This window comes from Pyxidicoccus xibeiensis, assembly GCF_024198175.1.
Classification (GTDB): domain Bacteria; phylum Myxococcota; class Myxococcia; order Myxococcales; family Myxococcaceae; genus Myxococcus; species Myxococcus xibeiensis.
In genome coordinates this window covers 173,015-287,923 of sequence record NZ_JAJVKV010000002.1, presented here as the reverse complement: position 1 = coordinate 287,923, position 114,909 = coordinate 173,015, and the positions used below count along the sequence as shown (strand labels likewise).

Below are 114,909 nucleotides of genomic sequence, written 5' to 3'. Positions count from 1 at the left end.
AGGGGTTGCAACCGGAAGGGGGACCACGTTATTTTGTGCCTGCACTTGTTTGACCTCGACTCTACGAGTGCTTGAGAGCGCCGACCCCCGCGAAGGGCCGGCGCTCTCGCCGTTTCAGTCTCACGCGGGACGGCGCGTCTTCCATTCCGCGCGCTGTTGCTCGCGGAGTGCATCCAGGTCCGCCACGAGCGAGCGCGGCGCGCGACGCTTGGGCGCTTCGGTCGTGGTGAGCACGAGCGCTTCCGTGGGCACGAGTGCCGCGTTGACGGACTCCGCAGTGATGACGGTGCGCCGGCCGTACTTCGGCCCCCGTACGAGCGTGCCGGCCGCGAGCAGCTCGAACACGCGGCGCCGCGAGCAGCGGAGCCGGGAGGCCGCCTGTTCCACGTCGAGCAGGTCACTCACGGCTGGCCCGCCTGCTTCGTCAGCGCGTCATGGATGAGCGCGAGCGTCCCACGGCGTAGCCCGAGCCCGCCGAGCGCACGCGCCAACGTGGGACGGCCGATGCCCAGCCGTTCCTGAGCGACATTCTCGCCGACCTCCCGCACGAGTGCCGCGAGGGTGCCACGGTGGGACGGCTCCAGCGGCGCTCCGTACCGGGCGCCTCCCCGCGAGGGGCGCTGCTCAGGCGTGTTGGTTGGCGTTGGAGTGACCATGCTCCAACAACTACAACGGGTCTCCGATTCGCGATACTCGGCCCCAGACGATTGGACAGCTCACATATGTCTGTCATCTCGGCGCCGAAAAACAACCGGTGTTACAGGCGTTTACGGGGCAGTCGGCGCGGGCTTTGGGTCGTCCTCGTTCACAAGCTGCAACGGCAGGACGACCATCGGCGGGACATGGGTGCCGAGGTAGTGCCGGCGCGTGGTCGCCGTGCTCGTGTGCCCCGCCACTTGGCTTAGCAACTCGAGCGGCACGCCCCCGCCCTTTGCGGTGACTACGCGCCCGGCCGCCCCCAGGGTAATGAATGTGTGCCGCAGCCGTTCAAAGGCGAATCCGTCCAGCTCCGGGTACTCGGCGATGACGCGAGCGACGGCGCGCGACGTGGTTACGGGGTCCGGCGCCTTTCCGCGTGCCTGCAACCGTTGGGCAGCCGCGAGCGCTTGGGCGTCCACGCTGACGACGTGCTCACCGCCGCGCTTGTGCGGGAACACGAGCGTTGCCGCAATCTCCCCTTGCCCTGTGAGCACGCGCACCGTTCCCGCTCCGCGCGCCAGTCGGTCAATCTCCGTGCCGTGCATCCCGCATTTCGCACGGAGAACGAACACGTCCCGGACTGGCTGCATGTCCACCGTCACGCGTGGCGCGCTCGCGGGCGCGTCGCTCCCGTGCCCGGGGGCGAATGTGTAGTTGCGCAGGGCCGCGTATACCGCCTCGACCTTGGATGCGGTGAATGCCCGGGCTTCCATTGGGCGCGTTGTCACCGGAGGCACTTTCAGGCCGAGCGTAGGGTCATCCTTCTGGGCAAGGCGTCCCTTGCTCCGCGCCCACGCGGTGAACGCCTTCAGCACGACAATCCGCTTGGGGCCAGCGCCGGTCCACCGGCCCAGAATCGCGTTCAGCTCGGCGAGCGACACGGCGCGCAGCTCCCGCCCGCCGAGTGCTTCCGCCCACGCTATGAGGTACGGCTGTAGCGCGTGGCGCACGTACCCCACGGAGAGCTCCCCGCGCGCTACCTTCGCCCTCGCGTCCGTGAAGAACTCGCCGAGCGCCGCCGCGTCGAGGCGCATCCCGCCCGTGTCGGCCGCGCGCTCACGACGCTGCTGCTTCCTCGTCTGGTAGCCGGCCGGGTCGCGCTCGAATAGCGCCAGTTCGGCGAGCGCCTCCCGTTCCGTCCGCACGTCGAGCGCGATTTTGTAGCGCTTGCCGCTCCCCGCGCGCCGCTCAATCACGAACACTTCGCGCCCACGCGAGAGCCGAACGAAACCGCCTGGCCAGGCGCGTTGACGTTGCTGGGATGGGTACTCCGGGGGAGCTGCTTCGGACATGGCGCCTCGCTAAGGGTGGCGCCAAGTCGGCGCCAAGTCGCACCCTACAGCGTTCTGCCCCACTCTTAAACGTCACCACCTGGGCAAGGCCGTGAAGTGGCTGTTCGTCTGGGACTGACGGGCCAGTCAGGCGGTGCGCCAGCGGACCGCCAGCAGGGACAGGGCCAGCAGCGCCCCGCCCGTGCCCACCGCGGTCAGGAGGGGACGCACGTGAGCGGCCAGCGAGCGGGCCGCGCCCCGGACGGCCGCGGCGGAGGAGCGCTCCACCAGCGACTCCACGGACGCTGTCAGCGCTTCGCGTGAGGCAGGTGGGCTGGAGGCCAGCTCGTCGCGAAGCCCCGCCATCAGGCCGCGGCCCAGCCGCTCCATGATTCGCCCGAGGGCGTCGGCGTCCTTCTCCAGGCCGGACACGGCACCTTCGATGAACCCTCCCCCGACCTTCCTGGCGACCTCCGCGCCTCGAGGCGCCAGCTTCCGTGCGTCCGCCTCGAGGGCCGGCATGGACTCGCGAAGCTCCTCCACCGCGGCCTTCACCATGCCCCGCGCGAGGGCCTGGCCGCGCTCCATCGGCGAGCGAATCTCGTCGGTGCGGGAGTGGGCGAACTCCATCACCTCGTCCAGGAGCTGGTTGATGCGCAGCACGAAGCCGTGCAGCGGCATCCCTCCGTCCTGCCATTCGCGCTCCAGCACCTCCAGCGCCCCCTGCGTGGCGGCGACGGCCAGGGCATGCGTCGCGGCCGCGGGTTCCAGGTGCTGGTGCTCAGCGGCCTCATGCACCAGGCGTCCCAGGACGGTGAGCACATCCGAGAGCAGCGTGCGCAGCTGCGCGTCCACCTCCGGGAGCTCCTGGCGGAGGCCGTCCGCGGCGCCACGCACCATGCTGCTCGCGGCCTCTCGCGCGGCGAGGCGCTCCAGGGCCAGGGCCAGGTTTCGAAGTCCCTCGACAGGGCTCACACGCCGCTCCTTCCCCTCCTTCGCGCGAAGAGGGGCCTGGGTAAGCGTGCGAACGCCTCGCGACAGGAGCAATCACCCCGGGCGGCCTGGCAGCCGGGCACTGGCTCAGCACCCATCCCCGAGCATCCGCCAGGCCCGAGCCAGCCTCGGCCGCCGTGCGGACCGGACGCGCCCCCCCTGCGCCCGGGACGGGTCAGGAGATGCCCTTGCGCAGCCGGTTCCAGTCGAAGTTGGGCGCCGGGTCGTTCTTGCGGCCCTTGGGCACCGCGACGTCGGCGTGGCCGACGACGTTCTTCATGGGCACGTTGTACTTCTGCTTCAGGTGGCCGGTCAGCTGGGTGAGGGCCTTGTACTGCGCCTCGGTGAAGGGCGTCTTGCCGCTGCCGTCATTCACCAGCTCGATGCCGATGGAGCGGCTGTTCACGTCGGTGGGCACGCCATGCAGCTCGCTCTTGCCCGCGTGCCACGCGCGCTTGTCGTCCCCGACGAGCTGGTAGATCTTCCCGTCGCGGTCCACCATGTAGTGCGCGGACACCTGGCTCTTGGGATTGCGCATCCACGCCAGGTCGCCAGCGCCGTTGTTGGACGCGGTGTGGTGAAGGACGATGGTGTCGATGTCCTTGCCGCCTCGGTCGTTGTAGTTGGGCGAGGGCGCGCTGATGACGGGCGGCTTGGGGAACTTGCCACCCGAGGTCGGCGGAGGATTCCCCACGGGCGGCTTCCCGCCGCTGGAGAGCGCCTTCTTGAGCGCCGCGTGGGTCAGGTCGCCGTAGAAGCCGGTGGTGGGCAGCTTCTTGTCGGCCTGGAACTTCTTCACGGCCGCTTCCGTCTTGGGGCCGAAGGTGCCGTAGCCGGTGTTGACCTGGGCCCGCGTCATGTAGCCCAGCTTCACGAACGCGTCCTGGAGCTGCTTCACCTTGGGCCCCGTGTCGCCCTTTCGCAGGCCCGCGGGCGGCGCGGTGAGCGCGGGCGCGGCGGCGCGCATGACCTCTGCCGGCGCGGTGCGAGACGTCGTGGACGCAGGGGGAAGGCGGACGCTCATGGGAGGGGGCTCCGAAATTGAGAAAATGAAAAATCCTCCGGAATTCTCGACCCTCCACGTTGGAAGTTGCGTCCCCGGAGCTTCGAGCGGCTGGAGCGCGCCAGCCGGCCTTCCTTCAATGCACCGTGGGAGGCGGGGGCGGGACGTCGCGGGGCGGCGGTCCGGCGGCCCCACCCCGTCCCTCCAGGAAGGCCGCCACCGCCGCCTCCACCGTCGGGTGGAGATGCTCCGGCCCCAGCCGCTCCGCCAACCCCGTGCGCCGCAGCAGCCGGCGCAGCGGCGCACGGGCCTCGGCGATGACCAGCGTCACCCCTTCCTCCTCGAACTCCCGCCGCAGCTTCTCCAGTCCCTCCGCCGCGGTGACGTCCAGGTCGAACACGGCGGACGCATCCAGCACGAACCACCGCACCGGAGCGCGCGCGCTGGCCACCAGGCCGCGGGCCTCCTCGCGCAGGTGGCGCGCGTTGGCGAAGAAGAGGGGCGCGTCGAAGCGGTAGATGATGAGGCCGGGCATCGTCTCGGAGTCCGCATACCGCTCGATGTCGTGGTAGCCGAGCATCCCCTCCCTCCTGCCGAGCACCGCGTCGTGCGGCCGGGCGGCTCGCCGGACGAGGTCTCCCAGCGCCAGCGCCACCGCGATGAGGATGCCCTGGAGGATGCCCAGCACCAGCACGCCCACCAGCGTCACCACCGCCAGCACCGCCTCCACGGGCCGCACGCGCCACAGCCCGAGGATGGAGCGCACGTCCATCAGATACACGGCCGCCACGATGACGATGGCCGCCAGCGCCACCATGGGCAGGCTGCGCAAGAGCGGCGTGAGGAACAGCGCGAAGACGAGCACCACCACCGAGGCCAGCACCCCCACCAGCTGCGTGCGGCCGCCCATGGTCGCGTTGACGGCGGTGCGGGAGTCGCTGCCCGTCACCGGGAAGCCCTGGGTGAAGGCGTTGACCAGGTTGCCGGCGGCCTGCCCGAGAAACTCCTGGTTGCTGTCCAGCCGGTAGCGGAACCTGTCGGCGAAGATGCGGCCCGTGAGCACAGAGCTGGCGTAGTTGACGAGCGTCAGGCTGAAGGCGGCCGGCAGCAGGGCCCGCACGTCCCCGAAGCCCACGGACGGCAGCCCGAGGGCCGGAGGCGCCGCGGAGATGGCGCCCACCACCTTGACGCCGCCATGCGCGAGCTGGAACAGCTCTCCCGCCACCGTGGTGAGCACCACCAGGACGAGCGGGCCTGGCGCCCGGGGCAGCACCTGCCGTAGCAGCACCAGCACCGCGATGGCGCCCAGCCCCAGCAGCACCGTCGGGACGTGGGCCCGCGAGAGGCCCGCGCCCACCTCGTACACCTGCCCCGCGAAGCTGTCGGCCTTGCGCTCCAGCCCGAACAGCCGCGCCAGCTGGCTGCCGATGATGATGAGGGCCGCGCCGTTGATGTAGCCCACCAGGATGGGCTTGGACAGCAGGTCCGCGAGCGCGCCCGCCTTGAGCAGGCCCCCGAGCAGGCTGAGCACACCCACCATCAGCGCGAGCAGCGCCGCCAGGGACGCATGGCGCGCCGGGTCTGCTCCCGCCGCCACCAGGCCCAGGGCCGAGGCGGTGATGATGGCGGCCCCCGCTTCGGGCCCGACGATGAGGTGCCGCGAGGGGCCGAACAGCGCATAGGCCAGCATCCCCGCGACGCCCGCGTACAGTCCCGCCGCCGGACGCACCCCGACAATCTGCGCATACGCGAGCCCCTGGGGGAGGAGCATCGCGCCAATGGTGAGCGCGGAGAGCAGGTCCGCCTGGAACCACTGTCTCTGGTATCCGCGAAACTGTTGCAATCCTGGAACCGCACGACGCACCGCCGCCCACACCTGCATGCGTGCCTCCACGGGTACGACGGTGCGTATCTTCCGTCACCAGCGCACGGCAAAGCTGAGCCCCGCACCTCATGGCGGCAACACGGCGCGCGGCCCGGGGGAAGAGCGGGGGGAGGTCCCGCCCCCGGGGGTGGGAACAACGGGTGGACGCCGACGCATGGCACCGCCTCCGGTCCTATGGTCGCCCTGGCATGGCCTTCCCACGTTGGTCAACCATGACACCGACCACTGTGACCCTGCTCCTGCTGCTGGGTGGGGCACCCGCTGGGAATGAGTCCTCCGCTGAAGGCAACACCGCTACGAAGGCCACGGCATGTCACGACGACGATGCCAGGCAGCTGGGCGGCCACACCTTCCAGTTCCCCATCCTCCAGCAGAGCGCCTTCGTGACCACGCACGTGGGCCTCAGGGAGGGTGTCGCGCGCTACGACGTGCCGGACCTGCCCGTGGGCCGGCTGGGCACGACGGACGTGCTGCTCACGGGAGTCCAGCAGTCGGTCGACCTGGGCCTGGCCTTCACGGACTGGCTGGGCGTGGCGGGCTTCGCGCGGGGCACCGTCATCACCGGGGCCAACGCCCGCTCGCTGCTGGTGGACGGCGCGACGGTGGAGCTGGTGGGCCAGGCGGGCGCCATCGTGCGTGTGTGGCGCAACGAGGGCAGCGGAACGCAGCTCTCGCTTCGCGGCAACTTCGGCTATCAGGACGGCAGCGAAGTCACCGTCCTCCCGCTCGTCCGCGGCATCCTGAACAACCCGCTGCTGACCGTCGAGGACGTGGTGCAGGGAGGCATTGGCGAGTTCATCCTTGTGCCAAGGACGGAGACCTCGGTGAACGGGGGCGCCTTCCTGGCCCAGGCCCTGGGACGGACCTTCTCCCTGCAGGCCTCCGCGAACGGTGAGTACGCCTGGCGCGAGCGTGAGCCCTTCGACGTGGCGACCGGCGCCCGCGTCACCCAGAAGACGCATGCGGCGCGCGTCAACCTCACGGCCGCTCTCACCGCGGACTTCGCCTCGCTGGGTGTCCCCGTGGCCCTCATCGGCGAGTACCTGTTCTCCACCGGAGAGGAGACCGAGGTGGGCCTGCCCGACAGGACCTTGCGCTCGAGCACGGTGGCGCTCGGCGTCTACTACTCCGGCAGGCCCAACCTTCAGGTGGGCCTGGGCGCCGCGACCACCCTGAACGCCGCGCCCCGCATCGGGCTCGGCGAGGAGGGCCAGCCGCTCGAGTCCGGCGATCCGACGCTCAGCTACGCCCAGCTCATCCTCCGCTACATCTGGTGAGCCCCGGCAGTTGCCCTCCGGTGCGAGGCGCGGCTGGCGGCGCCGCCCCCTGAAGCCCACCTCGCGCCAACCCAAGGCGCGGCTCCGCGCTGCCATGGCGAGGCAGTAGCAATCCGGCTGCCCGCGCGCCTCCACCGCGGGGCAGGCTCGGGCCGTCGCCGCGACCTCCTGCCCGCCCGCCTCTCCTCTTCAGCCCCCGGTCATCTCCACCATTAGGCCACTCCCCGGCACAGGGGGCCGCATCGGAGGCGACATGGCGAAGAAGCAGGCGACGAAGCAACCGAACATCCTCATCATCTGGGGAGACGACATCGGCTGGTTCAACCCGAGCTGCTACCACCAGGGGGCGATGGGTTACCGCACGCCGAACATCGACCGCATTGCCGCCGAGGGTGCGCGGTTCACAGACTGGTACGGGCAGCAGAGCTGCACGGCGGGACGTGCCGCCTTCATCACCGGCCAGTCGCCGATCCGCACGGGCCTCACCAAGGTGGGACTGCCGGGCGCGAAGCTGGGCCTCCAGGCTGAAGACCCGACCATCGCCGACCTGCTCAAGCCCCTGGGCTATGTCACCGGCCAGTTCGGCAAGAACCACCTCGGGGACCGCGACGAGTTCATCCCCACCGCGCACGGCTTCGACGAGTTCTTCGGAAACCTCTACCACCTCAATGCCGAGGAGGAGCCCGAGGACGCGGACTACCCCAAGGACCCGGCCTTCCGGAAGCGCTTCGGGCCGCGCGGGGTGCTGCACTCCTGGGCCAATCCCGACGGCACGCAGCGAATCGAGGACACCGGCCCGCTCACGAAGAAGCGGATGGAGACGGTGGACGATGAGTTCCTCTCGGCGACCACCGACTTCATGGAGCGCGCCACCGCCGCGGACAAGCCCTTCTTCATCTGGTTCAACTCCACCCGCATGCACATCTTCACGCACCTGCGGAAGGAGTCGCGGGGGAAGACGGGCCTGGGGCTTTACCCGGACGGCATGGTCGAGCACGACGGCCACGTCGGCCAGCTGCTCGCCAAGCTCGATGAGCTGGGCATCACCGACAACACCATCGTGATGTACTCGACCGACAACGGCGCCGAGGTGATGAGCTGGCCCGACGGCGGCAGCACCCCGTTCCGCGGCGAGAAGGACACCAACTACGAGGGCGGCTGGCGCGTGCCCTGCGTCATCCGCTGGCCAGGAGTCATCGAGCCGGGGACGCTCTCGAACGAGATGTTCTCGCACACCGACATGCTGCCCACGCTGCTCGCGGCCGCCGGGGAGCCCGACATCGTCGAGAAGCTCAAGAAGGGCCACAAGGCCGGGAACAAGACGTTCAAGGTCCACATCGACGGCTACAACCTCCTGCCCTTCCTCAAGGGCGAGGTGAAGGAGAACCCGCGCCGCGCCTTCTTCTACTGGAGCGATGACGGCGACCTGATGGCGCTGCGCTTCAGCGTGTGGAAGGTCCACTTCCTCGAACAGCGCGCCCATGGCCTGGGCGTCTGGCGGGAGAGCTTCGCGGAGCTGCGCGCCCCGAAGATCTTCAACCTCCGGAGCGACCCCTTCGAGCGGGGCGATGTCGACGCATCCATGTACTACGACCGGTGGATGGCCGAGCACGCGTACATGCTGGTCCCCGCGCAGGCCCTCGTCGGCATGTTCCTGAAGACCTTCGATGAGTTCCCTCCACGCCAGACGCCCGCGAGCTTCAGCATCAGCCAGGCGCTGGAGAAGGCACGCGAGAGGCAGCAGAAGCTGGCCACAGCCGCTCCGCCCGAGGAGGAGGTCGCTCCGGCCGTGAGCGAGGAGCAGCCCGCGGTCCATTGAGACGCCGCGGGCGGACAGGAGTGCGTGACTGCCTCCTGTCCGCCTGCCTCTCCTCCCCGCTCCCGGACATCCCCAGTCTTGAGATGTTCTCCAGCATGCAGGAGGTCCTCATGGCAGGCAGATGTGGCTCACGAAACCCGGGCGGGAGGTGGGGGCTCGCACTCGCCCTCCTCGCGACGGCAGCCCCGGCACTCGGCCATGCGCAGCAGGCGCGAGCACCCAGGGAGCAGGCCGCGCAGGTCGACCCGCGGGCCGACCGGCTCCTGCGCCAGATGAGCGACTTCCTCGCCGCCGAGCGCGACTTCACCGTCCGCACCGAGGGGACGCTGGATGTCGTGCTCGAGTCGGGCCAGAAGGTCCAGGTCCACCGCGCGGGGGACGTGCGCATGCAGCGGCCGGACCGGCTCCGCGTGGACCGCGAGGGGGACCTGGCCGGGCTCCAGCTCTACTACGACGGCCGGCAGCTCACCGTCTACGGCGAGCGCAGCAACGCCTATGCGACGACGCCGGCGCCGGCCACCGTGGACGCCACCCTCGACGTGGCCGCGGAGCGGCTCGGCCTGGAGGCGCCGGGCGCGGACCTGCTTCGCGGCAACCCCTACGCCGCCCTCACCGAGGACGTGTGCTCCGGGACCTATCTGGGACGCGCCGTGGTGGACGGCGTGCCCGTGCACCATCTCGCGTTCCGCAACAGCGAGGGGGTGGACTGGGAGCTCTGGGTCGAGGACGGCCCGCGGCCCCTGCCGCGCAAGTACGTCATCACCTCCAGGGACCTGCCCGGCAGCCCGCAGTACTCCGTGAACCTGTCCGACTGGAACCTGTCGCCCCGGCTCACCCAGGACACGTTCCGCTTCGTACCCCCTCCCGACGCGATGCGGGCGTCGTTCCTCGCTCCGGGCGCGTTGGATGCGCAGCCGCAGGGAGGTGCGAAATGACGACGACGGCACGCAGGGCCCGTCGACGGGTGGCGGGAGTGTGGCTGGCGCTGATTGCCGCGGCGGGAGTGCTGGAGTTGCCGGAGCAGCTGTGGCTGCCCCTGGTGCCCCTGTATCCCGGGCCGGCGGTAGCCCAGCCCTACGGCACGGAGCGCAGGGTGGCGCGGCGCACCTCGCGGCGCACGTCCAGGCGGCAGGCGGCCATCCACGACGCCGGCAGCACGAGCACGGCCGTGGTGGCGGTTCCCCCGAGCGCGCGCTACGTCACGGCGCTCCCGGCCGGCTGCGCCGCCGTGACGGTGGGCGCCGTCACCTACCAGCAGTGCGGCGCGGTCCGCTACCGCCCCTATTACCAGGGGGAGACCCTCGTCTACGTCGTCGAGTAGCCCCCGCGTCAGCGCGGGGGGCGGCCCGGGCGTGGCACCTCGCGCCCGGCGAGCCCTCCCGCGCGTCCGGCCCCCATGACCGGTGCCTGACGGCCCCCTCGCATGCGCGGGCTGGTGTCCCCGGACCCGGGCCCGGCTCAGCTTGCCTCGGCTGGACTCCACGTCCGCCCCACCCGCCCCAGGAGCCGAGGCATGAGCACCCACTTCAGAGATGAGGCCGTGAGCCGTGAGCCGGAGCCCCCGGCCGCAGACGCGCCCTTCCCGGACATGGTGTGGATTCCCGGCGGCACCTACTGGAGGGGCTCGGACCACCACTACCCCGAGGAGGCGCCCGCCCACCAGGTGACGGTCTCCGGCTTCTGGATGGACCGCTTCACCGTGACGAACATGCAGTTCGCCCGCTTCGTGGACGCCACCCGCTATGTCACCGTGGCCGAGCGCCCGCTGAACCCCGCGGACTACCCCGGCGCGCGCCCGGAGCTGCTGGTGCCCGGCTCGCTCGTCTTCCGCAAGGCCCCCGGCCCCGTGGACCTGCGGGACATCTCCCACTGGTGGGCCTACGTGCCGGGCGCGTGCTGGAGGCACCCGGAGGGGCCCGGCAGCCACCTCAAGGGCCGCGGCAGGCACCCCGTGGTGCACCTCGCCTACGAGGACGCGGAGGCCTATGCGAAGTGGGCCGGCAAGGCGCTGCCCACCGAGGCCGAGTGGGAGAAGGCCGCGCGAGGCGGGATGGACCGCAAGGAGTTCTGCTGGGGGGACGAGCTCACTCCCGGCGGCAAGCACCTGGCCAACACCTGGCAGGGCGAGTTCCCCTGGCAGAACCTGCGCGAGGACGACTTCGAGGGCACCTGCCCCGTGGGCAGCTTCCCACCCAACGGCTACGGCCTGCACGAGATGGCGGGCAACGTGTGGGAGTGGACCACGGACTGGTTCCAGGCGCGCCACACCGGCAACAAGGGCAAGGCGTGCTGCATCCCCGTCAACCCGCGCGGCCCTCCCCAGCCGGACGGCAGTCGAGACCCCGGCCTGCCGGCGGTGAACATCCCCCGCCGGGTGCTCAAGGGCGGCAGCCACCTGTGCGCACCCAACTACTGCAGGCGCTACCGCCCGGCCGCGCGCTCCCCCCAGCCCGTGGACAGCGGCGCCAGCCACATCGGCTTCCGCTGCATCGTGCGCCCCGCGGCCTCGTGACGGCCGTCAGGTGGGGACGCTGCCGGCGGGCAGCTCCGGCCGGCCCTGCCGCTTCGCCCAGGCCTTGTAGGGAATCAGCGCGAGCAGCCGGACCAGGACGATGGCGCCCACCACCGACGCCACGTCCAGCGCCTGCAGGCGCGGGTAGCTCTGGACGATGATGGTCATCGTCAGCGCCGGGGGCGCGAGGGCGGCGGCCAGGGCCACGGCCTTGCGGTCCTCGAGCCGGGGTCCGCCCGCCCAGTGCCCCAGGAAGGCCGAGGCGGACACGAGCGCCACCAGCGCCAGCACCGTGGCCACCCCGAGCTCCCGCACGCGGGGAGGCGCCCGGACGAGGACGAGCACTGCGACTGCCACCAGGAGCACGTTGAACAGGCGGTTGGCCCACACGGCCAGCACCTCCGCCGCGCGGGGAAACAGCTGGTGGATGGCCATCCCCACCAGCAGCGGCGGGACGACCTTCACCAGCAGGAGGCCCAGCACCAGGCCGGGCGTGGCCTGGAGCTGGAGCCCCAGCACGCGGTCCAGGACCGAGACCCAGAGGGGCACTGTGACCAGGGTGCACAGCACCAGCAGCAGCAGCAGGTTGAGCGCCGTGGGGACGCTCGCGTTCAGGGCCTTCGCCTGTCTCACCACCAGGGGCGCGCCGGGGCAGATGGCGGTGAGCGCGATGGCGCCCGCTGCCTCCGGAGGAAGCCTGAGCAGCCGGACCAGCGCGTACGCCACGAGCGGCACCGCCACCAGCACCACGGCCAGGGCCCGCCCGTAGAGAGCCGGGCGCCGCAGCACCTGCCGCAGCTCCCGCGGGCGTGCCGCCAGCCCGGCGGAGAACATGAACAGGACGATGATGTTGGACAGCACGAGGACGATGATGGACCTCAGCATTTGCCTTCCCCCTCTCAGGGCAGTCCTTCGTGGATCTGCTTGATGACGGCGAGGAACTCCCGGTCCAGCACCAACAGGACGGCCAGCGGCGCGAGCGCCGCCGCCAGGACGGCCACCAGCGCGCGCCGGTCGAACGGGAACAGGCGCATCTTCCGGGCGGTGGCGAAGGCGCTTCCCAGGTCGGCCAGGGAGGAGAAGTCGGGCGCGCCCAGCAGCTCGCCACCGGCCGCGTCGCGAAACCACTTCCGCTCGAAGCGCCGCGAGTGCCAGGCCGCGAGCGCGGAGAACCTCACGTCCCCCCGCCGCTTGGCCCTGACGAGCTGGGGGGTGAACAGGCCCAGGGGCGCGTAGACGACGAGGGCCGAGAGTCCCCCGAGCACCACCATGGGAGCCAGGTAGGGCAGCGGAGCGCCGACGACGCCATGGGGCACGGTCCTCCAGAGGTACGAGGCTAGCGAGAAGGCCAGCGCGAACACCACGGGCGCGAAGCCGGCCTGGCAGATGGCCAGGAAGCCCAGGCCCCCCATCATGTCCGGATGCGTGGGCACCAGCGTGAGTGGCAGCCGCGACACGCGAAACAGGAAGCGGGCCCAGAGCACGCCGCGCCACAGCCAGCGCAGCGTCAGGAACCGGAAGAGGGGCTGGCTCACCGCCAGATACCACCAGCCCGCGAGCGATGGAGACTCCCCCACCCCGTCGAAGATCCACGTCCGGGAGGGGTCGGTCGGGGAGACGAGTGAGAGCGCGAAGGCGGCAACCAGCAGGAAGACTTCGGCCAGAGTGCTGTCGCGCCACCGCATCGCCGCGCGCACGGCGTCCGCGAAGGCGGGCCGGCTGCCCACCCCCACCAGGCGGGAGGCGAGGAACTGGCGCACGGCCTCGGAGATGCGCCCGTCGATATAGGGCTCGGCCGCGATGAGCACCGCCAGCGAGATGAGCAACTGGGCGTGGACCTGCTGCTCCGAGAACAGGGCCCGCGGCGCCGCGCCGCCCTGGAGCAGCGTGAGCAGGGGGATGGGCAGCCAGGCCAGCGCAACGAGGGCGAGCGTGCACCGGAGCCTGCCGGAACACCGGGGAGTGACGAGGTGGAGCGTGCGCTCGACCCTGTAGAGCAGCCCCCCCTTCACGAGTGAAAAGTCGGGAAGTGGGGAGAGCACGTCCATGGTCCGGCATCCAGTCAGTCACGGGGGGCCAGCCCAAACGGGCTGGCTCCGGGCGGGCATCCGCGGGCGCCCTCCAGTCCACGGTGTGCTCTCGTTGAAGGAATGACAATCCAGCCATCCATCCATGGGCTCGCGTGGTCCTGCTCGAGGTGGATGACAGCCCCTGCGTCCAGGCAGAGCTTCACGGCATCAGCGGAGGGCCGACGTCACCCGGTGCCTCTGCCGGAGGCCCCATGCGTGAGACAGCCGCTCCCTCGCCCCCATCCGAGGAGGACCAGGCCGTGGCCTTCCTGCTCGACCTCGTGCGGGCGCTCCACCTCGCCTATCTGCCCGCCAACAGGGTGGAGTCCCTGGTGCGGGGCGCCGCGCGGGGCCTGGGGCTGAGCGTGGAGCTCTTCACGCTCCAGAGCTTCGCGGCGACGGAGGTCTCCTGGGGGGCGCGGCGGCGGGTGGACATCGAGCGCCTGCCCTTCAACCCCCACTGGAACCTCCACCGGACTTCGGGCCTGCTGCTGCTCACCCGCGCCGTGACGGCGGGACAGCTCACCCTCACCGAGGCGCGGGCCGAGCTGGACCGGGTCGTCCGCCAGCCCTCGGCGTACCCGCACTGGCTGGTGTTCCTCGCCTATGGCGTGTACGGCGCCGTGGTCGCCGCCCGCGTGGGGGGCGCGTGGTGGGAGATGACCGCGGCGGTCCTCATCGGCGTCGTGGCGGGCGTCATCCACTACGGCACGCTCAGGTCGATGCGCATCGACCTGCAGAAGAGCTTCCTCGCCGCCTTCCTCGGGACGCTGATGGTCTGTGGCCTGTCCCTGCTGCTGCCGTCCTTCGACCTGGCGCGGGCCCTGTTCGGTGGAGCGACGCTGCTCATCCCCGCCATGGTGGTGACCCTGGGCGCCGACGAGCTGGTCAGCGAGTCGGTGGAGGCGGGCATGACGCGCCTCACCTACGGGCTGCTGCGCTTCCTGCTGGTGGGCGTGGGCATCACCGCGGGGGCCCGGCTGTGGACGCTCTTCCTCCCGCTCCCCGCCCACCTCCAGGCCCGCCCGCTTCCAGAGCCCGTGGTGCTGGCCCTCGTCGCGCTGGGAGGCGTCGCGCTGACGGTCTGCATGGGAGGCCGGAGGCGCGAGCTGCCGTGGATTGTCGGCGCGGTGCTGCTGGCCTTCGGGAGTCAGGAGCTGACGAAGCTCCTCTTCGGGGGACGCGGCAGCCCGCTCCTGGCGTCCTTCGTGCTGGGCGTCGCCGGCCTCCTGTATGCCCGGCTCCCCGGGAAGACGGCGACGACCATCATCATGCCCGGGCTGCTCCAGCTCGCGCCGGGCTTCCTCGGCACCCAGGCCGTCCTGGCACTGCTCCAGCCGGAGACGCCCGCCTCCAAAGGCAGCTTCTTCGAAGTGCTCCTGGTGGCGGCGCAGCTCGTCATGGGGCTGGTGTTCGCCTCCACCCTCGCTCAGCCCCGGGGCCGGGCGCTCACGCAGAAGGCGCCGGCCTGAGCGGCCTCAGGGAGGCCCGGCGAAGACTGTCTTCCAGTCGTCGCGCATGCTGACGACGTGCCAGCCGCCCTCCCTCGCCGCGCGCAGGGAGGCCCCGTCCTTCTCCTGGTAGGCGAACTCCCTCGCCGCGTCGTCGTGGTTGATGAGCAGTTGGAACGAGGGCCCGCGCCGCAGCCGCGAGGCGTCCAGCATGGCGATGTCTCCGCCGCTGCGGACATTGCCCGCGACGAACACCGGGGGCCTGCCGATGTGCAGGTCATTGCCCACCGGCTTGCCCTCCTTGTCGTTGAGGTGGCGCGGGCGGGGCTCGCGCCAGAGCACGCTCTTGCCGCCGCGCTTCTCGTACTTCGTCTCCAGGCTGCTGCCGATGACCTGCTCCGGAGGAATCCCATACAGCTCCTCGGAGAAGACGCGCATGAAGTCGAGGCCCCCGCCCGAGCTGATCCACGTCTGGAAGTCATTGTCGCGCAGGTACTGGAGCAGCTCGAGCATGGGCTGGTAGGCGAGCTGCGTGTAGGGCCTGCCGAGCTTCGGGTGGCGCGCGGTCCGCAGGAACTGCCGCACCTCCGCCTGGAACTGCTCCTGCGTCATGTTCGCGTGGGTGGCCGCGAACAGCTCCATCACCGCCTTCTCGCCCCCCTCCATCAAGGCGTCCACGTCCCGCTCCAGCGCGGCCTTGTAGGGCTGCCGCTGCCGGAGCGACGGGTCCTTCTCCGCAAGTGCCCGGACCCGGTCGGCCAGGAAGGCGCCCTGGACGGCGGGCTTCTCCTGCCACAGCGTGCCGTCGTTGTCGAAGACGGCGATGCGCTGCTCCACCGGGAGGAAGTCCGGGCCGCCCTCCGCCGTCACTCGGGAGACGAAGTCGATGATGGCCTGCTTCACCGGGCCGTCGTTCCATGACGGAAGGGGGGCGGGCTTCGCGACCTGTGCCCAGGCGGCGGCCGGGAAGACCAGCCCGAGGGCGAGCATGAGCGCGAGGAAGGGGGCGTGACGGCCCGGACAGCGCGGGAATCGGGACATGGGGGTGCCTCTCCCACGACACGCTGGGCCCGCCGTGTCCCATCCGCAACGCTCGGGGAGCCAGCCGGAAGGGGCACCGGTGGGGCCGCCTACCGCTTCGGCTTCGAGCCCTGGGGAAAGAGGAACGCGAGCTGGAGGCGCAGCTGACGGGCGCCGACGTCACGTACCAGCCTCCTCGTGCTCGCCGCGATGCTCCCGCGGCTTGCGCATGCGTCTTCTGCGGTGGAAGACCCTGCGCTCCAGCAGGCCCACCAGCGAGCTCGTGATGGCGACGGAGGGAGCCACCATGGCGGCAAGCACCGGGCTGCCCAGCGCAGCCTCGCATCCCACGGCCGCGGCAATCCAGATGGAGGCGGCCGTCGTGAGTCCGAAGATGGCGCTCCCCTTCTTGAGGACGCTTGCCGCACCGACGAACCCGATGCCAGACGCGACGCCCTGGATGATGCGGAGCGTCTCGACATCCCTTCCCACCAGGTTCGCCCCGGTGGTGCAGAAGAGCGCGGCGCCAAGCGTCACCAGGTAGTGGGTCCGGATGCCGCCCGGCCGCTCGCGGTACGGCAGGCCCAGGATGATGCCAGCGCCTCCCGCCACGAGCAGCCGCACCAGCAGCTCACCACTCCCGAGTCCTTCCACCATGCCGGGCTCCTGGAACGCGTCCCCTCGGCTCAGAAGCCAATTGCCGGCAGGGGCGGAAGGGACCTGTCTCCCAGTGCCCGCTCCACGACGTCCGCGTGGTGGCGGAGGGACGCCAGCTGTGGGGAGTCCGCCAGGGCACGCTCCGCCACCGCGAGGATGCGCTGCAGCGCCGCGCGCGCCGCCTGCTGGTCCTCCACCTCCCGCGCCTGCTGGCCCACGGTCCCCGCCAGTCGCAAGAGCCGCAGCACCACCGCGGGCTCGGTGGCGCCGTAGCGGAGGATCTGGTCCGTGGCCAGCTCGAGGTAGTCGCGCAACGTGGGGCCCCGCAGGAAGACGCACGGGCGCCCCGACGCATCCGCCAGCACGCGGGGCCCCAGACGCAGCTCACCGAGCCCGCACAGCAGGAAGGTGAGCTGGTCCACCGCCTCCACGGCGGTATAGGGGTCGTTGATGGCGGGCGAGAGCGCCTTGATGGCCACGTCCACGAGCTGCCTCACGCCCAGGGCCACGTCGGTGTCCTCGCTCCTCCAGCGGCCCAGGTGGATGGCGCGCAGGAACTCCGCGCAGACCTCGGGGGACATGGCGCCGCCCCCGCGTCCCGGCTCCACCCAGCCCACCTCCGCGCCCCGGACCACCGGCTCGCCGATGGCGAGCCCCACATGGACGGCGAGCCCCCGCGCCGAGGCCACGGCCCGCAGCGCGGGCGCGTCCACGTCCACCACGAAGCCGTCCGCGGAGGCCCGGAGCGGCCACGCCCCGCCGGAGCGGCCCGGCACCGCGGCCGCCACGTCCTCCTGACGGAGCCGATCCCGGCTCCTGGCGACGCGCAGCGTCTCCTGACGCACCTGCCGGACCAGGTACTCCACGCGCATGAGCTGGAGCGTGTGGAGGACCTGGAACACCAGCGCCGCCCCACAGAGCAGCAGCAGGAGCATGGCCATGCCGAGCGCCGGGCGCGGCACCCGCGCGGCCTCGGACGCGAACCCGAACTCCTGCGAGGCCACGAGGCAGTAGACGCCGGTGGCGACGAACACCGGGATGATGATGCGGATGCCGGCGCTGTGCACGTACAGCCGCAGCAGGCGCGGCGAGTACTGCCCCGCGGCGTTCTGCACCACGAGCATGGACAGCGAGAGGACGATGCTCATCGAGGACAGCGCGATGCCCAGCACGGTGGCGAGCATGCTCCGGGCCTCCGCCGCCGTGGAGTGCCAGGCCATTCCGCTCAGCACCCGTGCGACGGGAGCGGGAGGATTCACGAGCAGCAGGCCCAGCGCGGCCCCCACCAGCGCGCCCAGCAGGGAGTGCAACCACAGCCCGGGCCGCCCCCACCCGCGGGCCGGGTGGCCCTTGCTCGCGCTTCCAGGACGGGGGGCGCCGCCAGCCCAGGCCTGCCTGCGTGTGAGTCCCGCGCTGCCCGCCATGTGCCTCACCTCCGCCGCGAGCCCTCCCGGCGTTGCCCCGCGCCCCCAGGAGCCGGGAGCGCGCGGGCGCGCCAGGACAGGGAGGCCCCCACGCCCCCCCGTCACGTCAGCGCATCAGGAGTGTGCCTGGAGGGCGCGGTGGACGAACTGCTCCACCTCGTTGGCCAGGCTCATGATCTGGTCGCCCACCGTGGGCTTGCCGTCACCCTGTCGCTCTCGCATCTTCTCCTTCACCCGCTCCTTGAGGGGGCCGATGGAGAGGCTGCCCGGGGCCTGGCTCGGCGGGTATTCCAGGAGGCTCTCGGCGAAGCGCTTCACCAGCGCCTGGGCCGGGACGAAGAGGAACATCCGCTCGCCGTACCAGCGCACGTACTGCCCGGAATGCGTCGCGTACTCGAAGGGGTCCGAGCGCAGGTTGAAGACGTAGGGCCAGACGGGGTTGAAGCGCTTGCCGCTGAACCACATGTCAGGGCCCTCGCCGTCCTGGTAGCTGAAGACGATCTTCCAGTCGTCGTACCGGATGGCGGCGAGGTTGCCGCTGTCGAGCACGTAGACGAACTCATGCCGGCGGCCCGGCTCCGTGCCCGCCAGCAGCCCGCGCTGGTCATAGCCATCCAGGTGGACCTTGAACGTCTTGCTCCCCACGGTGTGGCCCTGCTTGCACCGCTCGACGAGGTCCTCCGGGCCGCCCGCCGCGGCCACGAGCGTGGGCATCCAGTCCTCGTGGGCGAAGATGTCGTTGATGACAGTGCCCGGCGGGATGACGCCCGGCCACCGCACGACGCAGGGCACGCGCACGCCTCCTTCCCAGGTGGAGCCCTTCTCGCCCCGGAACGGCGAGTTGCCGCCGTCCGGCCAGCCCATCTTCTCCACGCCGTTGTCCGTGGAGAAGATGACGATGGTGTTGTCGGCGATGCCCAGCTCTTCGAGCTTGGCCAGCAGCGCGCCCACGTGGTCATCCAGCTCCGTCATGGCGTCCGCGTACAGGCCCTTGCCCGTCTTGTTGCGGTACTTCTCCTGCAGGAACGTCCAGACGTGGGTGCGCGTGGAGTTGTGCCAGATGAAGAAGGGCTTGTCGTCCGCCACCGAGCGCTCCATGAAGGCCAGCGAGGACTGGAGGAACTCCTCGTCCACGGTCTCCATGCGCTTGGTCGTCAAGGGGCCGGTGTCCTCGATGCGCTGCCGGCCCACGCGGCCCCAGCGCGAATCCTCGGTCGGGTCGTCGCGGTCGGTGGCCCAGGTGTGGAGCACGCCCCGGGGCCCGAACTTCGCCTTGAAGGCCGGGTCCTTCGGGTAGTCGGGGCACTCGGGCTCGTTCTCGGCGTTCAGGTGGTACAGGTTGCCGTGGAACTCGTCGAAGCCGTGGGCGGTGGGCAGGAACCGGTTCGAGTCGCCCAGGTGGTTCTTGCCGAACTGTCCGCACGTGTACCCCAGCGGCTTGAGCAGCTCCGCGAGCGTGGGGTCCGAGTCCTGGAGGCCGTAGTCCGCCCCCGGCATGCCGATGGTCGTCATGCCGGTGCGCAGCGGGTTCATGCCGGTGATGAAGGCCGCGCGGCCCGCGGTGCAGCTCTGCTGCCCGTAGCAGTCCGTCAGCAGCGCTCCCTCGCGGGCGATGCGGTCGATGTTGGGCGTGCGGTAGCCCATCATTCCCTGGTTGTAGGCGCTGACATTCCAGAGGCCGATGTCATCCCCCCAGATGACCAGGATGTTTGGCTTGCGCCCAGGCCCGCTCCTGCCATGGCCGTTGCCGCCGGGCCCATGGCCATTGCCCCCCTGTCCACCGTGTCCATTACCTGCCTGCTTCGTCTTCGCCATGGGCGTCCTCTTTCCGTTCCGCGCTCCGCCGCCCGCCGCAGGCTCCATGCGCCCCGGCCTCCGACCGCTGGAAGGCGGCGCATCGCATGAACGAAAAGGTGCTCAGCCCCGGAGGGCTGGACCACCCGTACCGGAGGGTTGCTCCCAACACGGAGGCCAGGGGCCTCGGACATCACCCTTCAAAGACAATCCATGTTCATCTGTATATGTGTTCCTTCACCTGCTGCCAGAGGCCCCTCCCGGGCGCCATCGTGGCGGTGGCCGCACGGAGCGGCCGAAGGGACGAGGCTTGGCGTCCTCGCGCCGCATCCTCAATGTCGAAAGGCCGACGGCATGCGCCTCGGTGGAAGCCAAGGAGAAGCCCATGCGGTCGCCATCCCGTGTCGCCCCCCTCGTGCTGGGCCTGCTGCTCACCGCCTGCGCGGGCATCGACGTCAGCACCAACTACGACCCCAGTTCCGTGCAGCAGCTCGAGGGCTACCGCAGCTACGCCTGGCTGCCGGAGCCGCAGGGCAAGGACCCGCGCGTCTACAACGACATCATCGACGCCAACGTCCGGCAGGCGGTGGACCAGGAGCTGAACGGACGGGGCTACCAGAAGGTGGACCCGGGCGCTTCCCCGGACTTCCTCATCGGGTGGCAGGGCGCCATCGACTCGCACCTGGACTCGGAGACGGTGGACTCCTTCTACGGTTACCCGGCGGACCCCTTCTTCGGGCCGGTGTTCGCCACCGCGCCACAGACCTACGTGCGTGAGTATGAGGAGGGCACCCTCATCCTCGACATCGTGGACGCGAAGGCGAAGCAGCTCGCCTGGCGCGGCACGGCCCAGGCGGAGGTGGGCGACAACCCGTCCGCGTCGAGCACGCGGGAGCGCATCGGCGAGGCCGTGGAGCAGATGCTGTCGCGCTTTCCTCCCAAGCCCGGGCAGTGAGCGCCCCAGCCGCGGTGCCTTCCTCACGCGCGCCGCCAGGCGCGCACCACCAGCACCCCGACGACGCCTGCCCCCAGCAGCCCCAGGCCCACGAGCGCCAGCAGCCACAGGAAGACGCGGTCCACCAGGCGCCCGGCCCGGTCGAAGGCATGATCCACCCAGCCCACGGCCAGCCCGTCGAGCTGCTCCAGCGTCCCCACGCGCTCGGCGTGCAAGGCCTCCAGCACCGCCACGCGCTCGCGTCCCACCCCCGCCAGGACGGCCTGCCGCTCCTGGCTCAGCGCCTCCAGCACCGCCACGCGCTCGCGGGCCACCAGCGCGGGCGTGTTCGCGGCCACGCTCCCCACCCGGTCGAGGATGTCCACCGTGCGCGCCAGCTCGGCCGTGGCGGTCTGGAGGGCGGGCGCGCTCAGGGCGTCCGTGGCCACGAGCTCCGCCTGCCAGCGGGCCTGGCGCGGAAGGCTGGCCGCGTAGAGGTCCACCCGCGCGGTGATGTCGCGCGTGTCCTCCAGCAACCCGGCCGCCTGCTTCAGCAGCCCTCCGCCCGAGGCCTCCGTCACGGAGGCCAGCAGGGGCGCGGTGGACTCGCGCGTGACGAGCGGCCCGGTCAGCGGGTGCTCGGCGGCCCAGGCATGGACCCGCGCCCTCGCGGGCGACACGTCGTCCCGTCCCGAGACCTCGCGCCACAGCGCCTCCACCTGTGACTCCATGTCGTCCAGCGAGCGCCGGGCCTCGGCCACCAGCTCCGGAGAGGCGCCCTCCGCCCGCTGGGACAGCACGTCCTGGAGCTGGGCCAGCAGCGCCCAGGCGTCCACCAGGGCGGCCACCGGGTCCGGCTGGAAGAGCGCGCCCTGCATGGCGGGCACCGCGTTGGCCTTGAACGTGAGCATCTGCCGCCGCACCTCGGGTGAAGCCGAGCGCTCGGCGAGGTCATCCGCCGTCGCCTCCAGCAGGCCGGAGAAGCGCCGCGCCAGGTCACGCACCCGCACGCGCAGCGCGCTCACGTCCAGGTCCGAGCGCCCCACGCGCTCGGCCAGCTCCGAGCGGGGCGCATCCAGCGTCGCGCACGCGCAGAGGAGCGCCGCGAGCACCACCGCGGGCACCCGGCGCCAGGGGTGAAGGACCGGAGACATGGGCCCGGCGCAAGCTGCGCATGCACGCCCCCTGCGCCGACCCTCACCTGGAGCCGGTGGGCCCGTTGTGCTCCGGACAGTCCACGCCCTTCACAAATCACATGCAATGCAGAAGCAACTGCCGGCGCAGCGCCCCCGGGACGATAAGTAAAGGAAAGGCCATGTCGGTGTCTCCACGTGTGAAAGGCGCGATGCTGGGACTGTCCGCGGCGGCCCTCTTCGGGGTCAGCGCGCCGGTGGCGAAGCTGCTGCTGCCCTCCAGCACGCCGCTGGTGCTGGCCTCGCTCCTCTACCTGGGAGGCGGGCTGGGGCTGACCTGCCTCGAGGCGCTGCGGCGGCTGCGCCCATCCGGTGTCCCAGGAAGCGAGGCACGCCTCGGGCGCAACGACGTCCCCCTGCTGCTCGGGGTCATCGTCTGCGGCGGAGTCCTGGGGCCGGTGCTGATGCTGGTGGGCCTGCAACGGCTCTCGGGAGTCGCGGCCTCGCTGCTGCTCAACCTGGAGGGCCCCTTCACCATCGTCCTGGCGCTGCTCGTGTTCGGAGAGCACCTGGGCCGTGCCGGCGCGCTCGCCGCTGGCTTCGTCATGGCGGGTGCTGTGGTGCTGGGCTTCCAGGAGGGTGAACTGCAAGGCGATGTGCTGGGCGTGCTGGCGCTGGCCGGTGCATGCCTGGCCTGGGCCGTGGACAACAACCTGACGCAGCGGCTGTCCCTCAAGGACCCCATCGCGCTCGTGCGCACCAAGGCGCTCGGCGCGGGCACGTGCACGCTCATCCTCGCCTGGCTCACCGGGCAGCCCTTCCCTTCCGGGACGGTGCTGGGGGCGGCCCTGGTGCTCGGCTTCGCCAGCTACGGGCTGTCCATCGTCCTGGATGCCTATGCCCTGCGCCTGCTGGGCGCGGCACGCGAGGCGGCATACTTCGCCACGGCGCCCTTCGTGGGGGCCCTGGTGGCGGTGCCCCTGCTCGGCGAGCGGCTGCGGCCTTTGGACCTGCTGGCGGGCGCATTGATGGCCGCGGGCGTCGTGCTGCTCCTGCGCGAGCGGCATGGCCACGCGCACACGCACGTGGCGCTGGAGCACGAGCACCTGCACGCCCATGACGCGCACCACCAGCACGCGCATCCCCCAGGCGTTGATGCCTCCGAGCCGCACAGCCACCCGCACCGGCACGAGCCCGTCACGCACGACCATCCGCACGTCTCGGACCTGCACCACCGTCATAGGCACTGACCGGGCTGGCCCGGCCAAGGGTTGCCGACCTCTGAGGACTCACGTCTCCTCGGGTGGGTTCACGCGACGGAAGGCGCGATACAGCAGCACGTCGTAGTGCACCTTCAGCCCTGCCCCGATGATGAGAGCACCCGCAGGAAGCGCTTCCGTCCCAGCCGGTCCGCGAGGAGCGTGGCCAGCACCGCTCCCGCCAGGCCCGAGCCGATGACCACGCCCACCTTGCCGGGGCTCAGTTCCAGCCCGGACAGGTAGACGCCGAGCAGCACGCCCACCCTCCCTCGCGCGTCCATCCTGGCTGAGGACCGGAGGCAGACACCGCTCACCGCGCCTGGAAGAGCAGCCCCGCGAGCGCGGCCCCGGCGATGACCAGCGGAATCAGGAGCTTCGCGTGCCAGCGGAACAGCGCCGCGAGCGCCAGCGCGAAGACTCCGAGGGTGACGGGCCCGGTGAGCGAGGTGCGCAGCAGCCCCACGGCGGTCGCCGCGATGAGGCCCACGACGCCCGCGGTGACACCGTCCAGGAAGAGCCGGACTCGAGGCTGGTGGAGCACGCGCTCGAAGAAGTCATGCCCCAGCAGCGTGAAGGCGAAGGCCGGAGCGAAGATGGCCGCCGTCAGCGCCAGCGCCCCCGCGAGTCCGCCGCCGAGGTAGCCCACGAAGGTGGAGAAGATGATGAGCGGCGCGGGCAGGATGCCCGACAGCGCCAGGCCATCCAGGAACTGCGCGTTCGTCATCCACCCGCCGAGCACCACCGCGTCGCGCTGGAGGAACGGGATGACGGTGTATGCCCCACCGAAGGTGAGCAGGCCACTGCGCAGCCCGCTCCACGCCAGCATGAGCAGCGAGGGGCGGCCCTGCGTGGCCACGGCGGCTTCCGTCCCGCCCACCAGCGGGGCGGCGGCCTCGGAGGACAGGCCCTGCCGGACAAGCAGGACTCCAAGGACCACCGCGCAGCTCCCCGCCAGGATGAGCGCGGGAACCCTCCCGCCTTGCCGGGCCAGCAGGTAGACCACCCCCGCGGCCACCAGGGTGAACGCGAAGTGGACGCCTGCGACCTGCGCGAGTGCGGCCCCTGCGGCCACGCCCCACAGCCACCTGTTCGCCAGCGCGTGCCCGCCAATGCGCACCACCGCCCGGACGATGAGCGCGCCCACCGCCGCCTGTACGGCCCCGAAGACCGCCACGAGGTTCGGGGAGGCCAGGCCGTAGCGCAGATAAGCCCAGGAGAGCGCCAGCATCAGGACGAAGCCGGGCAGCATGAAGCCCAGCCCCGCGAGCAGGCCCCCCAGCCGCCCTCGGGCCAGCATGCCGAAGTAGACGCACAGCTCGTGGGCCTCGGGACCGGGCAGCACCTGGTAGACGGCGAGGACGCGGTTGAACCGGGCAGGCGATACCCAGCGCTCGCGCTCCACCAGCTCCGCCTTGAGCATGGCAATCTGCGCGACGGGCCCGCCCCACGCGAGCGCGCCGAAGTGCAGGAAGCGCAGGAACAGCTTTCCGTAGGACTCGTGTGGCGGCCGGGGCTCCGGCGCTTCTGTGGAGTTTGACTCCGCCGAAGGGGTTGTGTCGTGGGAGCTCATCCTCGAAGCGCCGCCGCGGCCTTCTGGGCCCGCTCCAGGCGGGCGTTCACCACGTCCCAGCTCACGTTCTGGAAGAAGGCGTCGATGTAGCGGGCGGAGGCCGCGCCGTAGTCCATCTGGTAGGCGTGCTCGTACATGTCCATGACGAGCAGTGGGAGCCCGTTGGCCAGGGCCTGGGTGTGGTTGCCGCTCCAGTAGGTCTGCGGCTGCCCGGAGTGGAAGTTGTACGTGAGGATGACCCAGCCACTGCCACCGCCCAGGCTGGCCCCCGTGGCGCGGAAGTGCTCCTCCCAGCGGCCGAAGTCCCCGTGCGCCGCCGCGAGCAGCTTCTGGATGGCGCCGCCCGCCTTGCCGTCCCCGCCGAGGTTCCCGAAGTACGCCTCGTGGAGGATCATCGAGTTCGTGTAGGTCAGCTCCCGCTCCTTCAGCCCGCCCACGAGGAAGCCCGGCGTATCCTTCGTCACCCGCGCCAGTTCTTCCTCTACCTTGTTGAGGTTCTTCACCGCCCCGCCGTAGTTGTTCTCGTGGTGGCTGCGGAGGAGCTTCTCCGAGAGCCCCTTGAGCTTCGTCGGATTGAAGGGCAGAGGCGCCACCGCGTGCTTGCCAGGGCCTGGAGCGTCTCGAGGCGCAGGCATCGGTGGTGCGGCCTTCTCGGCCGCGACACTCTCATCAGGCGTGAGGAGGACAGCAGTTCCAGCCACTGCTGCTCCGGTCATGAAATCGCGTCGGTTCATCGTAGCTCCCTGCTTCAGAGCGTAGTGCGATGCAGCGGGCACGCAGGGCGGCATGCGTGCGCTCTGAGCAGGGATTGTTGACGCAGGGACGCACCATCGCCGGTGTTGAGTCGATGACCAGCGTTGTCCCTACATGAGGCCGTCACACCACAGGCTGGCGCCAGGCTCGGGACAGGTGCGCAGGGCCTTCCTGGGCAAAGCGCCGAACCAGCTCGTCCCGGCCGCGCTTCCCGTGCTCCATCAGGTACGCCAGCTCCACGGGCATCAGCACCTTGACGGTGACCAGCAGCACTTCTCCGGCCGGCATGGTGAAGCGGCCTGGCAGCGTGCTCGACTCCATGCCCAGCAGCACTCCCACCCTGCCCTCCTTCGTCAGCAGCGGCTCGGGCATGCCCTGGCCAGCAACCTCCATGGAAAGGAAGCCCGCTTTCACCTTCTCACGCACGCTCTCGTGTTCCGCGATCTCATTCCCCACCCGCTCCAGGAGCAGCAGGGGCCAGCTCTTCTCGACGTCACCGAGAGGTTCGTTCGTCTCCAGGGCCAGCTCCAGACCGAAGCCCACGGACGGCTCCACGCGGTCTACGAAGAAGTCCGAGAGCCCATCCGTCACCAGCAGGGTGCGCCCCTCCGGGCGGTGGATGACGCGCCAGACCTGGCGCCGGGCCGGCCAGCCGCCACCGACGACGATGGGGATGATGACGTCTTCGTCCAGCGTCCCCAGGGTGCGCCAGAAGGCTTGGCGGGCCGCGTCCGTCTCATCGCGAAGCGCCAGGAGCTTCCGGTTGCGTTCGCGCTCCTCTGGGCTGATGGCACTCGGGCCGGTGACCTCCTCGAACTTCGCACCTGACACGTGTGCGCGCTCCAGCGCCTCTTTGATGTCCTGGGACACGATGAGTGCGATGGTCCATCCCCAGGTCCGGAACACCCTGGCGCCGCCCACCTTCATCGGGTCGATTCGCATGCCCGACACACCGCGGTATTTCCCGACCTTCTCCGGGCGCCCATCCTCCGGCTTCCAGTACCGCACCTCCTCCGAGGCGTTGTCGTCGATGCACCGGATGAGCCGTGTGGCGACGAGAATGCAGTACGGCTCGGACTGCCCGTCGACTTCAACCGGAAGGAGTTGCACGTCGTCAGGAGCCAGCTCCGCGAAGATGCCTGCAACCCTCTTGTGAACGATGGGAGCGTTCCCAACACCCGCCACGGAATAATCGAGAGGGTTTCCGGGATGATCGATGGGAATCTTCAATCGCGCGTCAACCTGGACGGGGCATCCCGCCTTGAACTGCCAGGGGTCGTCCACCTCCTGGCCCTGCGAGTCCGTAGGGTCTCCCAGCAGCCAACGTCCCTGGAGACACATGTCATCGGAGAGCTTGAAGTACCGCATCGTCATGAGCCTTCCTGCATGTCATTGCCGAGTGACCAGAGCATTGAGCCGGGAACCAGCTGTGGTGATCTCCCTCGCCAGGACCTGAAGTTCTCCAACGAGCACCTCTCTGCATCGTTGGATACTCCGGCAGCCCTCCATGGAATCCTCGAGTCGCTCGTAGATCTCTTCATGGTATTTCTGCGGGTGAGGGCCCTTGTGACCAGGAACGCGAACTCTGTTCGCTGCATCATCCAGTGACATGCCCGCCCGGTCGAAGAGCTTCTGGAACCTGGGCGACCACGGCCCACCCAGGTTGAAGGAGTCCCACCACTTGTTCGTGGCGATGTGGTGCTCGTGAGCGGCGGTCGCCACCGGCTCGGACGCAACTGCGGGCGTGCCGCGCGCCGTCTCCGCGACAGCCTCCGGGTCCAGGGCGATGGTGATGACGCCTCCCGGTGCCACCGCCACGGAGGTCACCTGTCCCGCCGCCGCCAGCCGGAAGCCCCCCTGCTCCGCCCCCACGAGCGAGGCCTGCCCGGAGCCAGGGAGTGTCGGAATCCGCGAGGCCAGCGTCTGCGCCGTGCCGCCCAGCGCCGCCATCGAGAGCATGACGAACACTCGCGCGGCGTTCCTTCCCATCACCTTCCCGTACTTTGCTCCCGCGTCCTCTATCTGCTCGAAGGTGTTCGCCGTCTCCACCTCCCGCGTCAGCACCTTCCAGCCCTGCACCAGGCTCCACACCGTGTCCCATCCCAGGTACGCGATGAGCGTCACCGTGAGCGTCGCGGCGATTCCCTTCGAGAGCAGAGGCTCCGGCACCAGCCACAAGCCGAGATACACCGCCCCGGTCGTCGCCAGCATCGTCATCACCGCGTCCCGGTCAGTCATCCCCTCCAGCGCCTCGGCCGTCTCGTCCCAGACCGACTCCAGGGCCAGCCGAAAGGCCAGCGTGTGCTTGCCCTCCTCATCCAGCGTGACGCCCTCGTCCAGCAGATGCAGGCAGTCGCGTCGAAGCGACTGACGCTGGCACCATCGCCCGTACTCATGCTCCAGCGCCGTTCCCGCCCCGCGCTCTTCGGCGACGAGAAGGCGGCCCCGCTGCGGGTCCTCAACGGAAACGAGCCCCAGACTCCCGCGCATCTGCACACCCGCACGGGGAGCCCCTACGGGGAACAGCTGCAGCGCCGCTTCCCGTGGATGCGAAGAAAGGGGCGCGGTGCGAGCCAGCTCCTGGACGGCCTCCTCGAAAGAGTCCTCGTCCAGCACCACGGGTGCCTCATCCGTGCGTGGGGTGTAGACGAGGGGCCGCCCCTCGCCCGTGTCCAAACGTACCGTCCGGGAGGCCGCACAGCCCGTCCCCAACAGCCCCACCGCCAGCAAAACGGTCGCCCAGCGCAGTGCCATGCTCGTCTCCTGGAACGTCGCCCCATCCGTCCGAGAGCCTATTCCACGCAAATCGAGATAAACGAGTGTTCCATACCTCGGGGCATAGGCCAGACCTGCCCTCGCCAGAGGCCATGGGCGAATGGTTTACGCTGGTATGCCGGGCGGCCAGGGAGGCGCCAATCCATGGTCCGCAGACGGAAAGAACGGCGTCGCCATCTGGGGTTACCCCCTATCGAAGCCCTTGCGGCGGCGCGGCGGTCCCGCTATACGGGCGTCACTTTGCGGCCAGGTAGCTCACCTGGTTAGAGCGGCGGTCTCATAATCCGCAGGTAGTCGGTTCAAGTCCGACCCTGGCCACAGGTAACCCCTGGTTCTCCTTGGAGAATCAGGGGTTTTTTATTTCCGGGGCCCGGCCCGCGGCAGTGCGCTGTAATGCAGGCCCATGCACACGGGTGGCTGCTTCTGCGGAGCGATTCGGTACGAGGTGAGCGCGCCGATGACGGGGGTGACGTACTGCCACTGCTCGAAGTGCCGCCGCTGGCATGGGCACGTCGGAGCCTACACGGCGGTCGACCGCGACGGCTTCCGGCTCACCGAGGCGCGCGGCCTCAAATGGCACTCGGTCTCCCCCACGGTGAGGCGCGGCTTCTGCGTCGAATGTGGCTCGAGCGTGCTGTTCGACGAGACGCCAGACCCGAAGATTTCAATCTGCGCCGGCACGCTCGACGCCCCCACGGGCGTCCGGGAGAAGGCCCACATCTACACGGCCAGCAAGGGCGACTACTACGAGGTCTCGGGAGAGCTCCCCACGTACGAGACCTTCCCTCGAAAATGACCGACCGAGGGCCGGCGTCGCCCTTACAGGTTCCGTTGGAGCCGCTCCTGGGCCTTCACGATGGCCGCGGTGCGGGTGGTCACCTCCAGCTTCGCGAACACGTTCCGCAGGTGCCACTTCGTCGTGGAGAGCGCCACGTTGGAGCGCTCGCTGATCTCCTGGTTGCTCAGCCCCTGCGCGAGCAGCTTGAGCATCTGGAGCTCGCGCTCCGTCAGCGGCTCCAGCGGCGCGGATGGCGGCGCCGCGAACTCGCGCGGCCCCAGGCTCCCCACCGACAGCAGGTCCTGGAACCTCGCGGTGTACCGTTCCGGCAGCACGTAGCTCAGCTTGCGCTGCGTGGCCGCCGCGACGATGACCTCCTGCAGCCCCGGCGTCTCGTCGAACACGCTCCGGCTGAAGCCGAACCGCTGCACCAGCGCGAAGCCCCGGTTCAGCGCGGCGAACGCCGCCGCCGGGTCTCCATCCCGCCAGTGACACACCGAGATGGCCGCCAGCAGCGCCGTCTCCCGTGACACGTAGCCCACGTCATGCGCGCTGGCGCGCAGCGTCTCCAGCAGCGTGTGCGCCTTGCCGCACCGCCCACGCGCCATCAGCGACCACGCCTGCGCCAGCCCCAGCCGCTCCCAGGTCTCGTCGTAGAAGCGCCGCTCGGCCCACTCCCCCCGCCGCATCCGCTCGCCCAGGCCGAACTCCTGCGCCACCGCCTTCATGCGCGCCGGGGACTGCTCCACCAGGCTGAGCCGGATCTTCTCCCCGCAGACGTGCGCCAGGAACCGCGTCTGGTGCCCACACTCGAGCACGCTGTGCAGGTAGTCCAGCAGCTGCCACGCCTCCGCATACTTCCCGTGAATCGACTTGATGCGCACCAGCACCAGGTACGCAATCGCGAACGTCTCGAAGGCGGGCGCCTGGGGCAAGAGCGGCAGCATCTCCGTGCACAGCGCCTCCGCCTCGTTGAGCCGGTTCTGCTCGTAGCGGGCGTTGGCCAGCGCCGACGCCGCGTTCACCCACACCGGGTTGCGCCGCTCTCGGCTGGCGCGCTCGAAGGCCGCCTCGCACCGCTCCGAGGCGTCCTTCAGGTTGCCCTGCGCCCGGTCCGCCAGCGCCACCAGCACGTCCGTGTAGCAGTCGATGAACGGGCTGTTCAGCCCCTGCAGCTTCTCGCGCGCAATCAGCGCGAGCCGGCGCATCGCATCGAACCGGTTCATCCGCAGCGCCTGGTACGCCTTCGCCGCCAGCACCGCGCCCGCGATGAACACGTCCGGGTCCTCGTAGCCCGACGATGCATCCATCTCGATGTCCGAGCCGGACACCGAGTCCGACAGCACCGCGTGCATCATCCCCAGCTGCTCCAGCTGCTTCGACAGTCGCTCACGCTCCGGCACCGACGCCGGGTACGCGGCCTCCAGCCCCCCCTGTGCCTCCCGCAGCGCCGCCGAGGCCTGCGCATACCGCCGGGACAGGATGAGCGACGCGATGTGCGCCAGGCAGATGGCCGGAGAGCGGATGACCTCCTCGGGCGTCAGCTTCGTCGTCCAGTAGAGCACGGAGGCAATCTCGCCCTCGCGCATCCACGCCTCCACACAGCGCGCCGTGAGCGACAGACACCAGCCCCGGTCTCCAGACGCGAACGCATGCGTCAGCGCCTCGTCCGGCAGCTGGTGCTCGGCGAACCACGCGCTCGCCGCGCGATGCAGCCACGGCAGCCGGTCGCCGTAGTCACACGCGAGCTGCGTGCGCAGGAAGTCGAGGAACAGGGGGTGGAACCGGTACCACTGGTGCTGGGTGTCGAGCGACTGGATGAACAGCTGCGCCCGCTCCAGGTTCGCCAGCAGCGCCGGGCCGTGAGTAATCCCCAGCAGCGCGTTGCACAGCTCGCCGTTGAGCCGGTCCACCACCGAGCTGAGCACCAGGAACTCGTGCACCTCCTCCGTCTGCTCGCGCAGCACCACGTCCGCGAGGTAGCGCGCCACGTCGTGGTTGGAGCCGATGGCCCTGCGCAGCGCATCGCTCACGCTCGCGTGCTCCCCCGCCGACAGCAGCGCCAGCTTCACGCCGGCCACCCACCCTTCCGTGCGCGAGCGCAGGTACTCGACGTCCTCCTCCGCGAAGGCGGCGCCACACAGGCGCTGTCCCAGCTCGCGGATGGCCTCGCCGTCCAGGCTCAAGTCGCGGCTGTCGAGCGTCACCAGTTGCTCGGTGAGCTTCAGCTTCGCCAGGTCCAGCTCGGGCGGGTTGCGCGACGAGATGATCCAGTGCACGTGCGGCGGCGAGTGGTCCAGCAGGTACGAGAAGGAGCGCACCAGCGCGCGCTCGCGCAGCACGTGGAAGTCGTCGAGCACCACCACCAGCTCGCGCCCCAGGTTCCACAGGCTGCGCAGCACCACGGACGTCACGTGGTCCAGCGGGAGCGCTACCTGCGCATCCAACTGGCTCGCGATGTACGCGTCGAAGTCGGGCGCGGCCCGGCGAATGGCTCCGACGAGGTACGAGAAGAACCGCTCGGGCGCGTTGTCCTGTTCGTCCAGCGACAGCCATGCGAGCAGGTGTGGCGCGCGCGCCGCGCGGTACCACTGCGTCAGCAGCGTCGTCTTGCCCGAGCCCAGCGGCGCCGTCACCAGCACCAGCTTGCCGCTGATTCCCCGGTCGATGCGCAGCAGCGGCGCGCCCCGCGTCACCAGCACCGACGGCGTCTGCGGCGGCGCCAGCTTCGTCGGCAGCAGATGGGAGAGATGCTCGCCGAACGGCGTCGCGCGCTCCGCGACCTCCGTTGGTGCCGCCGCTGGCACGCTGCGAAGCCCCATCCCGTTTCGAAGGTATGGCATTGGGCACACCTCCCGCATGGCCGATTGCGTCAGCAAGTAGAGCACGGTCCTCCGACGAGCGCTCGCCCGTACGTAGGAAACAATTGTCATCCAACACACACCGCGTCGCGTCACGGACGCAGGCGCGTGTGGCCGCCCGACAACGCGCCGCGTCGTCGCGACTTTCGTGCGGGAGGGGGGCCCTTCCCCTCCCTTCGGTGGGGGCTTTGTCGGAAGCCCCCCTGGTATCCCCGGTGTGCAGCGCTTTCCCGTTCCGTGAGGAGGTTCGTATCGTGGGTACCCAGCCAGTGGACGCGAGCAAGAATCGATGGCGCGCCCGAGCAGCCTCGCTGTGCGCCGCCGTGTCGATGTTGGTTTCATTCAATGCCGCGGCCCAGACGCCCTCGTTCATCGAGTTCGATAGCGCGCACGTCCGGCCGATGGCGCTCTCTCCGGACGGGACGCGGCTGTTCGCCGTCAACACGCCGGACAACCGCCTGGAGGTCTTCTCCGTCACCGCCTCCGGGCTGTCGCTCATCGCCGAAGTACCGGTGGGCATGGAGCCCGTCTCCGTCGCCGTACGCAGCAACACGGAAGTCTGGGTGGCCAACCACCTGTCGGACAGCATCAGCGTGGTGAGCCTGAGCGGCACGCCCCGCGTGGTGCGCACGCTGCTCGTCGGCGATGAGCCGCGCGACATCGTGTTCGCTGGCACCAACGGATATGCCTTCATCACCACGGCGCACCGCGGCCAACAACGCACGGACCCGTCCATCGCCAACGTGCCCGGCGCGGGCGACCCGAAGCTGACCACGCCCGGCACTCCCCGCGCCGACGTCTGGGTCTTCAACCCGGCCTCCCTGGGCACGACGCTGGGCGGCACGCCCGTGCGCATCGTGAACCTCTTCGGCGACACGCCGCGCGGCCTCGCCGTCAGCCCGGACAAGAAGACCGTCTATGCGGCCATCGCCCAGTCCGGCAACCAGACGACCGCCGTCACCTTCGACGCCGTCTGTAACGGGTTCCGCGAGAACGACGCGTGCCTCGTGTTCCCGGATACGTGGCCGTGGGGCAACAACATCATGCCGGGCGGCCTGCCCGGTCCTTCCACGAACGCCGCCGGCGTCAAGGCGCCCGAGACGAGCCTCATCGTCAAGTTCAACAAGGCCACCAACCGGTGGGAGGACACGCTCGGCCGCAACTGGAACAACGGCGTGCGCTTCCGCCTGCCCGACAAGGACGTGTTCGCCATCGACGCGGACACCCTCACGGAGAAGGCCTTCTACACGGGCGTCGGCACCAACATCTTCAACCTGGCCACCAACCCGCGCACGGGCGTGCTGTACGCGTCCAACAGCGAGGCGAACAACCTGACGCGCTTCGAGGGCCCGGGCGTGTTCGGCGGCAGCACGGTGCAGGGCAACCTGGCGAAGATGCGCATCACCGTCATCAACAACGGCACCGTCTCGCCGCGCCACCTCAACAAGCACATCGACTACAGCAAGCTGGCCGGCCAGCCCGGGTTCGACCCCACCGTCAAGAACCACAGCCTCTCCACCCCCACGGAGATGGTGGTCTCCGCGGACGGCACCAGGCTGTACGTGGCCGCGTTCAGCTCCAACAAGATTGGCGTCTTCGACACGGCCTCGCTGGAGAACGACACCTTCAACCCCCGCACCGCGAGCGCCAACTACATCCCGGTGAGCGGCGGCGGCCCCAGCGGCCTGGTGCTGGACTCGGCGCGCAACCGCCTCTACGTCACCACGCGCTTCGACAACGCGGTGAAGGTCATCGACCTGGCCACGAAGCGCGAAATCGCGGCGGTCCCCTTCTACAACCCGGAGCCCGCCTCCGTCGTGCAGGGCCGCCCCTTCCTGTATGACGCGAACTTCTCGTCCGCCAACGGCGAGGCGTCCTGCGCCAGCTGCCACATCTTCGGCGACAAGGACGAGCTGGCCTGGGACCTGGGCAACCCGGACGACGAGGTGACCTCCAACACCATCGACAAGCGGCTCGCGAGCAACCTCGAGATTGGCCTGTTCCGGACGTTCACCACCCACCCGCGCTCGGACATCAACGGCAACAACGACCCGAACATCTTCCACCCGATGAAGGGCCCGATGACCACGCAGACCCTGCGCGGCATGACCCACCAGGGCGCCATGCACTGGCGCGGTGACCGGGCGAACGGCTTCTTCGGCATCGACGCCTACGACGAGGAGCTGTCGTTCAAGAACTTCATCGTGGCGTTCGAGGGGCTGCTCGGCCGCGCGTCCATGCCCACCGAGGCGGAGATGAGCAAGTTCGCGACCTTCCAGCTCCAGGTGCAGCTGCCGCCCAACCCCATCCGCAAGCTGGACAACTCGCTCACGACCTCCCAGCAGAACGCCAAGAACTTCTACTTCGGCAGCCGCCGGGTGGACGGCATCGCGATTGGCGCCGACAACGGCTTCAACTGCAACGGCTGCCACACCATCGACGGCGCGCAGGGCTTCTTCGGCACCGACGGCAAGGCGAGCTTCGAGGGCATCCCGCAGATCGTGAAGATTCCCCACGTGCGGAACATGTACACGAAGGTCGGCATGTTCGGCTTCCCGGACAGCGCCTTCTTCTCGCACCCGGAGACGGGCCAGCTGGGCGACCAGATTCGCGGCTTCGGCTTCACGAACGACGGCGCGGTGGACACGCTGTTCCGCTTCTTCAGCGCCATCGTGTTCACCAACACCAGCATCGGTGGCCCGCTGGTGGGCTTCGAGAACGACACGCAGCGCCGCGAGATGGAGGACTTCATGCTGGCGTCGGACACCGACCTGGCGCCCATCGTCGGGCAGCAGATCACCCTCACCAACACGAACGCCGCCGCCGTCGGCTCGCGCATCGACCTGCTCATCGCGCGCGCCCGGGCGCCGTTCGCGTCCAAGATCCTGGGCGGCCAGACGTACGAGGCCGACCTGGTGGCGAAGGTGGCCGTGAGCGGCCGCGTGCGTGGCTACCTGTATGACCGCACGGCCGGCACGTGGAAGCCCGACAACGGCACCGCCAACATCACCACCGCGGCCCTGCGCGCGCTGGCGGGCACGGCGGGCCAGGAAGTGACGTTCACCGCGGTTCCGCCCGGCTCCGGCCTGCGCGTCGCGCTCGACCGGAACCTGGACGGCCGGCTGGACGGCCAGTAACCCCCTTAGCTCAGAGCAGGGGCCATGAGCCCCGGAGTCACTTCTCCTGGTGGGTGACTCCGGGGCTTTCTTCTGTCCTGGCACCGGGCCTGGTGCTGGAAAACGCACCTGTAAGTCCCCGCGGCCGTCTTCGTTCGCGCCGATGAACCACCACTTCGGCACGCCGCCTCGCGGAGTGCCGGAAGACGGGGCCCTTCATCATGCGCACGCTGCTCGCCGCATTCCTTTCCGCCCTCCTCCTTCCGCTCCACGTCCAGGCGTCGGAGCCTGAAACGGGCCATTCCCACCATGGCCACGGCGCGAGTCCCAAGGCGGACACCGACGACGCCTCCCACATCCTCGCGCTGCCCATGGCGCGAGAAGCTTCCGGTACCGCCTGGCAGCCGGACGCCACCCCACACGCCGGAATGCAGCTGTCCACGGGCCCCTGGAGCCTGATGTTCCACGAGCAGCTCTTCGGAGGCTACGTGGCCCAGGGCAGCGAGCGCGGAGACCGCCGCTTCGCCGGCACCGGCTGGCTCATGCTCATGGCGCAGGGCCCGCTGGGCGACGACAGCCGCCTGGGCCTCCGGCTGATGCTCAGCCCCGAGCCGGCCACCGCCGGAGGCAGGGGCTATCCACTCCTCTTCCAGAGCGGCGAGACCTACGACGGCCAGCGGCTCCATGACCGGCAGCACCCGCACGACCTCTTCATGGAGGCAGCCGTCACGTATACGCAGGCGCTCGCGCCGGGCTGGGGGCTGCAGCTGTATGCCGCTCCCGTGGGAGAGCCCGCGCTCGGCCCCGTGGCCGCGCCGCACCGGGCCTCCGCCGCGGCGGATCCGCTGGCGGCCATCGGCCACCACTGGCTCGACTCCTCACACATCAGCTTCGGCGTGCTGACCGCCGCCCTGCTCACGCCCACCGCGAAGCTGGAGCTGTCCTGGTTCAACGGGCGGGAACCCGATGAGAATCGCTGGGACTTCGACCTGCGCGTCCCCGACTCCTACGCCCTGCGGCTCACCACCAACCCCACGCGCAACGTGAGCGCCCAGGTGTCCTATGGCTACCTGCCCAGCCACGACCCGCTGGAGCCCGACGAGCCCCTGCACCGGCTCACCGCCTCGGTGATGTACCACCGGCCCCTGGGCGCGGCCGGGCACTGGGCCACCACCGCCGCCTTCGGCCGCAACGTGGGCGAGCACTCCGGCGACACCAACGCCTTCCTGCTGGAGTCGAACCTGGACCTCGACGGCCGCAACGTCCTCTTCGGGCGCGCGGAGTACGTGCGGAAGAACGACCACGACCTCGTGCTCCCCGAGGCCTTCCATGGCTCCACCTTCGACACCGTGGGGCTGTCGCTCGGCTACCTGCGCAACCTGGGCACCTGGGGCGACTTCGTCCCCGGCATCGGCGCACGCGTGAGCGTCAACCCCGTGCCGGAGCGGCTGCGCGAGGTGTACGGCCCCGCCCTCCCCGTGGGCGGCATGGTCTACCTGCGGCTCGCCTCCGCGCCGATGAAGCACTGAGGCGGCTCGCCAGCGTCACGCGGCCCGGGCCAGGATGCCCGAGCCGCACGGGGACGCCGCGCTCAGCGCTCCGACGTGCAGACGCCGTCCAGCGCACTGCCGGATGCACCCTCACAGGTGCCGCCCTGGCAGTCCCGGTCCGTGAAGCATGCGGCACCGTCCGCGAGCTTCTTCACGCAGGTGCCGTACCTGTCCCCTGGCGTGAAGTGGTTGGAGCACGTCAGCGAGCGCTCGCACTCCGCCGCCACGGTGCACGCGCCGCCCTCGCCGCGCAGCGGGTAGTCACACACGCCAAGCGACGCCGGCCCGTCCTCCCCCTGGGCGAAGCTGCACACCAGGTCGTCCGGGCACGCCGTCTGCGCGTCGCACGGCTCACCCAGGCCCGAGGAGCACCCCGCGGCCAGCACCACCATCACCATCAGCATCCGGCGCATCACAGCGAAGCCTCCAGGGACAGCACGGCGGAGCGGCCCGGCTCATCCACGCCCGAGCCATGCGTGCGGTACGTCGCATCCAGCAGGTTCTGCACGGTGACGGCCGCCGACAGGCGCTTGCCCAGCTTCGCTCCCGCCCTCGCGTGGAAGACGATGAAGCTCGGCGTCCGGTCACAGTCCGGCACCTCCGGGCAGGTGCGGATGTCCAGCAGGTCCGCCGCGGAGAAGGCGTCCTGCTCCAGCCCCCAGCGCGACACGCCCTCCAGGAAGAAGACGTCGCCCGGCTCCCACGTGGCGCGCACCAGGCCGTTGAGCGGCGGCGTGCGCGACAGCGGCTCGCGGATGAAGGGCGACCCCTCCACCGTGAGGTCCTGCCGCCGCGACGTCGTGTGCGTGTACGTGGCGTGCGTCGCCAGCGTCAGCGACGGCAGCACCTTCACGGACACCGAGGCCTCCAGCGCGTGGATGTCCGCGCGGTCGAGGTTCTGCCGCGTGCGGTAGGGCACGTCGTCCGGGGTGAACTGCTGCCCATCCAGCAACGTCGGGACGTTGCCCACCAGCCCGTCCACCACCGTGAAGGCGTAGAAGAGCTGGGCGCCCACCAACCCGCGGTCCACCCGAGTGCCCAGCTCGGCGGTGTAGGACTGCTCGGGGTGCAGGTCGCGCCCGGGCACCAGGTAGCCCGGGCCATCCGCGCCCAGCCGCAGGTAGTCGTCGATGTTGGGGGCCCGGAAGGCCGAGCCCAGGTTGAGCAGCACCGAGACCCCGTCCGCCACCCGCTGCCGCACGCCCAGCTCTCCCGCGAGGCCCTGCGAGTTCTGCGTCGTCGCGGGCAGCACTGGCAAGGGGGTGCTCGCGTCGGGGAACGCCTCCCTGAGCCGCGAGTCCTCGGGCAGCGACACGCGGTGGAGCTGCGCCCTCAGACCCGCGTGGTACGAGAACGGCCGCTCCACGTCGCTGGAGAGCAGGCCGAAGACGCCGGCCGACACCGATGTGGGCGCCCCCGGGTAGCGCGCATCCTCCGGCAACGGAGAGAAGTCCAGCGCTGGCTCGGACAGCGGGCTGCGGCCGGCGTTGCTCGTCGCCTTGTCGTGGAAGACCTCCGCCCCGAAGATGGGCACCGGAGCACCCGGCAGCGCCGACAGCGCCGGCGCCTCGCCCTCCGCGCGCAGGCCCACCGTCCACACATTCACGCTGTCGCGATCCAGCCGGTCCCGCGCCACGCGGAAGCGGTCCACCTGCTCGCTCTGGCGGTGCACGCTGAGCTCCACCGCGCCGCGCCGCAGGAAGCCCGAGCCCGAGTGCTCCAGGCGCGCGTGCGCGAAGTCGCGCTCCTGGTCGCTGAAGCGCCGGAAGTCCCCTGGCGCCGAGCGGTCCAGCCGCGGCGCGTCCGACTGCCGCACGCCCTGGTACTGGAGGTACAGCTGGAGCCCCGGCTGGAAGCGGTGGCGCACCTTCAGCGCCGCGTCGCCCTCCTGGTAGCCCGTGTACTGCTGCACGCCCACGCGGTCTCCGCCCCGCAGGTCGTTGAAGTCACGCAGCGTCAGGCCGCCCGCCACCGCCGTGTCCTGAAGCGACACGCCCGCGCGCAGGTGCCCCTGCAGGCTCTCGTCCGCGCTGCCCGCAATCCCGCGCACCGCGCCGATGGGCGTCGTCTCCGAAGCGAAGCGCGGCCAGAAGGTGCGCACGTTGACGACGCCTCCCAGCGCGTCCGAGCCGTACAGCACCGAGCCCGGCCCGCGCACCACTTCAATCTGCTCCACGAGGAACGGGTCCACGGTGTTGAGGTACTGGTTGGGGCCGCTGCGCACCGTGCCGTTGTTCAGGCGCACGCCATCCACCAGCAGCAGCACGTGCTGCCCATACAGGCCGCGGATGATGGGCGCGCCGCCGCCGTGGTTCGTCTTCTGGAGGAAGACACCCTCCGACTCGAACAGCGCCTCGGGCGTGGTGCGCGCCGGGCGCCGGGCCAGGTCATCGCGCGACACCACCGACATGGCGCGCGGCTGGCTGGACGTCGGCCGGGGCGCGCGGGTGGCCGTCACCACCGTGCGGGGGATGACGGGCTCCACTCCCGTCTCCGGCTCGACTGCGCCCGCGGGCACGGGCATCGACGGCGCCACCGGGTTTCCAGGAGGCGGCGCGTTTGGCTCCAGCGCGGACGGCGCCTGACCTGCCGGCGGGGAGGCCTCCGCGGAGGCGGGCTCGGGAGCGGAGGGCTCGGACACGGGAGCATCCGGCGGCACGGGCTGGGAGTGCGGCGCCCCTTCCGGAGAAGGGGCCTCACTCTGCGCACGCGCAACGGCAACGGGCGCGCCGGCGAGGGCACAGCACGCCATGAAGACGAGGGAACGAAGGTGCATGGGGGTGGCGGGAGTCTGCTACGGCTCTTCCTTCCGAGGGAAGACACCCCGCCTCCGGACGGCTCCCACCGCCTGCCTGCCCACGCCCGCCGTGTCGCGTCACGCCCTGCGCGCCGCTGCACCGCCCTGTCCGCCCTCCGACGCTTTTTTTGACGGAGTGCCGGACCGCCCGCCTAATGCCGCGGACAGGTCGGTAGCGGCCTGTAGCAGCCACGCCCGGAGGAAGTCCGATGCAGGATGGAAGCGCCAGCCCCTTGAGCCCCGAGGCTCCATCGTCACCGGTGGCCTCCGAGACGCCCGCCGACGCACGCGGCCCCGAGGCCGACATCGTCTCCACCCACGTCCTCGTGCCCGAGGAGCAGGTCCAGAAGCTGCGCGAGCTGGCGCGGCGCACCCGCATCCACCAGAGCGAGTACCTGCGCGAGGCCGTGGACGACCTGCTCGGCAAGTACGGCCGTGGCGCGACCAAGGAGGAAGGGCAGTCATGAGCCTCGCCGTCCTCGCCTCCCGCTCCGCCCCGTCGCGCAGCCGTGAGCCGGCGCCCGCCTCGCTGGTGCGCGACTCGGACTCCGTCCGCGCCCCGCGCACCCGCCTGGCCTCCGAGCGGCCGACCTCCATCCGCGAGGCCATCGTCCGCTGGCTGGACCAGGAGCTGTAGCCCCGAGCCCGGAACCCGGCCCCGCCTGGAGGCCGTCCCCGCAGCCGGAGTAGGCTGGGTGCCCCTCTTTCACAGGAGTGCCCACACCCCATGCGTCTTTCCATCCTGACGGCCGCCCTGGCCTTCGCTGCTGCTGGCTGTGCGACCTCGGGCGGCTTCGACAAGCTCTACCCGGGCATGTCGTCCCAGCAGGTCGTCGAGGCCATGGGCAGCGGCCCGTCGCGCGCGCAAGAGTTCCCGGACAAGTCCACCGCCTGGTACTACGGCGAGGACCGGTGCGTCCTCATGCGCGAGGACAAGGTCGTCACCAAGGCCACCACCGAGGAGAACACCACGGTGGACGCGAAGGTCATCACGCTCCGCGACACGACCAAGGCGATGTGCGCTCCCGCGGAGTACGCCACCACGCCCAAGCGCGAGCAGCAGCTGGACACCCCGTTCGGCACCATCAAGGGTGACCTGGACCCGTCCGCCGCCGTGAAGAAGGTGAAGGGCGTGGTGACGGGCGAGCAGGAGCAGCCGGAGAAGACGGAGCAGGCCACCACGCCGGCTCCGTAGCTCAGCGACTTCCCGCGAGCACATCCCCGGGGCCGCGCGCACTGCTCGCCGCGGCCCCGTGGCGTTTCCAGCGTCAGGCGGAGGGCGCCGTCGCCTCGCCGTCCTTGTCCAGCTTGCCGGCGATGTCGCGGAAGGACATGTGGCCGAGCGACAGCAGGATGAGGCCGAGCGCCACCTGCTGCACCGTCTGGCACAGCCACATCACGTTGGCGTAGGCCAGCCCGCTGGCGTTCACCACCGTGGCCGGGAGGAACAGGCCGAGCCCCACCTTGGTGGCGGCCTGGAAGGTGCCCATCATCCCCGGCGCGGCCGGAATCATCAGCCCCACCACCAGCACGCCGAGGATGACGTACGCGTGGAAGAGCGTCAGCTCCATGGGCTGGCAGGCCGTGCCCGGCGCCGCGCCCGAGCAGTCGAAGGCGTTGGAGAGCAGGGACATGCCCACCCCGTTCACCCCCCAGTACAGCGCCGTGTAGAGGAAGAAGAGGGCGATGTGCTTGCCGTCCGGCAGCTGCCGCATGGCCCCGACGAAGGTGTCCACGACGTCCGCGACCTTGTGGGCCATGCCGGGCGCGAAGCGGCCCACCGTGGCGCGCACCATTCGCACGGTGCGCTCCTGCTGCCAGAGGCCGAAGAGCAGGAACAGCAGCCCGCCGCCGAACACGGCGAACAGCAGCCAGGAGCCCAGCTTGACGTAGCGGATCTCCGGCGTCTCGGTGGGGACGAAGAAGAGCAGCGCGCGCATCATCGCCGCGACGAAGAGGCCGTCGACGATGCGCTCCAGCACCACCGACGTCATGGCCGCGCTGCGGCGGATGCTGCTGCGCTGGGCAATGAGGAAGGGCCGGGCGAACTCGCCCAGGCGGAAGGGCAGCACCAGCAGCATCATGAAGCCGATGCCGGAGGCCTCGTTCAGCTTGCGGAAGGGCACCCGCTCCAGGCCCGACAGCAGGGCCCCCCAGCGCAGGGTGCGGAACACGTGGATGGCCAGCAGGCAGGCGAAGTACGGCACCACCCACGCGTAGTTGGCCGCCTTGAGGCTGGCGATCTGGGTCGCCCAGTCCGTGTCCCGGAAGGCGAACCACATGAATACGAAGGTGACCAGCAGGCTGGCCAGCAGCTTGACGGCGCGTCTCACGGCGGGGGGATATACCGTCAGTCCGCGTCAGACTCCAGCGGCTCGCCAGCCAGCAGGCTGGTGGGGGCCTCCCGCATGAGCCGGGCGAAGGCCTGCTCCCCTGCCCTGCTCCTCAGCTCCGCCAGGGCGCGGCCCACCCAGTCCCTCGCCCCGACGGGGGCATGCAGGTCGGTGGCGGCGACCGCGTAGAGGCCGTCGTCCAGGAAGGCGCGGGACAGCTTCTTCGCCGTGGGGCCATAGCGCCCGGTGAGCGCCCCCACATCGAGCTGCAGCAGCGCACCCGCCCGCACCGCCTCCGCCGCGCGGCCCTTGCGCTCGAACTCCAGGCAGCGCTCGGGGTGCGCCAGCAGCGGCACCACGCCCTTGGTGCGGATGCGGAAGAGGATGTCCGGCAGGGCCGGCACGGGCGCGGTGTAGGGAAGCTCGACGAGGGCGTAGCGGCCGGGGCCCAGCGTCCGCGACGACGGCGTGCCCAGGCCGCGCAGGAAGGCGTCGTCCAGCACGTTCTCCGCGTTGCGCCCCAGCGTCAGGGGGATGCGCTCGCGGGCCAGCGCGGCGGCCAGCTCCTCGCGGCGCGCGTCCACCAGCTCGACGGGGGCGTACTCGGGCCGCGCGTGGGGGCTGGGGGCGACGGTGGAGAAGCCGAGGTCCACCAGGGCGCGCGCCATCTCCAGCGCGTCGTCCAGGGTGCGGGCGCCGTCATCCACCCCGGGCAGCAGGTGGCAGTGCAGGTCGACGAAGCCGCTCACGCGTCTCCGCCCTGCCGGTCAGGGTGGCTGGAGGCGGGCAGCTCGTCCTCCTGCTCATCGGCCTGACGGTCGGGGACGCGGTACTCCTCGCCCAGCCAGCGGCCGAGGTCCACGGCGCGGCACCGCTTGGTGCAGAACGGGAATGCGGAGTTCTCCCCTCGCGGGGGAACGGGCTTCTTGCAGATGGGACACGGGAGGGTGCTCATGGGAACGGTCTCTAGATAAGCGTTGACGCTCTCGCGGGCCAGGATGTTTCGTGCCCGCCCCAGAGGGAGGTCCTGCCATGAAGGTCCAGCGCATCACCCAGCCCGGCGGTCCCGAAGTGCTTGCCCTGGAGGAGCGCCCCGAGCCCGAGCCCGGCCCCGGCGAGCTGCGCGTGCGCGTGCGGGCGTCCGCGCTCAACCGGGCGGACCTGCTGCAGATCCGGGGCTTCTACCCTCCTCCGCAGGACGTGCCTGCCGACGTGCCCGGCCTGGAGTACGCGGGCGAGGTGGAGGCCGTGGGCCCGCGCACGCGGCGGTTCAAGGTCGGCGACCGGGTGATGGGGCTGGTGGGTGGCGGCGCCTGGGCGGAGTCGCTGATTACGCACGAGCGCGAGGCCCTGCCGATGCCGGAGGGCATGTCCTTCACGGACGCGGCGGCGCTGCCGGAGGCCTACCTCACCGCGTACGACGCGCTGGTGCTCCAGGGCGAGCTGCGCCCCGGGGAGACGGTGCTGATTCATGCCGTGGCCAGCGGCGTGGGCTCGGCGGCGGCGCAGCTGTGCAGTGCGTCGGGGGCGCGCGTGGTGGGCACGGGGCGCAGCGCGGCCAAGCTGGCGCGGGCCTCCGAGTGGGGCGTGGCGCGCACGGTGCTGTGTGACTCCTCGCCGCCGGCCTTCGCGGACGCGGTGCGCGCGGAGACGGGGGGCCGGGGCGCGGACCTGTGCCTGGACCTGGTGGGCGGAGACTACGTGCCGGAGACGCTGAACGCGCTGGCGCCCCGGGGCCGCGTCATCCTGGTGGGACTGGTGGCGGGTACGAGCACCGAGCTGAACCTGGGCACGGTGCTGGTGAAGCGACTGCGCGTCACGGGCACCGTGCTGCGCAGCCGGCCGCTGGAGGAGAAGATTGCGCTGTCGCAGAGCGCGGAGCGGCACCTGCTGCCGCTGTTCCTCTCGGGCGCGCTGAAGCCCGTGGTGGACGCGGTGGTGCCCATGTCCCAGCTCCGTCAGGCGCTGGAGCGCATGGAGCGCAACGACTCCGTGGGCAAGCTGGTGGTGCGGTGGGAGTGAGCCGCGCCGCTCACTCCCCGAGGTAGTCCCTCACGTCGACCACCTCGAACTCGGGCGAGGTGCCGGCGACGAACTGGAGGATGGGCAGGTGGCCCGCGCCGATGATGAGGAGGACGCGCTCTTCTGGCGAGGCCGCCAGGCGCTGGAGGTTGCGGAAGATGCGCAGGTTGCGGTCGTACCAGGCCGCCCGCAGGTCGGCGCCGAGGTAGCCATCCTCGCCCTCCACCTTGAACAAGCCGATGGAGTAGGAGCCATGCCCCTGGCGGATGCGCTCCGGCGAGTTGAGGTAGCGCAGGTGCCCGGCCAGCGACTGGCGCGTCTTCAGCGCGTCGTCATGGGCATACAGCTGCTTGAAGCGCTCCTGCCACCGCGCATCCAGCGTCTCCAGCTGCTTCTCGTCCACCTGCTCGAACAGCGGGAAGAACAGCCGGTTCGGGTCCGCATCCACCGCGTAGACCTTGGCGTGGCCCAGCTTCTTCGCCAGCCGGAAGCCCACCTGCTGCAGCTCGTTGGCCGTCAGCTCCGCGCGGCCCGCGACATGGTCCTGGTACGCGGTGTCCAGCGCGGCCTGCTTGTGCGACTTCTGCTCCACCGCGATGCGCGTCGGCTGGAACCTCGCCAGCGCCTCCACCAGCGCTTCGACTTCGCGCTGGCGCTCGGGCGAGAGCACGTCGACCCCGTGCTGGGGCTTGTACCTGTCCAGCCCGCTGTCCTTGAAGTGGAACGTCCCCAGCATCATCAGCCGGGCCTTGGGCTCCTTCGCGCCCAGCAGGTCGGGCGCGTCCTCCCGGGCCTCCGTCGGCGTCGGAGACCCCGTCGGCGTCGGAGCAGTTGCACAGGCGGACAGAGGGCCGGCCAGGAGCACGACGAGGAACCGTTTCCACGAAGCAGGCAGCAGTGAGGGCACGGGCGTTCCTTTCATGAGCGGTAGGGCCTCACGTGCCCCTACGTGCGGCTCCGTATCGGAGTTCACATCGCCGCTCGGACCCCTCTCGCGTCTTCTCAGCGTGCAAGATTGCCGTCCAGTCATCACGTGGCGCGACTTCAGGCACGGGCTGACAGCCTGACGGGCCACGCCCAGCTTCCCTGGCCATGGGAGCCCCCACGCCTCCAGGAAGCCGCCGTCAGTCCGGCCAGGCCGCCATCGAGTCGGCCGTGGTCCTCCCGCTCTACGTCTTCCTCATCCTCGGCACCCTGCAGCTGTCGCTGATGCACCAGGCCCGGCTGATGACGAAGTACGCCGCCTACCGGGCGGTGCGCGCGGGCTCGCTGAACCATGCGCGCGTCAAGCCCATGGAGCGCGCCGCGCTCGCGGCCTTGCTGCCGCTGGTGAGCCGGGACGCGGGCAACGGCGTCGAGCACATCCAGCCCGTCGACGGCGCGGAGCGCTTCCTGGCCAAGTGGCGGCAATGGCAGGAGGTCCGCGAGAACGTGATGCCGGGCGGCCTGCCGGTGGCCGAGGTCACCGTCTGCGGCCCGCTGGCCCGAGACATGCCCACCGGAGTCGACCAGGTGGACTTCGACGACCCGAGGTGGGCCGGCGCCTCCGGCTGGCACGAGAGCATGCGGACGAAGCTGCGCGTCCAGGTGACCTTCAACTACCGGATGCCCATCCCCTTCGCGAACATGGTCATCTACTCCATCGCCCATCACCGCAGCGTGCCCAGCATGCTGCGCCTGGAGCGACCCCGTCGCGCCTCGGACCCGCCTGCTTCGCCGCAGGCGGCCTACGACGCACTCGCCAGCAACGGTGTCTACGTGCTGCCCATCCGCGCCACCTACACGCTGCGCATGCAGTCGAACCTCTTCCCCCGCCAGGACTCCCTCCCCGAGAAGAACCGATGCGTCTTCCCCTTCCGCTACGACTGAGCGACTCGCGCTGGCGACGGGCGCGCGGGCAGACGCTCACGCTGGCCGCGCTCTCGCTGCTGCTGCTCGCGCTGATGGTGGCGCTGACCTTCAACCTCGGCCATGCGCTGCGCGGGAAGGTCCGGCTCCAGCACCACGTGGATGCCCAGGCGTACTCCATGGCCATCGTCGAGGCACGGGCCCTCAACTACTTCGCCGTGTCCAACCGTGCCATCGCCGCCACCTACGTGACGATGAACAGCCTGCATGCCCACATGGCCGCGGCGAGCGCCACGGAGGCCATGCTGCGCGCGGGAGCCGCCAACTTCCGGGACATCGCGGTGATGGAGGGCGCGCTGTGCGGTGGAGAGCCCAGCCACTGCCGAGACCTCGCGGATGCCACGAAAATCTCCCTGGACTTCGCGGATGCGGCGGACCGCTACAAGCGAAAGCTGCAGGGCATGGACGCTGACTTCCGGAAGGCCGTCACCCGCCTGGACGCGATGCTCGACTCGCTCCGCAAATCGCAGAGCGGCGTGTTTCACCAGACCCAGAAGGTGCTGCTCGCCAAGGGCGACCGCGGATTGGAAGCGCTGTACGAGGTGAACTCGCCCTCACGAGGAGACAGGGCCCTGGGCGTGGCACGCGCGCAGCCACTGCCCGAGTTCGTGGGAGCCCTCAATGGCTCTACTTTCGCCTGTGCCCTCGATGGGAATCGCTGCCAAGGCAGGCAGGACGCCGAGCCCGCGACACATGCCAAGGTGATGACCGAGGTCGCCAACGCGACCCGCCCGCGATGGACGGCGAGTCGCATGGACCCTTCCCACCTGAACGACCGCTTCCTCCAGGAGCTCACGAGGAGCCTTCAGAAGAACGAGGGTTCCACCCAGGTGCTCGAGCACCAGGGCACGGCGAAGACCGTCGAATCTCTGGGAGCGCTCCATGGTAGAGGCCGGGCGGATGGCAACACCGGCCTGATCAGCGCGGCGGACGAGCACGGACGGCTGGTCTCACGCTGGAGGGATGGCTTCGCGACGAACGCCTACAGCTCCCGCGTGGCCTCCAACGCCGTCGGAGGGCTGCACTCCCACGGGCACCGCGGACTGAGGGTCCACTTCTTCGAGGGCGTCTTCTCGCGCGAGCTGAAGTCCTGCACCCAGGAAGTCAGGGGCAACTGCTTCATGCAGTTCCGCCCCGTGCCGGACGCCCGCGAGGACTTCGGCCAGCCCTCCGTCTTCGCCTATGCACGCCAGCAGCTCCGCGCGGACCGGCCGGACCAGGCACCCTGGCAGCTCAACGAGCACGGCCGGCTCGAGGTGGAGCATGGCCGCCAGGGCACGGCCGAGCTGCGCCTCGCCCCCGGCGAGGGTGCGGCCATGTCCCGGGCGCTCGTCTACTACCACCGCCTGGGCGATTGGCGGGAGCCACCCAACCTCTTCAATCCCTACTGGCGCGCCAAGCTGCACCCGATGACGCCCGAGCAGGCCGCACAGGTGCTGCGCGCCGCGGGCCATCACGAGGCGCTGCCGCTCGCCGAGGACCTTGCCCGATGAGGACTCCCAGCCAGCGCCCCACGCCGTCGCGGCGCCGCCGTGGCGCGGCCTCCGTGGAGATGGCGTTGACGATGATCGTCTTCGTCCCTGTCTTCCTCTACGCGCTCTTCCTCGACGACCTGCAGCGCCACTCGATGGACGTCCAGGAGGCGGTGGTCTCCACCCTCTGGGACTTCACCGGTCAGGACTACAGCGGGACGTCCACCGAGAGCATCGCGGCCCGCGTCCAGAGCCCCGCGCGGCTGACGTACTGCGACCACGAGGCGGGCTTGGACTCATTCGATCCCAGCACTCCAGAGTGTCAGGAAGGCAGGACGGACCATCACGAGACCGTGGCCGTGGCGGGGCACGTGTGCTGGATGCACCGGGGCGGCGAGCAGATCACCTGTGAGGGCCCCCAAAGAGACGTAGGTGCCCTACCGGAAGCGACGTACGCGCTCTACGGCGACGAGCACCAGCGCCTCGGGGGCATGTTCGTGTGCAGGGCCCGGGCCGGGGTGGCCAACTACCTGCTGCCCGAGGGGTTCCTCCAGGAGTTCTCCCGGGGGACACGCCTGGCGAAGAAGAACTTCAAGGACGTCGAGAACGGCAACGTCCACAAGAACGCGCCCGAGGCCGGCGAGGACGACACGTACTACCTCGCGACGCAGTACGCGGCGCTCCTGACGGACTCGTGGGCGCTGACCTCCGGAGACGCCGTGCGGCCCGGCACACAGCAGGGCCCCTATTACGCGCGCGTGCGGACCGTCTTCGAGTACTACCCCACGTTCGAGCCCTACCGGAGCGTGGCCGAGCTCCTCCAGGCCCGCTTCGTCCAGCAGCAGCTGCTGCGCCCCCGCGCCGGAGACAGCCTGACGGCACCGCACCTCGCGTACTCACCTGTCGGCACGCAGCGAGGGAGCCGGAGCGCCGAGCCCACCACCCAGGTGGTGCAGGAGGGCCGGCCGACATCCTACTTCTCCACGCCCTGGCGCGACTGGGAGCGCGACGGCCACGCGAAGACGTACGAGGCACGCGGCGCCTACTACCTGGGGTGCCAGTCCCCGGAGAGGTGCTGAGCACCCGCGGCGCTCCCGGAAATGGCCCGTGCTGGAAGGCCGCTCGCGGCCGGGCCTCCCGTCCCCGAGCGGCACGAGAGACTCCATGAATGTGCGGAATGGCCCCATGTCGCGGAGGCGCGGCCAGGCGACGGTGGAGTACGTGGTCGTCACCGCGGCGCTGCTCGGCTTCGGCACGCTGAGCTGGCCCTTTCTCGTGGACCTGCTGCGCGCGTTGGACCGGTACTACCAGTCCATCTACTACGTCATCCTCTGCCCGCTGCCCTGAGGGACAGCGGGCCACGGGCCCGCACCTAGCGGATGTTGTCGAGGATCTTCATCGTGTTGTCGTGCTTCATCTTCATCGTGTTGGTGATGAGCGTCACCAGCTCCTGCTCCTTCTGCAGCTTCATCTGCAGCTCGAGATGGGCGCGCAGCTCCCGCGGTACGCCCTGGAGGTCGATGCCCCCGAGGGAGTCCGCCTTCAGGACGCTGGAGCCGAGCTTCCGCACACTGTCGATCAATGACATGCACAACCTCGATGGGTGATGGGGAGACTCGAGGGGTGCGCATGATTCACGCGGGGGACCATGCCCCCCGAGCGCGACGAAGTGTCGGCCCCTGGCCCGTGGGCAGGCGTGCGGCCCCGGGCGGACGGAGAAACGAAGATTGCGCCGCCGGCCCGGCCCCTTATCCTGCGCGGCCATGGCTACCCACTTCGACCCCAGCGCCGCCGCCCAGCCGGGCTCCGGCGTCTTCGGCCTCCCCCACTCCGCGGACGAGGCCCACGTCGTCCTCATCCCCGTCCCCTTCGAGGCCACCACCAGCTACGGCGGCGGCACCTCCGAGGGCCCCGCCGCCGTCCTCGAGGCCAGCAAGCAGGTGGACCTCTTCGACGTGGAGACGGGCCGCCCCTACGAGCGCGGCATCGCCATGCTCCCCGAGCCCCAGGAGCTGCGCGGCTGGAACACCCAGGCCAAGGAGCGCGCCCAGGTCGTCATCGAGGCCGGCGGCATCCACTCCGGCGAGCCCGAGCTCCTCCAGGCCGCCAAGGACGTCAACGCCCTGTGCGACCAGATGAACGAGCACGTCTACCGCACCGCGAAGCACTGGCTCGAGCAGGGCAAGCGCGTGGGCGCCGTGGGCGGTGACCACTCCATCTCCTACGGCATCATCCGCGCCCACGCGGAGAAGTACCCCGGCCTGGGCGTGCTCCACCTCGACGCACACGCCGACCTGCGCGTGGCCTACGAGGGCTTCACCTGGTCCCACGCGTCCATCATGTACAACGTCGCCGAGCGCCTCCCCGGCGTGAAGACGCTCGTCCAGGTGGGCCTGCGCGACATGAGCGCCGAGGAGCACCGCTACATCGAGGACTCGAAGGGCCGCGTCCACGGCTTCTTCGACGCCACGCTCCAGCACCAGCGCTTCGACGGGGTGCCCTGGAACCGGCAGGTGGATGCCATCGTCGCGCTGCTGCCGCAGCACGTGTACCTGTCCTTCGACATCGACGGGCTGGACCCGGTGCTCTGCCCGCACACGGGCACCCCGGTGCCGGGCGGCCTGTCCTTCCCCGAGGCGGTGGCGCTCATCTCCGGCGTCGTGCGCTCCGGCCGCACCATCGTCGGCTTCGACCTCACCGAGGTGTCGCCCGACCCCGAGGGCGGCGAGTGGGACGGCAACGTCGGCGCCCGCCTCCTCTACAAGATGATTGGCTGGATGCTGAAGTCGCAGAAGGCCTGAGCCGGGCCCCGGCCTACGCGCTCCTCGGCAGCAGCAGGCTGAAGGTGGAGCCCTTGCCGGGCTTCGACACCGCGGACAGCGCGCCCCCGTGCAGGCGCGCCAGCTCCGAGGCCACGTAGAGCCCCGGGCCCGCCGCGCCCGCGGGCCCCGCCTGGAAGGGCGTGAAGAGCTTCGGCACCTCCGTCTCCGGGAAGCCGGGCCCCGCGTCCTTCACCTGCACCGTCACCAGCGAGCGCGAGGCCTGCATCTCCACCCGCACCTCGCCTTTGCCCGCGTCCTGCCGCACGGCGTTGGCCAGCAGCGCGTCGAACACCTGGCGGATGCGCTGCGGGTCGAACTTCAGCGCCACCGGCTCGGACGGCGCCACCAGGCTCACGTGCGCCTGCGTGCGCCACGCGGACACGGCCTCGCGCAGGTGCCCCGCCAGGTCTGCCTCCACCGGCTGCAGCGCCAGCCCGCCCGCGGCCAGCCGCGCCACGTCCCGCAGGTTGCGGCCCAGCGACTCCATGGACTGGAGCTGCGCGTCCAGCGACTCCAGCGCCTCGCGGTCCACGCCGGGCGAGGCCTCCAGCCGCTTGAGCTGCGCGCGCGCCGAGTCCAGCGGGCCCTGGAGCGTCTGCGCCACCCAGTGCCCCAGCGCCTCCAGCGGCGAGCCGGCGTCCACCGGCTGCGTGCTGACCGCGTTGGCCAGCACCTGCTTGATGACCGACTCGAAGTCGGTGATTTCGAAGGGCTTGTGGAGGAAGGCCGTGGCCTCTGGCGCCCCCTGCGGCAGCACCGCGCTCAGCAGGACGATGGGTACGTCCTTGAGCTCCGCGTCCTGCTTCAGCCGGCGGCACAGCTCCACGCCGCTCAGCTTGGGCATCATGTGGTCGGTCACCACCAGGTGTGGGTGGCGGGCCCGCGCCAGGCCGAGCGCCTCCTCGCCATCCCGCGCCCGCAACACGTCATGGCCCAGGTCCTCCACCAGCTGGCTGAGGACCTCCAACACGGCTGGCTCATCGTCCGCGACCAGGACGAGACTCATGCTTCACTCCCTCGGCTACAGCGTGCGCACCGCCCACACGCTGCCAGGATAACGGCCCACTCCCACGGTGCACCGGCACCGGAGGAAGCGCGCACGTCCTGGAGATGCAATCGTTCACGGATGAGCGGACTGATCTATGAAGAGCGGAGGAACGCTTCCAGGGACACAGGGATGGGCTGCGGCCTTCCCGACAGTCGGGATGTCCTTCGCCCGACACTCCCTCGCGAGCACGGAGGAAGGGAATGAAGCCTGGAGTCATGAGGTGGGGCCTGCTGGCGGTGGCGCTGCTGGCCTCGGGCAGCGCGAGCGCGGACCTGGCCCGGCGCCGGGACGCCATCGTCGAGGTCGTCCAGAAGGTCTCCCCGGCCGTCGTCTACATCGGCACCGAGCAGGAGGTGGAGTCACGCTTCCGTGGCCGGCGCTCGCCCCTGGAGGAGTTCTTCGGCGGCATGGGCGCGGAGCCGGAGCGCCAGAAGATTGAAGGGCTGGGGAGCGGCGCCATCATCGACGCCTCCGGCATCATCGTCACCAATGAGCACGTCATCCGCGGCGCCTCCGCCATCCACGTGGTGCTGGCGGATGGGCGCACGCTGGAGGCGGAGGTCATCGGCAGCGACGCCGGCAACGACCTGGCCGTCCTCAAGGTCAACGCGCGCGAGGCGCTGCCCACCGCGAAGCTGGGCACCAGCTCGGACCTGATGATTGGCGAGACGGTGGTGGCCATCGGCAGCCCGTTCGGCCTGAGCAAGACGGTGACGGCGGGCGTGGTGTCCGCGGTGGGCCGGACGTTCAGGGCGGACGGGCGCGTCTACAACGACTTCGTCCAGACGGACGCGGCCATCAACCCCGGCAACTCGGGCGGGCCGCTGCTCAACGTGGATGGGGAAATCATCGGCATCAACACCGCCATCTTCGGCGGCGGCGCGCAGGGCATCGGCTTCGCGATTCCGGCGGACAAGGTGCGCCGCATCGTCGACGAGCTCACCCGCTTCGGGAAGGTGCGCCCCGCGTGGGTGGGCATCGACACGACGGACTTGCCGCCGCGCGTGGCCCGGCAGCTCGGCTGGGACAGGGCCTACGGCGCGCTGGTGACGGCCGTGGAGGCCGGCAGCCCCGCGGCCCAGGCCGGCGTGAAGCGCGGAGATGTGGTGGCGGAGCTGGGCGGCTCACGCATCCAGGACGCCGAGGACTTCGACACCCGCGTGCGTGGCTACCCTGCTCGCTCGCCCTTCCCCCTGGTCCTCTACCGAGAGGGCGGCCTGCGCACCGTGCAGGTGATGCCGACGGAGTTCCCTGCTCGCATGGTCGAGGGGCTGGCGTGGGAGCGGCTGGGACTACGAGTGAAGGACGGACGCGGGGCGCTGGCGATTTCCGGCGTGCGTCCGGGCTCGGTGGCGGCCGAGGTGGGGCTGGAGCCGGGAGACATCCTCCTCCGGGTGAACAACCAGCCGGTGCCCACGGCGGACGCCTTCCGCGAGACATTGCTCACTGCCCGACGCGGACGGAGCGTGTTGCTGCTCGTGCGCCGGGGCCGGTACGGCTACCACGTCACCCTGCCCTTCGAGCAGGACCGTGGAACAAACCTGTAGCGCGGTTCAGGTTGGTGGAACCCCCGGATTTCGGGCTCCGCGCGTCTCGCACTAGCATGGGGTGTATGAGTTCCGTCCGTTACCAGTCCCTCGGTCCCCTGCTGGCCGGGGAAGGCTCGCGTGCCTTCCTCGGACTCGCCCTGGAAGATGGCTCGCCTCCGCGACCGGTGGTGCTCATCTGGGCACCGCAGGAGATCGTGCAGAACCCGGAGATGACGGCCAGGCTGTCGCGCGAGACGGCTCGTGCGCTCGTCTTCGAGCATCCCAACATCCTGCGCGTCCACGCCTTCGCCGTGCAGGACGGTGGGCTCGCGCGCGTCACCGAGTTCGCCGACGGCGAGCCGCTGCGAAAGCTGCTGGAGGCGCAGCCCCGGCTGCCTCCGGCGATTGCGGCGCTCGTGGTCGCGGATGCGGCGATGGGCCTGCACTACGCGCACGTCGCCGGCAATGACGACGGCACGCCGCTGGTGCACGGAGACATCCGCCCGGAGACGCTGATGATCTCCTTCGGCGGTGTGACGAAGGTGACGGGCTACGGCGCGCTCGGCGTGGCTCCGCGTGAGCGCGATGGCAAGCGCGTGAAGAACCGGCGGAAGTACAGCGCTCCCGAGCAGATGCTCGGTGGACGCGAGGCCGTCAACGTCCAGTCGGACGTTTTCCTGCTGGGGCTCGTGCTGCACGAGTGCCTGTCGGGGAAGATGCCCTTCAAGGAGACGGCGGACCCGGACAAGGCCGTGCTCAATCGCTCCCTGCCGCCGCTGCCGCAGGACGTGCCGCTGAAGCTGGACGCGGTGGTGCGCAAGGCGACGACAAAGCGCGCGTATGACCGGTACCCGTCGGCGCTCGCGTTCCGCGAGGCGCTGGTGGAGGCCATCGGGACGCTGCCGACGCATGCGGAGTTCGCGGCGTTGCTGGCGAAGCACTTCCCGCCAGAGAGCGAAGCGCGGGCGACCCGGCGCCGGGTGATTGAGACCGGCATCGCGGAGGTGATGCAGAAGGCGGGAGTCTCTCCTCCCGCGGTGGCCGAGTTCCTGGCGAGCGGGAAGCTGGCGCCGGGCGTGCTGCCCGCGACGTGGCCCGCACTGCCGGGGCTGCTCGCCGCGACGGGTGCCGTGAATGTCGGCGGCGCGTCCGGTGGTGGTGACGCGGCGAGCTCGCTGCTGCAGACGAATGGCTCGGGGGCGACCACGGGGCCTCATGCGCAGGTGGCGCCCACGACGGGTTCGCATGCGCAGGTGGCTCCGAGCTCGGGTTCCACGACGGGTTCGCATGCGCAGGTGGCTCCGAGCTCGGGTTCCACGACGGGTTCGCATGCGCAGGTGGCTACGAGCACGGGCTCGCATGCGCAGGTGGCTCCGAGCTCGGGTTCCACGACGGGCTCACATGCGCAGGTGGCTGCCAATACAGGCTCTCACGCGCAGGTGGCTGCCAATACGGGCTCCCACGCGCAGGTGGCTGCCAACGCGGGCCCCACGACGGGCTCACATGCGCAGGTGGCGCCGGCTACCGGGTCCAACGCGGTCGTTGGCGCACAGCCGGCCACGAGCGGCGCTCAGGGCCCGACCACGGGCTCGCATGCGCAGACCGCCGCGGCTTCGGCGGGTGCGGCCTCGAACGGCACGACGGGCTCGCATGGGACTGTCGCTCCGGCGGCGGCCTCGGGCACGACTACAGGAGGCCAGCCTCCTGCTCCGACTTCCGTGCCTGCCCCGGCCATCGCGGCTTCGGCGGCGCAGAATCGGTCTCGCGCGTGGATTCCGTTCGTGGCCGTGGGCCTGCTGCTGTCGCTCGGCGCGGCGGCCGTGGTGCTCAAGCGGCTGCCGCCGAACATCGAGGCAGAGCTGGCGGATGCGGGCCCGGGCTCCGTGGCACCGCTGCCTGGAGAGCTCGCTGACGCGGGCCCCGCCGACGCGGGCATCGTGGACGCGGGCATCCCGACGGGCATCCTGGACCTCACGGTCGATCCGCGCGTGGAGGTCTCCAACCAGACGGGCTACCTGGGGAAGACACCCCTGTCGGTGTCCCTGCCCGCGGGCAAGCACACGCTGACGCTCAGCAGCCCCGTGCTCGGCATCCTGGTGTACCGCACCGTCACGGTGCCGGCGGGTGGCCGCACCTCGCAGCAGTTCTTCCTGAACAAGGGCTTCGCCACCGTGCGCGCGCCCAAGGGCGCCATCGTCACCATCGACGGCCGCCTCGTGGGCGCCGCTCCCGTCGAGGAGCTGGACCTCTACGAGGGCACGCACCAGTTGCTCGTCGTCGTGAACAACGCGCGCTGGCAGCGGACCTTCAAGCTGGAGCCCGGCCAGCGCCTCAACTTCGATGTCGACTTCGAGGAGCCGCCCGAGGAGTAGTGCGCCTCGCCTGGAGCCCTGCTCGCTCGCATCAGGACGCAGGGCCCCGGTGTCGGCGTCAGGCAGCCCCCGCGACCTTCGCGCCGCGACGCCGGGAGAGCCGCTGCACCACGGCGGCACTCGTGAGCTCCCGGAGCGCATCCTTGCCCACCCAGCGCGCGGCGGCCTCGGATGAGTCCGCCAGCCGCCGGGACACCTCCACTGCGGCGGTGTTGAGTGCGGGGCTGCGCTTGCCAATGCACCGCAGTGCCCAGTTCACGGACTTCTTGACGAAGTTGCGCTCGTCGTTGGCCGCGCGCTCGATGAGGACCAGCCCCTGAACGAACTGCTCCTCGCCGGCACGCTTGTCATGCACGGTGAGGCTCGCCAGCAGGGCGAAGGCCGCGCGCTTGACGAACTCGTCGCGCCGGCCGCACCACTGCTCGACCTTGCGCCAGGCATGCGGCGTACGGTCGAACAGGTGAAAGCACACCGTGTCGCAGATGGCCCAGCTGTCGAAGTCCCGGCACCACCGGTCCATCTGCGCGGGCGTGACGCTCTCCGGCTCGTCGACGAACGCCGCCAGCATGCGCGCCTCGTACCAGCCCGTGTCCCAGAGCGCGGCGGCGAGCTCATGACTCGGCCCGAGGCTCTTGGCGTATTTGCGCAAGGCGCCCACAGGTACGCCGAAGGCCTTGTCCGAGGGAATGGCATACCTCGCCATGCCGTCGCGAGTGCTCTTCGTGCCCGTGCGCTTCAGCCACGCGAGCACCGCCTGGACATCAGCCTTCGAGGGAGAAGGCACTTCTTTTCGGACAGGTCTCGCGGGAGCGGGCGTCTTCCGGGGTGGCATGCACGTCCTCCGTGGGGATGCTCCCGCTACGCGCTCTTGCGGCGCCGCATCATCGCCTCGTACGAGCGGCCCACGCTTTGGGAGAGGATGAGCAGCTCGCCCACGTCCGGCGGCGTGAGCTGGTCCGGCCCGTTGTCCACGTACAGGAGGTGCACCACCTTGCCGCGCACCAGCAGCGGCAGGATGACCGCCGTCGTGGGGAAGCCGCCGCCCAGGAGCTTGTAGAACACCCCCATCGCCGCATCCCGCTTCACCGGGCCCACGTAGTGCGAGCGCGTGTCGCGCACCAGCCGGAAGGTGCTCTGCTCCCTCAGCGCCACGCCGATGCGCCGCACCGCCGCGTCGCGCACCGAGGACCCCATGCCGTGCCAGCCCGTCACCAGGCCGCCCTGCACCGACAGCAGCAGGTTGCGCTTCCACTTGCCCAGCGCGAAGCGCAGCACCGTGCGCGCCACGTCCTCGCGGTCCGAGCTGCGCGCCAGCTCCGCCTGTGCCTCGGCGAAGGTGAGCGGCGTCGGCGGCGGCGCGGGCGGCCGCGGCACGGGCACCGCCTCCGGAGGCACCACCCCCGGTCCGGCCGCCATGGGAGCCACGGGCGCCTGCGGGCGCTGCGGCTGCGCCACCGGAGGCACCAGCGTCACCGGCGGCGGAGTCATCGGGAAGGGCTGGGCCGGCACCACCGGCGGCCGGGGCTGCGCGGGCGCCACCGGGCGCTGCACCACTGGAGCGACAGGGGCCACCGGCACGGGCACGGGCTCCACCACCTCCACGCCGGTGATGACCTCCTCCTCCGCCTCGCCCATGTCTCCTTCGTAGTCCGCGCCGCCACGCAGCGCCTGCGCGTAGACGGACTGGAACTCCTCCTCGCTCATCAGGTCCGGCGCCTTCTCCGACGCCTTCGCCAGCTCCGCCTGCGAGCCCGGCGCGGGGCGCGGCCGGATGGCGTTCATGTCGATGGCGCGCAGCTGCCGGAACGCCTTGCAGTAGCGGCGCAGCAGCTGGTTCATCCGGAACTCGGGGATGACCACCGGCACCACCCGCTTGCCCGTCTTGAAGGCAATCGAGTCCAGCGTCTCGAAGTCGTGCGGGTTCACCACGGCGATGCTCAGCCGCGTCGCGTCCACCCGCATCGGCAGGTACTCCTTGTCGTCCGCGTGGTTCGGCTTCACCAGCTCCAGCGCCTTGGGGTCCGGCACCAGCTCCCCGGAGGCGAAGGCCGTGTTGTGAAGCTGCCCCAGCACCTTCGCCAGGTCCTGCTCCGCCAGCAGCCCCAGCTCCACGAGGTTCGTCCCGAGCCGCCCGCCATGCACCACCTGTGCCTCGAGCGCTTCCTCGAGTCCCTCGGCGGTGACGAGGCCTTCCTTCAGGAGCAGTTCACCCAGGCGCATGGCTTCCGCTTGTAGCCATGCCTCATCCCGGTCCGCAAGCACGCCTACATGCACTGCGTTGGCGTCAGTCCTCGGGGTGATGGCTGAGCGCCACCCGGTTTCCCTCCGGGTCCCTCACGTACACCGTCCACCGCGTCTCGTGCTCCAGCGGCACGCCCGCCCGGGCCAGGGTCTCCACCGCCCCCGCCCGCCCCGCCTTGGGGATGCGGAACGCCAGCATCAGCAGGCCCGGCCGCTCGTGCCGGAAGGGAGTGGGCTCGGGCGCCACGCCCGCCGCCTCGATGGCCAGGAAGCCGCCTCCGGGCACCCCTACCCAGATGCTCCGCAGGGAGCCGTCCGGCCGGAAGTGCCGGGTCAGCTCCGGGAAGCCCAGGAGGTCCCGGTAGAAGGCGGTCACCCGCTCGAGATCCTTCGCCTGGATGGCCACATGGTGGAAGCCCTGAACGTCCATGAAGCGGATGCTATGGTCTGCGCGCCCATGGCGCGACTGCTCATCGTCGAAGACAACCACGAGCTGGCTTCCCTCATCGTCTCGGCCGCCCAGGGCCGGGGCCACGAGGCGAAGGCGGCCTATACCGGCGAGGCCGCGCTGGAGGCGCTCAGCCCGGGCGCGAAGTGGGATGCCGCCCTGGTGGACCTGCTCCTGCCCGACATCCGCGGCAGCGAGGTGCTCGCCGCGCTGCGCGCCCACGGCATCCCCGCCATCGCCGTCAGCGGCGTCTACAAGGGGGACCGCTTCGCCCAGGAGGCCGTCCAGGTCCACGGCGCCCGCGCCTTCTTCGCCAAGCCCTTCGAGCTGAACACCGTGCTGGAGGCCCTGGAGGCCGCGGGCGGCGTCGCCCCCGTGCCCCGCGCGCCGCCGCCCGTGCGGGAGCCCACGCCGCCCGACGAGCTGCTCGACGCCGAGGACCTCATCGTCCTGGAGGAGCTCGCCGCCGAGTCCGGGGACACGTCCTCGCCCATGCAGGTCGTGCCCGCCACGGCCCCGCTGCCCGGCATCGAAGTGGACGAGGTGGAGCATGCCCTCCCCCTGCCCTTCCAGCGACGGGAGAAGGTGTGGAGCAGCAGCGCGGCCTCCCCCGCGGCGCCCACGCGCGGCTCCCTGCCGGAGTGGACGCTCGGTGGCGACCTCAAGGACACCTCCGTCGCGCGGCTGCTCAACGCCTACTACGAGGCACGCCACCACGGAGAGCTGAAGCTCAAGCAGGGCTCCGTCCTCAAGGTCGTCTACTTCGAGGCCGGCCGCGTCGTGTACGCCGCCTCCAACCTGGGCCAGGAGCGCTTCGGCCGCTTCTGCGTGCGCCGCGGCGTGCTGCCCGAGTCCCGGCTGGCCGAGGTGGCCGCGTACGCCAGGGAGCACAACCTGCGCACCGGCGAGGCGATGCTGCGCATGGGCATCATGGACGCCGCGCGCCGCCAGCAGCTGCTCGAGGAGCAGGTGAAGGAGATCATCTGGTCCACCTTCACCTGGACCGAGGGCAACTACGGCTTCAGCGCCATGCGCCCGCAGCGCGCGGACCTGGTGAAGCTGTCCGTCTTCCCCGGTGACCTGGTGCTGGAGGGCGTGGAGAAGACGGAGACGCTGGTGGCGCTGCGCCAGCGCATGCCCCGCTCACGCCGCCTCTTCCCCACGGCGGACCCGCCGTATGGCCTGCACGAGCTGAAGCTGCAGGGGCCACAGGCGCTGCTGCTCGCGTATGCGGACGGCAGCAAGACGGTGGAGGACCTGCTCGCGCTCACCGACCTGTCCGAGCGTCAGGCGCTGGCCACGCTGCGCGGGCTGGAGCTGCTCGGCATCCTCGAGGAGCGGCCGGAAGCGCCCAGCCGGCGCCACCGCATCACCTTCGGGCTCTAGTCCCGACGGCGGCGCAGCACCCGGGCCAGCGCCAGCAGCCCGAAGAGCGCCGCCTCCGAGCCACCTCCCGAGCACCCGCACCCGGAGGTGCCCGGCGCCACGGGAGTGACTCCGGAGACGAGCACCCGGTTGAGCGTCACCTCTCCGCCGAAGCGGGGCGAGGCCAGCAGCCGGGGACGGGCCACGTACGTCAGCGCGCGGGTGGCGTTGGGCTCCAGCGTCACGCCCTCCACCACGAAGCCGCCCTCCACCGCCTGCTCCGTGACGGGCTGGCCGTCCAGCTTCACGCTGCCGGGAACCACCTCCAGCCCCTCCACGCGCTCCACATGGCGCAGGGTCCGCACGCCACACGCCGAGGTGTTGCGCAGCCGCGCCACCACGCCCACCAGCCCCGTCTCCGACGTGCTGGGAGACTCCGTCTCGTACCGCAGCTCCACGAAGGGCTCCGCGGTGATGGGCACCTCGTGACGCGTGGTGGCCGTCCTGCCATCTCCCGCGTCCGCCGTGACACGCAGGGTGATGAACGCGCCCACCAGGTCCTCCAGCGCCGTCTCCCGCGTGGCCACGGTGACGCTCTGGCCGGACAGCGGCCCTTCCGTGAGCTCGGGCCCGCTCTCATACGTCCAGGCCAAGGCGCTGGCGCGGCAGGCGTTGGCGGGAATCGTCTGCGTGAGCGTGGCCGTCGCGCCCTCGCCGCAGCGGGCCACCAGCGCCGTGCCCTCCAGGGGCCCCAGCTCCACGGGGCGCGTGTCCTGCACGACGAGCGACTCCGTGTCTCCCGCGACGGCCGAGCCGGTGCTGTAGTCGAAGAGCTGTCCCTGGACGCGGTATCCACCGGTCGAGCACGCCTCCGGCAGCGCGGGACGCCACGTCCCGGGCACGGCCACCTCCTCGGACACCACCTGCACGCCGCCTTCTTCCAGGGTCATCCGCGCACGCAGGCGCTCATCCGGGCAGCGCAGTGACGTCCCCACGCCCAGCTCCACGGTGCCCGCCGGGGAAGAGGCCACCGTCAGGTCCAGGCTCGCGGTGGCGAAGTCCTCCACCCTCGGCGCCGCGTCCACGCGGACCACTGCGTCGGCGCTCTCCTGCACTCCCGCGGCGGTCGTCTCGAGCCGGTTGCGGGCGGTGAGCGACAGGCTCCCGCGCGCGCACGAAGCCGCTTCCACCCGGAGCTGGGGGCTCACGACCGGGGACGCGAGCGAGACGGGGTTGCCGTCCGCGTCGAGCACCGTGAAGCCCTCGGGCACGCCCGTGGCCAGGTCGGAGAGCCGCCACTCGGTCTCCACGGGAGGCAGCTCCGGAGTGGCCGCGCACGGGTGCAGCGCATCGGGCGCCACCACCACGCTGGCGCCCAGGCTGGACTCGAGGTTGCGCACCGCGCTCGCGGCGAAGGGGACCGAGGGGCGGCCCCAGGGCGCCACGTCCACGGTGAAGGGCGTGGTGTCCGACCACGCGCCCCCTTCGTCCCGGCCCTGTACCGCGTACGTATAGGTCCGGCCGGTCGGCGAGCAGAGGAAGGGCGGAGGCGTGAAGGTGGCCCTGCCCATGGCATCCGTGACGAGCGCAGGCTGGTCCGGGCCGACCGAAGTCCACTGGTAGCCCTCCGTCTCGCACTCGCCGCCGCCAGGGGAGGCGACGAACTCGCGCGGTTCTCCGGAGGCCGCGGTGGAAGCGCTCGCGGGCGTCACACCCGGCTTCGCCGGGCCCCTCACGTTGGCGACACGGATGGAAACCGTCGCGGTGGCATCGTGGCTCGCCAGGCCGTCCGACGCGAAGACGGACAGCTGCGTCAGCTCGTCCTTGCAGACGATGGGGGGCGCGGTGAGCGTCACGTCCAGGCGGTCCGGCCCGGGCACGGAGGCGACGCCGTCCAGCAGCCCCTGCGCCACGGTGGCGTCCATCGACACGCGGACCGGGTCGGAGTCTCCGTCCGTGGCGGAGAGCTGGAACTGGCCGCTCCCGCCTTCGTTGACGACGAGGGTCGTCCCCACGTTGAGCACCGGGCCCACTGCGTTGCGATTGGCGATGAGGTTGCCACCGACGCCCGTGGGACGGTCCAGTCCGATGACACAGAGGGAGGACTCCGAGCAGGCGACCGCCACGGGCACCTCGTTGGAGCCCTCCAGGCTCTGGCTGTTGAGCGTCGGGTGGACGCGCCACTGCGTGCCCGCATTGGCCGCGCTGTCCGCCGGGACGGCCTGGAAGACGACAATCTGGCCGTTCCCATCCGTCCCCACCGCCAGGCCGTAGCCCTCACCGTACTGGCTACCACCGCCGGTGTTCATGTCCACCGCGACGATGGATACGGGTGACCCCGCATCGGGCAACGACACCTGGGAGAACGGCAGGATGGGGCCCGTCTCGGGAGGTGTCGGGGGCCGGAGCACCCCGCGGAACAGCCGCGTGTCCCTCGCCAGCAGTGCGACAGGGTCCGTCCCTCCCGAGAAGAGGTCCAGCACGACGCGCTCACCGAAGTTGATGCCCCCTTGCACGGTGACCTCGGCCTGCTGCCGGTCTCCCCGGAACCACAGGAAGGCCGCGGGGCCCAGGTTGAGGCGGAAGAGCGCATGCGGGACTGCGCCCTGCGTATCCGTCACGCTCATCGGCGAGCCAGGGGTGTACGCACCATTGCTGACCGGTATCGCATCCCAGGCCAGGCGGCCGACCCGCACCGGCGGCACCGTCAGGAGCTGGAGGTCGTTGAGATCCACCCTCACCACCGCGTAGCCGGTGCCTGACGGAGTGAACTGAACCCGCTCGACGACACGGGAGTTGGCGGTCGGATGGAACGGCAGGATGCTGCCCGGCTGCCAGCACGTGTTCGCGCTGTAGGTGGTGCTGTCCGGCTTCACCGCGGCGTAGCAGGCCCCGGACACGAAGGTGCCCACCACGTACCCCTCCGGGAAGGACTCGACACGGCCCGGAGTGAAGACATCCATGTAGGGCGTCGCCACGGCCGTGAAGGCGCCATTCGGCCAGGCCTCTACGTATTGGACGCGCTCGCTCGCATCGAGCTGCTCCCAGCCGGCGGACGCCGTTGTGGCCATACCCAGACAGAGGCTGAAGACGATGGCGGCGCGCACGGCTTGCTCCTAGTAGGCCACTTCGGCTCGCAGGTAGAGCCGGTCCTGATTCTCCGTCGAGTCGTCCGTCAAACCCAAGCCGCTGAAGCCCAGCAGTGTGTACCCGGCGGCCATGCGCAGGCGCTCGTCCACGCGGTAGCCCACCTCCGCCCTCACGGCCGTCAGCCGCTCGCCCTCCGGCGAGGCCGTCCTCCGCGCCAGCTCGGCTCCCACCTCCAGCCCTCCCACCACCCTCACCGCCGGTCGCACCGTGCCCGTCCACACCCAGCGCACGGAGTCACCCAGGCTGGAACGGCCAGCGTGCAGCCCTGCCGCCACGGAGAGCCGGTCTCCCACCTTCACCGCCGGCAGGAGCGAGAAGATCTGCAGCGCCCGCTCACCGAAGGCGGCGCGCGCCCCGGGCAGCAGCTCGCGCGTGAGGCCGTAGCGCGCCACCACGAGCCAGGGCCCGGGCCGCCACGCCACCGCCGCGTAGCCCTCCACCAGCCGGGACTCCAGGGCCTCGGCACCCGCGGTGCGAGCGAAGTCCACACGGCCCGAGGCCGTCACGTCCTCGTGCAGCTCCGCCTGCGCGGCCAGCGCCACCACCGCCTGCAGCCGGTCCACCGGTGTGGTGGCACCGCGCTCCGGCGTGCCCTCCTCGTGGCGCAGCTCCACCCGGCCGTCCAGCCGCAGGCGCTCCAGCACGAGCTGTCCGAAGACGCCGGCCGCGTCCCGCTCCAGCGGCGGGTCCACGTCCAGCAGGCTGCGCACGCCGCGCTCGTAGCGCGCGCCCACGCTGAAGCCGCCGGTGACTTTCTGCTGGAGGCCCACCGCGCGAGCCAGCCGCACGGAGGTGGCGTCATGCGCGCCCACGTCCTCCACGAAGAGGGCGGTGCCGCTGTCGGGCAGCTCGGTGCGCGCCCCCGTCAGCGTGCGGCCCGCGCCGAAGTCCGGCCCGTCCACGTCCACCGAGTAGCCGCCGTAGTACACCTCCTGCCCGCTACGCGACTCCACGTTGGCCCACGCGCGCGGGCCCAGCTCCGGCCCCCAGCCGCCATGCACGCCCACCCGCGTGTCCTTCGACACGTCCACGTCCACGCCCGCCGAGCTGAAGGTGTCGTCCACCCGCCCCGGCCCCTCGCCGTGCAGCGCCAGCGCGTGCCGGTGCGCCGCGCGCAGCGCCACGCGCTCGAACGCGCGCCAGGTGCCCGCCACGCCCGCGGACGTGCGGCCCCCGAAGAGCGCCGGGCCCGCGCCCGCCACCTCGGCCGCGCTCAGCCGCGAGTCGCGCACCTCCAACTGCACGCCCCAGCGCGCCTCCTCCCAGCCCACGCCCGCGCCCAGCGTGCGCGCCGAGAAGGGCGTGTCCAGGAAGGGCTCGCGCGGGTCGGCCGAGCGGCGCTCATCCGCCAGCAGCGTCAGGCCGAGGCGGCCCAGGGGCTGGCGCACGCGCAGCGAGCTCTGGCGGAAGCGCGTCGCCTCCGAGTGCGCCCCGTCCGAGAAGCCCTTCCCGCGCAGGCGGAAGGCCGCGTCCACCGAGCCTCCACCGCCCAGCGGGCCAGGGCCGCGCACGCGCAGCGTCAGCGCCTCGCCCCGCGTCTCCAGCGCTCCCGGGGCGGGGCGGAGGAAGCTGAGGCCGCCGTCGTCCGACACGCCGAAGAGGCCCGACTCCACCGCCGAGCCCCGACTGGACGCCGCCTCCGCCAGCAGCGAGTACGCCCCCACCTTCGCGCTCGCCCGTCCGGAGTAGAGCGTATACGGGCGGCCGTCACGCCCCTCGCGCACCGCGGCCAGGCCCAGGCGCGTGCCCTTCAGCTCGGCCCACACCTCGCCGCCCGCGGCGTCCCGCGCGTCCGACACGCGCAGCGCGGCGTAGTCCGCCACCAGCACCGGCTCCGGAGACTCCGTCAGCGCGTCGGTGCGCAGCCAGGCGTCGCCCGCGAGGAAGGACAGCGGACGCGCCAGGAGGATGCGGCCGGAGAAGTAGTCGAGGTCGTAGTCGCGCCCGCGAACCAGGTGCCGCTCCGCCAGCGGCAGGCCGGTGACGCCGTCGCGAACCTCCACGCGCAGCAGCTCCGAGCCCTCCGCCACCGAGCCCGTGCCCAGGTAGTAGAGGCTGCCGCCGGTGGCGCGCAGCTCCTCGTGCGCGGGCACCGCGGCCAGCAGCCGGCTGGGGTCCGCCAGGCTCCCACCGAAGGCCTCCAGGCCCGCGCGCGCCGTCGTCGTGTCCTGCTCCGGGCCCGTGCGCAGCTCCGCGTAGGGGCCGAAGAGGGGCCGGTGGTAGCGGCCCACCTCGCGGTCCTGCATCAGCGCCCGGTACGTGCCCAGGCCCGCGCGGCCGAGCGCCTCGTGCCGGGCCTCCAGCCGCAGCCGCCCCTCCGCTGCGTTGGGTGTCAGCGACACCGAGTCGTCGCCCCACTCGGCGGGCGTGAGGTCCAGGTCCGGCGCGCGCTCGAAGCGCTCCGGCACGCGAGGGCGCAGCCAGTCCGGCAGGCTGGCGCCATTCAGCGTCCGGCCGTCCGTGTCGCGCAGGTCCAGCTCGCCCACCAGCTCCACGTCCCCCAGCCGCAGCTCGGCGTGCGCGGAGCCCCGTCCGCGAAGCTGCACGTCTCCGTCCGCGGGCGCCCAGGTGGCCTCCACGTCCAGCAGGCCCACGGCGAAGGGGCGCGCCGTCGCGGCAATCTCCAGCGTCTCCTTCCGGGGCGGCTCGCCCGGCACCTCCAGCTGGAGTGGCACCGCGTTGCGGCCCGGCTCCAGCACCACGGGCACCTCGACACGGCCCTCGGGCCCCACCACCTGCTCGCCCTTCGGCGTGCGCACGCGCGTGCCTTCCGGAGCCTCCACGCGCAGCCGGGTGCTGCCGCTGGCCACCGGCTCGTCCCGTCCCGCCGGAAGCTGGAGCGAGCCCGTGGGCTCCATCGGCCGGGGCGCCACCAGCCACCCGCTGTCGCGGCGCACCACGTCCACGCGCTGGCGGAACAGGCGCACCGCGCCGTCGGGCGCCGTGGCGGTGATGGCCAATAGATTCTCTCCGCTCACCAGCGGCACGAGCGCGCGCCAGGCGCCCCTCGCATCGACCGCCGCCTCCACGCCCGCCACGACGACGCGGTCTCCCGGCCCGGCCTGTCCGGCCACCTGGAAGCGCACCGCGCCCTCCCCCGCCACCAGCTCCGCCACCGGCGGCGCCGCGTCGTAGGAGAGCACCACCGGCGGCGCCACCGTCGTCTGCCCGCGCACGGCGAAGTCCTGGAGGGCGACGGCGCCCCACGGCACCTCCACCGTGGCGGCCTCCGGGCTCACCCGGCTGCCGGCCGGCAGCGAGCGCGCGTCCACCTTCACCCGCTGGCGGCCCGGACGCAGGTGCACGCCCCCCGTCGCATCCGGCACACGCGCGTCCACGCCGTTGACGTGGTAGCGCCCGCGGGCATCCGTGCGCACCTCGCGGCCGGTGCTCAGCACCAGCCTCACGCCCGCCAGCCCCGGCTCCTCCGGAGCACAGCGGCCGTCGCCATTCACGTCCTGGCACACCCGGCCGGCGAGCGAGGACGCCAGCGAGGCCACGTCCGCCGTCAGCCCCTGCGCGCCCACGGACAGGGGCAGCAGCAGCGCGACGCCGAGCCACCGCGCCACGCGCCTCAAGGCCGCACCTCGGCCAGGGCGGTGACGCCCGTCTTCACGTCCGCGACGGAGACGCCCACCGGCCCTGCGGCGCGCACGGTGAAGGAGGTGCGCCCGTCGCGGACCTCTTCGTCCACGCGCTCGCCGGCGGACAGCGCCACGTGCACCCTGCGTCCCTCCAGCACCCGGCCGCGCGGGTCCTCCACCCAGTACGTCACGCGGGTGCCCTCCACCTTCAGCCGCACGTTCACCGGCACCTCGGGCGCCAGCCGCACCCGCTGCGACACCGCGCCGGGGACGAGGGCCGTCCCCAGCGGGAAGACCGGGCCCTCCACGCCGAGCACATGGACTGTCTGGGCCAGGCCCGGCCACACGCCATGCGCCACCTCCAGCCTGCCGGGCCGGAGCGCCCCGAGGCGCAGCGTGCCATCCACGCCCGTCACCACCGGCTGCCCGTCCACGCGCAGCGGCTGCGACGGCACCGGCAGGCCCGCCAGGTCCGCCACGCCCGCGAACAGGACACCGCCCTCGCGCCACACGGAGATGCGCGCGGGCTCGCTCCCCGCCGGCCCCCAGGCGCGTACCGTCGGCGCCACCTCGGCCGCCACGCCCGACTCAGGCGGCGTCCAGGTGCTGGTGAAGGTGCCCGGCGGCGACTCCACCGGCGGCGAGAAGGTCCCCACCGCCGCATGGAGGTCCAGGACCGCCCCGGGGCGCGGCCGGGAGAAGGCGTCGCGCGTCGTCACCTTGAGCGTAGCCTGGGAGCCGTAGTGGATCAGCGCGTCCGACACGGCCACGCCCACCTCCGCCACCGGGCCCTGCACCAATTGGAGCGCCGGCGCCTCGCGCGAGCCGCGCTGGGGCCACAGCGCCTCGAGGCGCTCCTCCGCCGCCAGCGCGCGAGGCGCCGTGTAGCGCCACTCCAGCAGGCCTCCTTCGGCGCGCACCGGACCGCGCAGGGTGCCGTGGCGCGCCTGGGCCGTCACCCGCGCGTCCTCCACTGGCCGGCCCAGGGGGTCACTCGTGGCGCACACCAGCCGGGCCTGCGACGCGCCGTCCGCCGGCAGCCGCTGCGGTTGCAGCACGCACGCGAGGCCATCCGTGGGCGGCAGCTGCAGGTCGATGGGCATGCGCCGCACGTTGCCCACCCGGTCCACCACGCGGCCCTGCCCGAAGCGGTGTCCCGGCGGGACGATGATGGGCAGCCGGAAGCGGCCCTCCGGCCCCGCCGCCACCGGGCCGAAGCTCCTGCCCGCGATGTCGATGGAGATCTGCGCGTCCGGCTCCGTGGTGCCCGGCAGCGTCACCGACGCGGCCAGCGGGACGAGCACACGCCCGTACGCGCCATGGATGGACTGCGGGCTGGGCCACGCGGAGAACGCCACCAGGATGGCCACCTCCGGGTAGCGCGTGTCCGGCAGCACGTAGCGGGCGCGGTACGTGCCGGGCCCGGTGCGCTCCAGCGCCTCCACGCGGCCGATGCTGGCGCGCACCACGGGCGGCGCGCCGCTGTCGTCCTCGGCGCCGTCCGGCCGCACCATCCGCACGGTGAGCAGCGCTTCCTTGTCCCGGCCCTTCACCGGCGCGGGCGGTTCCAGCGCCAGCCGCACCTCGGTGGCCGGCGGGCCGAGCACGTAGCGCGCCCGCGTCTCCAGGCCATCCACGCGCGCGCTCACCACCACGTCCCGCGCGCCCGGCCGCGGCACCACCACGAAGGTGCGCAGCGGCGGCTGCTCGGGGCCCTCGCGCAGCTCCGCGCCCTCCGCCACCACCGCGGGCGCGCCCACCGGCACCGGCGTCCCCGCGGCGTCCTTCCTCACCAGCGCCACGGGAAAGCCATCCGGAGCCACGGCGGACGACGGCCCGAGGATCTCGAGCGTGTCCGCCCAGGCCGGGGCGCACAGCAACAGCAGGGCTGAGAGGAGGAACCGGTTCAGGCCCTGTAACTCTACAGTCCCCCGGCTCTGCGCCGAAGTTCCTTCCGCACCACGCGCACGGCTTCGCGCCGGGGCCTCACCAGCCACAGCGCCACCGCCATCAGTCCCATCAACGCGACAGAGCCACCAGACGTGCTGCACCCGCCCGGAACAGGGCCGCCACGCACAGCGCCCTCGGGAATGAAGGTCACGGATGACACCGTCGCGGCCCGGAGCGCCACGGGCGGAACATGCCTTCCGGCGATGACCTCCTCCCCCGGCGCCGGCGGCTCGGGCACGTCCCCCGACGGCTCGCACTGCGGCGGCGGGGTGTAGACACGGATGCGGTACGCACTTCCGGCTTTTCCGGAGATCGTCGCGTTCATCGCGTTGTCGCCATCGAAGACGACGCCCACGGCGATGGTGGAGGAGCCCTGCCGGAAGTGGGCGGGGCTGACCTTCTCGTGGCCGTTGAGCAACACCCGGCCGGACGTGGCGCGCACGCCGGTATGGCCGTTGTCCACACACAGCGCGCCGTAGCCCGAGGCCGGGAAGTCCAGCGCCGCGCACTCGGGCTCGTTGAGGTTGCGCGTCACGTCCAGCGTGGCCACCAGCGGCCAGTCCCCGGGGTTGGCGCAGACGTCCGCGGGAATCCGGCCCTCCTTGGGCTGCTGGCAGGACGGCTGCTCCGGCGCCTTGAAGGTGAAGGAGTGCACGTTGAAGTCGCCGTTCTCCGGCACCGTCCACACCACCCGCGCCGTGCCGTCCGGGGCCACGCTCAGGTCATTGAGGTTCTCGTTCTCCGGCGAGCTCGTCAGCGTGTACAGGAGCTGCGTGCGCAGGTCGTAGACGACGATGTCGAAGTCGTTCTTGAGGGGGTCCCTGCGCTCGAAGGCCACCAGCGAGCCGCTGATGCTGGGGTTGGCGTCCAGCCCGGGCAGGGCCAGCCGCTGCTCGGCGCCGCCGCCCACGGGCTTCCAGTAGATGTCGCGGTCCATCACGCCCTCCACCGCGCGCGTGCTGGCGTACACCACCACCTGGCCGTTGGTGTCCGGCTGGGACTCCTCGCCCTCGGTGCCGGTGAGCCGCAGGGCGTTGAAGCCCGTGCCGTTCCACGCCGCCTGCCAGATGTCGCAGCCCAGCCCCTGCCCGTCGCACTTGGCCCAGACCACCGTGCGCCCGTCGGGGGCCACCGCCGGGGTGCGGTCCTGCAGGCCGTCATTCGTGAGCCGGGTGAGGGTGCCCCGGTCCAGGTCGTACGCGGCCACCTCCGGCTGCAGCGTGTCACCGGTGTAGCCGAAGTCCTGCCACGCCACCGTGCGGCCGCCGATCACCGCGGCCCGCCGGCTGCTGCCCTCCTCGGGGGCAATCTCCACCGGACCGGACTCGGCGCCCGCCACGTCGAAGGCGTAGATGGCGCTCGCGGAGCTCACGCGGGTGAACACCACCGTCCCGCTGCCCACGTCCGACACGAAGTCGAAGGCGCCGTTGTTGGGAATGGCCGCGTCCTGGCCCGTCACCAGGTCGTGGTAGCGAATCTCGCTCTGGCCCCGGGCCTCGTTGGTGTAGGCCACCAGGGCGCCGCTCACGTGCGGGTCCGTCTGGTCTCCCGGCCCCCCGTTGACGACCTTCCGGGTACCGGTGATGGGGCGAGCCGTCACCTGCGCGAAGGCGGGCGACAGCGAGGAACTCAGGCAGCAAGCCAGGGCCAGTGTCCGCAGCATCGGAAACGACCTCCCGGAGACTCCGAGACGACGACCCACGCCCCGCACAAGGCACTGTGGGCCCCGGAGAATCCGGTGCTGGCTTCCCACGGCGGTCACGGCCGGCCGTACTTCAGGCCCCGCGGCTTTGCGCACCAAGGCTTTCGCCCTGGATTGCCCTTGAACAGGAACGTCGAGACGCCACTCTAGGGAGCCCCGTCGCCGGGGGTCAAGGCGATCGCACGCTCGTCCGCCGGGCTTCTAGGGGGAAGCGTCGTTTGCCTGATTCCAGATGTCCTGCGTGTCCGTCTTCAGGGCGGGAGGCGTGGTGTCGACGACCACGTCCTGCCGGTCCCTCTGTTCAATACGCCCCACTCCGACGGCGCGGACATCCACCGTGTTGCGGCCCTCGCGCAGCGCCACCTTGCGCTCGAAGTGGCCCTGGGCGTCGGGGATGAGGGTGACGCCGTCGACTTCCACGCGGCTGCCGGGCTCGGTCTGCCCGCGCACCACCAGCTCGCGCTCGCGCCGCGTGCGCTCTCCGGGCCAGTCCACCTTGAGGAGCAGGCTGCCCGGGACGGCGGCGGGCTCGGACGGGGCCTGGCCGGGCCGGATGACGGCCTGCTGGCCCGCGCGGACGATGACGACCTTGCCCTGGCCGACGAGGGTGACCTCACCCTCGCGCGTGCCCACGGCCACGGTGCCCGTGCCGTTGTTGCTCATGGTGAACGCGCCGCCCTGCTCCAGGGTGGCCACGGCGTCGGCGTTGGCCGCCTTCACCTCGAAGGTGTGGCGCTTGCCGGACTTCACCACGGCCGTGGCCATACCGCGCGCCAGCAGCAGGCGGGACACGGACTCGGTCAGCTCCTCCACGGAGATCTCCGTGCCGGGGTCCATGCGAATCTCCACGGCCTCGCCGCCGATGAGCATGGCGTACGAGCCGTCCTGGGTGCGCACCTTCTCGTCGCGGCGCAACGAGGTGCCTACGGTTGCCGCGCGCCAGGCGCCATCCGGTTGCAGCACCTCCACGGTGCCGGACACCTCGGTGAACTCCAGCACCAGCGGCCGCTTCGCCACGGGCGGCGCCACGGCGACGGGCGGCAGCGGAGGCGGGGGTGGCGGGGGCGGCTCGCGCAGGAACACGAACCACCCCAGCGGCAGCGCCGCGAGGATCAGCACGAGGCCGACCAGGAAGGGCGTCTGGCGTCGGGGGGCGCGAGGGTCAGCCATGGGACGCCTTGCTTGGTATCACACCCCGTGCAGCCGCTCACGCCTTCGGCAGAAACACGGTGAAGCAGGTCCCCTGCCCTACTTCCGAGCGCACGTCGATGCTACCGCCCGTCTCCGTCACCACCCGCCACACGACGCTGAGGCCCAACCCCACGTTGGACCACACGTCCTTGGTGGTGAAGAAGGGCTCGAAGATTCGCGGGCGGATGTCCGGGGAGATGCCCTTGCCCGTGTCCTCCACCTCGAGGAAGGTCCGGCCGTCCCGCTCGCCGGTGCGCAGGGTGAGGCAGCGCGTGGGCGTCTTCAGCATGGCCGTGCGCGCGTTGGACAAGAGCGCCAGCACCACCTGGGACAGGTGCCCGGGGTCCGCGCGCACGCGGCCCAGCCCCTGGCCCAGCTCGGTGACGAGGGTGATGCCGTCGCCGCGGATCTGGTGCTCGGTGAGGCTGAGCGCGTCGCGCACCACGGCGTTGAGGTCCACCGGCCGCAGCTCCGCGCGCTCGCGCTGCTGGGAGAAGCGCAGCAGGTTCTGGGTGATCTCCTTGCAGCGCTTGGCGCTCTGCTCAATCTTCCGCAGCGTCTCCAAATCGGGGTCGGCGGAGCCGCGGTCCAGCATCAGCAGCTGCACGTTGCCGAGGATGCCGGCCAGCGGGTTGTTGATTTCGTGCGCCACGCCCGCGCCGAGCTGCCCCACCGCGGCCAGCTTCTGTGCCTCCAGCAACTGGACCTGGGCGCCCTTGAGCTCGGCGGTGGCCTCGTCCACGCGGGCACGCAGGTCGTCGTTCCACCGCAGCAGCCGGGAGCGCGCGGCCTCCAGCTCGGCGCCCATGCGGTTGAACGTCGTGGCCAGCTCGCTCAGCTCGTCCTGGCCCTGCACCTTCACGCGCCGGTCCAGCTCGCCGCGCCCGTAGGCCTCCGCGCCCTCCACCACGTCCGCCAGCCGGCGGTTGAGGCGGCGCGTGAAGAGCGCGCCCAGCCCGAGCAGCACCAGGAAGGTGCCGCCGATGGAGGCCAGCACGGTGCGCCGCATGGCGCGCACCGGCGCCAGCGCGGTGGCCTCGTCCACGGCCACCACCACGTCGAAGCGCAGCCCCCGGGGCACGCGCGCCACGCTCACCCGGCGGGCCGGCGACTCCACGCGGAAGCTGCGCACGGGCTCCGTCAGCTGGGCCGGGGGCGTGAGCAGCGGCGCGGCCAGCTCCGGCGCCAGCGTCTTCATGCGCCGCTCCGGCTCCGAGCTGGCCAGCACGCGCCGGTCCTCGTCCACCAGGTCGATGCGGCCCAGCCCACCGGCCGCGCGCCGCGCCAGCACGCTCTCCAGCGCGGTGAAGACCACCTCGGCCAGGGCGAAGGGCGCGTTCTCTCCTTCCGCCAGCTTCACCGCCACGGCCACCGCCGCCGGCTCGCCCTCCGCATGTGCATAGGCACTGCCCAGCGCGGCCTGCCCCTTGCCGCCGCCGCGCAGCGTCTGCACGGGCATCGAGCGCACCAGTCGCTCCAGCGCCTCGGCCCGGAAGGCCGGGTGCCCGTCCGAGGCCTGGGGGCGGAAGACGGGCGAGCCCAGGGGCCGGCCCTCCGCGTCCAGCTTCAGCACCGCGCTCACCGCCGTGGACTGGCCGTAGAGCAGCCGCAGGCCGCCCACCGTCTCCGCCTCGCTGGCGGACTCCCAGTCGATGAGCTCCGCCGAGCGGGCCAGCGCGTCCACCACCTCCATCAGGGAGGCGCTCACGGCCTCCGCGGTGGCGGAGGCCTGGGCCCGCTGCTCGGCGTCGATGCGCGCGGCCAGCTCGGCCTCGGCGCGCGAGAGCAATAGGAAGCCGACCGCGGCGAGGGGAAGCACCGTCGCGGCCAGCATGAAGAGGACGAGCTGTTGGTAGAGCCTCATCCGGCCACGGAGCGTACCACCTGCTCCCGGTCACTGCGCAGGAAGACGGAGCCCAGGATGGCCTTGGCCCGCTTCTTCATCTCCGCCGCGCGCCGCGCCAGCTCGGCGTGGTCCTGCGAGCCGTCCGTCATCACCGCCACCACCGACACGCTCATGATGGGGAAGCGCCGCTTCTCACCGTAGCGGTCCTCCGCCTCGATGTGGCCGCGCTCCCGGTCCTGCCGGTCGTAGTAGAGCGGGATGATGCGGTCGAAGGTTTCAATCGCCTTCTGGCAGATGCGGTCCACCGTCTCCGTGGAGGTGATGAACACGAAGTCGTCGCCGGCCACGTGGCCCAGGAAGTCCCCGGGCCCGCCCTCCTGCGCGAAGATTTCTCGCATCAGGTCGCCCGTCTGGCGCACCACGCCGTCCGCCTTCGCGAAGCCGTAGTAGTCGTTGTAGGCCTTGAGGTTGTCCAGGTCCAGGTAGCAGAAGGCGAAGGGCCGCCGCGCCAGCAGGCGCCGCTGCACCTCGCGCTCGATCGCCGTGGAGCCCGGCAGCTGCGTGGTGGGCGACGCGGAGAGCTCCTGCTCCTTGCGCCGCATCACGCTCTCCACGCGCGCCCCCAGCTCCAGCGCGTCGAAGGGCTTGGTGAGGTAGTCGTCGCCGCCCAGCTTGAGGGCGCGGACCTTCGAGGACGTCTCCGCGCGGGCGGAGATGAAGATGACGGAGATGTGGCCGCTGGCGCGCTCGGCCTTGATCTCCTCCAGGAAGACGAAGCCGTCGCCGTCCGGCAGCGTGACGTCCAGCAGGACGACGTCCGGCCGGCGCTCGCGCAGGGAGCGGCGCCCCTCTTCGATGGAGCCCGCCGTGGCCACGTCGAAGCCGATGTTCTCCAGCACCTCGCGGCAGATGAGGGCAATCTTCGCGTCGTCGTCCACCACCAGCACGCGGCCGTGGGCCGGGCCCGCGCGGCCCCGCACCAGCGAGTCCACCGTGGCCAGCAGCTTGTCCGACGCCAGCGGGCGCACCAGGAAGGCATCCGCCCCGGCGCGGAAGGCGCGCTGGCGCTCGTCGAAGGCGGACGTCACCAGCAGCGGCGCGCGGCGCGTCTCCGGGTCGTGCCGGAGGATCTCCGCCAGCCGCAGCCCGTCCACGTCCGGCAGCCGCACGGACACCAGCACCATGTCCGGGTGGTACTTGCGCGCGGAGGACAGGCCCTCCTCGGCGTTGAAGGCCAGCCGCACGTCATAGCCGCGCCCGGCCATCAGCGCCTTGGCGATGAAGCCCACCTCGGGCTCACCCTCGATGACCAGCACCCGGCCCCGGCTCTCCTTGCGGCGCGGCTGTGCGGGGACCTCGCTCCCGTCGTCCTGGCGCAGCTCGGGAGGCGGCTCGGTGGGCAGCACCGCCATGAAGCGCACGCCGTCGGTGCACGGCTCGCACCAGATGCGGCCGCCGTGGGCCTCCACGATGTTGCGGCAGATGGCCAGGCCCAGGCCGGTGCCCCGCACGGTGCGGTTGGCCTTGGTGCGCGCCTGCTCGAAGCGGTCGAAGATGCGCTCCAGGCTGTCCTCGGCGATGGGGTCGCCGCTGTTCCAGCAGGACACCACCACGTAGCCCGGCAGGCTGCTGGTGGCGTGCAGCTCCACCCGCACCTCGCCGCCCTCCGGGGTGAACTTCACCGCGTTGTTGAGCAGGTTGTTGAGGACCTGGTTGAGGCGGTTCGGGTCGGCCAGCACGCGCAGCGGATGCCTGGGCAGCACGGGCTTCACCAGGATGCGCTTCTCGCCGAAGGCGGGGCCGTACTTCTCCACCACGCGTTGAATCAGCTCGTCGAGGTACGCCACCTCGAAGTTCATCCGCAGCCGGCCCTTGGCGAACTTCGACAAATCCAAGAGGTCGTCGACGATGGCGTTGAGCTTCTCGGTGGAGTCCTTCGCCAGCGACAGGTAGCGGCGCTGCCGGTCGTTGATGTCGCCGGCCATGAAGTTGAGCACCAGGTCCAGCGCGCCGGAGATGGACGTGAGCGGCGTGCGCAGCTCGTGGCTCACCATGGAGACGAACTCGTCCTTGCGCTCCTCCAGCCGCTTCTGGTCGGTGATGTCGCGCAGCACCACGCACACGCCGCGCAGGTTGCCGCGCGCGTCGCTCACCGGCGTGACGGTGACCTGCACGTGCCGCTCGAAGAGCTTCACCTCCTCGCGCAGGATCTGGCTGCCGCTGTACTCCCAGCCGCGCACCAGGTGGAAGGGCTGGAAGCCCAGCCGCTCCTCCATCATCTTGGTGGTGTGCGCCTCCGGGTCGTCGCCCGCCTGCAGGAGGCGCCGCGCGGCCGGGTTCATCACCACGATGTCGTTCTTCTCGTCGGTGAGGACCACGCCGTCCGCCATGGACTCCACCATCCGCTCCATGCGGTGGCGGGCCTCTTCCTCCGCCGAGCGCAGGGACTGGATGGCGTCCGCGGTCTGGTTGGCCAGGACGTCCAGCAGCACGCCGTCGTCCTCGGTGAAGGCGTCGGGCCGCAGGCTGAACAGCGACAGCATGCCCACCGGGCGCCCGCCGGCCACCAGGTTCACCGTGAGCTGGCTGGGGTACACCGTAGCCGCGGTGGCGTCCTGCGTGGTGGTGCCGGCCACGCGCGTAATCACGCGGTCCTCCGGCAGCAGCAGGCCGCTGCTCTTGCGGTACGCGCCGAGCATGGACTCCTTCACGCCCAGCAGCGCCTTCTCCCCCACCGTGCCGTGGCAGCGCAGGCGCAGCGTGACGCTGCGCGACTCGTCCGGGGCGATGAGCGCCGCGCCGCAGTCGTACGGCAGCACCCGCGCCACGGCGATGAGCACCCGGTCGATGATGTTGTCGTAGCTGGCCGGGTCGTTGGCGCTGGCGCGGCTGACCTCGTACAGGACGAAGAGCGCTTCCACGCGCTGGTGGAGCTGGCGGATGAGCCGCTCCTTGTCCCGCCGCAGCTGCGTGAACTCCACCGCGTTCTTCACGGTGATGAGCAGGTCGTTCACGTCCCACGGCTTGGTGATGTACCGGTACACTTGGCCGCGGTTGATGGCCGCGATGATGTCCTCCGGGTCCGTGTACCCGGTGAGCAGCAGCGTGGTGACGTCGAGGCCCTCGGCGCGCGCCGTGGCCGCCAGCTCGATGCCGGACATCTCCGGCATGCGCTGGTCCGTGACGAGCACGTCCACCGTTTCGCGACGCAGGATTTCGAGCGCGGCCGTACCACTGGAGGCCGTCAGCACCCGATACCGGCGCTGAAACATCCGCGTGAGGATGTCGAGGACGTCGGCCTCGTCATCGACGAACAGCAGCGTGTGGCGGGGCTCGGACAAGGCGGGAGGAATTGTACGCAGAGATCAACGTCCTTCCTCAAGGTGTGAGAAAGGCGACCGTTCAGCACGCACGGTGAGTACGCGGGGGGACGCCGAACGAATTGACTCTACACGTCTGTTCAGGGAAAGTGACACTGAAAGCCTGTTGCCTGCACGCCCGAGCCCCTATCGGGGCGCCGGCCGAGGGAGGGAGCGGATGGAAGAGCTTACGGAACGCCAGCGCGAGATTCTGAGCTTCATCGTCAAGGAGACGGAGACGCGGGGCTTCCCGCCGACCATCCGCGAGATTGGCGAGCAGATGGACATCCGCTCCACCAACGGGGTGAACGACCACCTCAAGGCCCTGGAGCGCAAGGGCTACCTGAACCGGGGCGAGCAGCAGAGCCGCTCCCTGGTGCCCACCAAGCGGGCGAGGCTCGCGCTGGGCCTGGGGATGAAGAAGGAAGCGGGCATGGTGGAGGTGCCCCTGCTGGGCAAGGTGGCGGCCGGTGCCCCCCTGCTCGCGCAGGAGCACATGGAGGACTCGGTCAAGATCGACAGCTTCCTGCTCGGGGGGGTGAACGGCCGCGAGGTCTTCGCCCTGCGCGTGAAGGGGCAGTCGATGATTGACGACGGCATCCACGACGGCGACTACCTCTTCGTGAAGAAGACGCCGGCGGCCCAGCCGGGTGACATCGTGGTGGCCCTCATCGAGGACGAGGCCACGGTGAAGCGCTACTACCCGGAGGGCGAGCGCATCCGCTTCCAGCCGGCCAACGCCACCATGCAGCCCATCTACGTGAGCCGCGCGGACTTCCGCTCGACCATGATTCTGGGCCAGGTGGTGGGCGTGTACCGCAAGCTCCAGGGCGGGCGCGTCTAGCCAGCGCGGTTTCAGCTCCGGGCCCCGTTCACCGGGCCCGGGCACGCCTCACGGGCACTTCTTCACGCCAGCATCGGCCGCGGTGGCGCGAGCGCACGCGGCCTGCTGCACCGAGGTGTCCTTCAGCTCCCGCGCCAGCCGGGCGGTGGTGAGCTGCAGCTCGGCGTCCTTCACGTAATCCTCCTCGGCGCTGAGGCTGGCGAGGATGCGCAGCGCATCCGGCTTGCGGTCCAGGTCGGAGAGCAGGCCGGCCAGGTCGCGCAGCTCGCGGGTGTCCTTGCCGGAGACGGACGCGAGCGCGGCGGTGAGCTCGTCCTCCGCGGCGGCGCGGTTGTTCATGGCCAGGTGGACGCGGGCGAGGGCCACGTGGACGACGGCCCGGTCCTTCACCTTCAGGGACTCCTGGTAGGCGGAGATGGCCTCGCCGGGCTTGTCCAGGCGCATGTGGATTTCGCCAACCAGCTCCCAGAGCGTCGGGTCTCTCGGGGCCAGGCCCGCGGCGTCCTGGTAGGCGGCGGCGGCCTCGGGGAGCTTCCCGGCGTGGACGAGCGCGTCCCCCAGGGCGGTGAGCACCTCGGCGGAGCGAGTCCCCTCGGACACGCCCTTCTGCGCCAGCGCGAGGACCTCCGCGTGCCGGCCCTGCTGCGACAGCACGTCCAGGGCGCGCATGAGGAGGGCGGACTTCGCCTCGCCGGACGCCGCGTTGGAGGCCAGGGTGAAGTGGCGGACGGCCTCGGTGTGCTCGCCCTTCTTGAGGTGCAGCTCGCCCAGGGCCTCCAGGGCGTTGAAGTCGTTGGGGAACAGGCCAATGGCCTTGCGCAGCGAGCTCTGGGCCTCGGACACCTTGCCGAGCTGGGCCTGGATGAAGCCCAGGCGGCTCCAGTTGGTGGAGCGCTTGGGGTCCAGGACGAGGGCGGCCTCGAACTCGGCTGCGGCCTCGTTGAGGCGGCCCATGGACAGGTACACCTCGCCCCGGGCGGCGGGCAGGCGCGGGTCCTGCGGGGCGAGCTGCTTCATCGCCTCGAAGGACTTGAGCGAGGCCTCGAACTGGCCCTGGAGGTACTCGGCGGTGCCCTTGATGTAGAGCCCCTCCGCGTGGTCCTTGGCGGAGACCTTGGGGGTGGAGTCCTCGCACGCGATGGCGGCGAGCAGGGCGAGCAGGGGCAGGACGCGCGGGGACATGAGGTAGGGGCTCCGACTCTCAGAAGTGGTACGCGATGCCGGCATTGAGGTCCAGGTTGAGGCCGTCACCCAGCTTGGAGTCCGCCAGTCCGAGCACGGCCTGCGCGACGTTGGTGCCTGCCTCGAGCTGGATGCCCACGTGGCCGGCGACGAGGTACTCGAGGCCGACGAAGCCGACGACGGTGGGCAGCGGGCCGGTGGACTGGAAGATGCCGAAGTCGCCGAAGGACAGCTGCACGCCCAGGCCCAGGCCCCAGTAGGGACGCAGGGACTTCGCGACGTTGTGGTAGTGCCGCGCGCCGATGACGCTGGGCAGGACGTTGAGCCCGCCCTTGGCGCCCTCCTCGTTGGAGCGCACGTACGAGAAGCCCAGCTGCGCGAAGCCGACCCACTCGGGGTGGAACCAGTAGCCCACCTCCAGGTCGACGCCCGGGTTCAGGGTGGCCAGGTTCTGGATGAAGTTGTTGTTGATGCGCAGGCCCAGGGTGAGCCCGCCGCCGCCCGTCGACGTCGAGCCCCCCAGCAGCGGGCGGGGCGAGAAGCCATCTTCCGGGGTGACGAGCGAGGCGACGAGCTGGTCGGCGACGGCCCCGGCGGTGCGCAGCAGCGTGTCCGCCTCGGGGGCTTCGGCGCGGGGCCTGGCCAGGCTCCTGCCGCCGAAGGTGTCCACGAGGTTGGCGGTGAGGAGGTACTGGTCGCCGAAGCGGTCCAGGCGGCCGGTGACGACGTAGCGGGCACCGGAGACGGAGGCCAGCTCCTGGAGGCAGGCGCCGCCGTCACAGGGCGCGCCGCCGAGCAGCTGCTGCTGGCGCTCGGCGTCGAGCAGGGCCTCGAGGTCTCGCTGCGACAGCACGCGCAGGCTCGGGGACTCGGCGAGGCGGGAGACGATGAGCGAGGTGACACCGGGCGCGGAGTCGCGGCCCGCCTCATTGGACTCGAGCGCCAGCACCGCGACGACGAGGGCTTCCTTCTGCGACTCCTTCGCCGGGGCGGCCGGGGCGGCCGCGGGAGCCGCCATCACCGGGGCCGGGGCGTCGGCGCTGCCCTCCACGGGCGGCGTCTGGGCACGGGCGGCCGTAGCGAGGAGGACGAAGAGGGAGGCCAGCAGCGGGAGGAGGCGCGACACGGAGCGACACTCTACCCTCACCTCGGCTTCTGACGGAGGAACGGCTGGTGCCCCCGTGGCGGACGGCCGGTCCTGGATTGCCCGAGTCCACCGGGTCGCCGCGCCGGTCCCCGTCCGAGCTGACAGCCGCTCCCCGTCAGGTCGACGGCATCGGCCCGAGGTAGTCGAGCGGGTCCACCGGCTTGCCGTCCATGCGGACCTCGAAGTGCAGGTGCGGCCCGGACGTCTTGCCCGACTCGCCCACGGTGGCGATGACCTGCCCGCGCAGCACCCGCTGCCCCGTCTTCACGCGCAAATCCTGGTTGTGCGCGTACAGCGTGATGAGCTGCTGCGAGTGCTCGACGATGACGATGTTGCCGTAGCCCCGCTGCTCGCCCGCGTAGAGCACCGTGCCGGCCTGGGCCGTCTTCACCGGTGTGCCCTTCGGCGCGGCCAGGTCCACGCCGTCATGCGGCTCCTTGCCCTTCTTCCCGAACCGCCCGTACAGCACGCCCCTGAGCGGCCAGTCGATCATGCCCTGCGTGGCCACCCGCGGCCGAGCGCCCGGGCCGGCACGCGACAGCGGACGGGAACGCGAAGGTGGCTCCTCACGGCGGGCCACGGTGGGCCCCCGGCGCCGGGGCACCTCCGCGGACGTCCGCACCGGCTCCGGGTCCGCCTCCGCCAGGACTTCTTCCGGAGCCTCGCGCTCCTGTCCGGGGACGACGAGCTCCTGCCCCACCGCCAGCGTCCACGGGGCCTTGATGGAGTTGGCGGCCCCCAGTTCCTCCACCGTGAGGCCGTACGTCTTCGCGATGCGATACATCGTCTCGCCCGGGGCGACGCGGTGGCGCGCGGACACCAGCTCCGGCTCCGGATGCGCCGACCTCAGGGCGAACGGCAGCGCGCTCCGCTTCCCCGTCGGAGCGCCCGAGCCCGTGTCCGTAGCGGGCCCGGACACGGCGGGGCGCGTCCAGGAGGACTCATCGCCTGAGTCCAGCGCCGTCTCCGGCCCGGGGGCAGCGGCCCGGGGCCCCACGCAGCCGGCGAACAGCACGGCCACGAGGAAGACCCGGAGCGCCCCACCCGCTCGGCTGGACACGGACGGCCGCAACGCTAGGCACCGTCCGGTTCGTGCCGGGCGAAGCCGTCGAGCCGCCACCCCGCGAGCTCGGCCATGCGGGGATGGTCCGTCAGCTCGAAGTGCAGCGGGGTGATGGAGATGAGCTTGTCCCGGTGCACCGCGTTGCAGTCGCTGCCCGGGATGTCCTCGTGCTGGTACTCGCTGCCGCCAATCCAGTAGTACTTGCGGCCACGAGGGTCCTCCTTCTCCACCACCTCGTACCCGTACGTGTGCCGGCCCTGGCGCGTGACGACGTAGCCCGCCGGCTCCACGCCACCGGGGACATTCACGTTGAGGAGCATCCTCGGCGGCAGGGGCTGCGCCAGCGCGCTGGCCACCAGCGAGCGCGCGAAGCGGGCCGCCGGGCCGAAGTCGAACGTCCCCCGGGCGACGAGGCTGAAGGCGATGGCGGGCACCCCGAGCAGGGCCCCCTCCATCGCCGCCGCCACCGTGCCGGAGTACATGACGTCTTCCGCCAGGTTCGGACCGTGGTTGATGCCGGACACCATGAGAGTGGGGCGATCATCCTTCAGGAGATGGTTGATCGCCAGATAAGCGCTGTCCGCCGGGGTGCCGTCCACGGCGAACCACCGCTCCCGCACCTCCTTGATGCGCAGCGGCCGGTGCAGGGAGATGGCATGCGAGGTGGCGCTCTGCTCCCGGTCCGGCGCCACCACCCACACCTCTCCCAGCGGGCTCACGGCCTCCACCAGCGCCTTGAGCCCGTCGGAGAAGTAGCCGTCGTCGTTGGAGACGAGGATTCGCGGTTTCTTGTCGCTCACCGGGCTCACTTCTTCTGCGCGAGCGAGCGGAAGACGGACTTGCCGGCATAGCGGGCGGCCGCGCCCAGCTCCTGCTCGATGCGCAGCAGCTGGTTGTACTTGGCCACGCGGTCCGAGCGCGACGCCGAGCCCGTCTTGATCTGCCCGCAGTCCAGGGCCACGGCCAGGTCGGCAATCGTCGTGTCCTCCGTCTCGCCGGAGCGGTGGCTCATCACCGACGTGAAGCCCGCCTTGTGCGCCATGCGCACGGCGTCGAACGTCTCCGTCAGCGAGCCAATCTGGTTCACCTTCACCAGGATGGAGTTGGCCACGCCGCTGTCGATTCCGCGCGACAGCCGCTCCACGTTGGTGACGAAGAGGTCGTCGCCCACCAGCTGCAGCTTGCCGCCCAGCGCGTCGGTGAGCTTCTTCCAGCCCTCCCAGTCATCCTCCGCCATGCCGTCCTCGATGGAGATGATGGGGTAGCGCTCGGACAGGCCGCGGTAGTAGTCGAGCAGCCCGGACGAGTCGTACTCCTTGCCCTCGCCCTTGAGGCCGTACTTCTTGCTGCCCTTGTCGAAGAACTCGCTGGCCGCCACGTCCAGGGCCAGGAACAGCTGCTCGCCGGCCTTGAAGCCCGCCGCGTCGATGGCCTCCATGATGAGCTTCAGGGCCTCCTCGTTGGCCGGCAGGTCCGGGGCGTAGCCGCCCTCGTCGCCCACGCCGGTGGCCAGCTTGCGGCCCTTCAAAATCTTCTTCAGCGCGTGGAACACCTCCGCGCCCCAGCGCAGCCCTTCCGCGAAGGTGGGGGCGCCCGCGGGCACCACCATGAACTCCTGCACGTCCACGCGGGTGTCCGCGTGCGCGCCGCCGTTGAGGATGTTCATCAGCGGCACCGGCAGGGTGCGCGCCTGGGCACCGCCCACGTACCGGTACAGCGGCAGCCCGTGCGCGTCCGCCGCGGCGCGCGCGCACGCCATGGACACCGCGAGGATGGCGTTGGCGCCCAGCTTGCCCTTGGTGGGCGAGCCGTCCAGCTCCAGCATCTTCTGGTCCACGGAGAACTGGTCCGCCGCGTCCAGGCCCACCAGCGCCGGGGCCAGCACGTCGATGACGTTGCGCACGGCCTTCTTCACGCCCTTGCCCAGGTAGCGGCCCTTGTCGCCGTCACGGAGCTCGATGGCCTCGTGCTCGCCGGTGGAGGCCCCGGACGGCACCGCCGCGCGGCCTCGGGAGCCACCCGTCAAGAGGACCTCGGCCTCCACGGTGGGGTTGCCGCGGGAGTCGAGCACTTCACGCGCCAGAATCTGAGCAATCTCGGTCATAGGCGGGCGTTTCTAGAAGAGGGCCCCGGAGGGGGCAAGCGTGGTCGCATCCGGCACTGCTACAGTGTCCACCCGTCGAATGCCGCCCAACCGCCGCAATGCCCCTCGGGGGCCTGATCCCCTCCTCGCCCAGCGTCGCCGGGGCGCGCTCCTGGGCCTGGCCGTGGGCAACGCCCTGGCTGTGCCCACCGCGCACCGGCCCCTCATCTCCGTGCCCTTCCCCACCCCGGCCGACGGGCCCTACTCCCAGCTGATGGGCGGGGGGCCCCACGAGCTGCGCAAGGGGCAGGTGACGGAGGAAGTCCAGCTCGCGTGCTGCCTCGGCCACAGCCTGAGGGACCTCAAGCGCTATGACGCCGCCGACGCGCTCCGCCGCTACCGCGCCTGGCAGCCGCACGCCTTCGACGTCAGCGAGCCGATGAAGGAGGTGCTGGAGGACTGCCAGGCGGGCCCTCCGCTGGGGGCCGGCCGGCGCGTGTGGCTGCGGGCCTTCCGCCAGCCCGCCGGCGCGGGGAGCCTGGCCCGCACCGCGCCGCTGGGCGTGTACCTGGCGGGCAACACCGCCGCGCGCACCCAGGCCTCACTGGAGGACTCCGCCCTCACCCACTTCGACCCGCGCTGCCAGCTGGCCTGCGCCGCCTTCAACGCCGCCCTGGCGCGCGCCGTCACCAGCGGCGCGGAGCTGAAGGCCGAGGACCTGCTCTCCGCCGCGGAGTCGGGCCTGCTGGTGGCCGGCGCGGCGCTCGGGCGCTCCGACAAGGACCACGTCCACGAGGTGACGCACGCGTCCGCCCTCCTGCGCGAGGACCTGGAGCTGGCCCGCAAGGAGGACCCGCAGCTGTACGGCCCGGAGCTGCACCTGCACCGGCCGCTGCACGCCGTCCGCGTCGCCTTCCGGCTGGCCTTCTGGGAGCTGCTCCACGCCCCCACCGCCGAGGCCGCGCTGCTGGACGTCGTCCACCGCGGGGGCGACACCGAGGCCCACGCCGCGATTACCGGCGCCCTGGTGGGGGCGTTCCATGGCGAGGAAGCCCTGCCCGCCGCGTGGCGCAAGGGCGTGCTGGAGGCCCTGGCCACGGTGAAGGGCCCCCTCTGGGACGTGTACCACCCCAGACACCTCCTGGCGCTCGCGGCCTGAAGGCCCCTGGATGCGAGAAGCCCGCGGGGGCCGTCCTCTGGAGGACACCCACGCGGGCTTCGGGACACACGGTGCGGCGCCAGGGCCGCGGTTTCAGGAATCAGGACAGCAGGTCGATGACCACCACGCCCCGCTGGGGCTTCTCGTCGTCAGTCTCCGTCCGGCGCCGCGGGCGGTCGTCGGGAGCCGGCAACGGCAGCTCCACCACGGGCCGGTCATGGTCCTCCCGGCGGCGCTCACGTCGCTTGATTTCTTCGATGATGAAGGCGTCGAGCATGGGTCCTTCCGTCTCCCTCAGCCTACGTACCCCGATGTACGCCCGTCCCGCCCCACTACCATTTCCGCCACTCTCAGATGCAAAATAAGAACCCCGGTTCCACACGCGACACGGCGCAGCCATCTCGCACGGTTGCTCGTCCGCCACCCGACATCCAGGCCAGGGCCACCGGGGCAGGAATGTCATGGACGCCGAAAATCCGGTCGGGATGGTGTTCATTCTAATGCCCTCGCGTCAGCCCGCAAGCCGCACAACCCGTGGGCAGACCCATGACATTCGGGGCGGCAACCCACCCCGCAAGGGTGCCCGCCCGCCCGCCCGCTTCCGGGAGGGCTGACGAGCTGCGTCAGAGGTCTTTTCGGACCTGGACCCGGGTCCGGGCGGGGGGTTCCAAGGGCCTCCCTGGAGGGGTGGCCTCAGAGGGCCTCGGCGCGGCGCTTGAAGGCGTCCAGCATCTTGGGGAGCGAGGTGTCCACCAGGGCGTTGACGACGGCCTTGGGCACCAGCAGGCCCAGGGCCATCTCCACGTTGTACGTCGCCCGCGTCTTGCCCTCGCCCTCGGGCTCCAGCACCCAGCTGCCCTTGTTGTCCTTCATGACCTCGCCCTCGATGAAGGTCCAGGACATGCGGCGGGGGCGCTCCTCGGTGACGCGGATGCTGTAGCGGACCGTCTTCATGACCTCCACCTTGTAGTGGATGACCACGGTGTTGCCCTCCCGGTTGGCGGTGCGGATCTCCTTCACCTCCGGGAGGAACTCCGGGTAGCGGTCGTACTGGGTGATGACGTCGAAGACCTTCTCGACGGGAGCGTTGATGACGATGGTCCGCGTGGCGCCAGGCATGGGTGACTCCGTCTCCGATGAGGCTCGGTTGCCGCGTGAGGTACGGCTCTAGAAAGCGTACCCCGGCTTCTTGTCGAACTTGTGCAGGGACTGGATGAAGCGCACGGTGCCCGTCTTGCTGCGCATCACCACCGAGTGCGTCTCGCAGCCGCCGCCGAAGAAGCGCACGCCCTTGAGGAAGTCGCCGGTGGTGACGCCGGAGGCGGCGAACATCACCTCGCCCTTCGCCAGCTCCTCCGCCGTGTAGATCTTGGACATGTCGGTGATGCCCATCTTCTTGGCGCGGTCGATTTCGCCCTGGTTGCGGGGCACGAGCCGGCCCTGCATGTCACCGCCGGTGGCGCGCATGGCCGCCGCGGCGATGACGCCCTCGGGCGCGCCGCCGATGCCCATCAGCACCTCCACGCCGGTGCCCTCGAAGCAGGTGGCGATGGCACCGGCCACGTCCCCGTCCTCGATGAGGCGGATGCGGGCGCCCGCCGCGCGCACTTCCTTGATGAGGTCCGCGTGCCGCTCGCGGTCCAGCACCACGACGGTGAGGTCCTCCACGTAGACCTTCATCTTCTCCGCGATGTTGCGGAGGTTCTCCGTGGGGGACTTGCGCAGGTCGATGGCGCCGCGGGCGCGGGGGCCCACCGCCAGCTTCTCCATGTACGTGTCCGGGGCGTTGAGCAGCCCGCCCTTGCCGGCCATGGCCACCACGGAGATGGAGCCCGGACGGCCGTAGGCACACAGGTTGGTGCCCTCCAGCGGGTCCAGGGCGATGTCCACCTCGGGGGCGCCCTCGCCGCGCTTGCCCACCTTCTCACCGATGTAGAGCATGGGCGCCTCGTCGCGCTCTCCCTCACCGATGACGACGGTGCCGTCGATCTGCAGGGCGTCGAAGGCGCGACGCATGGCGTCCACGGCCGCCTGGTCCGACTCGTTCTTGTTGCCGCGGCCCATCAGTCGGGCGGAGGCGATGGCCGCCATCTCGGTGACGCGCACGACCTCCATAGCCAGGTTGCGATCCATGTGTGTACTCCTTGGTGTTCCCTGAAGGTTTCAGGTGGAAGTGGGAGCGCCCCTCAGGAGGGCTCCGGGGGTTTCATCAGCCGGGTGATGGCGTCCGGCAGCCGGGTGGGCTTGCCGTCGCGCCCCACGCAGGCATGCAGGGTACGTCCGGTGCACAGCAGGGTGCGCGGCTCACCGTCGCGGAATAGCTCGTAGGTGAACACGATGGAGGCCCGGCGCAACTCGCTCACCGAGGCCTGGATGACGAGCAGGTCGTCATAGCGCGCGGAGGCCTTGTACTGGCAGCTCGCCTCCACGACGGGCAGCAACAGGCCGGAGCGCTCCAGCTCGGCATAGCTGCCGCCGCGCGCGCGGAAGTACTCGCTGCGGGCGAACTCGAAGTAGCGGAAGTAGTTCGCGTAGTAGACGACACCCATCTGGTCCGTGTCGCCGTAGATGACGCGAAGTCGGGCCTCGACCATGAAGCGTTGACCGTAACAGGGCACTGTCCAGCGTCAATGCACTCGCGCCGGATGTTGGTTGCTTCCCACCAGCCGACCGGGTCAGCTTCTAATACGTATGATTCGAGCCCTCCTGCTGGTGGCGGCCCTGGCCGCCCTGCCCGCCTCGGCCCGTCCGCCGCGCCTCACGCTGCTCATCACCGTGGACGCGCTCGGCAGCGACGTGCTGCTGCGCAACCGCCCCCGGCTCCAGGGCGGGCTGGGTCAGTTGCTCACCGCGGGTGCCTTCTACCCGTACGCCCGCTACGCCTTCGCCGAGTGCCGCACCGCGCCGGGCCATGCCACCCTCTCCACCGGCGCCAACCCGTGGCGCCACGGCGTCATCGACAACCGGTGGGTGGACCGGGCCACGGGCAAGCCGGTGTCGGTCTTCGCGGACCCGGCCCACCCGGTGCTGGAGGTGCCGCTGACGCCGGGGCAGGACTCCAGCCCGGCCAACCTCATGGTGGAGACGCTGGCGGACCGGCTGCGGGTGGCCACGCAGGAGCGCGGCAAGGCGGTGGCGGTGTCGCTCAAGTCGCGCGCGGCCATCGCCCTGGCCGGGCGGCTGGGCCAGGCCTGGTGGTTCGACGACGGCGTGGGGAAGTTCGTGACGGGCACCTGGTACACGAAGGAGTTCCCCACCTGGGTGAAGGAGCTGAACGCGCGCAAGCTGCCGGAGTCCTACTTCGGGAAGAAGTGGGAGCTGCTGCGGCCGCGCGCGGAGTACGTGGGCGAGGACGAGCGCAGCTACGAGGCGGACGCGTACGGGCTGGGCCGCACCTTCCCGCACCCGCTGGACGGCGGCATGCCCACGCCGGGGCCCCTCTTCTACAAGGCGTTCGGCGTGTCGCCCTACTCGCATGACGTGCTGGTGGAGGCGGCGAAGGCGGCCATCGCCGGCGAGGGGCTGGGCAAGGACGACGTGCCGGACCTGCTGGCGGTGAGCATCAGCGGGACGGACCTGGTGTTCCACGAGTTCGGCGCCTACTCGTGGGAGATGCAGGACACGCTGCTGCGGCTGGACAAGGCGGTGGGAGACCTGGTCGCCGCGGCCGAGCGCGCGGCCGGGGGCCGGGCCAACCTGGTCATCGCGCTGACGGCGGACCACGGCGGGGCGGCGGCGCCCGAGCAGCTCGCGGCCTCTGGCCTGCCGGCGCAGCGGCTGAAGCCGGCCGTGCTGGCGCAGGCGCTGACGCAGGAGCTGCGCAAGCAGTTCGGCGGGGACGTGACGGCGACGCTGGAGGAGCTGGACGTGTACCTGAGCGGCAAGTCGCTGGAGGGCGGCGGCAAGGGAGACGGCGCGGCGGTGCGGCGCGCGGCGGCGGCCTGGCTGGCGAAGCACCCGGCGGTGGTGGCGGCGGTGGCCCGGGACGACCTGTTCACCGCGCCGGACGTGGCGGGGCACCTGGCGCCGCTGCGCAAGGGCTACTACCCGGAGCGCAGCGGCGACGTGCTGTACATGCTCAAGCCCTTCCACCTGCTCTACACGGACACCGAGGGCACCAGCCACGGCACGCCGTACGCGTACGACTCGCAGGTGCCCGTGGTGTTCGCGGGCAAGGGCATCAAGCCGGGGACGCACCTGGGAGAAATCGACCCCGTGGACGTGGTGCCCACGCTGTCCGCGCTGCTGGAGATGGGCATGCCCTCGGCGGCGGAGGGCAAGCCCCTTCCGGAGATTCTCACCGGGAAGTGAGCAGCCCTTCCCGGCCTCGCGGCTCAGACGTTCGGAACGCGCACCGAGCGCCCGCCGAAGCGCGGGTTGGCCATGATGTCCCGGGCCATGCGGTCCGTGAAGGCAGGGCCTTCGCGGGCCCAGGCCGCTGCCTCCTGCTCATCGAGGCGGACGCGGACCTCGTACTGGGAGATTCCGCCCACCACGACCTCGAGCGACAGCGTGCCGTCCGCGGCGCGCAGCAGCCGGTAGAGGAGCGGGCTCTGGTAGAGCACCTCCTCGTCGCTCATGGGACTTCCGTCACCTGGGCCTGCTCGACGGGCGCGTTGATGACCATGACCTCCGGGATGCCGCCAGTGGTGTAGCCGCCGAACTTCCAGCAGTCGGTGTCCTCGGGGGTCTGGCACTTCCACACGCCCGGGTCCGCCTCCACCGGCAGGCGGGCGCAGGTCTTCGTCGCCGCCAGGTTCAGGGTCATCATGCGCAGCGGGCCCTCGAAGTTCTTGGCCGGCAGCCCGAGCGCCTTGCCGAGGACGGCGGGGTCATGCGTCCCCGTGCCCCCCACCATCGAGTCCGCGACGGCCTTCTGGATGGTGCCGGTGGGGGCGGCGAACAGGTAGCAGGCCGTGTCGTTGCAGCGCCCGAAGTTCTTCGCGCCCGTCTGCACGACGTACTTCTGGTACAGCCCCTCGGGCATCAGCCAGGACACCTGGCGGTCCTTGAAGTTCTTGTCGACGTGCGGGTCGATGCCGTACGGGCTCGCGAGCGTGTCCGCCTCCTGAGAGATGGCCTTCTGCTGCGCGTCACAGGCCTCCGTGACGGACGGGAGCTGCGGCTGCGGCTCCGTCGGCATCGGGTCCATGCGCTTGGGACAGCCGACCACGACGAACAGGGAGCACAGCAGGGCACCACGAAGCATCACTTGCATTGACAGTCCTCGATTCCAAAAAGGGGTCGAGGCGCGTCACTAGCACAACGCAGTTGCCGTGGTGCCTGGCAAGTCGGCGCTCCGCCCACGCAACACAGACTCACTTGTTGAGCCAGGCGACACGGGCGCCGGCGCCATCGGTCCAGGCAATCAATGGCCCCATCAGTGGACTCACCGCCATGGACAGGCGCGCGGAGCCGGACCCGATGACCGCCAGGTCTGACCAGGAGCTGGAGCCGGACGGAAACCAATTCAAATAGATGCCAGAGCCCTCCCCGCCGTCATTCCAGGCCACCAGCGCACGGCCCTCGGCATCGAGCGCCAGGGCCGGCCCACGAGCCTCGGCCCGCGCAGCAGACCTCCAGACCGCCGCCATCGTCCAGCCCGTCTCGGACAGGGAGCCCTCATAGACCGATGACTCCCAGGAGCCGAACGGCTCAGGTCCCTCGCTCCAGGCGACCATGGGCCCGCCGTTCGGCAAGAGGAGGAGCGCGTGCTCCCGGATGCCCCTTCCGGTGTCTCCCTTGAGGGTCTTCCCCAACGGCTCCCAGAGGGTGCCAGTCCACCGCCGCAGGTACAGCTCCGGCGCCCCCTCCGCGCTCCCCGCCTCGGCCCAGGACAGGACGACACGTCCCGCCCCATCGACGGCCAGCGAAGGCGGTTGCGCGGAGACGACTCCCGCCCCAGGCGTCCCCCGCTGGAGGCCTCCGAGCGCCACCCACTGATTCACCTCCCAGCGCGCGACGTGGAGGCCCTCCACGTCGCTCCACGCCACGATGGGCCGTCCTTCGGAGTCCATGACGAGCGCCGCGCCGTGCACCTCCCGCTGCTGTGCGCCGTTCAGCGTGGAGCCGAGGGGCTGCCAGGTGGCGGAGTCCCAGCGGAACACCTGGAGCATGCGCCCGGGCTCGCCCTCGCGGCCCTGGAGGAAGGCCACCACGGGGTTGCCGTCCGAGCCGAGGACCAGCAGGGGGTTGCGCAGCTTCGTGGACGCCTGGACCGGACCCACCGACAGCAGGCCCCCCACCCGCGTCCAGCCCTCCGAGGTCCATCGCTTCACGAACAGGTGCTCTCCCGGCAGGGGCGGCGACTCAGCGTACCCCTTCGCGCTGTAGGCGACGACGGGGTTTCCATTCGCCTCCAGCGCCAGCGCCACGCCATCGGTCACCGCCTCGGACCCGCTCGCCGCTGACGTCCAGAAGAGCGGGAGCTTCCACGTCCACGAGTGGGTCTTGGGCCCGCCCGGTTCGAGCAGTGGGTTCCCCGCGAGGTCGGTGAGTCCTTCCAGGTTCAGGCTGGCATCGTCCTGGTTGGGGGCAGAGCTCCTGGACTGCGGCACGCCCAGGCTCATGCCGTCTTCCGAGAGCTTCGCGGATACCGGATATGACCTGTTCATGAGCTGATCCATCCGCACGCTCGAGGGCAGCATCGGCTCCGAGAACGTGACGCGGATGGCGACGGACTCCGTGACGTGCACGTTGTGCCCCACCGGCCACACCGCCTTCACCACGGGGGGCGTGCGGTCCACCACGACGGTGTGGAGGGGGCTTTCGAACGTCCACCCATTCCATTCCGCCCGGGCCTTGAGCGGGTAGACGCCTTCCTTCTCGTCGGCGGTGTCCCAGGTGTACTGGAAGGGAGGGATGAGGGTGGCCAGCAAGGCATTGCCACGGAACAGCTGCACCTTGTCGGGCGTGGCGGCACCGGTGACCTTCACGGTGACGAGGAGCGGGCCTCGGACATGGTCAGTCTCCCGGGGACCGTTGATGTCCAGCTTGATTTCGTCTGAAGGGGACGGCGCGGAGCCATCAGCGAGTGAGCCACAGCCGAGCAGCATCAGCACCCCCAACGAGGCAACGGGGGCTGCGCGGAAGCGGTGGAAGACGGACAGGAATGACATGGGCGCTCCTGAGGTGCCGGCGGCGGCCGGACGTACCCGTTGGACACGCCGTCCGGCGCCCCTGGGAACCGGCCTGCTTCAGAAAATCCAGCCCAGGCCCGCGCTGGCTCCCAGGCGCGGCGCGAACCGCGTGCCCGACGCATCGGGGAACGCCGCGAAGCCCGCGGCGCCGGTGACCACGACCGAGACGACTTCCAGGCTGAGCCAGGCGGACAACCCCACGCCCCCATAGGGCGCGAAGCCCGACCAGGACTTTCCGTCCTCCGACTGCAGGACGAGCAGCCCTCCGACCTCGGGCCCGAAGACGATGGTGCCCTCCTTCCCCTTGAAGTGATGTCCCAACCCCAGCCGCAGCTCCCACTCGGTCTGACGGAAGCTCGCGAGCGCATCGGAGTCGCTGGACCGCCGGGCGGCCGTCACCGAGAGCGCATCCACGACTCCAGGCACCACGGGAGTCCGCAGGACCACCAGGCCCTGCACCCCCAGGGCCGCGCCGAGACCGCGCGCGGTGCGGGTCGCGACGCTGCCCCCCAGGCTCACTCCACCGCGCCAGTCCGGCGGCGCCTCGCCCTTCTCCCGCCTGGCGACCAGCGTGCCCTGTCGCAGCAGTGGCCCATCCACCGTCGCGACGCCCCGCTCGGGCACGGTGATGCGTGTCTCCAGCCAGGACGTGTCGCGCCGGACTCGCAGCCGGTAGCCACCGGGTGGAACCGCGAGCATCACCGGCCCGGTGCCCTTGGAGAAGACCCCCAGCACCATGCCACCCTCCTCCGTGGCCACCACCCACTCCCCCGGCTCGGGCACGGTGATGACCAGGCGGCTCGATGCGGAGACGGGGGCGGTGAGGACCAGCTCGCCCTGCCCCTTCAGGTCGAAGAGGAAGGCCGGGTGCTGGGTGCCCGCGCGCGTGAGCAGCGTCGACTCCACCGTCCGCCCGTACGCATACGTATAGGCCTCCTGAAGCGTGACGCGCCCATCCCGGGTGACGTCTCCCGCGCCGCGCAGGCCCGCCAGCAGGTGGTGCGTGAAGTACGAGCCTTGAAGGTCATCCGCCTCCTGCGACAGCTCGTCGGCGCTCGAGGACGTGACGATGACGCGCCCCTGGATGGCCGGCGCGGACCACTGGACGAGCCGCTCCTCCACGGGCTGCAGTCCCTTCACGCGCGTGGCGGCTCCCGAGCGGCACGAGTCGATGAACATCACCGCCACGCCCACCGGAGCCTCCTCCATGAACCGCACCAACTCCTTCACCGGGAGCTGGCTGCCGGACAGGTGCAACGAGTCCCCGTCCGCATGGCTCGACACGTAGACCAGGAGCTGATCCGCCGGACCGGCCTCGCGAGCCATGCGCGCGCGCAGCACCTCCAGCGCGGCCCGCACCCGTCCCGCGTCCGCGTCCAGGACGAGCTGCGCGTCCTGCGTCCCCAGCCCGCCCGCATCGCGGAACAGGGTGAAGACGCGGCGCGCGTCGGAGTCCGCGAAGCGCAGCGGCGTGTCCGCCGTGAGCCCCTGGTTGGCGCCGACCAGCAAGGCATACCGCCTGGGCAGGGGCTCGGCGCCGGGCTGCGTGCCGGGGGACTGGGACAGGAGCGCGGCGGTCAGCAGCGTGAGGAGCATCATGGGTCGGAGGTCACGGAGACGGAGAGGCGGTGGTGGCGCACTGCGCCCGCCACACGGGCCGGTGGCTGGCAATCCGGGGGCTGCTTCCGGGACACGCAGGCGGCCACGGCCAGGGAGACGGCGGTCTGTCCCTGTGAGAGCGCAAGGGGCTCGTCGGAGAAGAACGCGTCGAGGGTGAAGTCCCCGGGAGTGACGACGAACGTGGGCGGAACCCCGAGCGCGGCCGGCTCTCCGCTCAGGTCCCCGCGCGCTGGCCAGAGGGGAGACACCCCCCCCGTCGCATCGGTGGCGAGCACGAGGGCGTACCGGTAGGGCGCCGCATGCAGCGAGAGCGTCACCACGTCCCCGGGCCGAAGGGGTGCGTCCACGGCACCGTCCCGCTGACGGACGAGCGACACGAAGGGCCCGCCCTTCACACGGACGCCCTCGGACGGCTCCCGCAACCACACCAGCGTCGCGAGCCCCATGGCCATGGCAACGGGAGCGGCGTAGCGCAGCCAGGAGAACACCGAACGCGACGGCGCGGGAGGGGGAACGCGGGCCAGCACCTGCTGTCGCCGGCGTGGGAAGTCCTGGGAGGCCCGGGTGGCCGTCGCCCGCGTGCGAAGCAGGGCCAGCCGCGCCCGACACCGCTCGCACGCGTCCACGTGCGGAGGGAGTGGCCGCGCTCCCAGCATCAGCTCGTCCAGCAGCAGGTCCGACAGATGCTCACTCATGAGTGCGCCCCCTGCCGGGGTTCCAGGGCGAGCTCGCGCGCCCGCGCGCGCACCTTCTCCAGCTCCCGGCCCACCGTCTTTCGCGACAGCCCCACCACCTCCACGATTTCCTCCTGGGTGAGCGAGTCCATGAAGTGGAGCGTGGCAATCTGCAGGGCCCGCTCATCCAGCTCGCGCGAGAGCGCGCGCAGGAGGTTGCGGGCCTCCACTTCCTCCGGCATCTCCCTCGCGTCCTCCGGCGGGGACTCTTCAGCCGCCACATCCCTCAAGGCGCGAGAGCGCAGCAGGTTGAGGGAGACATTGGTCGTGACCCGATAGATGTAGGTCATGGGGCGCGCCTCCGCGCGGAACGCGCCCCCGGACTCCAGCAGCCGGCAGAACACCTCCTGCACGGCATCCCAGGCGTCCGAATCACGGCCGAGCAGGGCCCTGGCCCGCCGGTAGACCGTGGGCGCGTAGAATTCGTAGATATCTGTGAGCTCCGAGGCGCTCAGTCCTCGTGCCATTGGCTCTCCACGCCCTTGAGACAAGCGAGCCGGCCCGCATGGGAACCCACCCGCGAAAAAAGACGCGGGTGGGCTTCAACCCTGCAGCGTAGTGGCGAAAATCCCCGCCGCCACTCTCCGGCCCCGAGGCGCTGGCGGACTACTTCGAGGGCACCATCCGCACGGTTCCCGGGAGCACCTGGCCGTGGAAGTCCGCCAGCCGGGTGAGGGCGTAGTAGTCCTCGTTCCTCCCTCCCGCGTCCGCCAGGGCCGTCGACGCCTCGTTGGAGTCCTGCGCATTGGCCAGCGCCCAGATGAGCGGCTCCGTGGCGGAGTTGAAGCTCTGGTTGTTCTGGGCCTCCCAATCAGCCACGTACGCCTTCGCGACGCCACTCAGCTCGGTGGCCTGCGCCGGGGTGAGGCTGAGCTCCACCTGCTGGGAGCCGCTGATGGGGGCGGGCTTCTTGCCCTTCAACTCCTCCGGAGGGCTGAAGCTGCGCTGGAAGCCCTCGGCAACCTCCTGCGGCGCGCCGTGGACGAGGTAGCGGGTGCCCGTCCCCTTCGGGTCGACCTTGCCATCCGCCGTGTAGGCCTCGGAGATCTGCACCGTGCGGTCCCCCTGGCTCACGGTGAACTCCGAGCTGATGGAGCCGTCCTGGCCGAAGGTCTGCTTCTGGTCGATGCCGTACTCGGTGTTCACCGCCACCGAGGCACTCCCCTTCTCGTAGCGCCCCGCCGCCTCGAGCTTGCCCCCGGCCTTGAAGCTGGACTGGTAGACCTCGGCTCCGCCCACCGCCGCGCTGCCTCCGCCCGCCGGGAGCTGGCCGGTGCGCAGGAAGTGCTCGTAGACGACGGCTGCACCGGGCTTGCTGAGGTCCAGGTCCACCGTCCGCAGGTTCTGTGTGGCGAAGGAGCGCTCGACCTCCGCCTTGATGGAGCCCTCGAAGGTGCCGTCCGCGTCCCCGACGAAGCCGCTGAGGGCGAAGGACCCCTTGAGTCCCTCCGTCGGGCCCGCGATGAGGCGCACGGTGTCGCCCTCCAGGCGCTCGATGGCCACCGAGCGACCGGAGATTTCCGCGCCGCCCGTCTCGATGCGACCGCCCACGCTCACCAGGTTGGGCTCGGCCAGGCCATCCGCGCCGGGCTTCTGCTTCGAGGGCATGGCGCCCACCGCGTGCCCCAGCTCGAGCTCGACGGCATCGCTGCGCACGTCGTCCATCTTGATGACGAGCGTCGCGCCCTCCGGCAGCGTCTTCGGGTTGAACGGGTCCGGAGCGCGCAGTGGATCCCGCTGGTAGAGCTCGGCCTTGTCCGCGGGGACCGTGAACTCATAGGTGGTCTCACGGCCCAGGGCGTGCTTGGTGGCCGCACGGCCCGAGACCAGGCCGCGCTCCACGTTGATGCCAGGAGACAGCTCGCCCTTCACCTCCTGCTTCACCTCGAAGGTGACCGTCATTCCGCCGCCGGGCTGGAGCTTGGGCTGCGACGCCTTCAGGCTCCGCTGATACTCGGCCGTGCCTTCGACTCCGGCGGTGAGCTTCATGCCGCGCGCAGTGATTTCGGGGGAGTTGTAGAGCTCTCCTTCCACCACGACGCCCGACTTGGTCTCCATGGGCCCGGCCTTTCCGAGCTCGAAGACGGAGAAGCCCTGGGGGACGGGATTGCTGGGAGGCATCGGAGCGCCCCGGTCCAGCTGCTCGAGCTTGCGCTCGCGCACGAGCTCCAGGCGCTGCTCCGGCGTGAGCGGCTTGGGGGCGGGCTTGTAGAAGGGGTCCTGGAGCGAGGGCCCCGCGAAGGAATCGCGGTTCCAGGCCGGCTGCGAGGTTGGCGGCGCCATGGGCGGATGCCACGCCCGGGGCTGCGGAGCCGGCGGACCGTACACGGCGCCCGTGGGTGAAGCGGACGGCTTCGCCTGCGGGGCGGGCGGACCGTAGACGGCGCCATTGGACGGGGTCGACGGCTTCGCCTGCGGAGCGGGCGGACCGTACTCGAGCTTCTTGTCCTTCATGCTCTCATAGCGGTCCACCGGCTTCTGCGCCCTGGAGCGGGTCGCCGCGGCGGCACTGTTCATGGCGGCGGCAGAGCTCGACCTGGCGGCCTTGGCGGCGGCCGTGGCTTTCTCCACCGCCGCGGCCAGCTTGAGGTCGCTCTTGCCGCGGTTCTCCAGCTTCTCCAACGCGCCCGCCAGCTTCGCCGCGGCGTTGCTCGCCTTCTGCGCCGCCTTCGCCGCCGTCTCCGCCAGCGCCTTCGCCTTGGCCTCCAGCTCGCGAGCCTTCTCCGCGTTGCGCTCGGCCGCGGCAGCCGCGGCGGCTTCAGCCGCCTTGCGTGCCGCCTCGGCCGCGGCCCGGGCCGCATCCTGCGCATCGTCCACGGCCTGGTTCGTCGAGTCCGAGCCGCCGACGAGACCGGCGCCCTGGCTTCCCTTCACTTCCGTTGCATTCACGTTCATCCCCCTCTGGACAGCTCTCTAGATAGGCGCGGCGTCACTTGTGAGTGACAGGCCCCACACCCGCGCCAGGAGTACGCGAGCAATTGAGCAACAATTGCGCCGCCGTCAGCGGAGCCGATGCTCGCGAGTCGTGGGCACCTGAACCGCGGCCCGCCAGCCACGCTCAGCGTGGCTCCCTGAGGAAGAACGCCCACATGCCGTCGACATACCGCGCTGCCGCGACGACAGGGCTTCCAGGTGCTGGCACTCGGGGATTGAAACAATGAGAAACTGTCTACAACGGGCGGGGGCCAGCTCCCCCGCCCATGCAGTGACTGCTAGGCCTGCTTCGGCTTGCGAGGCTTCTTCGCGGCGCCGGTGATTTCCAGCGACAGGTCCATGGCCCGCGCGGAGTGCGTCAGCGCGCCCATGGACACGAAGTCCACGCCCAGCTTCGCCAGCCGGGGCAGCCGGTCCAGCGTGACGCCACCAGAGACCTCGAGCGGCACCCGTCCGGCCGTGAGCTTCACGGCCTCGCGAATCTGCGCGTCGTCCATGTTGTCGAGCATCACCACGTCGGCGCCGCCCTCGATGGCCTCGGCGAGCTGCTTGAGGTTGGTGACCTCGATTTCAATCTTCGTCAGCCGGGGACCGTGCGCCTTGGCCAGGCGGAGGGCCTCGGCGACGGAGCCGCCCACCGCCGCGATGTGGTTGTCCTTGATGAGAACGCCATCGAAGAGGCCGAAGCGGTGGTTGGACGCGCCGCCCATGCGAACCGCATCCTTGGCGAGGGTGCGCATGCCCGGCGGCGTCTTGCGGGTGTCGAGCACCTTCAGCTTGGACCCCCGCACCGACGTCATCGCCTGCTGGGCCAGGGTGGCGATGCCGGCGGCGCGCTGCACGAGGTTGAGCGCGGTGCGCTCCGCGGCCAGGAGCGAGCGCATCCGTCCATGGCAGCGCGCGGCCACCACCTTCGGCTTGATCTCCTCGCCGTCGCGGCGGACCAGCTCCACCTCGACCTCCGGGTCGACCATGTGGAAGACACGGGTGAACGCGCCCAGTCCCGCGAGCACCAGCTGCTCCTTGGCGACCAGCTCCGCGCTGCCCTCCGCGTCGGGAGGGATGAGGGCCTGCGAGGTGACGTCTCCCGCCGCCCCGAGATCCTCATCGAGGGCGAGCGAGATGAGCCGGTCGAGATAGTCCTGCTGCACGTCTCCTCCAGTTACCGCCGGGCCTTCGCCCGTGCCGAGGGTTTCGCCCGGGTGGCCTTCTTCGCCGGCGCCTTCTTCGCGGGAGCCTTCTTCGCGGGAGCCTTCCGGCCCGCCGCCTTCTTCGCCGCCGCACCCTTCTTCGCGGCCGCCTTCTTCGCCGGCGCCTTCTTCGCCGGCGCCTTGCCCGCCGTCTTCTTCGCGGCGGCCTTCTTCACCGCTGCCTTCTTCGCGGGGGCGTTCTTGGCGCTGGCCTTCTTCGCCGGAGCCTCGGCCTTCTTCCCGGCGGCCTTCTTCGCCGGAGCCGAAGCCTTCTTCGCGGGCGCCGCGGCCTTCTTCGCCGGAGCCGCCGTCACCGCCAGCTTGTCCCCGTGCACCTTCGCGGGAGCGGACGACTGCTTCGCCTTCGCCGGGCTCGCGGGCTCGCGGGCCTGCGCGGGCGCAGCCAGCTTGTCCCCCTGCACCTTCGCGGGAGCGGACGGCTTGCTCTTCGCCGCGGCCTTCCGCTTCGCCAGGGCCTGCTCGGCCGCAGGAGCCGCCTCGGCGACAGTGGCCGGGGCCTCGCGGACTTCTCCGCCTTCCTTGGCCCGGTTGAACTCCCGCATCGCGTCGTCCACGAGCCCCATGCTCATGTACGCCACGCCGAGGTCATGGTGGTCCGCCGCGGACAGGCCTTCCCTGGTCCCCTCGCGCAGCTTCGCGAGCGCATCCTGGACCTGGGTGTCCGGAGCCTCGGGCGCGGCGCCCGAGTCCCCCATCTCACCCTTCAGCTCCTGGCCCAGGTCCACGCCGCCCTTCTCTTCCTGCGTCGGGGCGACCTTCACCTGGGCCGGGGCTGAGGGGAGGCGGTTGTCCTCCGTGGACGGCGTGTTGCTCTCGGACGGCGTGCTGCTCTCCGACGGCACGTGCTCGGGCATGGAAGGCTCCGGGGCAATCCGTTGCAGGTGGTCCTGAAGCTTGGCCTTGCGCTCATTCAGCTCCTCGACGCGGGCGCGGTCCTTCTCGACCACGTCCGGGGGCGCCTTGGCCACGAAGTTGGGGTTCTCCAGCTTGCGCAGCACCCCCGCCGCTTCCTGCTCGGCGCGGGCAATCTCCTTGCGCAGGCGGTCCCGCTCCGCGTCCAGGTCGATGAGACCCGCCAGCGGGACGTAGATCTCCAGGTTGGAGCCGACGAAGGCGGCGGCCTGCGGAGGCTTCGCGCCCGGGGCCCCCACCTGCACCTCGGAGAGGCCGGCCAGCGGCATCAGGTAGCCACGCCAGCGCTCCAGCAGCTCCCGCGTGCGCGCGTCCGGGCTCTGGATGAAGGCCTTCACCTTGGTGGCGGGCGGCAGGTTGCTCTCGCCACGCAGGGTGCGCAGGCCCTCGATGGCGGCCACGACGGGCGCCATCTCCGCCTCGGCCGCCTCATCCAGCAGCGCGGCGTCCGGCTCCGGGTACGAGGCAATCATGATGCTGTCCGTCGGCCGGGACATCGGCAGCTTCTGCCAGATCTCCTCGGTGATGAACGGCATGAACGGGTGCAGCAGCCGCAGGATGCGGTCCAGGCTGTACACGAGCACCGCGCGGGTGGAGTCCTTGGCCTCCGGGTCCTCGCCGTACAGCGAGCCCTTGGCCAGCTCGATGTACCAGTCGCAGAACTCGGCCCAGAGGAACTGGTACAGCGTGGAGGCCGCCTCGGCGAAGCCGTACGCGTCCAGCGCCGCGCGCGTCTCCGTGGTGGCGCGCTGCAGCCGGGAGAGGATCCACCGGTCCGCCAGCGTCAGCTTGCGCTCGGTGAGCGGGCGCGAGTCCAGCTGGAACTCGCCCATGTTCATCAGGGCGAAGCGGCTGGCGTTCCACAGCTTGTTGCAGAACGCCTTGTAGCCGGAGAGCCGCTCCACCGACAGCTTGATGTCCCGGCCCTGCTGGGTGAGCGACGCGAGCGTGAAGCGCAGCGCGTCCGCGCCGAACGGCGGCATGCCCTGCGGGAACTTGTTCCGCAGCATCGCCGGGAGCTTGTCCGCCGGGGCGCCGAGGACGATGTCCAGGGGGTCGATGACGTTCCCCTTCGTCTTGGCCATCTTCTCGCCCTTCTCGTCGCGCACCATCGCGTGCAGGTACACGGTGCGGAAGGGCACATCGCCCATGAAGTGCAGGCCCATCATCATCATCCGGGCAACCCAGAAGAAGATGATGTCGTGGCCCGTCTCCATGACGGACGTCGGGTAGAAGGTCTTCAGCTCGGGCGTGGCGCGCGGCCAGCCCAGCGTGGAGAACGGCCACAGCCCGGACGAGAACCAGGTGTCCAGCACGTCCGGGTCCTGGATGAAGGACGCGCCGCCGCACTTCGGGCAGGCCTTGGGCTGCTCGCGCGCGACGATGGGCTCCGCGCGCGCGAAGTCCACCCCGCCCACCTTCACCGTGGGGGCATCCAGGGCCAGGTCCGTGTCGTCGCCCTGCCGGGGGCTGCACGTGGTGCAGTAGTACGCGGGAATCTGGTGGCCCCACCACAGCTGGCGGCTGACGCACCAGTCGTGGATGTTGCGCATCCAGTGGAAGAACGTGTTCGTCCAGGACTCGGGCACGAACTTCGTGCGGCCCTGCTCCACCGCCTCGATGGCCGGCTTCGCCAGCGGCTCGATCTTGACGAACCACTGCGGAGACAGGCGCGGCTCCACCACGGTGGAGCAGCGCTGGCAGGTGCCCACCGACAGCTTGTGCGGCTCCTCCTTCTCCAGCAGCCCCTGCTCGGTGAGGTCCGCCAGCACCTGCTTGCGCGCCTCGAAGCGGTCCACCCCGGCGTACTTGCCGGTCTCCTTCGTCATCCGCGCGGCGTCGTCGAGGATGGTGAGCATCGGCAGCTTGTGCCGCAGCCCCGTCTGGTAGTCGTTGAAGTCGTGCGCGGGCGTCACCTTCACCACACCGGTGCCGAACTTCGGGTCCACCAGCTCGGCGTCCGCGATGATGGGAATCTCACGGCCCGTCAGCGGCAACACCACGTGCTTGCCGATGAGGTCCTGGTAGCGCTCGTCCTCCGGGTGCACGGCCACCGCCGTGTCGCCCAGCATCGTCTCCGGGCGCGTGGTGGCCACGGTGAGCGTGCGCTCCGTGTCCTTGACCGGGTAGCGGATGTGCCAGATGGAGCCGTTCTTCTCCTCGTGCTCCACCTCCAGGTCGCTCAGGGCGGTGCGGCACGAGGGACACCAGTTGATGAGCTTCTGGGCCCGGTACATCAGGCCCTCTTCGTACAGGCGGACGAAGACCTCGCGCACCGCGGCCGAGGACTGCTCGTCCATGGTGAAGCGCTCGCGGCTCCAGTCCAGCGAGGCGCCCAGGAAGCGGTGCTGCTCGCCGATGCGCGCGCCGTACTTTGCCTTCCACTCCCAGACGCGCTCGAGGAACTTCGCGCGGCCCAGGTCGTGCCGGCTCTTGCCCTCGGTCTTCTTCAGCTCCTTCTCCACCACCATCTGCGTGGCGATGCCGGCGTGGTCCGTGCCGGGGAGCCACAGGGCGTTGAAGCCACTCATCCGCTTCCAGCGGGTGAGGATGTCCTGGATGGTCGCGGTGAGCGCGTGGCCGATGTGCAGGCTGCCCGTGACGTTGGGCGGCGGCAGGACGATGGAGAAGGCGGGCTTGTCGGAGGTGGGCTCGGCGCGGAAGTAGTCGCGCTCCAGCCAGAAGGCGTAGCGGCGAGCCTCGACCTCGGTCGGCTCGTAGGCCTTGGACAGTTCAGTGGTGTCGGTCATTGCACACTGCCGGCCCCGGGGACGGGGCCGGCGGGAGGGTCAGGAGGTTACGGCGAAGAACGCCTCAGTGCTGCGTCTCTCGGTCCTTGATGAGCCGCTCGAGCTCCTCGCGGATGATGGTCTCCGCGAGCTGCGGTACGACCTCCCAGGCAATCTTCTCGATGACCTCGCGGGAGGCCTTCGACAGCGCCTCGCGCAGCTGGGCCTCGCCCCCGTCCGCGGCGGCGGGCCGGGCGGCGGGAGCCTGGGCCGTGGCGGGACGCGCCGAGGTGGGCGCGGGCGCCGGCGGAGTGCCCATGTCCAGGGAGATCTCCTCCGCCCCGCTCGTGTCGGGCAGCGAGTCCTCGATGCTGATGGACGGCTGGGCCGCCTGCGGCGCCGGAGCGCCCAGGCCGAACGGATCCCTTCCCCGCGCCGCGGGCTGAGTGGCGGCGGGCGCGGGAGGCAGCGGCGTGCCCCCCGGAGGACGCGGGAAACCACCCGGCATGCCCGGAGCGGCGGGCGCCCCCGGACGCGCCATTCCCGGAGGCTGCGCACCCGGCGCGGGCGGCATGCCCGGACGCGGCGGCATGCCCGGCGCGGACGCACCCGGCGGAGGCGGCACGCCGGGACGCGCGGCGGCGCCCGGAGGCGGCATCCCCGCGCCCGGAGGACGCGGCGCGCCTGGAGGCGGCATGCCGGGGCCCGGAGGACGGGCCATGCCCGGAGGCGGAACGCCAGGGCCCGGAGGACGCGGCGCACCCGGCGCACCCGGAGGCGGCGCGCCCGGAGGACGGGCCATGCCCGGAGGCGGGGCGCCAGGGCCCGGAGGACGCGGCGCACCCGGCGCACCCGGAGGCGGCGCGCCCGGAGGACGGGCCATGCCCGGCGCGGGAGGCACACCCGGACGGGCGGCGGCGGGCGGCGCGGCCTGGGGCGCGGGAGCCGGCGCGGCGGCCGGCTGCGCGGAAGGCGGGCGCACCATCGTGGCCATGGAGGACGGCATGGTGTTGGACTTCTGGCCGACGAGCGCCTTCACCTTGTCGATGAGCACCTGGCTCTCGAAGGGCTTGGCGACGTGGTCGTCCGCGCGGGCGGCGCGGGCGCGGCCCTCGTCGAAGGCCTCGAAGGTGCCGGCCAGCAGCATCACCGGGATGCCCTGCGTGGCGGGGTCGCCCTTCAGGGCCTCGCACACCTCGTAGCCGCTCTTGCCCGGCATCATCACGTCCGCCAGCACCACGTCCGGGCGCAGCTCGCGGGCACGGGAGATCGCGTCGAGCCCGTTGTCCACCGCGGTCACCTGAAAGTCCTCGGTCGCGAAGATCATCCCAATCACCTTGCGGATGGTGAGCGAGTCGTCGGCGACCAGCAGATTCTTGGGCATCGGTTCGGGCCTCGGGGGGCGTCCACCCCCCTGAATTCGTTGGAGATTCCTGCCGCGATAAAGCTGGGTCGCGGCACTGTATCAAGCGAGGCAGCTTACGGGTCGCGCTCCGGGACGATCAAGAAAACATGCGCTGCAGGTCCAGGAACAGCACGGGGTCGGGCAATCCGGGAGCGCGAAAGGAGCCCGCGGTGTCGTCCGGTACGAAGCGCTGCAGGACGCCGAGCACCCGGGTGGCCGTCAGCCCCACGTTCCGGCCGGCCAGCTCCGTGAGGATGAAGAAGTCCTCCGGGGCCGGCGCTGCGCCCAGGAGTGCGGGTACCGAACAGATGGGCCAGAGCACCTGCACGTGGGGGAAGATACCGGCCACCGGCCCGCTCTGCACGGGCAGGACGCTGAAGGCATCCCCCCGCTCCACCACCTGGGACACGAAGCCCAGCGGGACGCCGTACAGCAGCCCCTGGGACTCGAAGACGAGCGCGCGCTCGGGCGCGGCCTCGGCCCAGTGCACGGGGCGCGGGGAGGCAGGCGAGGACCGGGGGCCCACCCGGTGGGGCAGCGCCTCGGCGATGAGCTCCAGGTACAGCCGCTCCTTGTGCAGCACCGCGCCCCGGCTCAGGGGCGCCAGCGAGTCCGCCAAACCGGGGGGAAGCAGGAAGAACGGGGCGCGAGCGACATCTGCGACTTCCACCACGGAGCGCACCCTCACGGCCAGGGTGGGGCTCACGTCGAGCACCACGACCATGCCCGCTCCCTCCTCGGGCGGGCCGCCGAGCAGGGCCGACAGGTCCTTCACCTCCAGCACGCCCCGGAGGCTGGAGCCATTGGCGCCGGACATCGCCACCTCCATGACGGAGGTGGCCTCCACGGCGTAGCGCGTCTCCCCTGCCTCGACGAGAAGGCAGAGCCGGCGTCCGCTTTCGAAGGGTGACACGGCGGCGACCCTAGCAGCCTTCCGCCTCTTGGTGCTAAGCCCGTGGATGCGATGGCGCGCATCCTCCTCGTCGATGACGAAAAGATCGCCCGCACCCTCTACGGCGACTACCTGACCGCCGTGGGCCACGCCGTGACCGCGGTGGGCACACTGCAGGAAGCCCGGGACGCACTCGACGCGGAGCGCTTCGATGCGGTGGTGACGGACCTCATCCTCCCCGGCGGCGACGGCATGGAGGTCCTGCGCTACGTGAGAGACCGCCACTCCGGCGTGGAGGTGGTGGTCATCACCGGCCTGGACAAGGTCGACCCCGCCGTGCGGGCCATCAAGAGCGGCGCGGCCGAGTACCTCGTCAAGCCGGTGGCCCCCGAGGCCCTCCAGCACGCCGTCCGCCGCGCCCTCACCACGAGGGACTTGATGCAGGAGAACGCCTCCCTGCGCCGGCACGTCGCCATGCTGGAGGCGGGCCAGCGCATCGCCACCACGCTGGACCGCGAGAAGCTGGCCGCCGCCACCGCGAGCGCCCTGCAGGGCATGGCCTCCGCCAGCGCCGTGGTGCTGCTGGAGCGAGACCCGACCTCCGGCCTGCGCCTGCACGGCACGCGCGGGCTGTCCACCGAGGTGGAGCAGCGCCTGGTGGCCGCGCTCACCGAGCGCCTGACGGACGCACGCGCCCCCCGCGAGCTGGAGGGGCTGGGCGTGTCCTACGCGCGCGTGCTCTCCATCCCCGCCGTGGAGGGCCAGGTGGTGCTGGGGCACGCGGTGCTCTTCTTCGGCGGCGCCGGTGCGGAGTGGACCGGCGAGACGGCCGGCTACCTGGTGCGCAACTGGGGCCTGGCGCTGCGCAACCTGGGGCGCTTCGCGGCGGTGGAGGACCTGGCGTACGTCGACGACCTCACCCGCCTCTTCAACACGCGCTACCTGCACATGGTGCTGGACCGCGAAATCCAGGAGTCGCTCCAGACGCAGCGCCCCTTCAGCCTGCTGTTCATGGACCTGGACCACTTCAAGTCCATCAACGACACCCACGGCCACCTGGTGGGCTCCAAGCTGCTGGTGGAGACGGCCCGGGTGGTGAAGGGCTGCGTGAGAGACCCGGACGTGGTGGCCCGCTACGGCGGGGACGAGTACGTGGTGATGCTGCGCGGCACCGACTCGGGCGGCGCGCTCAAGGTGGCGGAGCGCATCCGCCGCACCATGGAGACGCACCGCTTCCTGGCGCGCGAGGGCCTGGCGCTCACCGTCACCACGTGCATCGGCGTGGCGAGCTTCCCCGAGCACGCCAAGGCCAAGGCCGCGCTGCTGGATTTGTCGGACCGGGCCATGTACCGCGGCAAGCGTGGCTCGCGGAATGTCGTCTACATGGCGGCGCTGGACCTGGAGGCCCCGCCCGCCGAGCGGCGGCAGCAGGGCGGCTCCGGTTCCTAGCTAGCGGCGCAGGCTGCCGACGGTGAGGCGCTTCTCGAGGCTGATGTCGGCCGGGGAGCGCTCGCCACCGCCCTCCTTGCCCACGGCCTCCACCTCTTCGTGCGACGCGCCGGTGGTGATGAGGCGGTACTTCTCCGACGCCTCCTTGTCGTGCTGGGCCTGCTCGGGGTCCAGCCGGGCGATGAGCTGCCAGAAGAGGGCGGCGTGCTCGCGCTCCTCGTCCATGACGTGGCGGAGGATGGCCTTGGCCTCCTCGTTGTCGGTGGCGTCGAGGTGGGCGGCGTAGAGGTTGATGGCGTCCAGCTCCGCCTCGATGTTCAGCCGGATGGAGCGGGCCAGCTCGGAGTCCGTGAGCTTCCGGGGCACGAGCGAGTGGAACGGGTTGGTCTGCGGCATGAAGGCCCTCCCGAGGCCAGCGGCGGGAAACGCGGGCAGCATCCGCATGTCCGAGCCCCCGGTCAACGGATTCCCTCCACCCGCGTTGCGTAGAAGCCGACGCATCCGCCATGCTCCGGACATGGAAACACCCGCGCCGCTCGCCCAACTGCTCCAGGCCCTGGAGGTGGGTGATCTGCCAGCCGCGCGAGCGGCGGCGGCGGCTCTGCAACGTGTGGGCGCGCACTCCACCCAGCTCGCCGCCGAGGTGCTGCACGAGCTGCGGCAGCCTTTGCTCGGAGTGAAGGCGTACGCACAGCTCCTGGCGGAGGACGGCGGTCCCTCGGGCCCGCTGCGGCTGCTGCTCGCCCAGGTGGAGCGGATGGAGCAGATCGTCTCCGACTACATCCGCCTGGCCAGCGAGCGCCCTGCCCCTCAGCAGCGCCTGTCGCTGGCGGCGCCCATCTGGGCGGCGGCCAGGCTGTTCAGCATCAACCCGGACTCGGCGCGAATCTCCCTGGAAGTGGAGGCCCCCGAGGACATCACCATCCAGGGCAACGCGCGCCTCATCGAGCAGCTCACGCTGAATTTGCTGAACAACGCCCGCGACGCCATGGCCGGGCGCGGGCGGGTGAAGGTGGTGCTCACGCTCGAGGGCTCGTCGCCGGTGCTGTATGTGGCGGACTGGGGCCCGGGCATCCCGGAGGACCTGCGCGAGCGCATGTTCGAGCCGTACGTCACCGCGAACAAGCGGGGCACGGGCCTGGGGCTGGCGGTGTGCCGGCGCATCGCCCAGGAGCACCGCGCGCAGATTGGCCTGGGCTCGCCGGGGCTGATTCGGGACGTGCCGCCGCCGGCCACCGTGTTCCGGGTGCTCTTCCCCACCACGGACGCGCCGCCCACGCGGCGCCAGCGGCTGCTGGTGGTAGACGACGAGACCATCATCCGCATGGTCTTCCGCGACCTGATGGGCAAGGAGTGCGAGGTCATCGAGGCGGCCAGCGGCGAGGAAGCGCTGGACCAGCTGCGCCAGGGGCCGGTGGACCTCATCGTCACGGACAAGAACCTGCCGGGCCTGTCCGGACTGGAGCTGGCCCAGCAGGCGCGGCGCCTGTACTCCAACTCGCGCGTCATCCTGATGACGGGCTACCCGTCGCTGGTGACGACGCAGCAGGCGCTGGAGCTGGGCGTGGTGGACTACCTGCTCAAGCCCTTCGACGACATCCGCCAGGTGCGGGCGCTGCTGCGCACCGCACTGTCCGAGCAGCCCGTCCTCCCCTCGCTGGGAGCGGGGCCGGAAGCACGGCGGGTGGACGTGCTGGAGGACAACCCGACGACGGCGCGCATCATCTCCGAGGCACTGGCACTGGTGGGCCTGGAGGCGCGGGTGCTGCCCACCATCGAGCTGACGGCGCTGGCCTCGCCGGTGGGCGTGGTGGTGAGCTGGGACTTCGCGCCGGCCTACGGGCGCAAGGCGCTGGAGCTGGGCAAGGCGCTGGCCCAGGGCGCGCCCTTCGTAGTGTTGGCCGAGCACCTCACCATGGAGACGGCGCTGGAGTCATTGCGCGCCGGCGCCGCCGCGTGCCTGCCCAAGCTGCTGTCCGACACCACGGCCCTCAGCCGTGAGCTGAGCCGTGCTTTCAAGAGAGACGCCCCATGAAGCTCGCGCGACTGTCCGTCCTGTTGTTCGCGGTGGCCTGCTCCTCGGAGTCGCCTCCCGTGGACCCGGGACAGCCGGACGCGGGCGGCACGGAGGACTCCGGCACGGGCGGCGACGACGCCGGGCCCACGGATGACGGAGGCACCGAGCCGGATGGCGGCGCCGAGCCCATCGATGCGGGGACGGACGCCGGTGAGCCGGTTCCCGACGCGGGGACGGACGCGGGCACGGATGGCGGCACTTGCGTGGCCCCCGCGCTGGAGCAGGGCACGGAGCTGGCCGCGAGGTTGAACACGCCCCGGCGGCTCGCAGTGTACGCCACGGACATCTACATCTCCGAGTCGCACTCGCTGGACCCGCAGCAAGAGGATCCCGGACCGGGACGGGTGCTGCGGCTTTCGCGCGCGGGTGGAGACGCGGTCCCCCTGGTCACGGGCCTGCGTGCACCGGATGCCCTCGCGGTGGATGCGACGAGCGTCTACGTGCTCGACCTCGGCGGACTATGGCGGGTGGACAAGGCCACGGGAAGGAAGGACGAGCGCGCCCTCGACACCACCTTCAGCAACGTCACCTTCGGAAACACGGAGGTGCTCACCGCGCAGCTGAACGGCCGGGACGTGCTCGTCGTTTCGACGGGGCACCGTCGTCTGGTGCGGGTGGACACGAACGGTGGCAACCGCCAGGAGCTCTTCCTCGGCGCCGCGAACAACCAGGTGCGCGGCGCGCGGGTTTCGGGCACGGACGTCTGGTTCCTGGTTGCGAATGGGACCAGCCCGGGCCTGTACAGCGTCCCCCTGGACGGGAGTGCCGCGGCGACGCTCCGGGATGACAGCGTCACGGCGGGCACGTCCCTGGAACTGACCCCCACCCACTTCCTCATCACCGATGGCGGAGGCGGCGCGGGCCGGGTCGTGAGGCTGCCACGCAGCGGAGGCCCGGCCGAAGTCGTCGCCTCGGGACTCCAGGGCCCACGCTTCCCCGTGGAGCTGAACGGGAGCCTCTACTTCAAGGACGCCACCGACGTCGGCGCGAACTTCCTGCGTCAGGTCCGCGCGTGCGCGCCCGGCACCTCGGACCCGGTCGGCCCCGCCGGCACCGGCCCGGGCGCTCTGCTGTTGGACGGCACGTCCCTGCTCTACACGTCGCAGGAGAGCGGCACGGGCGGCAGCGTGGGCCGGGTGCCCTGAGCCACCCTGAGAGTGCCCCTCGGACAGGGCTCCAGGTCGCCGCTCCCCACCCTGCCCTGCCCGGAAAAGACAACGGCCCCGGCGCCTCGCGAAGAGGCATCCAGGGCCGCGTCCAGCACACCCTCTCACCCGCCCGGAACGTGCGTCCCGGGCCGGAAGGAGTGGCTCAGTACTCCATGTCGTCGCCGCCGTAGTCCGGCATGCCACCACCGCCGGCGCCGCCGTTCTTCGCCTTCTTCTTGGGGCGGTCGGCAATCATCGCCTCGGTGGTCAGAAGCAGGGACGCCACGGAGGCGGCGTTCTGCAGCGCGGTGCGCTCGACCTTGGTCGGGTCGATGACGCCGGCCTTCTCCAGGTCCTCGTAGACCTCGGTGCGGGCGTTGAACCCGAACGCACCCTGGCCCTCGCGGACCTTGTTGATGACCACGGCGCCCTCGATGCCGGCGTTGCTGGCAATCTTGCGCAGCGGCTCCTGGAGCGCGCGGCGGATGATGTCCACGCCGAAGTCCAGCTCACCGCCCAGCTTCAGCTTCTCCAGCGCGGGCAGGGTGCGCAGGTAGGCCACGCCACCGCCGGGGACGATGCCCTCCTCGACGGCCGCGCGGGTCGCATGCAGCGCGTCCTCCACGCGGGCCTTCTTCTCCTTCATCTCCGTCTCGGTGGCCGCGCCGACGTTGATGACGGCCACGCCGCCCACGAGCTTCGCCAGGCGCTCCTGGAGCTTCTCGCGGTCGTAGTCGCTCGTGACGGTCTCCGTCTGCGAGCGGATGAGCTTGATGCGGGCGTCGATGGTCTCCTTGGTGCCAGCGCCGTCGACGATGGTGGTGGTGTCCTTGTCCACCGTGACGCGCTTGGCGCGGCCCAGGTCGTTCAGCGTCAGGTTCTCGTACTTGTGGCCGAGCTCCTCGCTGACCACCGTGCCGCCGGTCAGCGTGGCGATGTCCTGCAGCATCTCCTTGCGGCGGTCACCGAAGCCCGGGGCCTTCACCGCGCACACGTTCAGCACGCCGCGGATCTTGTTGACCACCAGGGTGGCCAGCGCCTCGCCCTCGATGTCGTCGGCGATGATGATGAGCGGCTTGCCCGAGCGCGCCACCTGCTCGAGGATGGGAATCATGTCCTGCATCGACGAGACCTTCTTCTCGCTGATGAGGATGTAGGGGTCCTCGAGCACCGCCTCCATGCGGTCGCGGTTCGTCACGAAGTACGGAGACACGTACCCGCGGTCGAACTGCATGCCCTCCACCACGTCGAGCGTCGTCTCCAGGCCCTTGGCCTCCTCGACGGTGATGACGCCCTCCTTGCCCACCTTCTCCATCGCGTCCGCGATGATGACGCCGATGGTGTCATCGCCGTTGGCGGAGATGGTGCCCACCTGGGTGATGGCCTTCTTGTCGGTGGTCGGCTTGGAGAGCTTCTTCAGCTCCGCCACGACGACTTCCACGGCCTTGTCGATGCCGCGCTTGAGGTCCATCGGGTTGTGGCCGGCGGCCAACAGCTTCAGGCCCTCCTCATAGATGGCGCGCGCCAGCACCGTCGCCGTCGTGGTGCCGTCACCCGCCTTGTCGGAGGTCTTCGACGCGACCTCCTTCACCATCTGCGCGCCCATGTTCTCGAACTTGTTCTCGAGGTCGATCTCCTTGGCGACGGTGACGCCGTCCTTGGTGATCGTGGGGGAGCCGAAGCTCTTCTCGATGACCACGTTGCGGCCCTTGGGGCCCAGGGTCACCGCGACGGCGTCCGACAGGATCCGGACACCGCGCAGGATGGCCTCACGCGCGGACTGGTGGAAGAAAATCTCTTTGGCTGCCATCGTAACCTCCTGATATTACTGGGGGATTTCTATGTAACCGTGCAGGTCGTTAGCACTCGACCCTGGCGAGCGCCAACATAAGGGCCAGCGGAACGAAGTCAACCAGGAAGGGCGTGCCTGTGGGCGAGCGGACGCGTCCAGGCCCCCTGGGGGCGAGGCCGGCGGAGGGCTACTCGGCGAAGCGCACGAGCGTCAGCAGCTGCCCCATGTCCAAGGGCTTCTGAAGGGTGAGCGCCACGCCCTTGCGCAGGCCGCGCTCGGTGATGCCTTCATCCGTACTGGCCGTCATCAGGAGGACTGGAATCGCCTGGAAGCGAGGGTCCGCCTTCAGCATCTCCGTGAAGTGGATGCCGTCGAGGTGGGGCATGAGGTAGTCGGTGATGACCATGCCCACCTGGTTGCGCTCCAGGATGTCGAGCGCCTGCAGGGCATCCGCCGCCGAGTAGACCGTGAACCCATGCATCTCCAGGAAGCGAGAGAGCATGGTGCACAGCTCGAGATCGTCGTCGACGACTAGGATGTTCACGGGACGGGCCGTCGCACGTGGACGGGGGGCGGAAACTAACAGCCGTGGCCGTCGTTGACAACGCACGTTGTGGCTTCATATGTGCCGGCCCATGGGGAAGCGCACCGCGAAGCCAGGGGGGGTGGAGGGCGTGGAGGCACGACTGGACGCGGTGGCGGAGGCCTTCGAGGCGGGTGACTTCGAGACGGCGCTGGCCGGGGCGGAGGGCCTGCTGGCGGACGCGCCGGAGCACCCCGCCGCCCTCCACTACCGGGCGTCGGCCCTGATGGAGCTGGGGCGGCTGGAGGAGGCGGAGAAGGCCTTCGGCCTGGCCCTGAAGGTGGCCCCGGAGGACCTGAAGGTGCTCCTGGGAGCGGCGGACTGCCTGGTGTGCCGCACCGAAGAGGACCGGGAGGCCGCGGAGGAGGGCCTGGGCCTGTGTGCGCGAGGCCTACGCCTGGCCCAGAAGGCCGCCGACGTGGAGAGGGTCTACGAGTTCCTCCTCCTGGAGGGCATGGCGCTGAACCAGCTGGGCGAGTGCGAGCGCGCGCTGAAGAGCGTGGACGCGGCGCTGGGGCACATGCCTCGCTCGGCGGACGCGCAGCTGGAGCGCGGCATCGCCCTGTTCGAGCTGTGCCGCTTCGAGGAGGCGCAGGCCGCCTTCGAGAAGGTCCTCAAGGAGCTGCCGGACGAGGCGCTGGCGCACCACTACCTGGGGCTGATGGCGGAGCGGCGCGGGGACGAGAAGGAAGCGAAGCGGCGCTTCGAGCGGGCCCAGGCGCTGGGGCCCAGGGAGTTCCCTCCGCCCGTGCGGCTGGAGGAGGCGGAGTTCGACCGCGCGGTGGAGGAGGCGGTGAAGTCACTGCCCCGGCACGCGAAGCAGTACCTGGACAACGTGACGATTGCGGTGGAGGACATTCCCTCGGACGAGGACCTGATGGGGCAGGACCCGCCGCTGTCCCCGAGCATCCTCGGGGTGTTCCTCGGGACGCCGGTGGGCGAGCGCCACCTGACGGACACGTTCGACCCCTACCCCGCGTCCATCGTGCTGTACCAGCGCAACCTGGAGCGCTTCGCACGGACGCGCGAGGAGCTCATCGAGCAGATTGGAATCACGGTGATGCACGAGGTCGGTCACTTCATGGGACTGGATGAGGACGACCTGTGGCAGCGGGGGCTGGACTGACGGCGGCGGCGCGGGTGGCCGCGAGCGTCTGCCGGATGCCCTCGGTGTAGGGCGTCTTGTGCACATCGCCCAGCAGTTGGCGCAGGGCCGAGTCGTCCATGAGCACGGGCTCGGTGAGCAGGTAGTGCATCTCCACCAGCTCGCGCATGAACGGGTTGAAGAGGCCCATGAGCCGGAGCATCCCCTTCCCTGACGTCATGAGCTTGGGGGGGCGTCCGGCCTGGCGGAAGATCTCCTCGACGAGGGTCCGCTGCGAGGTGACGCCGGCGCCCGCGAAGTTCCACCATTTGCCGTAGGCGCGGGGCTCGTCCATCAGCTTCGTCACCACGGGGCCCACGTCAGGCACGTAGACGAACTCGTGGGGGCGGTCGATGGGGCCGATGAGCTGGGCGCGCGTGCCCCCGACGGCGGCGAGGAAGGCGCGGTGGAGGAAGCTCTTGTCCACGCCGGGGCCGTAGAAGTCCGGGAGGCGGAGGATGGTGGCCTGGATGCGGCCGGCGGCGTGCTCGGCCATGAGCATGTCCTCCTGCTCCTTGCGCATGCGCCCCTTGAAGGTGTGGGGCTCGCGCGGGTGGTCCTCCTTCACGGTTTCGGTGCGAGGCCGGCCGTAGGGGTACACGGTGCCGATGAGGAGGATGCGCTTGACGCCCTCGGCGATGGCGGCGTCGAGCGTGCGGCGCATGAGGAGGGGGTGGAGGCCGAACTGCCAGTAGTTCACCCCCACCATGTAGATGAGCGTGTGGACGCCTCGTGCCGCGGCGCGGATGGAGTCCGGATTCTCCGTGTCCCAGGTGGCGACCTCCGCCAGCGGGTCGGCGCCGAACTCCTTCTGCAGGGAGGCACGCGAGCGGCCGACCACCCGGTAGGGCTGCCCCCGGGCCTGCAGGGCCCGCGCAACGCTCTGACCGACGACGCCCGAAGCGCCAAACAACGCCACCTTGTCCATGTCGTACTCCCCTGCTCCGAACAGCGAATGGATTATGAACACCGTTCTGTAAACACCGTTCATTTACTGGTGGTCGTTCGGAACGTCAAGGCCTACAGTTCAGATATGGGGATTTCGGAGCGGAAGGAGCGACAGCGGGCGGAGCTGCGCGAGCAGATCCTCCGCGTGGCCCGGGACATGGTGATGCGCGAGGGCTTCGATGCCCTGTCGATGCGCAAGCTGGCGGACGCGGTGGAGTACGCGCCGGCGACGCTCTACCTGCACTTCGAGAACCGCGAGGCGATTGCGAGGGAGCTGTGCGTGCGCGGCTTCCGAGATCTCCTGGCGGCGCTGGAGCCGGCGGCAACGGGGGAAGAACCGCTGGCGCGGCTATCGAAGCTGGCGGACGCGTACGTGCGCTTCGGGCTGGAGAACCCGGAGACGTACCGGCTCATCTTCATGGAGGACGCGAAGCTGTCGACGGCGCTGTTCAGCGACGCGCCGGACGCAGCGGGCCCGCGGTCCTTTGGCGTGCTGGTGCGCGTGTTCGAGGACCTGAAGTCCACCGGGAGGATTGCGGAGGCCGCGGAGCCCTGGATGCTGGCAGAGGTGCTGTGGGCGGGCCTGCACGGACTGGTGAGCCTGCGGCTGACGTGCACGGGGTTCCAGGGTTCGCCCGTGGATGAGCTGACCCGGGTGCTGGTGACCACGCTGGTGCATGGACTGCCGGGGTTGAAGGCACAGGCGGTTGGTTGACGGAGCCCGTGGGGTGCGGCAGTAATCGACGGCGGTAGGGCCTCCGGACCTGGTGGCCGGCCCGGTCTTCAAAACCGGTGAGGGGCGCCGAGAGGCGTCCCTGGCGAGTTCGATTCCCGTGCCCTACCGCCACCCGCGACTTCCTATGCGCTCAATCACCAGGGCACCAGAAAGCGCCTGCGTCGACGCAAGCCACGCAATTCTGTACATGCGCACGAATCGAGCGCGGGGCGTCTGGTTATCGCTGGTAGCCGATTGCGATGATTCGGCCTGACGCGTCGCTGCTCACAAACAACTCGCCATGGGGGCCCACACCCAATCCTACCGGCCGATGCGGCCAGTCGACTGAGGTGTCGTCGGTGCCGTTGAACTCGAAGAACGGCTCGTAGCGAACCGGCAACCCGTTCTCGAACACCACTCGCGCCACCTCGTAGCCCTGGGCGGGCCGTCGATTCCAGGAACCGTGGAAGCTGACGAAGGCGTCGCCGACCACCTCGGGCGGGAAGGACGCGCCGTCGTAGAAGACGATGTCGAGCGGGGCAACGTGAGCGGGCATCGCCAACATCGGAGGCACCACATTGTTGACGTCGCGGCACCACGCATCGGAGTGGGTGCCATCATTCATGAAGCCCGGATCCGTCCACTGCGTCCCTCGGCCCATTCCCACGCCCGCCGGAAGCAAGAACTCACTGAAGCAATAGGGGTAGCCGTAGAACCGTCCCGCTTCGGAGAAGAGGTTCAGCTCTTCAGCGGGATTATCGGTGTGAATGTCGCCCCCGAGGTCGGCGCGGTTGAGATTATCTCGCTCGTTTTCCACACCCCACAGCCTGCCCTGGCTGTCGAAACGCAGGCCCACTTCGTTCCGAAGGCCATCGGCGAACACCTCGCCGTCCGTGAAAGCCACGTTGCCTGCCTGAACCTGGGCTGCGGTAAAGCGACGAATGCGAGCGCGCGTCGAATCGCCATCCACGTTCGTGGCTGAACCGACGCTCACGTAGAGTCGGCCTTCGGCGTCGAAGACAATCGTCCGGGTGACATGGCCGCCCGCGACGCCGCCCGAAGGGATGCCGGTCACCACTTCTTCCTGGCCGCTCAGCGCGGCTCTCGTTCCGGTCGCGAACGGCCAACGCAGGACGCGCGTCGCGGAGGAGGCATAAAGATATCCGTCGTGCAGTGTGATGCCATGGTTGAGCCCGCCAACCTCGACCAGCGTCGCCCGTTCGGACGAATCCGAAACGCCGTCACTGTTCGAATCGTAAAGCGCGGTGATTCGACCCGCGCGGCGCTCGACCACCAGTACGTCTCCGTTCGGAGCGACGATCAACCCTCGCGGATCAGTAACGGTCGCCCAGGTCCATGCACAGTACCCCGCTGGCAACCTCGCGTTGGCCACGTTGGCGCTCGAAGGCCCCAGGCAGCTGTTCGTGAGCGGAGTGCCCGCATCGGAAGTCCCAGCATCATCGGAGGTGCCGGCATCGGAGCTCCCGCCGCCGTCGGCCTCACCGGCGTCACTCGTTGGGTTTGGCTCTCCAGCATCGGTCAGACTCCCGGCATCGATTTCGACGCCGGCATCACCCTCGACGGAGGGCCGGTCTGAACATGCCACGAGGGCAGAGGCACAGAGCATTGCGACGAGCCCAAGTCGTTGGTGAAGCAGCATGGCTCCGCAGCGGACGCGCCCGTCCGCGAGCAGCTTCTCGGCGGCCCGGTACGCCCCCACGGTCGCCTCGAACGCGCCGAGCCCGAGGGCCGGGGTCTTGATGCCGTTGCGGAGAGAGAGGCAGAAGCGTCTTCCAGTCATGGTGTTATTGCCTCAAGAGAAAGAGGGAGTTGCCGCGACCCGTGTTCCTTGTCGTGCGCTCGAGTGCGTCTGCCTGGGCGAGCGAGCGCCTTGGTGGAACGGAGATACACCACGAGTCCGCGAAGCACTAGCAACCGGAGCGCAAAGGGCTATTAAACAATGATTGAAAATGGGGTGCGCGCTCCAAGCAGCATGTAGGCGTGTGTGAAAGCCATGTTGAGGGGAGGCCAATGGCGCCAACCCCGAGGCCTATCTGGCCGATGTGCTGCTGCGCCTCGGCTCACATCCGGCCTCGCGGCCTGGACGAGCTGCTGCCGCACCGCGGGTCTCCGGCCCCTGCCGACTCGTCCTGAGCGAGTGCCGGCTGCGCGCCGTGCTCGGAAGTGCGGGTCTGCAATAGCCGGACGTGAACTCAGAGAGTCCTGGCGTAAAACTGCGTCAGCTTGCCCATCGCGG

Annotated in this window: 94 protein-coding genes, 2 tRNA genes and 2 pseudogenes (2 of these 98 only partly in view); 34 read left to right on the top strand and 64 right to left on the bottom strand. The window is 70.9% G+C overall.

All coding sequences use genetic code 11. From position 1 onward, the window contains the following. The 6 genes from LXT23_RS50345 to LXT23_RS09320 form a co-directional block, all read right to left on the bottom strand. On the bottom strand, positions 1-27 hold the start of the coding sequence (locus LXT23_RS50345; protein ID WP_323378853.1) for a phage/plasmid primase, P4 family. It extends 2,487 nt beyond the left edge of the window; 27 of the gene's 2,514 nt are visible here — the first part of the coding sequence; it begins with the start codon at positions 25-27; the stop codon falls past the left edge of the window. 93 nt (positions 28-120) lie between these two features. After that, a complete protein-coding gene (locus tag LXT23_RS09340) occupies positions 121-405 on the bottom strand; it encodes a hypothetical protein (protein ID WP_253979763.1) in 285 nt (94 codons plus the stop codon). Between the two features lie 362 nt (positions 406-767). Further along, on the bottom strand, positions 768-1,991 hold the full coding sequence (locus LXT23_RS09335; protein ID WP_253979762.1) for a site-specific integrase: 1,224 nt from the start codon (positions 1,989-1,991) through the stop codon (positions 768-770). A gap of 126 nt (positions 1,992-2,117) precedes the next feature. Beyond that, the gene (locus tag LXT23_RS09330; RefSeq protein WP_253979761.1) at positions 2,118-2,945 is read right to left on the bottom strand and encodes a hypothetical protein; all 828 of its coding nucleotides are present in this window, start codon (positions 2,943-2,945) and stop codon (positions 2,118-2,120) included. A gap of 193 nt (positions 2,946-3,138) precedes the next feature. Further along, the gene (locus LXT23_RS09325; protein ID WP_253979760.1) at positions 3,139-3,987 is read right to left on the bottom strand and encodes a peptidoglycan recognition protein family protein; all 849 of its coding nucleotides are present in this window, start codon (positions 3,985-3,987) and stop codon (positions 3,139-3,141) included. 115 nt (positions 3,988-4,102) lie between these two features. Then, positions 4,103-5,848: a SulP family inorganic anion transporter gene (locus tag LXT23_RS09320; protein WP_253979759.1), complete on the bottom strand. Its 1,746-nt coding sequence runs from the start codon at positions 5,846-5,848 to the stop codon at positions 4,103-4,105. A gap of 215 nt (positions 5,849-6,063) precedes the next feature. Here LXT23_RS09320 and LXT23_RS09315 point away from each other — a divergent pair, with 215 nt between their 5' ends. From LXT23_RS09315 to LXT23_RS09295, 5 genes are all read left to right on the top strand, one after another. Beyond that, the gene (locus tag LXT23_RS09315; RefSeq protein ID WP_253979758.1) at positions 6,064-7,128 is read left to right on the top strand and encodes a hypothetical protein; all 1,065 of its coding nucleotides are present in this window, start codon (positions 6,064-6,066) and stop codon (positions 7,126-7,128) included. Between the two features lie 253 nt (positions 7,129-7,381). Next, a complete protein-coding gene (locus LXT23_RS09310) occupies positions 7,382-8,947 on the top strand; it encodes an arylsulfatase (protein WP_253979757.1) in 1,566 nt (521 codons plus the stop codon). 110 nt (positions 8,948-9,057) lie between these two features. Continuing rightward, on the top strand, positions 9,058-9,882 hold the full coding sequence (locus LXT23_RS09305) for a DUF2092 domain-containing protein (RefSeq protein ID WP_253979756.1): 825 nt from the start codon (positions 9,058-9,060) through the stop codon (positions 9,880-9,882). Next, positions 9,879-10,268, top strand: coding sequence for a hypothetical protein (locus tag LXT23_RS09300; protein WP_253979755.1), 390 nt, complete (start codon positions 9,879-9,881; stop codon positions 10,266-10,268). The genes LXT23_RS09305 and LXT23_RS09300 overlap by 4 nt, the downstream gene beginning before the upstream one ends. A 192-nt stretch (positions 10,269-10,460) precedes the next feature. Then, positions 10,461-11,459, top strand: a complete 999-nt coding sequence (locus tag LXT23_RS09295) for a formylglycine-generating enzyme family protein (protein WP_253979754.1) — start codon at positions 10,461-10,463, stop codon at positions 11,457-11,459. 6 nt (positions 11,460-11,465) lie between these two features. On the opposite strand, the gene LXT23_RS09290 is transcribed toward LXT23_RS09295, so the two are convergent. Further along, positions 11,466-12,344: a bile acid:sodium symporter gene (locus tag LXT23_RS09290; RefSeq protein WP_253979753.1), complete on the bottom strand. Its 879-nt coding sequence runs from the start codon at positions 12,342-12,344 to the stop codon at positions 11,466-11,468. 14 nt (positions 12,345-12,358) lie between these two features. After that, the gene (locus LXT23_RS09285; RefSeq protein ID WP_253979752.1) at positions 12,359-13,507 is read right to left on the bottom strand and encodes a hypothetical protein; all 1,149 of its coding nucleotides are present in this window, start codon (positions 13,505-13,507) and stop codon (positions 12,359-12,361) included. A gap of 233 nt (positions 13,508-13,740) precedes the next feature. On the opposite strand from LXT23_RS09285, the gene LXT23_RS09280 reads away from it, so the two are divergent. Further along, a complete protein-coding gene (locus LXT23_RS09280; protein ID WP_253979751.1) occupies positions 13,741-15,000 on the top strand; it encodes a threonine/serine exporter family protein in 1,260 nt (419 codons plus the stop codon). 6 nt (positions 15,001-15,006) lie between these two features. Here LXT23_RS09280 and LXT23_RS09275 read toward each other — a convergent pair whose 3' ends face one another. The 4 genes from LXT23_RS09275 to LXT23_RS09260 form a co-directional block, all read right to left on the bottom strand. Next, entirely contained in the window at positions 15,007-16,020 is a 1,014-nt protein-coding gene (locus LXT23_RS09275; RefSeq protein ID WP_253979750.1) for an HAD family hydrolase, read from the bottom strand. 159 nt (positions 16,021-16,179) lie between these two features. Next, positions 16,180-16,656 (bottom strand): MgtC/SapB family protein, encoded by a 477-nt coding sequence (locus LXT23_RS09270; RefSeq protein ID WP_253979749.1) that lies wholly within the window; start codon positions 16,654-16,656, stop codon positions 16,180-16,182. Positions 16,657-16,685: 29 nt separating this feature from the next. Then, positions 16,686-17,966, bottom strand: a complete 1,281-nt coding sequence (locus LXT23_RS09265) for a DUF2254 domain-containing protein (protein WP_253979748.1) — start codon at positions 17,964-17,966, stop codon at positions 16,686-16,688. A gap of 228 nt (positions 17,967-18,194) precedes the next feature. Continuing rightward, entirely contained in the window at positions 18,195-19,895 is a 1,701-nt protein-coding gene (locus LXT23_RS09260) for an arylsulfatase (RefSeq protein WP_253979747.1), read from the bottom strand. Between the two features lie 364 nt (positions 19,896-20,259). Between LXT23_RS09260 and LXT23_RS09255 the strand changes: the two genes are divergently transcribed. Beyond that, positions 20,260-20,829 carry a DUF4136 domain-containing protein gene (locus LXT23_RS09255; RefSeq protein WP_253979746.1) on the top strand — a complete coding sequence of 190 codons (570 nt, stop codon included), beginning with the start codon at positions 20,260-20,262 and terminating at the stop codon, positions 20,827-20,829. A gap of 23 nt (positions 20,830-20,852) precedes the next feature. Here LXT23_RS09255 and LXT23_RS09250 read toward each other — a convergent pair whose 3' ends face one another. After that, the gene (locus tag LXT23_RS09250; protein ID WP_253979745.1) at positions 20,853-21,962 is read right to left on the bottom strand and encodes a chemotaxis protein; all 1,110 of its coding nucleotides are present in this window, start codon (positions 21,960-21,962) and stop codon (positions 20,853-20,855) included. A gap of 191 nt (positions 21,963-22,153) precedes the next feature. Here LXT23_RS09250 and LXT23_RS09245 point away from each other — a divergent pair, with 191 nt between their 5' ends. Continuing rightward, positions 22,154-23,191 carry a DMT family transporter gene (locus LXT23_RS09245; protein WP_253979744.1) on the top strand — a complete coding sequence of 346 codons (1,038 nt, stop codon included), beginning with the start codon at positions 22,154-22,156 and terminating at the stop codon, positions 23,189-23,191. 104 nt (positions 23,192-23,295) lie between these two features. On the opposite strand, the gene LXT23_RS09240 is transcribed toward LXT23_RS09245, so the two are convergent. The 6 genes and pseudogenes from LXT23_RS09240 to LXT23_RS09220 all read right to left on the bottom strand — a co-directional run bounded on the left by LXT23_RS09240 (position 23,296) and on the right by LXT23_RS09220 (position 28,277). Further along, a complete protein-coding gene (locus LXT23_RS09240) occupies positions 23,296-23,457 on the bottom strand; it encodes a hypothetical protein (protein WP_253979743.1) in 162 nt (53 codons plus the stop codon). Between the two features lie 53 nt (positions 23,458-23,510). Further along, positions 23,511-24,770: a chromate efflux transporter gene (gene chrA, locus LXT23_RS09235; protein WP_253979742.1), complete on the bottom strand. Its 1,260-nt coding sequence runs from the start codon at positions 24,768-24,770 to the stop codon at positions 23,511-23,513. After that, positions 24,767-25,405 carry a superoxide dismutase gene (locus LXT23_RS09230; RefSeq protein WP_253979741.1) on the bottom strand — a complete coding sequence of 213 codons (639 nt, stop codon included), beginning with the start codon at positions 25,403-25,405 and terminating at the stop codon, positions 24,767-24,769. The genes chrA and LXT23_RS09230 overlap by 4 nt, the downstream gene beginning before the upstream one ends. A gap of 39 nt (positions 25,406-25,444) precedes the next feature. Continuing rightward, positions 25,445-25,504, bottom strand: a pseudogene (locus tag LXT23_RS50860) (twin-arginine translocation signal domain-containing protein); the annotation flags it as partial. Between the two features lie 142 nt (positions 25,505-25,646). After that, positions 25,647-26,897 (bottom strand): imm11 family protein, encoded by a 1,251-nt coding sequence (locus LXT23_RS09225; RefSeq protein WP_323378851.1) that lies wholly within the window; start codon positions 26,895-26,897, stop codon positions 25,647-25,649. Positions 26,898-26,912: 15 nt separating this feature from the next. Next, positions 26,913-28,277, bottom strand: coding sequence for an AHH domain-containing protein (locus tag LXT23_RS09220; RefSeq protein WP_253979740.1), 1,365 nt, complete (start codon positions 28,275-28,277; stop codon positions 26,913-26,915). A gap of 265 nt (positions 28,278-28,542) precedes the next feature. Here LXT23_RS09220 and LXT23_RS09215 point away from each other — a divergent pair. Beyond that, positions 28,543-28,616, top strand: a tRNA-Ile gene (locus LXT23_RS09215). A gap of 85 nt (positions 28,617-28,701) precedes the next feature. Next, positions 28,702-29,094 (top strand): GFA family protein, encoded by a 393-nt coding sequence (locus LXT23_RS09210; RefSeq protein ID WP_253979739.1) that lies wholly within the window; start codon positions 28,702-28,704, stop codon positions 29,092-29,094. A 23-nt stretch (positions 29,095-29,117) separates the two neighbouring features. Here LXT23_RS09210 and LXT23_RS09205 read toward each other — a convergent pair whose 3' ends face one another. Continuing rightward, a complete protein-coding gene (locus tag LXT23_RS09205; protein WP_253979738.1) occupies positions 29,118-31,919 on the bottom strand; it encodes a LuxR C-terminal-related transcriptional regulator in 2,802 nt (933 codons plus the stop codon). A gap of 269 nt (positions 31,920-32,188) precedes the next feature. On the opposite strand from LXT23_RS09205, the gene LXT23_RS09200 reads away from it, so the two are divergent. Both LXT23_RS09200 and LXT23_RS09195 read left to right on the top strand, forming a co-directional pair. Next, a complete protein-coding gene (locus tag LXT23_RS09200) occupies positions 32,189-35,074 on the top strand; it encodes a YncE family protein (RefSeq protein WP_253980415.1) in 2,886 nt (961 codons plus the stop codon). Positions 35,075-35,274: 200 nt separating this feature from the next. After that, complete coding sequence (locus tag LXT23_RS09195) at positions 35,275-36,582, top strand: hypothetical protein (protein ID WP_253979737.1); 1,308 nt, start codon at positions 35,275-35,277, stop codon at positions 36,580-36,582. A gap of 62 nt (positions 36,583-36,644) precedes the next feature. On the opposite strand, the gene LXT23_RS09190 is transcribed toward LXT23_RS09195, so the two are convergent. Both LXT23_RS09190 and LXT23_RS09185 read right to left on the bottom strand, forming a co-directional pair. Then, the gene (locus LXT23_RS09190) at positions 36,645-37,016 is read right to left on the bottom strand and encodes a P2X purinoceptor (protein WP_253979736.1); all 372 of its coding nucleotides are present in this window, start codon (positions 37,014-37,016) and stop codon (positions 36,645-36,647) included. Then, positions 37,016-39,244 carry a TonB-dependent receptor plug domain-containing protein gene (locus LXT23_RS09185; protein WP_253979735.1) on the bottom strand — a complete coding sequence of 743 codons (2,229 nt, stop codon included), beginning with the start codon at positions 39,242-39,244 and terminating at the stop codon, positions 37,016-37,018. Before LXT23_RS09185 ends, LXT23_RS09190 begins: the two co-directional genes overlap by 1 nt. 365 nt (positions 39,245-39,609) lie before the next feature. Here LXT23_RS09185 and LXT23_RS09180 point away from each other — a divergent pair, with 365 nt between their 5' ends. The 3 genes from LXT23_RS09180 (at position 39,610) to LXT23_RS09170 (ending at position 40,595) form a co-directional block, all read left to right on the top strand. Beyond that, a complete protein-coding gene (locus LXT23_RS09180; protein WP_253979734.1) occupies positions 39,610-39,867 on the top strand; it encodes a ribbon-helix-helix domain-containing protein in 258 nt (85 codons plus the stop codon). Then, on the top strand, positions 39,864-40,037 hold the full coding sequence (locus LXT23_RS09175; protein WP_253979733.1) for a hypothetical protein: 174 nt from the start codon (positions 39,864-39,866) through the stop codon (positions 40,035-40,037). Before LXT23_RS09180 ends, LXT23_RS09175 begins: the two co-directional genes overlap by 4 nt. 90 nt (positions 40,038-40,127) lie before the next feature. Beyond that, the gene (locus LXT23_RS09170; protein ID WP_253979732.1) at positions 40,128-40,595 is read left to right on the top strand and encodes an outer membrane protein assembly factor BamE; all 468 of its coding nucleotides are present in this window, start codon (positions 40,128-40,130) and stop codon (positions 40,593-40,595) included. Positions 40,596-40,668: 73 nt separating this feature from the next. Here the strand turns inward: LXT23_RS09170 and LXT23_RS09165 are convergent, their stop codons facing one another. Genes LXT23_RS09165 through LXT23_RS09155 form a run of 3 tightly spaced genes read right to left on the bottom strand, consistent with a single transcriptional unit; the run spans position 40,669 to position 42,688 of the window. Continuing rightward, positions 40,669-41,733, bottom strand: a complete 1,065-nt coding sequence (locus tag LXT23_RS09165) for a lysylphosphatidylglycerol synthase transmembrane domain-containing protein (protein ID WP_253979731.1) — start codon at positions 41,731-41,733, stop codon at positions 40,669-40,671. Between the two features lie 17 nt (positions 41,734-41,750). Next, complete coding sequence (locus LXT23_RS09160) at positions 41,751-42,482, bottom strand: tyrosine-protein phosphatase (RefSeq protein WP_253979730.1); 732 nt, start codon at positions 42,480-42,482, stop codon at positions 41,751-41,753. After that, positions 42,479-42,688, bottom strand: coding sequence for a DNA gyrase inhibitor YacG (locus LXT23_RS09155; protein ID WP_253979729.1), 210 nt, complete (start codon positions 42,686-42,688; stop codon positions 42,479-42,481). Before LXT23_RS09155 ends, LXT23_RS09160 begins: the two co-directional genes overlap by 4 nt. A gap of 77 nt (positions 42,689-42,765) precedes the next feature. Between LXT23_RS09155 and LXT23_RS09150 the strand changes: the two genes are divergently transcribed. Next, entirely contained in the window at positions 42,766-43,755 is a 990-nt protein-coding gene (locus LXT23_RS09150; RefSeq protein ID WP_253979728.1) for an NAD(P)H-quinone oxidoreductase, read from the top strand. A gap of 10 nt (positions 43,756-43,765) precedes the next feature. Here LXT23_RS09150 and LXT23_RS09145 read toward each other — a convergent pair whose 3' ends face one another. Further along, the gene (locus LXT23_RS09145) at positions 43,766-44,662 is read right to left on the bottom strand and encodes a DUF5694 domain-containing protein (protein WP_253979727.1); all 897 of its coding nucleotides are present in this window, start codon (positions 44,660-44,662) and stop codon (positions 43,766-43,768) included. 185 nt (positions 44,663-44,847) lie between these two features. Here LXT23_RS09145 and LXT23_RS09140 point away from each other — a divergent pair, with 185 nt between their 5' ends. The 4 genes from LXT23_RS09140 to LXT23_RS09125 all read left to right on the top strand — a co-directional run bounded on the left by LXT23_RS09140 (position 44,848) and on the right by LXT23_RS09125 (position 48,482). Continuing rightward, on the top strand, positions 44,848-45,624 hold the full coding sequence (locus LXT23_RS09140) for a TadE family protein (RefSeq protein ID WP_253979726.1): 777 nt from the start codon (positions 44,848-44,850) through the stop codon (positions 45,622-45,624). Next, entirely contained in the window at positions 45,597-47,156 is a 1,560-nt protein-coding gene (locus LXT23_RS09135; RefSeq protein WP_253979725.1) for a pilus assembly protein TadG-related protein, read from the top strand. The genes LXT23_RS09140 and LXT23_RS09135 overlap by 28 nt, the downstream gene beginning before the upstream one ends. Beyond that, a complete protein-coding gene (locus LXT23_RS09130) occupies positions 47,153-48,214 on the top strand; it encodes a hypothetical protein (RefSeq protein ID WP_253979724.1) in 1,062 nt (353 codons plus the stop codon). Before LXT23_RS09135 ends, LXT23_RS09130 begins: the two co-directional genes overlap by 4 nt. A gap of 106 nt (positions 48,215-48,320) precedes the next feature. Next, a complete protein-coding gene (locus LXT23_RS09125; RefSeq protein WP_253979723.1) occupies positions 48,321-48,482 on the top strand; it encodes a hypothetical protein in 162 nt (53 codons plus the stop codon). Positions 48,483-48,507: 25 nt separating this feature from the next. Here LXT23_RS09125 and LXT23_RS09120 read toward each other — a convergent pair whose 3' ends face one another. After that, positions 48,508-48,723, bottom strand: a complete 216-nt coding sequence (locus tag LXT23_RS09120; RefSeq protein ID WP_253979722.1) for a hypothetical protein — start codon at positions 48,721-48,723, stop codon at positions 48,508-48,510. 175 nt (positions 48,724-48,898) lie between these two features. Here LXT23_RS09120 and LXT23_RS09115 point away from each other — a divergent pair, with 175 nt between their 5' ends. Then, complete coding sequence (locus LXT23_RS09115) at positions 48,899-49,936, top strand: agmatinase family protein (protein WP_253979721.1); 1,038 nt, start codon at positions 48,899-48,901, stop codon at positions 49,934-49,936. 13 nt (positions 49,937-49,949) lie between these two features. Here LXT23_RS09115 and LXT23_RS09110 read toward each other — a convergent pair whose 3' ends face one another. Next, positions 49,950-50,963: an ATP-binding response regulator gene (locus tag LXT23_RS09110; protein ID WP_253979720.1), complete on the bottom strand. Its 1,014-nt coding sequence runs from the start codon at positions 50,961-50,963 to the stop codon at positions 49,950-49,952. A gap of 242 nt (positions 50,964-51,205) precedes the next feature. On the opposite strand from LXT23_RS09110, the gene LXT23_RS09105 reads away from it, so the two are divergent. Both LXT23_RS09105 and LXT23_RS09100 read left to right on the top strand, forming a co-directional pair. Further along, positions 51,206-52,552, top strand: a complete 1,347-nt coding sequence (locus LXT23_RS09105; RefSeq protein ID WP_253979719.1) for a trypsin-like peptidase domain-containing protein — start codon at positions 51,206-51,208, stop codon at positions 52,550-52,552. A gap of 65 nt (positions 52,553-52,617) precedes the next feature. Beyond that, positions 52,618-54,906, top strand: a complete 2,289-nt coding sequence (locus LXT23_RS09100) for a protein kinase domain-containing protein (RefSeq protein WP_253979718.1) — start codon at positions 52,618-52,620, stop codon at positions 54,904-54,906. A 58-nt stretch (positions 54,907-54,964) separates the two neighbouring features. On the opposite strand, the gene LXT23_RS09095 is transcribed toward LXT23_RS09100, so the two are convergent. From LXT23_RS09095 to LXT23_RS09085, 3 genes are all read right to left on the bottom strand, one after another. Then, positions 54,965-55,690 (bottom strand): DNA alkylation repair protein, encoded by a 726-nt coding sequence (locus LXT23_RS09095; RefSeq protein ID WP_253979717.1) that lies wholly within the window; start codon positions 55,688-55,690, stop codon positions 54,965-54,967. A gap of 74 nt (positions 55,691-55,764) precedes the next feature. Further along, positions 55,765-57,126 carry a GspE/PulE/PilB domain-containing protein gene (locus LXT23_RS09090; protein ID WP_253979716.1) on the bottom strand — a complete coding sequence of 454 codons (1,362 nt, stop codon included), beginning with the start codon at positions 57,124-57,126 and terminating at the stop codon, positions 55,765-55,767. A gap of 64 nt (positions 57,127-57,190) precedes the next feature. Continuing rightward, positions 57,191-57,577, bottom strand: a complete 387-nt coding sequence (locus tag LXT23_RS09085; protein WP_253979715.1) for a VOC family protein — start codon at positions 57,575-57,577, stop codon at positions 57,191-57,193. Between the two features lie 12 nt (positions 57,578-57,589). Here LXT23_RS09085 and LXT23_RS09080 point away from each other — a divergent pair, with 12 nt between their 5' ends. Continuing rightward, positions 57,590-58,981, top strand: coding sequence for a response regulator (locus LXT23_RS09080; protein ID WP_253980414.1), 1,392 nt, complete (start codon positions 57,590-57,592; stop codon positions 58,979-58,981). Here LXT23_RS09080 and LXT23_RS09075 read toward each other — a convergent pair. The 7 genes from LXT23_RS09075 to LXT23_RS09045 form a co-directional block, all read right to left on the bottom strand. Beyond that, entirely contained in the window at positions 58,978-62,067 is a 3,090-nt protein-coding gene (locus LXT23_RS09075; protein ID WP_253979714.1) for an MYXO-CTERM sorting domain-containing protein, read from the bottom strand. The two genes, LXT23_RS09080 and LXT23_RS09075, sit on opposite strands and share 4 nt — an antisense overlap. A gap of 9 nt (positions 62,068-62,076) precedes the next feature. Beyond that, positions 62,077-65,679 (bottom strand): flagellar motor protein, encoded by a 3,603-nt coding sequence (locus tag LXT23_RS09070; protein ID WP_253979713.1) that lies wholly within the window; start codon positions 65,677-65,679, stop codon positions 62,077-62,079. A 5-nt stretch (positions 65,680-65,684) separates the two neighbouring features. After that, on the bottom strand, positions 65,685-67,580 hold the full coding sequence (locus LXT23_RS09065; RefSeq protein ID WP_253980413.1) for an Ig-like domain-containing protein: 1,896 nt from the start codon (positions 67,578-67,580) through the stop codon (positions 65,685-65,687). A 35-nt stretch (positions 67,581-67,615) separates the two neighbouring features. Then, positions 67,616-69,307, bottom strand: coding sequence for a TolB family protein (locus tag LXT23_RS09060; protein WP_253979712.1), 1,692 nt, complete (start codon positions 69,305-69,307; stop codon positions 67,616-67,618). A 240-nt stretch (positions 69,308-69,547) separates the two neighbouring features. Further along, entirely contained in the window at positions 69,548-70,516 is a 969-nt protein-coding gene (locus tag LXT23_RS09055) for a FecR domain-containing protein (RefSeq protein WP_253979711.1), read from the bottom strand. A gap of 37 nt (positions 70,517-70,553) precedes the next feature. Beyond that, positions 70,554-72,401, bottom strand: coding sequence for a sensor histidine kinase (locus LXT23_RS09050; RefSeq protein WP_253979710.1), 1,848 nt, complete (start codon positions 72,399-72,401; stop codon positions 70,554-70,556). Further along, positions 72,398-75,724: a response regulator gene (locus LXT23_RS09045; protein ID WP_253979709.1), complete on the bottom strand. Its 3,327-nt coding sequence runs from the start codon at positions 75,722-75,724 to the stop codon at positions 72,398-72,400. Before LXT23_RS09045 ends, LXT23_RS09050 begins: the two co-directional genes overlap by 4 nt. 196 nt (positions 75,725-75,920) lie before the next feature. On the opposite strand from LXT23_RS09045, the gene lexA reads away from it, so the two are divergent. Then, entirely contained in the window at positions 75,921-76,586 is a 666-nt protein-coding gene (lexA, locus tag LXT23_RS09040) for a transcriptional repressor LexA (RefSeq protein ID WP_253979708.1), read from the top strand. 48 nt (positions 76,587-76,634) lie between these two features. Here lexA and LXT23_RS09035 read toward each other — a convergent pair whose 3' ends face one another. The 5 genes from LXT23_RS09035 to eno form a co-directional block, all read right to left on the bottom strand. Then, positions 76,635-77,768, bottom strand: a complete 1,134-nt coding sequence (locus tag LXT23_RS09035; RefSeq protein ID WP_253979707.1) for a tetratricopeptide repeat protein — start codon at positions 77,766-77,768, stop codon at positions 76,635-76,637. Between the two features lie 19 nt (positions 77,769-77,787). Further along, positions 77,788-78,894 carry a CsgG/HfaB family protein gene (locus LXT23_RS09030; protein ID WP_253979706.1) on the bottom strand — a complete coding sequence of 369 codons (1,107 nt, stop codon included), beginning with the start codon at positions 78,892-78,894 and terminating at the stop codon, positions 77,788-77,790. Between the two features lie 136 nt (positions 78,895-79,030). Beyond that, positions 79,031-79,987, bottom strand: coding sequence for a M23 family metallopeptidase (locus tag LXT23_RS09025; RefSeq protein ID WP_253979705.1), 957 nt, complete (start codon positions 79,985-79,987; stop codon positions 79,031-79,033). 2 nt (positions 79,988-79,989) lie between these two features. Then, complete coding sequence (gene surE, locus LXT23_RS09020) at positions 79,990-80,778, bottom strand: 5'/3'-nucleotidase SurE (RefSeq protein ID WP_253979704.1); 789 nt, start codon at positions 80,776-80,778, stop codon at positions 79,990-79,992. Between the two features lie 5 nt (positions 80,779-80,783). Continuing rightward, the gene (gene eno / locus LXT23_RS09015) at positions 80,784-82,082 is read right to left on the bottom strand and encodes a phosphopyruvate hydratase (RefSeq protein WP_253979703.1); all 1,299 of its coding nucleotides are present in this window, start codon (positions 82,080-82,082) and stop codon (positions 80,784-80,786) included. Positions 82,083-82,161: 79 nt separating this feature from the next. On the opposite strand from eno, the gene LXT23_RS09010 reads away from it, so the two are divergent. Continuing rightward, positions 82,162-83,220: an ADP-ribosylglycohydrolase family protein gene (locus LXT23_RS09010; RefSeq protein ID WP_253980412.1), complete on the top strand. Its 1,059-nt coding sequence runs from the start codon at positions 82,162-82,164 to the stop codon at positions 83,218-83,220. Positions 83,221-83,320: 100 nt separating this feature from the next. Here the strand turns inward: LXT23_RS09010 and LXT23_RS09005 are convergent, their stop codons facing one another. The 4 genes from LXT23_RS09005 to LXT23_RS08990 form a co-directional block, all read right to left on the bottom strand. Continuing rightward, a complete protein-coding gene (locus tag LXT23_RS09005) occupies positions 83,321-83,497 on the bottom strand; it encodes a hypothetical protein (protein WP_253979702.1) in 177 nt (58 codons plus the stop codon). A gap of 416 nt (positions 83,498-83,913) precedes the next feature. Then, complete coding sequence (locus LXT23_RS09000; protein WP_253979701.1) at positions 83,914-84,339, bottom strand: type II toxin-antitoxin system RatA family toxin; 426 nt, start codon at positions 84,337-84,339, stop codon at positions 83,914-83,916. 48 nt (positions 84,340-84,387) lie between these two features. Further along, positions 84,388-85,353, bottom strand: a complete 966-nt coding sequence (gene glpX, locus LXT23_RS08995; RefSeq protein ID WP_253979700.1) for a class II fructose-bisphosphatase — start codon at positions 85,351-85,353, stop codon at positions 84,388-84,390. 53 nt (positions 85,354-85,406) lie between these two features. Beyond that, complete coding sequence (locus LXT23_RS08990; RefSeq protein ID WP_253979699.1) at positions 85,407-85,814, bottom strand: acyl-CoA thioesterase; 408 nt, start codon at positions 85,812-85,814, stop codon at positions 85,407-85,409. A 97-nt stretch (positions 85,815-85,911) separates the two neighbouring features. Here LXT23_RS08990 and LXT23_RS08985 point away from each other — a divergent pair, with 97 nt between their 5' ends. Further along, on the top strand, positions 85,912-87,531 hold the full coding sequence (locus tag LXT23_RS08985; RefSeq protein ID WP_253979698.1) for an alkaline phosphatase family protein: 1,620 nt from the start codon (positions 85,912-85,914) through the stop codon (positions 87,529-87,531). 23 nt (positions 87,532-87,554) lie between these two features. On the opposite strand, the gene LXT23_RS08980 is transcribed toward LXT23_RS08985, so the two are convergent. From LXT23_RS08980 to LXT23_RS08930, 11 genes are all read right to left on the bottom strand, one after another. Next, positions 87,555-87,800 (bottom strand): hypothetical protein, encoded by a 246-nt coding sequence (locus LXT23_RS08980; protein ID WP_253979697.1) that lies wholly within the window; start codon positions 87,798-87,800, stop codon positions 87,555-87,557. After that, positions 87,797-88,438, bottom strand: coding sequence for a hypothetical protein (locus LXT23_RS08975; protein ID WP_253979696.1), 642 nt, complete (start codon positions 88,436-88,438; stop codon positions 87,797-87,799). The genes LXT23_RS08980 and LXT23_RS08975 overlap by 4 nt, the downstream gene beginning before the upstream one ends. Positions 88,439-88,538: 100 nt before the next feature. Further along, complete coding sequence (locus LXT23_RS08970) at positions 88,539-90,338, bottom strand: Ig-like domain-containing protein (protein WP_253979695.1); 1,800 nt, start codon at positions 90,336-90,338, stop codon at positions 88,539-88,541. Between the two features lie 78 nt (positions 90,339-90,416). Beyond that, positions 90,417-91,958 (bottom strand): caspase family protein, encoded by a 1,542-nt coding sequence (locus LXT23_RS08965; protein WP_253979694.1) that lies wholly within the window; start codon positions 91,956-91,958, stop codon positions 90,417-90,419. Further along, complete coding sequence (locus LXT23_RS08960; protein ID WP_253979693.1) at positions 91,955-92,674, bottom strand: hypothetical protein; 720 nt, start codon at positions 92,672-92,674, stop codon at positions 91,955-91,957. The genes LXT23_RS08965 and LXT23_RS08960 overlap by 4 nt, the downstream gene beginning before the upstream one ends. Further along, positions 92,671-93,180, bottom strand: coding sequence for an RNA polymerase sigma factor (locus LXT23_RS08955; protein WP_253979692.1), 510 nt, complete (start codon positions 93,178-93,180; stop codon positions 92,671-92,673). The genes LXT23_RS08960 and LXT23_RS08955 overlap by 4 nt, the downstream gene beginning before the upstream one ends. 139 nt (positions 93,181-93,319) lie before the next feature. Continuing rightward, positions 93,320-95,602: a hypothetical protein gene (locus tag LXT23_RS08950; RefSeq protein ID WP_253979691.1), complete on the bottom strand. Its 2,283-nt coding sequence runs from the start codon at positions 95,600-95,602 to the stop codon at positions 93,320-93,322. A 323-nt stretch (positions 95,603-95,925) separates the two neighbouring features. Then, a complete protein-coding gene (nadC, locus tag LXT23_RS08945; RefSeq protein ID WP_253979690.1) occupies positions 95,926-96,798 on the bottom strand; it encodes a carboxylating nicotinate-nucleotide diphosphorylase in 873 nt (290 codons plus the stop codon). A gap of 11 nt (positions 96,799-96,809) precedes the next feature. Further along, positions 96,810-100,520: a valine--tRNA ligase gene (locus LXT23_RS08940; RefSeq protein ID WP_253979689.1), complete on the bottom strand. Its 3,711-nt coding sequence runs from the start codon at positions 100,518-100,520 to the stop codon at positions 96,810-96,812. A gap of 64 nt (positions 100,521-100,584) precedes the next feature. Beyond that, complete coding sequence (locus tag LXT23_RS08935; RefSeq protein ID WP_253979688.1) at positions 100,585-101,883, bottom strand: response regulator; 1,299 nt, start codon at positions 101,881-101,883, stop codon at positions 100,585-100,587. Positions 101,884-102,001: 118 nt separating this feature from the next. Next, positions 102,002-102,817 (bottom strand): chemotaxis protein CheW, encoded by an 816-nt coding sequence (locus LXT23_RS08930; RefSeq protein WP_253979687.1) that lies wholly within the window; start codon positions 102,815-102,817, stop codon positions 102,002-102,004. A gap of 51 nt (positions 102,818-102,868) precedes the next feature. On the opposite strand from LXT23_RS08930, the gene LXT23_RS08925 reads away from it, so the two are divergent. Next, positions 102,869-104,245 (top strand): GGDEF domain-containing response regulator, encoded by a 1,377-nt coding sequence (locus tag LXT23_RS08925; RefSeq protein ID WP_253979686.1) that lies wholly within the window; start codon positions 102,869-102,871, stop codon positions 104,243-104,245. On the opposite strand, the gene LXT23_RS08920 is transcribed toward LXT23_RS08925, so the two are convergent. Next, a complete protein-coding gene (locus LXT23_RS08920) occupies positions 104,246-104,641 on the bottom strand; it encodes a demethoxyubiquinone hydroxylase family protein (protein WP_253979685.1) in 396 nt (131 codons plus the stop codon). It abuts the gene before it with no gap. 121 nt (positions 104,642-104,762) lie between these two features. On the opposite strand from LXT23_RS08920, the gene sinK reads away from it, so the two are divergent. Beyond that, the gene (sinK, locus tag LXT23_RS08915; RefSeq protein ID WP_253979684.1) at positions 104,763-106,280 is read left to right on the top strand and encodes a hybrid histidine protein kinase/response regulator SinK; all 1,518 of its coding nucleotides are present in this window, start codon (positions 104,763-104,765) and stop codon (positions 106,278-106,280) included. Further along, complete coding sequence (sinM, locus tag LXT23_RS08910; protein WP_253979683.1) at positions 106,277-107,467, top strand: signal integration modulator SinM; 1,191 nt, start codon at positions 106,277-106,279, stop codon at positions 107,465-107,467. The genes sinK and sinM overlap by 4 nt, the downstream gene beginning before the upstream one ends. A gap of 166 nt (positions 107,468-107,633) precedes the next feature. Here sinM and groL read toward each other — a convergent pair whose 3' ends face one another. After that, positions 107,634-109,280, bottom strand: coding sequence for a chaperonin GroEL (gene groL, locus LXT23_RS08905; protein ID WP_253979682.1), 1,647 nt, complete (start codon positions 109,278-109,280; stop codon positions 107,634-107,636). A 169-nt stretch (positions 109,281-109,449) separates the two neighbouring features. After that, positions 109,450-109,806 carry a response regulator gene (locus tag LXT23_RS08900; RefSeq protein WP_323378847.1) on the bottom strand — a complete coding sequence of 119 codons (357 nt, stop codon included), beginning with the start codon at positions 109,804-109,806 and terminating at the stop codon, positions 109,450-109,452. Between the two features lie 91 nt (positions 109,807-109,897). On the opposite strand from LXT23_RS08900, the gene LXT23_RS08895 reads away from it, so the two are divergent. Beyond that, positions 109,898-110,971: a metallopeptidase family protein gene (locus LXT23_RS08895; protein ID WP_253979680.1), complete on the top strand. Its 1,074-nt coding sequence runs from the start codon at positions 109,898-109,900 to the stop codon at positions 110,969-110,971. Here LXT23_RS08895 and LXT23_RS08890 read toward each other — a convergent pair. After that, complete coding sequence (locus LXT23_RS08890; RefSeq protein WP_253979679.1) at positions 110,925-111,917, bottom strand: NAD-dependent epimerase/dehydratase family protein; 993 nt, start codon at positions 111,915-111,917, stop codon at positions 110,925-110,927. The two genes, LXT23_RS08895 and LXT23_RS08890, sit on opposite strands and share 47 nt — an antisense overlap. A 105-nt stretch (positions 111,918-112,022) precedes the next feature. Between LXT23_RS08890 and LXT23_RS08885 the strand changes: the two genes are divergently transcribed. Together LXT23_RS08885 and LXT23_RS08880 are read left to right on the top strand one after the other, a co-directional pair. Beyond that, the gene (locus LXT23_RS08885) at positions 112,023-112,652 is read left to right on the top strand and encodes a TetR/AcrR family transcriptional regulator (protein ID WP_253979678.1); all 630 of its coding nucleotides are present in this window, start codon (positions 112,023-112,025) and stop codon (positions 112,650-112,652) included. Positions 112,653-112,685: 33 nt separating this feature from the next. Next, positions 112,686-112,784: transfer RNA gene (locus LXT23_RS08880), tRNA-Sec, on the top strand. Between the two features lie 106 nt (positions 112,785-112,890). Here LXT23_RS08880 and LXT23_RS08875 read toward each other — a convergent pair. Next, positions 112,891-114,453, bottom strand: coding sequence for a PQQ-dependent sugar dehydrogenase (locus tag LXT23_RS08875; protein WP_253979677.1), 1,563 nt, complete (start codon positions 114,451-114,453; stop codon positions 112,891-112,893). Positions 114,454-114,676: 223 nt separating this feature from the next. Here LXT23_RS08875 and LXT23_RS08870 point away from each other — a divergent pair. Beyond that, positions 114,677-114,806, top strand: a pseudogene (locus LXT23_RS08870) (transposase domain-containing protein); the annotation flags it as partial. A gap of 59 nt (positions 114,807-114,865) precedes the next feature. Here LXT23_RS08870 and LXT23_RS08865 read toward each other — a convergent pair. Then, positions 114,866-114,909: the final stretch of an alpha/beta hydrolase gene (locus LXT23_RS08865; protein WP_253979676.1), read on the bottom strand. Its footprint extends 1,024 nt past the window's final position; the window shows 44 of its 1,068 coding nt (coding positions 1,025-1,068); the start codon falls outside the window, past its right edge; it ends in the stop codon at positions 114,866-114,868.

Coding starts and splice junctions, on each gene's coding strand:
- LXT23_RS09335 (WP_253979762.1), bottom strand. CDS start 1,991: ATGTCCGAAGCAGCTCCCCCGGAGTACCCATCCCAGCAACGTCAACGC.
- LXT23_RS09325 (WP_253979760.1), bottom strand. CDS start 3,987: ATGAGCGTCCGCCTTCCCCCTGCGTCCACGACGTCTCGCACCGCGCCG.
- LXT23_RS09320 (WP_253979759.1), bottom strand. CDS start 5,848: ATGCAGGTGTGGGCGGCGGTGCGTCGTGCGGTTCCAGGATTGCAACAG.
- LXT23_RS09315 (WP_253979758.1), top strand. CDS start 6,064: ATGACACCGACCACTGTGACCCTGCTCCTGCTGCTGGGTGGGGCACCC.
- LXT23_RS09310 (WP_253979757.1), top strand. CDS start 7,382: ATGGCGAAGAAGCAGGCGACGAAGCAACCGAACATCCTCATCATCTGG.
- LXT23_RS09305 (WP_253979756.1), top strand. CDS start 9,058: ATGGCAGGCAGATGTGGCTCACGAAACCCGGGCGGGAGGTGGGGGCTC.
- LXT23_RS09300 (WP_253979755.1), top strand. CDS start 9,879: ATGACGACGACGGCACGCAGGGCCCGTCGACGGGTGGCGGGAGTGTGG.
- LXT23_RS09295 (WP_253979754.1), top strand. CDS start 10,461: ATGAGCACCCACTTCAGAGATGAGGCCGTGAGCCGTGAGCCGGAGCCC.
- LXT23_RS09290 (WP_253979753.1), bottom strand. CDS start 12,344: ATGCTGAGGTCCATCATCGTCCTCGTGCTGTCCAACATCATCGTCCTG.
- LXT23_RS09285 (WP_253979752.1), bottom strand. CDS start 13,507: ATGGACGTGCTCTCCCCACTTCCCGACTTTTCACTCGTGAAGGGGGGG.
- LXT23_RS09280 (WP_253979751.1), top strand. CDS start 13,741: ATGCGTGAGACAGCCGCTCCCTCGCCCCCATCCGAGGAGGACCAGGCC.
- LXT23_RS09275 (WP_253979750.1), bottom strand. CDS start 16,020: ATGTCCCGATTCCCGCGCTGTCCGGGCCGTCACGCCCCCTTCCTCGCG.
- LXT23_RS09270 (WP_253979749.1), bottom strand. CDS start 16,656: ATGGTGGAAGGACTCGGGAGTGGTGAGCTGCTGGTGCGGCTGCTCGTG.
- LXT23_RS09260 (WP_253979747.1), bottom strand. CDS start 19,895: ATGGCGAAGACGAAGCAGGCAGGTAATGGACACGGTGGACAGGGGGGC.
- LXT23_RS09255 (WP_253979746.1), top strand. CDS start 20,260: ATGCGGTCGCCATCCCGTGTCGCCCCCCTCGTGCTGGGCCTGCTGCTC.
- LXT23_RS09250 (WP_253979745.1), bottom strand. CDS start 21,962: ATGTCTCCGGTCCTTCACCCCTGGCGCCGGGTGCCCGCGGTGGTGCTC.
- LXT23_RS09245 (WP_253979744.1), top strand. CDS start 22,154: ATGCTGGGACTGTCCGCGGCGGCCCTCTTCGGGGTCAGCGCGCCGGTG.
- chrA (WP_253979742.1), bottom strand. CDS start 24,770: ATGAGCTCCCACGACACAACCCCTTCGGCGGAGTCAAACTCCACAGAA.
- LXT23_RS09230 (WP_253979741.1), bottom strand. CDS start 25,405: ATGCCTGCGCCTCGAGACGCTCCAGGCCCTGGCAAGCACGCGGTGGCG.
- LXT23_RS09225 (WP_323378851.1), bottom strand. CDS start 26,897: ATGACGATGCGGTACTTCAAGCTCTCCGATGACATGTGTCTCCAGGGA.
- LXT23_RS09220 (WP_253979740.1), bottom strand. CDS start 28,277: ATGGCACTGCGCTGGGCGACCGTTTTGCTGGCGGTGGGGCTGTTGGGG.
- LXT23_RS09210 (WP_253979739.1), top strand. CDS start 28,702: ATGCACACGGGTGGCTGCTTCTGCGGAGCGATTCGGTACGAGGTGAGC.
- LXT23_RS09205 (WP_253979738.1), bottom strand. CDS start 31,919: ATGCCATACCTTCGAAACGGGATGGGGCTTCGCAGCGTGCCAGCGGCG.
- LXT23_RS09195 (WP_253979737.1), top strand. CDS start 35,275: ATGCGCACGCTGCTCGCCGCATTCCTTTCCGCCCTCCTCCTTCCGCTC.
- LXT23_RS09190 (WP_253979736.1), bottom strand. CDS start 37,016: ATGCGCCGGATGCTGATGGTGATGGTGGTGCTGGCCGCGGGGTGCTCC.
- LXT23_RS09180 (WP_253979734.1), top strand. CDS start 39,610: ATGCAGGATGGAAGCGCCAGCCCCTTGAGCCCCGAGGCTCCATCGTCA.
- LXT23_RS09175 (WP_253979733.1), top strand. CDS start 39,864: ATGAGCCTCGCCGTCCTCGCCTCCCGCTCCGCCCCGTCGCGCAGCCGT.
- LXT23_RS09170 (WP_253979732.1), top strand. CDS start 40,128: ATGCGTCTTTCCATCCTGACGGCCGCCCTGGCCTTCGCTGCTGCTGGC.
- LXT23_RS09155 (WP_253979729.1), bottom strand. CDS start 42,688: ATGAGCACCCTCCCGTGTCCCATCTGCAAGAAGCCCGTTCCCCCGCGA.
- LXT23_RS09150 (WP_253979728.1), top strand. CDS start 42,766: ATGAAGGTCCAGCGCATCACCCAGCCCGGCGGTCCCGAAGTGCTTGCC.
- LXT23_RS09140 (WP_253979726.1), top strand. CDS start 44,848: ATGGGAGCCCCCACGCCTCCAGGAAGCCGCCGTCAGTCCGGCCAGGCC.
- LXT23_RS09135 (WP_253979725.1), top strand. CDS start 45,597: ATGCGTCTTCCCCTTCCGCTACGACTGAGCGACTCGCGCTGGCGACGG.
- LXT23_RS09130 (WP_253979724.1), top strand. CDS start 47,153: ATGAGGACTCCCAGCCAGCGCCCCACGCCGTCGCGGCGCCGCCGTGGC.
- LXT23_RS09125 (WP_253979723.1), top strand. CDS start 48,321: ATGTCGCGGAGGCGCGGCCAGGCGACGGTGGAGTACGTGGTCGTCACC.
- LXT23_RS09120 (WP_253979722.1), bottom strand. CDS start 48,723: ATGTCATTGATCGACAGTGTGCGGAAGCTCGGCTCCAGCGTCCTGAAG.
- LXT23_RS09115 (WP_253979721.1), top strand. CDS start 48,899: ATGGCTACCCACTTCGACCCCAGCGCCGCCGCCCAGCCGGGCTCCGGC.
- LXT23_RS09110 (WP_253979720.1), bottom strand. CDS start 50,963: ATGAGTCTCGTCCTGGTCGCGGACGATGAGCCAGCCGTGTTGGAGGTC.
- LXT23_RS09105 (WP_253979719.1), top strand. CDS start 51,206: ATGAAGCCTGGAGTCATGAGGTGGGGCCTGCTGGCGGTGGCGCTGCTG.
- LXT23_RS09100 (WP_253979718.1), top strand. CDS start 52,618: ATGAGTTCCGTCCGTTACCAGTCCCTCGGTCCCCTGCTGGCCGGGGAA.
- LXT23_RS09090 (WP_253979716.1), bottom strand. CDS start 57,126: ATGCGCCTGGGTGAACTGCTCCTGAAGGAAGGCCTCGTCACCGCCGAG.
- LXT23_RS09085 (WP_253979715.1), bottom strand. CDS start 57,577: ATGGACGTTCAGGGCTTCCACCATGTGGCCATCCAGGCGAAGGATCTC.
- LXT23_RS09080 (WP_253980414.1), top strand. CDS start 57,590: ATGGTCTGCGCGCCCATGGCGCGACTGCTCATCGTCGAAGACAACCAC.
- LXT23_RS09060 (WP_253979712.1), bottom strand. CDS start 69,307: ATGCTGCGGACACTGGCCCTGGCTTGCTGCCTGAGTTCCTCGCTGTCG.
- LXT23_RS09055 (WP_253979711.1), bottom strand. CDS start 70,516: ATGGCTGACCCTCGCGCCCCCCGACGCCAGACGCCCTTCCTGGTCGGC.
- LXT23_RS09050 (WP_253979710.1), bottom strand. CDS start 72,401: ATGAGGCTCTACCAACAGCTCGTCCTCTTCATGCTGGCCGCGACGGTG.
- lexA (WP_253979708.1), top strand. CDS start 75,921: ATGGAAGAGCTTACGGAACGCCAGCGCGAGATTCTGAGCTTCATCGTC.
- LXT23_RS09035 (WP_253979707.1), bottom strand. CDS start 77,768: ATGTCCCCGCGCGTCCTGCCCCTGCTCGCCCTGCTCGCCGCCATCGCG.
- eno (WP_253979703.1), bottom strand. CDS start 82,082: ATGACCGAGATTGCTCAGATTCTGGCGCGTGAAGTGCTCGACTCCCGC.
- LXT23_RS09010 (WP_253980412.1), top strand. CDS start 82,162: ATGCCGCCCAACCGCCGCAATGCCCCTCGGGGGCCTGATCCCCTCCTC.
- LXT23_RS09005 (WP_253979702.1), bottom strand. CDS start 83,497: ATGCTCGACGCCTTCATCATCGAAGAAATCAAGCGACGTGAGCGCCGC.
- LXT23_RS09000 (WP_253979701.1), bottom strand. CDS start 84,339: ATGCCTGGCGCCACGCGGACCATCGTCATCAACGCTCCCGTCGAGAAG.
- glpX (WP_253979700.1), bottom strand. CDS start 85,353: ATGGATCGCAACCTGGCTATGGAGGTCGTGCGCGTCACCGAGATGGCG.
- LXT23_RS08990 (WP_253979699.1), bottom strand. CDS start 85,814: ATGGTCGAGGCCCGACTTCGCGTCATCTACGGCGACACGGACCAGATG.
- LXT23_RS08985 (WP_253979698.1), top strand. CDS start 85,912: ATGATTCGAGCCCTCCTGCTGGTGGCGGCCCTGGCCGCCCTGCCCGCC.
- LXT23_RS08980 (WP_253979697.1), bottom strand. CDS start 87,800: ATGAGCGACGAGGAGGTGCTCTACCAGAGCCCGCTCCTCTACCGGCTG.
- LXT23_RS08975 (WP_253979696.1), bottom strand. CDS start 88,438: ATGCAAGTGATGCTTCGTGGTGCCCTGCTGTGCTCCCTGTTCGTCGTG.
- LXT23_RS08970 (WP_253979695.1), bottom strand. CDS start 90,338: ATGTCATTCCTGTCCGTCTTCCACCGCTTCCGCGCAGCCCCCGTTGCC.
- LXT23_RS08965 (WP_253979694.1), bottom strand. CDS start 91,958: ATGATGCTCCTCACGCTGCTGACCGCCGCGCTCCTGTCCCAGTCCCCC.
- LXT23_RS08960 (WP_253979693.1), bottom strand. CDS start 92,674: ATGAGTGAGCATCTGTCGGACCTGCTGCTGGACGAGCTGATGCTGGGA.
- LXT23_RS08955 (WP_253979692.1), bottom strand. CDS start 93,180: ATGGCACGAGGACTGAGCGCCTCGGAGCTCACAGATATCTACGAATTC.
- LXT23_RS08940 (WP_253979689.1), bottom strand. CDS start 100,520: ATGACCGACACCACTGAACTGTCCAAGGCCTACGAGCCGACCGAGGTC.
- LXT23_RS08935 (WP_253979688.1), bottom strand. CDS start 101,883: ATGCCCAAGAATCTGCTGGTCGCCGACGACTCGCTCACCATCCGCAAG.
- LXT23_RS08925 (WP_253979686.1), top strand. CDS start 102,869: ATGGCGCGCATCCTCCTCGTCGATGACGAAAAGATCGCCCGCACCCTC.
- LXT23_RS08920 (WP_253979685.1), bottom strand. CDS start 104,641: ATGCCGCAGACCAACCCGTTCCACTCGCTCGTGCCCCGGAAGCTCACG.
- sinK (WP_253979684.1), top strand. CDS start 104,763: ATGGAAACACCCGCGCCGCTCGCCCAACTGCTCCAGGCCCTGGAGGTG.
- sinM (WP_253979683.1), top strand. CDS start 106,277: ATGAAGCTCGCGCGACTGTCCGTCCTGTTGTTCGCGGTGGCCTGCTCC.
- groL (WP_253979682.1), bottom strand. CDS start 109,280: ATGGCAGCCAAAGAGATTTTCTTCCACCAGTCCGCGCGTGAGGCCATC.
- LXT23_RS08895 (WP_253979680.1), top strand. CDS start 109,898: ATGGGGAAGCGCACCGCGAAGCCAGGGGGGGTGGAGGGCGTGGAGGCA.
- LXT23_RS08890 (WP_253979679.1), bottom strand. CDS start 111,917: ATGGACAAGGTGGCGTTGTTTGGCGCTTCGGGCGTCGTCGGTCAGAGC.
- LXT23_RS08885 (WP_253979678.1), top strand. CDS start 112,023: ATGGGGATTTCGGAGCGGAAGGAGCGACAGCGGGCGGAGCTGCGCGAG.
- LXT23_RS08875 (WP_253979677.1), bottom strand. CDS start 114,453: ATGACTGGAAGACGCTTCTGCCTCTCTCTCCGCAACGGCATCAAGACC.